General features: G+C 41.5%; 100 protein-coding genes and 3 pseudogenes (1 of these 103 cut by a window edge). 57 read left to right on the forward strand and 46 right to left on the reverse strand.

The window, feature by feature from the left end:
- Positions 1–43: 43 nt before the first annotated feature.
- From AB0756_RS23565 to AB0756_RS23580, 4 genes are all read right to left on the reverse strand, one after another.
- Positions 44–1,723 (reverse strand): hypothetical protein, encoded by a 1,680-nt coding sequence (locus tag AB0756_RS23565; protein WP_038089882.1) that lies wholly within the window; start codon positions 1,721–1,723, stop codon positions 44–46.
- Positions 1,724–1,814: 91 nt separating this feature from the next.
- On the reverse strand, positions 1,815–3,713 hold the full coding sequence (locus AB0756_RS23570) for a FlxA-like family protein (protein ID WP_167844749.1): 1,899 nt from the start codon (positions 3,711–3,713) through the stop codon (positions 1,815–1,817).
- Positions 3,714–3,869: 156 nt separating this feature from the next.
- Positions 3,870–5,774: a hypothetical protein gene (locus tag AB0756_RS23575; protein WP_038089880.1), complete on the reverse strand. Its 1,905-nt coding sequence runs from the start codon at positions 5,772–5,774 to the stop codon at positions 3,870–3,872.
- A gap of 96 nt (positions 5,775–5,870) precedes the next feature.
- Positions 5,871–6,821 (reverse strand): ABC transporter ATP-binding protein, encoded by a 951-nt coding sequence (locus AB0756_RS23580; RefSeq protein WP_038089877.1) that lies wholly within the window; start codon positions 6,819–6,821, stop codon positions 5,871–5,873.
- A 418-nt stretch (positions 6,822–7,239) separates the two neighbouring features.
- On the opposite strand from AB0756_RS23580, the gene AB0756_RS23585 reads away from it, so the two are divergent.
- Together AB0756_RS23585 and AB0756_RS23590 are read left to right on the forward strand one after the other, a co-directional pair.
- Entirely contained in the window at positions 7,240–7,686 is a 447-nt protein-coding gene (locus AB0756_RS23585) for a DUF6932 family protein (RefSeq protein ID WP_038090013.1), read from the forward strand.
- The gene (locus tag AB0756_RS23590) at positions 7,683–8,201 is read left to right on the forward strand and encodes a helix-turn-helix transcriptional regulator (protein WP_038090011.1); all 519 of its coding nucleotides are present in this window, start codon (positions 7,683–7,685) and stop codon (positions 8,199–8,201) included. The genes AB0756_RS23585 and AB0756_RS23590 overlap by 4 nt, the downstream gene beginning before the upstream one ends.
- A 184-nt stretch (positions 8,202–8,385) precedes the next feature.
- Here the strand turns inward: AB0756_RS23590 and AB0756_RS23595 are convergent, their stop codons facing one another.
- Together AB0756_RS23595 and AB0756_RS23600 are read right to left on the reverse strand one after the other, a co-directional pair.
- On the reverse strand, positions 8,386–8,619 hold the full coding sequence (locus AB0756_RS23595; protein WP_137986101.1) for a hypothetical protein: 234 nt from the start codon (positions 8,617–8,619) through the stop codon (positions 8,386–8,388).
- Entirely contained in the window at positions 8,562–8,825 is a 264-nt protein-coding gene (locus AB0756_RS23600; RefSeq protein ID WP_202048652.1) for a hypothetical protein, read from the reverse strand. Before AB0756_RS23600 ends, AB0756_RS23595 begins: the two co-directional genes overlap by 58 nt.
- Before the next feature lie 77 nt (positions 8,826–8,902).
- On the opposite strand from AB0756_RS23600, the gene leuB reads away from it, so the two are divergent.
- The 5 genes from leuB to accD all read left to right on the forward strand — a co-directional run bounded on the left by leuB (position 8,903) and on the right by accD (position 12,772).
- Positions 8,903–9,991, forward strand: a complete 1,089-nt coding sequence (gene leuB / locus AB0756_RS23605; RefSeq protein WP_038089874.1) for a 3-isopropylmalate dehydrogenase — start codon at positions 8,903–8,905, stop codon at positions 9,989–9,991.
- Between the two features lie 97 nt (positions 9,992–10,088).
- The gene (locus AB0756_RS23610) at positions 10,089–10,349 is read left to right on the forward strand and encodes a hypothetical protein (protein ID WP_038090006.1); all 261 of its coding nucleotides are present in this window, start codon (positions 10,089–10,091) and stop codon (positions 10,347–10,349) included.
- Positions 10,350–10,434: 85 nt separating this feature from the next.
- Complete coding sequence (locus tag AB0756_RS23615; RefSeq protein ID WP_038089871.1) at positions 10,435–11,256, forward strand: prepilin peptidase; 822 nt, start codon at positions 10,435–10,437, stop codon at positions 11,254–11,256.
- Positions 11,257–11,381: 125 nt separating this feature from the next.
- Entirely contained in the window at positions 11,382–11,537 is a 156-nt protein-coding gene (locus tag AB0756_RS23620; RefSeq protein ID WP_167844748.1) for a hypothetical protein, read from the forward strand.
- Positions 11,538–11,806: 269 nt separating this feature from the next.
- Entirely contained in the window at positions 11,807–12,772 is a 966-nt protein-coding gene (accD, locus tag AB0756_RS23625) for an acetyl-CoA carboxylase, carboxyltransferase subunit beta (RefSeq protein WP_038089868.1), read from the forward strand.
- Positions 12,773–13,091: 319 nt separating this feature from the next.
- Here the strand turns inward: accD and AB0756_RS23630 are convergent, their stop codons facing one another.
- The 4 genes from AB0756_RS23630 to AB0756_RS23645 form a co-directional block, all read right to left on the reverse strand.
- Complete coding sequence (locus AB0756_RS23630; RefSeq protein WP_038089865.1) at positions 13,092–13,475, reverse strand: aspartyl protease; 384 nt, start codon at positions 13,473–13,475, stop codon at positions 13,092–13,094.
- Positions 13,466–13,783, reverse strand: a complete 318-nt coding sequence (locus AB0756_RS23635) for a hypothetical protein (protein ID WP_038089863.1) — start codon at positions 13,781–13,783, stop codon at positions 13,466–13,468. The genes AB0756_RS23630 and AB0756_RS23635 overlap by 10 nt, the downstream gene beginning before the upstream one ends.
- A gap of 170 nt (positions 13,784–13,953) precedes the next feature.
- Positions 13,954–18,525: an nSTAND1 domain-containing NTPase gene (locus AB0756_RS23640; protein WP_038089860.1), complete on the reverse strand. Its 4,572-nt coding sequence runs from the start codon at positions 18,523–18,525 to the stop codon at positions 13,954–13,956.
- Positions 18,526–18,606: 81 nt separating this feature from the next.
- Positions 18,607–20,076: an MFS transporter gene (locus AB0756_RS23645; protein WP_038090004.1), complete on the reverse strand. Its 1,470-nt coding sequence runs from the start codon at positions 20,074–20,076 to the stop codon at positions 18,607–18,609.
- A 241-nt stretch (positions 20,077–20,317) separates the two neighbouring features.
- Here AB0756_RS23645 and AB0756_RS23650 point away from each other — a divergent pair, with 241 nt between their 5' ends.
- The 4 genes from AB0756_RS23650 (at position 20,318) to AB0756_RS23665 (ending at position 26,305) form a co-directional block, all read left to right on the forward strand.
- Positions 20,318–21,592 (forward strand): ABC transporter substrate-binding protein, encoded by a 1,275-nt coding sequence (locus tag AB0756_RS23650; RefSeq protein WP_038089857.1) that lies wholly within the window; start codon positions 20,318–20,320, stop codon positions 21,590–21,592.
- Positions 21,593–22,329: 737 nt separating this feature from the next.
- The gene (locus AB0756_RS23655; RefSeq protein WP_038089854.1) at positions 22,330–23,154 is read left to right on the forward strand and encodes a CheR family methyltransferase; all 825 of its coding nucleotides are present in this window, start codon (positions 22,330–22,332) and stop codon (positions 23,152–23,154) included.
- Positions 23,155–23,331: 177 nt separating this feature from the next.
- The gene (locus tag AB0756_RS23660; RefSeq protein ID WP_038089851.1) at positions 23,332–23,919 is read left to right on the forward strand and encodes a chemotaxis protein CheB; all 588 of its coding nucleotides are present in this window, start codon (positions 23,332–23,334) and stop codon (positions 23,917–23,919) included.
- A gap of 169 nt (positions 23,920–24,088) precedes the next feature.
- Positions 24,089–26,305, forward strand: coding sequence for a hybrid sensor histidine kinase/response regulator (locus tag AB0756_RS23665; RefSeq protein WP_038089848.1), 2,217 nt, complete (start codon positions 24,089–24,091; stop codon positions 26,303–26,305).
- Positions 26,306–26,323: 18 nt separating this feature from the next.
- On the opposite strand, the gene ald is transcribed toward AB0756_RS23665, so the two are convergent.
- Positions 26,324–27,418, reverse strand: coding sequence for an alanine dehydrogenase (gene ald, locus AB0756_RS23670; protein WP_038089845.1), 1,095 nt, complete (start codon positions 27,416–27,418; stop codon positions 26,324–26,326).
- Between the two features lie 278 nt (positions 27,419–27,696).
- Between ald and AB0756_RS23675 the strand changes: the two genes are divergently transcribed.
- The 5 genes from AB0756_RS23675 to AB0756_RS23695 all read left to right on the forward strand — a co-directional run bounded on the left by AB0756_RS23675 (position 27,697) and on the right by AB0756_RS23695 (position 32,529).
- On the forward strand, positions 27,697–27,867 hold the full coding sequence (locus AB0756_RS23675; protein WP_026134662.1) for a chlorophyll a/b-binding protein: 171 nt from the start codon (positions 27,697–27,699) through the stop codon (positions 27,865–27,867).
- Between the two features lie 301 nt (positions 27,868–28,168).
- Positions 28,169–28,462: a hypothetical protein gene (locus AB0756_RS23680; RefSeq protein WP_038089842.1), complete on the forward strand. Its 294-nt coding sequence runs from the start codon at positions 28,169–28,171 to the stop codon at positions 28,460–28,462.
- A 114-nt stretch (positions 28,463–28,576) separates the two neighbouring features.
- Complete coding sequence (locus tag AB0756_RS23685; protein WP_038089839.1) at positions 28,577–29,749, forward strand: WD40 repeat domain-containing protein; 1,173 nt, start codon at positions 28,577–28,579, stop codon at positions 29,747–29,749.
- Between the two features lie 117 nt (positions 29,750–29,866).
- Complete coding sequence (locus AB0756_RS23690) at positions 29,867–30,223, forward strand: PAS domain-containing protein (protein WP_038089836.1); 357 nt, start codon at positions 29,867–29,869, stop codon at positions 30,221–30,223.
- A 14-nt stretch (positions 30,224–30,237) separates the two neighbouring features.
- Positions 30,238–32,529: a PAS domain-containing hybrid sensor histidine kinase/response regulator gene (locus AB0756_RS23695; protein ID WP_237265939.1), complete on the forward strand. Its 2,292-nt coding sequence runs from the start codon at positions 30,238–30,240 to the stop codon at positions 32,527–32,529.
- A gap of 287 nt (positions 32,530–32,816) precedes the next feature.
- On the opposite strand, the gene AB0756_RS23700 is transcribed toward AB0756_RS23695, so the two are convergent.
- The 3 genes from AB0756_RS23700 to AB0756_RS23710 all read right to left on the reverse strand — a co-directional run bounded on the left by AB0756_RS23700 (position 32,817) and on the right by AB0756_RS23710 (position 36,467).
- Positions 32,817–33,440 carry a cytochrome c oxidase subunit 3 gene (locus AB0756_RS23700; protein ID WP_038089833.1) on the reverse strand — a complete coding sequence of 208 codons (624 nt, stop codon included), beginning with the start codon at positions 33,438–33,440 and terminating at the stop codon, positions 32,817–32,819.
- A gap of 131 nt (positions 33,441–33,571) precedes the next feature.
- Positions 33,572–35,302, reverse strand: a complete 1,731-nt coding sequence (gene ctaD, locus AB0756_RS23705) for a cytochrome c oxidase subunit I (protein ID WP_038089829.1) — start codon at positions 35,300–35,302, stop codon at positions 33,572–33,574.
- Positions 35,303–35,384: 82 nt separating this feature from the next.
- The gene (locus AB0756_RS23710; protein WP_038089826.1) at positions 35,385–36,467 is read right to left on the reverse strand and encodes a cytochrome c oxidase subunit II; all 1,083 of its coding nucleotides are present in this window, start codon (positions 36,465–36,467) and stop codon (positions 35,385–35,387) included.
- Positions 36,468–36,925: 458 nt separating this feature from the next.
- On the opposite strand from AB0756_RS23710, the gene AB0756_RS23715 reads away from it, so the two are divergent.
- The 4 genes from AB0756_RS23715 to ilvD all read left to right on the forward strand — a co-directional run bounded on the left by AB0756_RS23715 (position 36,926) and on the right by ilvD (position 42,745).
- The gene (locus tag AB0756_RS23715; RefSeq protein WP_038089821.1) at positions 36,926–37,885 is read left to right on the forward strand and encodes a COX15/CtaA family protein; all 960 of its coding nucleotides are present in this window, start codon (positions 36,926–36,928) and stop codon (positions 37,883–37,885) included.
- 380 nt (positions 37,886–38,265) lie between these two features.
- Entirely contained in the window at positions 38,266–39,222 is a 957-nt protein-coding gene (locus tag AB0756_RS23720; RefSeq protein WP_038089820.1) for a heme o synthase, read from the forward strand.
- Between the two features lie 684 nt (positions 39,223–39,906).
- Positions 39,907–40,779: an MBL fold metallo-hydrolase gene (locus AB0756_RS23725; protein ID WP_038089816.1), complete on the forward strand. Its 873-nt coding sequence runs from the start codon at positions 39,907–39,909 to the stop codon at positions 40,777–40,779.
- A gap of 280 nt (positions 40,780–41,059) precedes the next feature.
- Positions 41,060–42,745: a dihydroxy-acid dehydratase gene (gene ilvD / locus AB0756_RS23730; protein WP_038089998.1), complete on the forward strand. Its 1,686-nt coding sequence runs from the start codon at positions 41,060–41,062 to the stop codon at positions 42,743–42,745.
- A 72-nt stretch (positions 42,746–42,817) separates the two neighbouring features.
- Here the strand turns inward: ilvD and AB0756_RS23735 are convergent.
- Both AB0756_RS23735 and AB0756_RS23740 read right to left on the reverse strand, forming a co-directional pair.
- Positions 42,818–43,153 (reverse strand): annotated as a pseudogene (locus tag AB0756_RS23735) (PIN domain-containing protein); the annotation flags it as partial.
- A 113-nt stretch (positions 43,154–43,266) separates the two neighbouring features.
- Complete coding sequence (locus AB0756_RS23740) at positions 43,267–43,497, reverse strand: type II toxin-antitoxin system Phd/YefM family antitoxin (RefSeq protein WP_038089814.1); 231 nt, start codon at positions 43,495–43,497, stop codon at positions 43,267–43,269.
- A 136-nt stretch (positions 43,498–43,633) separates the two neighbouring features.
- On the opposite strand from AB0756_RS23740, the gene AB0756_RS23745 reads away from it, so the two are divergent.
- Positions 43,634–44,281, forward strand: coding sequence for a Uma2 family endonuclease (locus AB0756_RS23745; protein ID WP_038089811.1), 648 nt, complete (start codon positions 43,634–43,636; stop codon positions 44,279–44,281).
- A gap of 79 nt (positions 44,282–44,360) precedes the next feature.
- On the opposite strand, the gene AB0756_RS23750 is transcribed toward AB0756_RS23745, so the two are convergent.
- Positions 44,361–45,311 carry an aldo/keto reductase gene (locus AB0756_RS23750; protein WP_038089808.1) on the reverse strand — a complete coding sequence of 317 codons (951 nt, stop codon included), beginning with the start codon at positions 45,309–45,311 and terminating at the stop codon, positions 44,361–44,363.
- A gap of 132 nt (positions 45,312–45,443) precedes the next feature.
- Between AB0756_RS23750 and AB0756_RS23755 the strand changes: the two genes are divergently transcribed.
- On the forward strand, positions 45,444–46,922 hold the full coding sequence (locus tag AB0756_RS23755) for a BCD family MFS transporter (protein ID WP_050045200.1): 1,479 nt from the start codon (positions 45,444–45,446) through the stop codon (positions 46,920–46,922).
- Between the two features lie 191 nt (positions 46,923–47,113).
- Positions 47,114–47,914, forward strand: a complete 801-nt coding sequence (locus AB0756_RS23760; protein WP_038089805.1) for an inositol monophosphatase family protein — start codon at positions 47,114–47,116, stop codon at positions 47,912–47,914.
- A gap of 68 nt (positions 47,915–47,982) precedes the next feature.
- On the opposite strand, the gene AB0756_RS23765 is transcribed toward AB0756_RS23760, so the two are convergent.
- From AB0756_RS23765 to petP, 4 genes are all read right to left on the reverse strand, one after another.
- Positions 47,983–48,270: a hypothetical protein gene (locus tag AB0756_RS23765; RefSeq protein WP_050045201.1), complete on the reverse strand. Its 288-nt coding sequence runs from the start codon at positions 48,268–48,270 to the stop codon at positions 47,983–47,985.
- Between the two features lie 311 nt (positions 48,271–48,581).
- Positions 48,582–49,619, reverse strand: coding sequence for a chlorophyll synthase ChlG (gene chlG / locus AB0756_RS23770; protein ID WP_038089803.1), 1,038 nt, complete (start codon positions 49,617–49,619; stop codon positions 48,582–48,584).
- A gap of 180 nt (positions 49,620–49,799) precedes the next feature.
- Positions 49,800–50,900, reverse strand: a complete 1,101-nt coding sequence (locus tag AB0756_RS23775; protein ID WP_038089800.1) for a Get3/ArsA fold putative tail anchor-mediating ATPase NosAFP — start codon at positions 50,898–50,900, stop codon at positions 49,800–49,802.
- Positions 50,901–51,042: 142 nt separating this feature from the next.
- Positions 51,043–51,237 (reverse strand): cytochrome b6f subunit PetP, encoded by a 195-nt coding sequence (gene petP / locus AB0756_RS23780; protein ID WP_038089797.1) that lies wholly within the window; start codon positions 51,235–51,237, stop codon positions 51,043–51,045.
- A 523-nt stretch (positions 51,238–51,760) separates the two neighbouring features.
- On the opposite strand from petP, the gene AB0756_RS23785 reads away from it, so the two are divergent.
- From AB0756_RS23785 to AB0756_RS23825, 9 genes are all read left to right on the forward strand, one after another.
- Positions 51,761–52,606, forward strand: a complete 846-nt coding sequence (locus AB0756_RS23785; RefSeq protein ID WP_038089794.1) for an ABC transporter permease — start codon at positions 51,761–51,763, stop codon at positions 52,604–52,606.
- Positions 52,607–52,680: 74 nt separating this feature from the next.
- Positions 52,681–54,018, forward strand: coding sequence for an ABC transporter ATP-binding protein (locus AB0756_RS23790; RefSeq protein ID WP_038089791.1), 1,338 nt, complete (start codon positions 52,681–52,683; stop codon positions 54,016–54,018).
- On the forward strand, positions 54,015–54,587 hold the full coding sequence (locus AB0756_RS23795; RefSeq protein ID WP_038089788.1) for an acyltransferase: 573 nt from the start codon (positions 54,015–54,017) through the stop codon (positions 54,585–54,587). The genes AB0756_RS23790 and AB0756_RS23795 overlap by 4 nt, the downstream gene beginning before the upstream one ends.
- Positions 54,565–55,713 carry a DegT/DnrJ/EryC1/StrS family aminotransferase gene (locus tag AB0756_RS23800; RefSeq protein WP_038089784.1) on the forward strand — a complete coding sequence of 383 codons (1,149 nt, stop codon included), beginning with the start codon at positions 54,565–54,567 and terminating at the stop codon, positions 55,711–55,713. Before AB0756_RS23795 ends, AB0756_RS23800 begins: the two co-directional genes overlap by 23 nt.
- Positions 55,703–57,340, forward strand: coding sequence for a glycosyltransferase (locus AB0756_RS23805; protein WP_167844746.1), 1,638 nt, complete (start codon positions 55,703–55,705; stop codon positions 57,338–57,340). The genes AB0756_RS23800 and AB0756_RS23805 overlap by 11 nt, the downstream gene beginning before the upstream one ends.
- Positions 57,341–57,351: 11 nt before the next feature.
- Positions 57,352–58,497: a class I SAM-dependent methyltransferase gene (locus AB0756_RS23810; protein WP_038089781.1), complete on the forward strand. Its 1,146-nt coding sequence runs from the start codon at positions 57,352–57,354 to the stop codon at positions 58,495–58,497.
- Positions 58,498–58,598: 101 nt separating this feature from the next.
- On the forward strand, positions 58,599–60,905 hold the full coding sequence (locus AB0756_RS23815) for a glycosyltransferase (protein WP_038089778.1): 2,307 nt from the start codon (positions 58,599–58,601) through the stop codon (positions 60,903–60,905).
- Positions 60,906–61,142: 237 nt separating this feature from the next.
- A complete protein-coding gene (locus tag AB0756_RS23820; RefSeq protein ID WP_050045204.1) occupies positions 61,143–63,461 on the forward strand; it encodes a glycosyltransferase in 2,319 nt (772 codons plus the stop codon).
- A gap of 12 nt (positions 63,462–63,473) precedes the next feature.
- Positions 63,474–65,270, forward strand: coding sequence for a glycosyltransferase family 2 protein (locus tag AB0756_RS23825; protein ID WP_038089776.1), 1,797 nt, complete (start codon positions 63,474–63,476; stop codon positions 65,268–65,270).
- Positions 65,271–65,694: 424 nt separating this feature from the next.
- Here AB0756_RS23825 and AB0756_RS23830 read toward each other — a convergent pair whose 3' ends face one another.
- The 3 genes from AB0756_RS23830 to der form a co-directional block, all read right to left on the reverse strand.
- A complete protein-coding gene (locus AB0756_RS23830; protein WP_050045205.1) occupies positions 65,695–67,893 on the reverse strand; it encodes an L-type lectin family protein in 2,199 nt (732 codons plus the stop codon).
- A 455-nt stretch (positions 67,894–68,348) separates the two neighbouring features.
- Complete coding sequence (locus AB0756_RS23835) at positions 68,349–69,269, reverse strand: energy-coupling factor transporter transmembrane component T family protein (protein ID WP_038089773.1); 921 nt, start codon at positions 69,267–69,269, stop codon at positions 68,349–68,351.
- Positions 69,270–69,349: 80 nt separating this feature from the next.
- Positions 69,350–70,711 (reverse strand): ribosome biogenesis GTPase Der, encoded by a 1,362-nt coding sequence (gene der / locus AB0756_RS23840; protein WP_038089772.1) that lies wholly within the window; start codon positions 70,709–70,711, stop codon positions 69,350–69,352.
- 294 nt (positions 70,712–71,005) lie between these two features.
- On the opposite strand from der, the gene AB0756_RS23845 reads away from it, so the two are divergent.
- Both AB0756_RS23845 and AB0756_RS23850 read left to right on the forward strand, forming a co-directional pair.
- Positions 71,006–71,374, forward strand: a complete 369-nt coding sequence (locus AB0756_RS23845; RefSeq protein ID WP_038089770.1) for an EamA family transporter — start codon at positions 71,006–71,008, stop codon at positions 71,372–71,374.
- Positions 71,375–71,554: 180 nt separating this feature from the next.
- Entirely contained in the window at positions 71,555–72,139 is a 585-nt protein-coding gene (locus AB0756_RS23850; RefSeq protein WP_038089767.1) for a Uma2 family endonuclease, read from the forward strand.
- Positions 72,140–72,148: 9 nt separating this feature from the next.
- Here the strand turns inward: AB0756_RS23850 and plsY are convergent, their stop codons facing one another.
- The 4 genes from plsY to AB0756_RS23870 all read right to left on the reverse strand — a co-directional run bounded on the left by plsY (position 72,149) and on the right by AB0756_RS23870 (position 75,750).
- Positions 72,149–72,841: a glycerol-3-phosphate 1-O-acyltransferase PlsY gene (plsY, locus tag AB0756_RS23855; RefSeq protein WP_038089764.1), complete on the reverse strand. Its 693-nt coding sequence runs from the start codon at positions 72,839–72,841 to the stop codon at positions 72,149–72,151.
- Between the two features lie 284 nt (positions 72,842–73,125).
- Positions 73,126–74,430, reverse strand: a complete 1,305-nt coding sequence (locus AB0756_RS23860) for a DUF3086 domain-containing protein (RefSeq protein WP_038076757.1) — start codon at positions 74,428–74,430, stop codon at positions 73,126–73,128.
- Positions 74,431–74,526: 96 nt separating this feature from the next.
- Positions 74,527–74,913 carry a DUF3119 family protein gene (locus AB0756_RS23865; RefSeq protein ID WP_038076760.1) on the reverse strand — a complete coding sequence of 129 codons (387 nt, stop codon included), beginning with the start codon at positions 74,911–74,913 and terminating at the stop codon, positions 74,527–74,529.
- Positions 74,914–74,952: 39 nt separating this feature from the next.
- Positions 74,953–75,750 (reverse strand): MlaE family lipid ABC transporter permease subunit, encoded by a 798-nt coding sequence (locus AB0756_RS23870; protein WP_038076761.1) that lies wholly within the window; start codon positions 75,748–75,750, stop codon positions 74,953–74,955.
- A 399-nt stretch (positions 75,751–76,149) separates the two neighbouring features.
- On the opposite strand from AB0756_RS23870, the gene AB0756_RS23875 reads away from it, so the two are divergent.
- From AB0756_RS23875 to aroH, 3 genes are all read left to right on the forward strand, one after another.
- Positions 76,150–76,437 carry a hypothetical protein gene (locus AB0756_RS23875; protein ID WP_072040700.1) on the forward strand — a complete coding sequence of 96 codons (288 nt, stop codon included), beginning with the start codon at positions 76,150–76,152 and terminating at the stop codon, positions 76,435–76,437.
- A gap of 383 nt (positions 76,438–76,820) precedes the next feature.
- On the forward strand, positions 76,821–77,642 hold the full coding sequence (gene sppA / locus AB0756_RS23880; protein ID WP_038076763.1) for a signal peptide peptidase SppA: 822 nt from the start codon (positions 76,821–76,823) through the stop codon (positions 77,640–77,642).
- A 96-nt stretch (positions 77,643–77,738) separates the two neighbouring features.
- Positions 77,739–78,125: a chorismate mutase gene (gene aroH / locus AB0756_RS23885; RefSeq protein ID WP_038076765.1), complete on the forward strand. Its 387-nt coding sequence runs from the start codon at positions 77,739–77,741 to the stop codon at positions 78,123–78,125.
- A 105-nt stretch (positions 78,126–78,230) separates the two neighbouring features.
- On the opposite strand, the gene crtR is transcribed toward aroH, so the two are convergent.
- Entirely contained in the window at positions 78,231–79,118 is an 888-nt protein-coding gene (gene crtR / locus AB0756_RS23890) for a beta-carotene hydroxylase (RefSeq protein ID WP_038076786.1), read from the reverse strand.
- A 251-nt stretch (positions 79,119–79,369) separates the two neighbouring features.
- Here crtR and pyk point away from each other — a divergent pair, with 251 nt between their 5' ends.
- From pyk to AB0756_RS23910, 4 genes and pseudogenes are all read left to right on the forward strand, one after another.
- Positions 79,370–81,139: a pyruvate kinase gene (gene pyk, locus AB0756_RS23895; protein ID WP_038076788.1), complete on the forward strand. Its 1,770-nt coding sequence runs from the start codon at positions 79,370–79,372 to the stop codon at positions 81,137–81,139.
- A gap of 143 nt (positions 81,140–81,282) precedes the next feature.
- A complete protein-coding gene (locus AB0756_RS23900) occupies positions 81,283–81,522 on the forward strand; it encodes a hypothetical protein (RefSeq protein WP_017743485.1) in 240 nt (79 codons plus the stop codon).
- Complete coding sequence (locus AB0756_RS23905; RefSeq protein WP_038076768.1) at positions 81,519–81,785, forward strand: type II toxin-antitoxin system RelE family toxin; 267 nt, start codon at positions 81,519–81,521, stop codon at positions 81,783–81,785. Before AB0756_RS23900 ends, AB0756_RS23905 begins: the two co-directional genes overlap by 4 nt.
- A 68-nt stretch (positions 81,786–81,853) precedes the next feature.
- Positions 81,854–82,066: pseudogene (locus tag AB0756_RS23910) on the forward strand (Uma2 family endonuclease); the annotation flags it as partial.
- Positions 82,067–82,120: 54 nt separating this feature from the next.
- On the opposite strand, the gene AB0756_RS23915 reads toward AB0756_RS23910, so the two are convergent.
- The 3 genes from AB0756_RS23915 to AB0756_RS23925 form a co-directional block, all read right to left on the reverse strand.
- Positions 82,121–83,749 (reverse strand): caspase family protein, encoded by a 1,629-nt coding sequence (locus AB0756_RS23915; protein ID WP_038076770.1) that lies wholly within the window; start codon positions 83,747–83,749, stop codon positions 82,121–82,123.
- A 49-nt stretch (positions 83,750–83,798) separates the two neighbouring features.
- The gene (locus tag AB0756_RS23920; RefSeq protein WP_050045206.1) at positions 83,799–85,397 is read right to left on the reverse strand and encodes a WD40 domain-containing protein; all 1,599 of its coding nucleotides are present in this window, start codon (positions 85,395–85,397) and stop codon (positions 83,799–83,801) included.
- A 150-nt stretch (positions 85,398–85,547) separates the two neighbouring features.
- Positions 85,548–87,671, reverse strand: coding sequence for a caspase family protein (locus AB0756_RS23925; RefSeq protein ID WP_038076772.1), 2,124 nt, complete (start codon positions 87,669–87,671; stop codon positions 85,548–85,550).
- Positions 87,672–88,217: 546 nt separating this feature from the next.
- On the opposite strand from AB0756_RS23925, the gene AB0756_RS23930 reads away from it, so the two are divergent.
- The 3 genes from AB0756_RS23930 (at position 88,218) to AB0756_RS23940 (ending at position 89,239) form a co-directional block, all read left to right on the forward strand.
- A complete protein-coding gene (locus AB0756_RS23930; protein ID WP_072040702.1) occupies positions 88,218–88,493 on the forward strand; it encodes a UBP-type zinc finger domain-containing protein in 276 nt (91 codons plus the stop codon).
- A gap of 168 nt (positions 88,494–88,661) precedes the next feature.
- Complete coding sequence (locus AB0756_RS23935; protein WP_038076774.1) at positions 88,662–88,934, forward strand: ribbon-helix-helix domain-containing protein; 273 nt, start codon at positions 88,662–88,664, stop codon at positions 88,932–88,934.
- The gene (locus AB0756_RS23940; RefSeq protein ID WP_038076776.1) at positions 88,931–89,239 is read left to right on the forward strand and encodes a type II toxin-antitoxin system RelE/ParE family toxin; all 309 of its coding nucleotides are present in this window, start codon (positions 88,931–88,933) and stop codon (positions 89,237–89,239) included. The genes AB0756_RS23935 and AB0756_RS23940 overlap by 4 nt, the downstream gene beginning before the upstream one ends.
- Positions 89,240–89,319: 80 nt before the next feature.
- On the opposite strand, the gene AB0756_RS23945 is transcribed toward AB0756_RS23940, so the two are convergent.
- The gene (locus AB0756_RS23945) at positions 89,320–89,868 is read right to left on the reverse strand and encodes a PadR family transcriptional regulator (protein WP_038076779.1); all 549 of its coding nucleotides are present in this window, start codon (positions 89,866–89,868) and stop codon (positions 89,320–89,322) included.
- 131 nt (positions 89,869–89,999) lie between these two features.
- Between AB0756_RS23945 and AB0756_RS23950 the strand changes: the two genes are divergently transcribed.
- From AB0756_RS23950 to hcp, 7 genes are all read left to right on the forward strand, one after another.
- Positions 90,000–90,392: a monooxygenase family protein gene (locus AB0756_RS23950; RefSeq protein WP_038076781.1), complete on the forward strand. Its 393-nt coding sequence runs from the start codon at positions 90,000–90,002 to the stop codon at positions 90,390–90,392.
- 56 nt (positions 90,393–90,448) lie between these two features.
- Complete coding sequence (locus AB0756_RS23955; protein WP_050045207.1) at positions 90,449–91,375, forward strand: helix-turn-helix domain-containing protein; 927 nt, start codon at positions 90,449–90,451, stop codon at positions 91,373–91,375.
- 78 nt (positions 91,376–91,453) lie between these two features.
- Entirely contained in the window at positions 91,454–92,203 is a 750-nt protein-coding gene (locus tag AB0756_RS23960) for a dienelactone hydrolase family protein (RefSeq protein WP_038090882.1), read from the forward strand.
- Between the two features lie 109 nt (positions 92,204–92,312).
- Positions 92,313–92,477 (forward strand): hypothetical protein, encoded by a 165-nt coding sequence (locus AB0756_RS23965; RefSeq protein ID WP_153021548.1) that lies wholly within the window; start codon positions 92,313–92,315, stop codon positions 92,475–92,477.
- A gap of 463 nt (positions 92,478–92,940) precedes the next feature.
- Positions 92,941–93,570 (forward strand): Uma2 family endonuclease, encoded by a 630-nt coding sequence (locus AB0756_RS23970; protein WP_038090880.1) that lies wholly within the window; start codon positions 92,941–92,943, stop codon positions 93,568–93,570.
- A 632-nt stretch (positions 93,571–94,202) separates the two neighbouring features.
- A complete protein-coding gene (locus AB0756_RS23975) occupies positions 94,203–95,441 on the forward strand; it encodes an RNA-guided endonuclease InsQ/TnpB family protein (protein WP_050045131.1) in 1,239 nt (412 codons plus the stop codon).
- Between the two features lie 39 nt (positions 95,442–95,480).
- The gene (gene hcp / locus AB0756_RS23980; protein WP_082051590.1) at positions 95,481–97,031 is read left to right on the forward strand and encodes a hydroxylamine reductase; all 1,551 of its coding nucleotides are present in this window, start codon (positions 95,481–95,483) and stop codon (positions 97,029–97,031) included.
- Positions 97,032–97,610: 579 nt separating this feature from the next.
- Here the strand turns inward: hcp and AB0756_RS23985 are convergent.
- The gene (locus AB0756_RS23985) at positions 97,611–97,937 is read right to left on the reverse strand and encodes a hypothetical protein (protein ID WP_038086622.1); all 327 of its coding nucleotides are present in this window, start codon (positions 97,935–97,937) and stop codon (positions 97,611–97,613) included.
- Between AB0756_RS23985 and AB0756_RS23990 the strand changes: the two genes are divergently transcribed.
- Entirely contained in the window at positions 97,936–98,082 is a 147-nt protein-coding gene (locus AB0756_RS23990) for a hypothetical protein (RefSeq protein WP_153021549.1), read from the forward strand. The two genes, AB0756_RS23985 and AB0756_RS23990, sit on opposite strands and share 2 nt — an antisense overlap.
- Before the next feature lie 427 nt (positions 98,083–98,509).
- On the opposite strand, the gene AB0756_RS23995 is transcribed toward AB0756_RS23990, so the two are convergent.
- Positions 98,510–99,016 carry a hypothetical protein gene (locus AB0756_RS23995; RefSeq protein WP_038086618.1) on the reverse strand — a complete coding sequence of 169 codons (507 nt, stop codon included), beginning with the start codon at positions 99,014–99,016 and terminating at the stop codon, positions 98,510–98,512.
- Positions 99,017–99,349: 333 nt separating this feature from the next.
- On the opposite strand from AB0756_RS23995, the gene AB0756_RS24000 reads away from it, so the two are divergent.
- Both AB0756_RS24000 and AB0756_RS24005 read left to right on the forward strand, forming a co-directional pair.
- The gene (locus AB0756_RS24000; RefSeq protein WP_038086615.1) at positions 99,350–100,897 is read left to right on the forward strand and encodes a hypothetical protein; all 1,548 of its coding nucleotides are present in this window, start codon (positions 99,350–99,352) and stop codon (positions 100,895–100,897) included.
- A 148-nt stretch (positions 100,898–101,045) separates the two neighbouring features.
- Positions 101,046–101,715: pseudogene (locus AB0756_RS24005) on the forward strand (hypothetical protein).
- A 201-nt stretch (positions 101,716–101,916) separates the two neighbouring features.
- Here AB0756_RS24005 and AB0756_RS24010 read toward each other — a convergent pair.
- The 5 genes from AB0756_RS24010 to psbQ all read right to left on the reverse strand — a co-directional run bounded on the left by AB0756_RS24010 (position 101,917) and on the right by psbQ (position 106,728).
- Positions 101,917–102,399, reverse strand: coding sequence for a hypothetical protein (locus AB0756_RS24010; protein WP_038086608.1), 483 nt, complete (start codon positions 102,397–102,399; stop codon positions 101,917–101,919).
- Positions 102,400–102,676: 277 nt separating this feature from the next.
- On the reverse strand, positions 102,677–103,252 hold the full coding sequence (gene hemJ, locus AB0756_RS24015; RefSeq protein WP_038086607.1) for a protoporphyrinogen oxidase HemJ: 576 nt from the start codon (positions 103,250–103,252) through the stop codon (positions 102,677–102,679).
- 743 nt (positions 103,253–103,995) lie between these two features.
- Positions 103,996–104,841: an alpha/beta fold hydrolase gene (locus tag AB0756_RS24020; protein WP_038086604.1), complete on the reverse strand. Its 846-nt coding sequence runs from the start codon at positions 104,839–104,841 to the stop codon at positions 103,996–103,998.
- Between the two features lie 197 nt (positions 104,842–105,038).
- Entirely contained in the window at positions 105,039–106,133 is a 1,095-nt protein-coding gene (locus AB0756_RS24025) for an NAD(P)/FAD-dependent oxidoreductase (RefSeq protein WP_038086601.1), read from the reverse strand.
- A 127-nt stretch (positions 106,134–106,260) separates the two neighbouring features.
- On the reverse strand, positions 106,261–106,728 hold the full coding sequence (psbQ, locus tag AB0756_RS24030; RefSeq protein ID WP_038086598.1) for a photosystem II protein PsbQ: 468 nt from the start codon (positions 106,726–106,728) through the stop codon (positions 106,261–106,263).
- A 388-nt stretch (positions 106,729–107,116) separates the two neighbouring features.
- Between psbQ and AB0756_RS24035 the strand changes: the two genes are divergently transcribed.
- Positions 107,117–107,536 carry a hypothetical protein gene (locus tag AB0756_RS24035; protein WP_038086595.1) on the forward strand — a complete coding sequence of 140 codons (420 nt, stop codon included), beginning with the start codon at positions 107,117–107,119 and terminating at the stop codon, positions 107,534–107,536.
- 363 nt (positions 107,537–107,899) lie between these two features.
- Here AB0756_RS24035 and AB0756_RS24040 read toward each other — a convergent pair whose 3' ends face one another.
- Complete coding sequence (locus tag AB0756_RS24040) at positions 107,900–108,283, reverse strand: thiol-disulfide oxidoreductase DCC family protein (RefSeq protein ID WP_038081996.1); 384 nt, start codon at positions 108,281–108,283, stop codon at positions 107,900–107,902.
- Between the two features lie 142 nt (positions 108,284–108,425).
- Here AB0756_RS24040 and AB0756_RS24045 point away from each other — a divergent pair, with 142 nt between their 5' ends.
- Together AB0756_RS24045 and AB0756_RS24050 are read left to right on the forward strand one after the other, a co-directional pair.
- Positions 108,426–109,331, forward strand: coding sequence for an AraC family transcriptional regulator (locus AB0756_RS24045; RefSeq protein ID WP_038081959.1), 906 nt, complete (start codon positions 108,426–108,428; stop codon positions 109,329–109,331).
- A 242-nt stretch (positions 109,332–109,573) separates the two neighbouring features.
- On the forward strand, positions 109,574–110,044 hold the full coding sequence (locus tag AB0756_RS24050) for a Spy/CpxP family protein refolding chaperone (protein WP_038081957.1): 471 nt from the start codon (positions 109,574–109,576) through the stop codon (positions 110,042–110,044).
- A 221-nt stretch (positions 110,045–110,265) separates the two neighbouring features.
- Here AB0756_RS24050 and AB0756_RS24055 read toward each other — a convergent pair whose 3' ends face one another.
- The 5 genes from AB0756_RS24055 to AB0756_RS24075 form a co-directional block, all read right to left on the reverse strand.
- Positions 110,266–111,705, reverse strand: a complete 1,440-nt coding sequence (locus AB0756_RS24055; protein WP_038081954.1) for an ATP-binding protein — start codon at positions 111,703–111,705, stop codon at positions 110,266–110,268.
- Positions 111,699–113,096 (reverse strand): ATP-binding protein, encoded by a 1,398-nt coding sequence (locus tag AB0756_RS24060; RefSeq protein WP_038081952.1) that lies wholly within the window; start codon positions 113,094–113,096, stop codon positions 111,699–111,701. Before AB0756_RS24060 ends, AB0756_RS24055 begins: the two co-directional genes overlap by 7 nt.
- 28 nt (positions 113,097–113,124) lie before the next feature.
- Complete coding sequence (locus AB0756_RS24065; protein ID WP_038081950.1) at positions 113,125–113,511, reverse strand: type II toxin-antitoxin system VapC family toxin; 387 nt, start codon at positions 113,509–113,511, stop codon at positions 113,125–113,127.
- Positions 113,511–113,732: a type II toxin-antitoxin system Phd/YefM family antitoxin gene (locus tag AB0756_RS24070; RefSeq protein ID WP_038081948.1), complete on the reverse strand. Its 222-nt coding sequence runs from the start codon at positions 113,730–113,732 to the stop codon at positions 113,511–113,513. The genes AB0756_RS24065 and AB0756_RS24070 overlap by 1 nt, the downstream gene beginning before the upstream one ends.
- A gap of 490 nt (positions 113,733–114,222) precedes the next feature.
- Positions 114,223–115,343, reverse strand: partial view of a two-partner secretion domain-containing protein gene (locus AB0756_RS24075; protein WP_167844745.1) — the 3' end only. It continues 3,676 nt past the right edge of the window; 1,121 of the gene's 4,797 nt are visible here — the last part of the coding sequence; the start codon falls outside the window, past its right edge — the gene reads right to left on this strand; the stop codon is at positions 114,223–114,225.

Consider the following 115,343-nt stretch of genomic DNA (forward strand, 5'->3'; position numbering starts at 1 on the left):
AAATTCTTCTTTTTCTCTTCCTTTGTACTCTATAGTTATAATCTTATGTTAACTCCTCAGTTTTGTCTAACTGCTGCTTTAACTTAAAAACTAACAACCACACAGTAACTAACTGACAGAAAATAGCGAATAAAAATTGTATTGGAGAGATCGGGTAGCTATCAGCAAACAAGGTAATAAGCGGTGCAGCTACTGAGAAAAACCATGGAAAATAGTTGTCTGATGTATTCGCTGTCAACAGAAGCGCAATGATTATTGGTAATACAATTAAAGCCGTTAGTGTAGCTATTGTCCAAAAAATTCGATAGCGATTTTTTAAGAACAACATAAATTGTGCTAAAGCTGCATATACCATAGCTAGACTACCAGCTAAAGCAAGAGCAAAAAGAGGGTTATTTCTGTTAATACCTCTTTCAAAATTTAGGACAAGTAACAGAAGTAAAGGAGTTATCAGGATTATTGCATTTAATGCGATCGCAACCAATGCCGGACTTTTTTCACCCCAAATCAAATCGCGAACTAAAGAACGTTTCCAAGAATTGTTATCAATAAAACTTTTTTTGTAGCGTACCCAATCTTGTAATAATTGGCGGTGAGGTATGAGTGCAGCTATCAGAAATAAAAATAGCCACAAATCTAAGAACAAAATAAACGCAATACTATCACGCAATACTGACCAATGATAATAGGGACTGGCAACAAAGTCTTTCCAATTGACACATCCTAAAGTGCAAACGGCAAAATATGCTGTTAGCCAATAACTTTGCTGCTTACTTAACATAGTAGATTTTGGATCGCGGAAACAGCGCCATAAAGCTTGCCAAATAAAATAAGCTAGCGTACCGTAATTGAATGTAATAAAGATAACGACAGTGAAAAAACTAGCCCCTAATGGCAGTTTAAACCAAGAAAAATTTTCCCATAAATTAATGCTTGTAAAAAAAGAGCTTTTATCCAGATGAGGAATTAGATAAAATGGGTTGAGACCTTTTATATAAGCTATAGGAGAATCAGTTGTAGCATTGGCAAACCACAGTCTACTCAGGATGAGAAAGCCAAGAACTACGCCACTTGCCAACCAAGCTTGAAAGCCGCTTAACCAAGACCCAACTAAACCAAAGAGTAATGCTCCACTGTAATAAAACATACAGGCAGCTAATACAAGAGCGTAAAAAGTTAGAATTGACAAAAAGGGGATTTTTGCTCCCAATCCCGACCATAAGTGTAAAGGAACTGTTAGGGCTACTGCGATGTACAGCAAAATAGGAACACCCAACAGTTTGCCCCAAAATATGTTTTTTGGGGATTGAGGGCTGAGGCGAATGAAGTTGAGAGTTCCTCGCCGTTGTTCTGTCGCTAAATCGCTTGTCAGCAAATAGGTTCCTGCAACCAAAAGGGCAGCAATGATAATAATACTCAGCCACGTGAAGATATCCTGCCAGAAAAGCTGCCAATTAATCAGATAATAATGCCTCAACCCATCGTGCAGACACCTGTAATCATTAATATCATTTGGGCTTCCCGTACAGTATAAGGAATAGTTTGAAGAGACTGTGACGCGATTAGGTGGTAGCTTGACTGCAAAAAATCCATACAGAACAAGCTGGCTGAGTAGAGAGGTTGAAACTGCAAGTACAACATTTTGTGTTTTCAACCGTCCTCGAATTTCTCGTAAAAGTTGGGGGTTCCAATCCCCCAATTGTTCAATAAAATTTTGGATCATAAAAAGCCCAATCTTATTTTGATGCGTGGAGTTGAGATTTTAGGAAGTCGGCGCTCTAGCAGCCCTCTGGTCACATTTCTTTCAAATCCCTTCACTCTTTTACTAGCAATGCTTTGGTAGCAGATTCTCCTAAAACCTTTACCTGCTTGACTAACTGCCAAATTAACAATCCCAAAACTGCTAACTCTCCCAACCAAACTATAAAAACTATAGGTGTTGAACTGTATTTCAAACCAGGCCAAGGCCAAGTAGACAGTAACCAAAATGTAGGGTAGGTAGAAGGTTGGAGACGCAGGATTGAGAGAGCGAATTGAGGTACGAATAATAGGACAAACACGATACCAACTGCCCAGAAAAAACGTTTTTTCGTTTTCATCAATAACGCTCTTTGTACGCTCGTCGCACAAACCATCATGATAGTAATAAACATAGCTACCCCTAAAATTGCGTTTAATCTATTAACCTGATTAATCCACAAATTTAGACTTGCGGTTTGGTCAATGTGTAAAATGGGTACTAGTAAAATCCAAACGACCACTGGAGCCGTTGCGATCGCAAGATAAATGAATGCTGAGACTAGTATCGGGCTTTTTTCACCCCAAATAAGATCGGCTAGCCAGAAGTTATTTTTAACACTGCGATCGCTAGAAATATTTTGGTGTCGGTATCTTGCCCAATCCTGTACGGTTTGGCGGTGAGGTGAGAGGGTTGCAAGTAACCCAAAAAATAGAACTACGTTAAAGATTAGAATCCATCCAAAATTTTGAGTAATTTGATAATTCACATCGTGAAAGCTAACGCAATCACGACCCGGACAATACTGGGAATAGTTTTTCCCATACTGTAAGGTAAATCCCCAAAGAAGAACTTGAATCCAAGCGACCAGAAAATAACTGTGCCTCTTACTTAAGAGACTGGTATTTGAGTTACGGAAGCAGCGGATTATTCCTTGCCACAAAAAGTAAATCCACACCCCGTAATTTAATAAATGCACGCTCACTAATCCCAAAAGACTGTTTCCTACTGGCAGATAGAAAAACTGTAAGTTTTCCAGCAGTTTCCATTGGTACCGATGGAGAAACAAATTGGGAAAAAGGTATGCCGTGATATCAAGTGGACTGAACAATTGAAACCAGATAGTTGAAGACCTGACGTATGGGCTAGCCCATATTGACTGCATCGTAATTATCAGAAATAGTAAAACCGCACCACTACCCAACCAAGGTTGAAAGCCACTAAACCAACGGCAATATAAGCCAAAGAGTAATGCAGCATTGTAGAAGAAAATACAGCAAGCGGTGGTGACTATCCAGAAACTGAAAATATGACTGGTGGCGATATTGGCACCCCGCCCTGCAAACAGATGAAAGGGTAATGCGGCTATGATAAAGAGATACACCAGTATTGGTACACCTAACATTTTGCCAATCAAAACACTTGTTGCAGGTTGAGGGCTCAGACGAATAAAATTGAGAGTTCCTCGCCGTTCTTCTTTCGCTAAGTTATCGATCAGCAAATAAGTGCCTGCGACTAACAAGGTGAAGATAAAAACGATTGTGAGTGTAGAGAAAATGTATTGCCAGTGGTCGCGCCACCACATTTGCATATTTAATTGGTCGATGGGGCAATACTGGCTTGATAGCTCGGTAACTTGCTGCTGCAATCGATCGATTTGCAATTGCAATTCAGCAATTTTGCTTTTTCCAGAAGGGTTATTACTGCTATATTTACTTATTTGTCGGTAAAGGTTTTCTATTTGCTGACCGAGAATCCGTCGTTTTTCTAGGACTTCCGGACGGAGAAAACAGTATTGTCCTTCTTGTGAATACAAGTCATTGGGAAGTTCCCGCAATTGATAGAGAAACAGAACTATTTGACCGAGAAGCGATATCCCAACTGCGATCGCAATATTAAAACCTTTTAAGCGTCCTTTGATCTCCCTAAAAAACTGTGGATTCCAATCGCCCAGCTTACTTATCAAATCATTCATATTTTGGATTATGGATTGTGGATTTTAGATTGAAAAAGTCTTTCTTAGGCTTGACTCTTATTTAAGAATCTTCAGGTTAGTCTCGATTTCCAACTGCTTAAACAAGTCGGGGATATAGCAACCATCAAAATCGTCACATTCTTTTTTCAAATTCATCTAATCTTTTACTAGCAAGACTTTGGTAGTAGATTCTCCTAAAATCTTCACGTGCTTGACTAACTGCCAAACTAACAACCCTAAAACTGCTAACTCTGCCAACCAAGCTATAAAAACTGTAGGTGTTGAACTGTATTCTAAACTAACCCAAGGCCAAGTAGAAAATAACCACAATGTGGGATAGGTAGAAGGTTTGAGATACAAGATTTCCAGAGCAATTGGCAGTAAGAAAAACAAGGCAACCAAGATAACAAATGCCCAGAGAAAGCGGTATTTTGTTTTCATCAAGAACGCTCTTTGTACGATCGCCGCACAAATCATCATGATAGTAATCAACATAACTACCCCTAAAAGTGCATTGAATCGATCGATCTGATTCATCCATATACTGCTCGAGCGATTTTTGTTATTAAAAATAGGTAGGAGTAAAATCCAAATGGTGACTGGAGTTGTTGCGATCGCAAGATAAATGAATGCTGAAACTGGTATCGGGCTTTTTTCACCCCAAATCAGATCGTTTAGCCAGAAGTTATTTTTAACGCTGCGATCGCCAGAAATATTTTGGTGTCGGTATCTCGCCCAATCTTGTACGGTTTGGCGGTGAGGAGTGAGGGTTGCAAGTAACCCAAAAAATAGAACTACGTTAAAGACTAGAATCCATGGAAAATTGTCAGAAATTTGATCATTCACATCGTAAGACATCTCGCAAGAATTACCGGGTATACCGGGCATACAAGATTCCGAATAATTTTTCCCATACTGTAAGGTAAATCCCCAAAGAAGAACTTGAGTGCAAGCGACCAGAAAATAACTGTGACTCTTACTTAAGAGACTTGTGTTTGAGTTACGGAAGCAGCGTATTATTCCTTGCCATAAAAAGTAAATCCAAAACCCGTAATTTAATAAATGCACGCTTACTAAGCCGAGAAGACTGTTTCCTACTGGTAGATAGAAAAACTGTAGGTTTTCCAGCAGTTCCCATTTGTAACGCTGGAGAAACAAATTGGGAAAAAGGTATGCTGTTATATCAATAGGGCTGAACAGTTGAAACCAGATGGCTGAATAACTGACGTATGGATTACCCCATATGGACTGCATTGTAATTATCAGAAACAGTAAAACCGCACCACTACCCAACCAAGGTTGAAAACTAAACCAACGGCAATATAAGCCAAAGAGTAGTGCAGCACTGTAGAAGAAAATACAGCAAGCGATGGTGACTATCCAGAAACTGAAAATATGACTGGTGGCGATGTTGGCACTCCGCCCTGCAAACAGATGAAAGGGTAATGCGGCTATGATAAAGAGATACACCAGGATTGGTACACCTAACATTTTGCCAATCAAAACACTTGTTGCTGGCTGCGGGCTCAGACGAATAAAATTGAGAGTTCCTCGCCGTTCTTCTTTCGCTAAGTTGTCGATCAGCAAATAACTACCCGCGACTAACAAGGTGAAGATAAAAACGATTGTGAGTGTAGAGAAAATGTATTGCCAGTGGTCGCGCCACCACATTTGCATATTTAATTGGTCGATGGGACAATACTGGCTTGATATATCGGTAATTTTCTGCTGCAATCGATCGATTTGCGATTGCAATTCAGCAATTTTGCTTTTTCCAGAAGGGTTATTACTGCTATATTTATTGATTTCTTGGTAAAGAATATCTAATTGCCGATTCAGAGGTCGCCGTTTTTCTATGACTTCCGGACGGAGAAAACAGTATTTTCCTTCTTGTGAATACAATTCATTAGGAAGCTCCCGCAATTGATAGAGAAACAGAACTATTTGACCGAGAAGCGATATCCCAATTGCGATCGCAACATGAAAACCTTTTAAGCGTCCTTTGATTTCCCTAAAAAACTGTGGATTCCAATCGCCCAGCTTACTTATCAAATCATTCATATTTTGGATTGTGGCTTTTAGATTGAGAAAACTTTACCTAGTGCTAATAGATGGAAATAATACTGGATTGCGTTCATACATCTCCCTTGTCCCTATTTAAGATGCTTGCTTGTGACCTAATTTAAGGAAAATTGTTTCTAAATCTTCTTGTGTGGTGTGAAAATCAGTGAGGGGGATATTGGCTGTTATCAGCGAGCGCAGCAAATCCGCACAATCTTCTTGTTTTCCTGAAAAATTGACAAGCACGCAATTCTTAGCAGGTAAAACTTCCCATTCTTGCACGAGGGGATTATTTTTTAATTCGCCTAAAAGTTCCGGTATTTTTCCTAAAGTAGAGATGGCAATTTGTTGGCGAGCAAGGCGCTGGTAAAGTTGTTGGAGAGAAGCACTTTCTACCAGAAAACCAAGTTCCATGATTCCCACAGATGTACACAGTTCTGCTAAATCGCTAAGAACGTGGGAGGAAATGAGTATTGTCATTCCCGCTTCTTGCAAAACTTTAATGATTTCACGAAACTGCATCCTGGCAATTGGATCGAGCCCGGAAACTGGTTCATCTAATAGCAAGACAATAGGTTCGTGGATAATAGTTCTGGCAAGACACAAGCGTTGTTTCATCCCTCGTGACAGGGTAGAAATCAGACTGTTGCGCTTGTTACCTAATTGAATCAGTTCTAAAACTTCATGCAGGCGTTGAGTGCGGCGCGGATCGCGCAAACGGTACAGCCGAGCAAAATAATCTAGGTAGTCCCAGACAGTCAGTTCTTCGTAAAGAGGATAGTCATCCGGTAAGTAACCCAAGCGTCGTTTGAGAGTGGGGTTGCTTTTGTCCCGCAGTAAGCGATCGCCATTTATATAAATCTCACCCGTTGTTGGCTCTTCAGCAGCTGCTAACATCCGGATGAGAGTTGTTTTCCCCGCACCATTAGGACCAATTAATCCATAAACTTCACCTGACAGTATTTCCAAATCGATATTATTGACAGCAACGTGTCTGTCAAATTGCTTAGTCAGTCCACGGGTATGAATAGCCAGTTCTTGTGTCATAACTAATAGGCTGGAGTTTGCAATTATACTGATTGGCTTTCAGCCATCATACTGACTGTTATTGTGAAACGAAAGACGCTATCACACGGAAAATAACCGTATTCATGCGCTTGGCAAGTTTGCTTGAGGTAGTCAACCGAATACTTCAGTACAGCAAGCTTAGCCTTTAATTTCAGAACTTGCCAGAATGGTTTCGGAAAATGCAACCAGCTTTAAAGAAAGTATTTTTTTGTACTAGAAAAATTTATCAAATTTTTATACATAGTAACCAATATTACATTTTGTAAAGGACTAATAGCATGGCATTCAAAATTCGTATATTGTTTTTACTTAATTTTCTAACTTAAAAAAAGTAATAAAAATTACTTGTTTGGAGCAATCCTAACTAAATAGTTCAATTGTGCTAAGGTGTGAGAAAGTGATTCCAGAGTTTGATGGGAACGGTAATTTACCACCAGGAGTACACTGGGTAGAATGGGAAGAATTTAAGGAAAGATTTGGGACTAACTTGACGAGGCAACGCATGATAACTGGTCTAGAACTAGCAATGACACAGTTGAAAGCAGCTGGTTGTAGAACTATTTATATAGATGGTAGTTTCGTTACCAGTAAACAAAAACCAAAGGATTTTGATGCTTGTTATGATAACGATACAGTAGACACTAATTATCTAAGAATGTACGCTCCTAAGTTGCTTAATCATTACGATCGTGATGAACAGAAAGCTAAATATAAAGGTGAAATTTTTCCTGCAAACCAACCTGTTGGTAATTATGGTTTAAATTCTTTTGAATTCTTTCAGCGCGACCGTCAAAAAAATCGTAAAGGTATTATTGCTATAGATTTACTAAGGTGGGAAATATGATTAAAAATAATGATGAGTATCAAAATACTAGATATCTGGTAGGAGAATTTAAAAAATCAATAGCAGCAATGGAGAGAGATCGACAAAGTAAAAACGATGACTTTCAGAAATGGGAAATTAACAGAGGTGCATTACAATCTCATCTAGAGAAATTGCAAGAAGAAATTGTTGAATATGAAAGAATTCTGAATTGCAATATTAATCACAAGTTACAAATTAAAGTTGATTCTTTAAACAAATTACCAGATGCGTTAATCAAAGCTCGGATAGCAGCAAAAATGACTCAACAAGAACTCGCTGACATACTAGGCATTGATGAACAGCAGGTCAAGCAGTACGAAAAGACAGATTATCAGTGCGCTAGCTTTGTCGATATTCTTGAAGTCAGTACGGCTTTGGGTGTAGAATTTGAAACTGCTGTTGTACAAGTAGATTTTGAGGAAATAAAAGAAGTTAAAAAAACCGTGGAAAAATGGCGTAAGGAGAAAACCAATATTCAAACCAAAACCTCATAGATTTCCCACGCTTACTTGTAGCCAATCTCTCCTAAATAATATTGCTTAAAGTTTGCGATCGCTCTGAAGTGTCGGCATCTTTACTTTTGTCATATTGTCCCACACTCGGTGCTGCCCTTATGTCAATTTGCCGTAGTCAAGTTTAATTAAACGGTCGGCAAGGTGAAAATAACGATCGTCGTGACTAATGACAAATACTGCCTTCCCTTGATGCTTCGTATCTGGTAAAAGTTGGTGGTAAAAGATGTCTCGGAAAAATTTTTAAGCTTGTGACTCGATAATTGCGGGCAGATTTAGCAGTATATGTGAGTTCTTCCTGAAAAAAAGCTTCTTCGCGATCGCTATATAACTTTAGTTCTTTTATACCTGCTGTAATTGTACGAAAATGCTGAAAGAGTCGTTCGCGGAAGCCACCCATAACTGGATCTGCTTTTTTCTCTCATCATCAGAAACGCCTTTCAACTTGATATCTATAGCTTCACTTCCAAGTAACTGCCATTCACCTCTTTGACATCGGGTTAAAATTGCCGCTACTGCTTCAGATTCCAAGCGAACTCTTTCTTGCGCCTGGTCATCAAAGGGACGATTGAAGCACCATACATCTAAATAAATTGAAAATGTCATCGGTACACTCACTAAGTATTATATTTAATCTGCATGATTTTCTGCACAGTTAAACATCTATCTAGTAAATACGAACTATGGCACAAAAATACCGCATTACCTTACTTCCCGGCGATGGCATTGGACCCGAAATTATTGCAGTGGCGGTAGACGTACTGAAAGTGGTGGGTCAAAAATTCGATATCCAGTTTGAATTTCAAGAAGCACTAATTGGTGGTGCTGCTATTGATGTCACGGGCGAACCCCTACCCAAAGATTCTCTGGAGATTTGCCGTAACAGCGATGCTGTCTTATTAGCAGCGATTGGCGGCTACAAATGGGATTCTCTGCCATCTCATTTACGTCCGGAAGCGGGTTTGTTGGGGCTGCGATCGGGATTGGGTTTATTTGCGAATTTGCGCCCTGCAACAATACTACCTCAGTTGATTGATGCTTCGTCCTTAAAAAAGGAGGTGGTTGAAGGGGTTGATATTTTGGTAGTGCGAGAACTGACTGGTGGAATCTACTTTGGTCAACCAAAAGGAATTTTTACCACCGAAACGGGTGAAAAGCGGGGTGTAAATACAATGGCTTACACCGAATCCGAAATCGATCGCATCGGACGTGTCGCTTTTGAAGCAGCAAGAAAACGCAATCGTAAACTTTGTTCTGTTGATAAGGCAAATGTTTTGGAAGTTTCTCAACTTTGGAGAAGTCACATAACCCAACTGGCTCAAGAATATCCGGATGTAGAGCTAACTCATATGTATGTAGATAATGCAGCCATGCAGTTGTTACGAGCCCCCAAACAGTTCGATACTATTGTTACGGGAAATCTATTTGGCGATATTCTTTCGGATGCAGCTGCTATGCTAACTGGCAGTATTGGGATGTTACCCTCTGCGAGTTTAGGTGCTTCTAGTCCAGGAGTATTTGAACCCGTTCACGGTTCCGCCCCAGATATTGCAGGACAAGATAAAGCAAATCCTTTAGCGCAGGTTTTGAGCGCCGCAATGATGCTCCGTTATGGTTTAAACCAGTCAGCAGCAGCAGATTATGTTGAAAAGGGAGTGTTACAAGTTTTACAGAGAGGTGCTCGCACGGGAGATATAATGTCTCCGGGTATGAATTTATTAGGCTGCCGCGCTATGGGTGATGCTCTGATTCAAGTTCTTGAAGAGGAGTAATCTCGCTTATCAACAACAAGAAAATTTTGGCATACATACCTTTGCCAAAACTTTCGGATAAACTATAAGACAAACCTACAACAAGATTCAGTGAGTGGTGTACGCTTTAAAACAAGGACAAGCTAACTACAGCAATCAAAAAAACCAGCCTGCTTTGATCGATCCAACCGTCATCAGAGCCGCCGGACAAATCTATCACGTTTACTGTGAGGTACATCCCGAAATGAGCGGACAACCTTCAGGAGTAGCAATTAATCGGTACAATCACCGAGGGAAAGTGATTTTTACACACCAACCAGTTCTTCTGCCAGATGAGTGTTTTATTCCTTTGACGCAAATAGAATCATATATGTATTAAATTGGTCATCAGTCATTGGTCATTAACCGCAAGTCAAGAGTATAACTTTTGAACAGAGGACATATGACAAAGGACAAATGACACAATGGACATCTTAATTATTGTCCAGGCGAGTTTCATCGTATTCGCTCTGGGTGCTTCTGTTGGCAGCTTTATCAACGTTGTAGTTTACAGGCTACCTGCCAAGCTGTCTGTACTTTGGCCTCCCTCTCGCTGTCCCCACTGCCTCAACCAGCTCAAGCCCTACGATAATGTTCCAGTACTGGGATGGCTGTGGTTAAAAGGACGCTGTCGTTACTGCAAAAATAAAATTTCTCTCCGTTACCCTCTAGTAGAAGGTGTAACGGGTATTATTTTTTTATTAGTTTTTTGGGTATTTAAATTTTCACCGCTTACCATTGGTTATTGGGGATTTTGCAGTTGGCTGTTAGCGCTATCACTGATTGATTTGGACACTATGACTTTACCCAATCCACTGACAAAATCGGGTTTGGTGTTGGGAATTGCTTTTCAAATGACGCTCGGTTACCTCCCTAGAGCAAGTTGGCAGGAATTGGCAAATCACTTGACGCTCGCAGTTATTGGAGCTGTTCTGGGCTTATGGCTGTTTGATGCGATCGCCCTTGTTGGTTCAATTGCCTTTGGAAAGACTGCTATGGGTGGAGGGGACGCCAAATTAGCAGCCATGATGGGTGCGTGGTTGGGTTGGAAGTATTTACTTGTAGCTAGCTTTCTGGCGTGTGTAGTGGGAGTGTTGGTAGGTGGAGGCGGAATCGTGCTTTCCCAACGCCGATGGGGACAGAGGATGCCTTTTGGACCCTATCTTGCCTTAGGAGCATTCATTACACTATTTGGTGGTGAAATAATTTTGTCTAGTTACTTGCGGTTGTTCTTAGTGAGTGGTTGAAAGGAAATAGGAAGTAATTTATTGTTCTTCCTTGTCCCCCTTGTCTTCCTTGTCCCCTTATCCTCTTCTCTCAACTGTAAATCTCGTCACCCCATCAAGCTTTGAGCTTCTGATAAGATTATATTGTGACTTGGATTACGCTGTTAACAACAAGTTTCCATTGGCAAGCAGAACTTGTGCAAGTGCTGCAAGCAGCTCGTAACATACCAACAAAAATTCTTGATTTGGGGGTGAAGTCTTATTTGGGGGCTGGTACTCCAGCAGCTTTACAGGTAAGTTGACAAGATACGTGGGCTGCCTTGTTGCTGTTAAGTTCCCAAGAAGACGAGCAAAAGACTTGAATTGGATTACGTATTTTCGTTAAGCTGGCAACCAAAGATGCATGCGAAAGGTCTGATTTGCTTACAAGACGAATTTGAAAAAATAGTCATTTGTCATTTGTCAGCGGTTATTTGTCATATTTTTTAACAAAAGCCAAGGGACAAAAGACAAGGGATAATACAAGCTGCTTGACCTATTTTCGACATATTTACTCTCTCATAACATACAAATGGCAAACAACGAAGAATCACGCGGTTTAAAGTCTCTATTGGATTGGTTTGCAAATCGACGGAAGTCAGGGTCTACTACCCCAGAACGTCAAGAACGTGAGATTGCTGATGGTTTGTGGCACAAATGTCCCAGCTGTGGCGTATTAAGTTATACGAAAGATCTCAGGGCGAACCAAATGGTTTGTGTGGAGTGCGGATATCACAATAGAGTGGATTGTGACGAGCGGATTCGTCAGTTAATAGATGCAAACACTTGGGGCTCGATAGACGATCGCTTGCGCCCTACCGATCCTTTGCAATTTCGCGATCGCAAAGCATACGGCGATCGCTTGCGAGAGACTCAAGAAAAACTCGGTTTAGTAGACGCTGTTAAAACAGGATTGGGTCAAATAGACGGTTTACCCATCGCTTTAGGTGTGATGGACTTCCGATTTATGGGTGGAAGCATGGGATCAGTTGTGGGAGAAAAACTGACTCGTTTGATCGAGCAAGCGACACAGCGACGTTATCCCGTAGTCATTATTTGTACCTCTGGTGGGGCTAGGATGCAGGAAGGAATGCTTTCCCTCATGCAAATGGCGAAAATATCCGCCGCCTTACAACGCCATCGGGATGAAAAGCTATTGTATATTCCCGTGTTAACCAATCCCACTACGGGTGGTGTCACAGCGAGTTTTGCCATGTTAGGAGATATTATATTGGCAGAGCCAAAAGCAACAATTGGTTTTGCCGGTCGGCGAGTGATTGAGCAAACTTTACGGGAAAAACTTCCAGAAGAGTTTCAAACAGCAGAAGACTTACTCAAGCACGGTTTTGTAGACGATATCGTACCGCGAACACAGTTAAAGAAGACGTTAGCACAGTTGATTGCCCTGCACCAACCCATCTCGCTGACAACAGCAGTTCAAACACACAATGTTGTAGTTTGGGAAACAAGACCTTTTAGTTCTACAGTGGCTGAATGAGCGAAGGGCTAATGGCTAATGGCTGATGGCTAATGGCTAATGGCTGATGGCTAATAGCTAATGGCTGAATAACCTTGTCTTGTGGGGTGGGCTTCCTCGCCTGCCCTCTCCGATACATTATCATTTGCTGGAATCTTTAACCGACTCACGTTATATCTACACCAAGAAGTCCGTTACTCCTCGCTCTGCCCATGTAAGCCCCTGTCTTCGTCCGTCTATGTTCTTCTCCAATATTTCTAAGGCTTTTAAATCACCTTTTATTTGTTAAAAAGCTTATTCTAAAAGTTTAAAGTGTAGGGAAGTCGATAGAAGTCTGTTTTTACGGGGACTCAATGAACTCCAGAGTAAAAATTCCCTCTGGTTTGTTGACCACTAGTTTCATGATGTCGAGCCACGCTGACCCCATTGCAGTTTCGGGGACATCGCGCCCGACATGGACAGGGATAGTCACCTCAATGCCATCGATGATGACCTTGCCTTTGTAGATGTAGAACCTCCCTTCCCCACGTGCCGTTCGCATCTTTACCTGTCCTAGCACTTCTGACCATTCCAGTGCTTGCAGGTCCTGGGTATTGATGACAAGCCATCCATCGGTGAAACCAGTATCAAACAGGGCTGGAATAACAAACGACGCACCGTTGGCAGGGACAAGCTGAAGCTCGAAGAACAGTTCGCCGTCAGCACCGAATGTCCCTAAACCCATAACCTACCACAGGTTCCGGTATCGTTGATCCGGAAAATCATCCTGATGCTATTTCCGGTGTGAACCTGGCTGATTTTTTGAGTAAGACCACGTAGCGTCGGGTCGAGGAGATAGTCCTCAGTGTCAGGGTCGATAGCAATAAACCAGTTCGGATGGGTTTCTCTTAGCGTGGAGCGAAGACGCTCGAACAGGGGACGACACCGCTCTTCTAAGGCTTGTTGCACCTCACGCTCACGCCGGACTTCCTCCGGATCGACGGGAGACGGCGGTAGGATGCGCGTGCGATTTGGTTCCGATAATTGAGTCATAAGGTTTTTTACATGAATCACATTTGAATTGTTTTCTATTTATCTCTAAAAAACTGGAATACTCCAAACGATAAGTCTTTCACTATTTACCGATGATTTTGATTTGACATACTCCGCGCACTTTTAGGGCGCGGAGTATGTCAAAAGTGCAATTGTAAATGTTGAAGCTTCTAATAAACATCATCACAAATGCGCCGCCTGTAGTCATCTTGAACCATACCATTGTTGGGATTCTTTAAGTAAGAACGCGTCCAGTTACAACCGCGTTTTAATAAATCATCAAGATTTAAATTCCATAAAATTACAGTTTTATCATCACTAGCAGATGCAATTGTTTGCCCATCTGGGCTAAAGCTTACTCCAGTTACCGAAGCTGTATGCCCGGTTAAAGCAGTAATTAAAATACCATCTCGTCTCCATATTTTTACTGTCTTGTCTACACCGACAGAGGCAAGTGTTTGCCCGTCAGGACTGAAACTAACACTATAAACTGCCGCACTATGTCCTCTGAGAGTTGTTACCAAACTGCCATCGCTGGCTCTCCAAAGTTTGATAGTGTTATCATCACTGGCGGTTGCAATTGTTTCTCCATCTGGGCTAAAAGTTACGGTGTATACTTTAGCGTTATGACCTTCAAGAGTAGCGATTAAACTGCCATTTCGCCGCCAAAGTTTTACGGTTCCATCCCAACTTGCAGAAGCAATTATCTGACCATCAGGGCTAAAAGCAACTGCTCGCACTGCTTTGGTATGTCCGGTGATGGTTTTGTAAGATTGGGTTTCAAACTTACCCTGACGGTTTCGCCGCCATAGCTTCACGGTTCCATCGCTACTTCCAGAAGCGATGATTTGTCCGTCTCGGCTGAAGACAACTCCCCGAACCTCATCTTGATGTCCGGTAAGAGTGTCAATTAAGCTACCATCTTTCGCTCTCCAAAGTTTGATGGTTTTGTCAGCACTCGTAGAAGCGATAATTTCTCCATCAGGGCTGAAGGTGACGCCCCGAACTGCATCCTGATGTCCTGTCAAAGTGTGTACTAAGGTGCGATCGCTCGTTTTCCAAACTTTGATAGTTTTGTCATTACTTCCAGAGGCTATGGTTTGTCCGTCCGGGCTGAAGGCAATAGCCCGCACTGCTTGATTGTGACCGGAGAGGGTGTTAATAAAGTTACTACGGGTGCTCCAAAGTTGAACTACGCCATCAGCACTAGCAGTTGCGATCGCCCCATAGGGATGGAAACTGATATCGGTCACTCCCGCAGTGTGACCATTTAAAGTCGCGATCGAGCTACCATCTCGTCTCCAGAGTTTAACACTTCCATCCCAACAGGTAGAAGCAATGATTTGACCGTCCCGGCTGAAGCGCACACTCGTAACTTTCTCTATACATCCTGTAAAGATAGTGTTTGATAGAGTCCCATCCGAATTCCAAAGTTTTAAAGTTTTATCATCTCCCACAGAAGCAAGAGTCCTTCCATCTGGGCTAAATGCAACAGAACGAACTTCGGCATTATGCCCGCTTAAACTGGTAACTAAACTACCATCTATTGCTTTCCAAATTTTGATAGTTTTGTCTTTACTAGCAGAAGCAATTGTTTGTCCATCGGGACTAAAGCTAACGCTTAAAACTTCATCTTGATGCCCTATTAAGGTTTTGTAAGGGCGAGATTGAAACTTCCCTTCACTTGATTTTTTCCAAAGTTTAATAGTTTTGTCAAAGCTTGCAGAGGCAATTGTTTGACCGTCGGGACTAAAACTTACACTTCTCACACCCTTGGTATGTCCGCTCAAAGTTGTGATTAAACTGCCATCACTGACTTGCCAAAGTTTGACAGTTTTATCATCACTAGCAGAGGCAATTGTTTGACCATCCGGGCTGAAACTCACGCTATAAACATCTTCGCCGTGTTCGTCGAGAGTTGCGATCGAGCTACCATCACGCTGCCAAAGATTGATGGTTTTGTCAGCACTTGCAGAAGCCAGTATTTGACCATCCGGGCTGAAACTTACACCCCAAACAGCAGCACTGTGTTTGGTTAAGTGGTTGAGTTCTTTGGTACCGTATAAAATTTGTTGTAATGCTGTTACCACCTCTATCTTGGTATCGGGTTCTGCATTGTCAGATTTTTCCAAAAGTCGCAGTTGCTTAGCAGCTTCTAAACTAGAAGTCAATCCCTCTAATTGTAGGTTAGAGGCAAAAATGGCTCTAGCACTAGCACTCGTGGCTTTGATTTTGGCGTTTGTTTCACTAATATTTGTTCGCCACCAAGCTACCCCAGCTGCACCAGCAAACATTAAAGCAACAACCAAACTACCAGCTAAGCCCAACACAATGCCCCTACGCAAGCGATCGCGTTGTTTGCGTTCTCTGTGCCGCAATCCCAAACTTGCTTCTATAAATGCCCTTTCCGATACCAGCTCGCTCGCACGCTTTTGCATCCATTCTTCCGCGTCTGCGAGCGGCTTTCCCCGCAACAAAGAATCATCATCCCTCCCATTGATATGCCACTGGTACATGGCTGACCGCAATCCCTGTAGCCATGTCTGAAAGTCGCGATCTAACTCAATCCACTGACGCAACCGTTCCCATTCTCGGATTAAAGCTTCGTGAACAATTTCTACAGTTTCTTTACCCGTCGCATCATCTCGTCCTGTAACAACCAAACGGTCTGAGGCAAGACGAATGACTAAATTCCAATTCCCATTTCCCACTTCCTCACGGGTAGCCAAACGTCTGGTTTCCTCCGTACCTTCCCCCAGGCGCACCAACTGCAGAAAAATCCGTCTTGCTTGTTCTTTTTCCGATTCATTCAATCTGGCATATACTTGTTCGGCATAACTAGCAACAGCTGTCTTGACACCACCTATGTCATTATAGGTAGCATGACGAAGCTGAGCGTTACTCTGTTTTGCCCAAAGTTCTTGCAAGGCAAACTCTAATAAAGGTAAATCTCCTACAGAAACACTCACTGCTTCTATGATCCGTTCAGTTAACCCAGACTCCAGTGTCACGCCAAAAAGCCCTGCGGGTTTTTCTACAGTTGCTTGCAGTTCTTCACGGTTCATGGGTCCAAGTTTTAAATCGCGATACTGCAACGCATCAGCAAAAGGGCGATAAGAAAGAGACTGTGCTAAAAAGTCAGCCCGCAGTGTTAGCATTACAGTAAAATTGCTTAGATGTGTTGCTTCTATTAATCTATCTAAAAAAACTTGGCGCTTTTGTGTATCTTGACACAGGGTGTACAATTCCTCAAATTGGTCAGCAACCAACAATAAACGCGTTCCAGAATTTTTCCTCAGTATGGTTTGTAAAACAAAATGTAAAGAATTTTCTTCATGGCGCAAGTAATCAGCGAGTTGAGTGATTTCCTCTAGTTGGTCGGATTGTATTTGAAGTTCTTGTTGAGAGATAAGTGCAGCCGCTAAAGCGTGAAATGGTTTCGCTCCAGGTCTAAAAGAAACAATCCGCCAATGACCTTCTTGCCGCAAATGGGGAATAAGACCGGCAAACACAACAGAAGATTTTCCACTCCCTGAAGATCCTATGACAGCTACTAGGGGTTTCGAGTGTACTGCTTCTACCAAAATCCGGGAAAAACTTTCTCTACCAAAGAAAAATGGTGCATCCTCTTCTCGAAAAGCAAACAAACCACGATAGGGGCATTTATCAGTAGGACGCCGCCCTAAATCTTTCCACCGAGGAGGTACGGTGGCTGGATTTTGAAAAATTGCTGGTAGCCAACTCGCACAAGGAAATTGATATTCCAATCCGTGCAGTCTTAATCGCGCTTCTCTTTCTGCTAAGTATAAAGGTTTTCCACTGGCAAACGCCGGAAGAAAATATGTCACAAATGCTTGAGCAACAACATCTGGCACTGGTTCCCGCATCACAATAATTTGGGGAATGTGTAATTGTTGCAGTTCAAATGCTAGTTCCATACCCTCGCAGGAGTTAAAAATGGCTAGTTGCAAGCCATTATTAACAGCATTTCTTAAGGCGTATCTCAGTTCATCAATAGTTAAACTTTCGGTCTGATTAATACAAATACGACCGCTTTCTCCCTCTACACCACTATGACCGGCAAAAAATAGAATATCCCAGGATTTTTCCCACAGATAATCGTTAATTTCTTGGCGTTTTGGTTCCACAAGGAAGGTTGTTTCTGCATTCAATAAATTTTCCAGTACTTGTCGGTCTTGTTGAATATCAATACCAGTACTGTTACCTAAAATAGCTAGGATTTTAACTTTACCGGGTAATGTAGGCGTTTTTACTGTCGGGCGAAATTCTGCATTAGGTGTGCTAAGCGCAACTTCGGAAAAAGAGTTACCGTCTATTAAATCCCACAAATGCCAAGGTAGTTTCAATAATGACTGACTGGAAGTGCGTATGAGGACGCGCACTTCATTATCGGGTATCAGATATTGCAAGCACTTATCCCGTATGGGACGAAAAGATTCAGACAACAGCCATTGGTTCAAAGATTGCCGCAACTCATTCGCCGATTTGTTGCAATCGTAACGCCATTGCCTTGCTGCTCCCACTGCTTGAACTCGGGAAGACTTACCTGCACTTAAGTAATTTTCTCTCCAATTGTCGATCGCAAGCGCTAGGTTTGGGTTTGCGGGCAAATAGCCGATAACTTCCATCCCCAAGCGATTATTTTCTTCCTCTATAGCGAGCGTTACCCGCACAACTTTTTCTAGATCTCCATCTAGCTTTAGGACAAGTAACTTCCGCATTGCCTGCACCTAACATTCCTTGGGAGTGGTTAGTGGTTAATTGCTACTAACTACTAATCACTAACTCCTAATTACTAACCCTTATTGAGTCTGAACTGCTTTTTTGCGGAATATCCACAGAGTTTGAATCATTTGAGCTAAAGATAGCCCTCTTTGTTCCTGCACAAAAAGTAGCGGGACAAGTGCTACCAGTCTAAATAAGGCAGAGACGGCAAATAAGCCGGGAATACCGCCGAAAAAGCTACTTTCTGCAATAAAGCCACCTATAGTGGTACCCAACGCACCACTAGCACCCCCAATAGCAGCTGCGATCGCAAAGTAGACAGATTGTTGTTTGACTGGTGCAACACTTAACTGCATATTATTGTTACACAAGTCAACGGCTGCAGAAGTTCCTCCAAGTAAGATATGGATGAGTGGTAACCACACCCAGATATTCAAAAAATTAGCTTCCACTCCCAGCCATAGCAGTGGAGCGATCGCAACTAAAATCCCTACCGATATTAATATGATGCGATTGCCAACCTTATCGGATAGCTTTCCCCATAAAATTAGCATTAGCAAATTGGCTCCAGCCTGAATGCTGCTGTAAAGCGTTACCAAGCTAACATCTAATTTTAAAGTGCTCAACATATAGAGGTTAAAATAGGGAGCACTCAGGTTAAAAGCTAACATCCAGAAACTAAAATAGAAAAGAAACATTAAAAAGTTATTATTATTAATAATGCTTTGTGCCAAGTTCTCACTAGGCAATTTTTCAACACTTTCTAACTGAGTTTCAATAACATTTTTGTAATGAGTTGATTTGACAGAGGTTGCATTTTGCAGCACTGGATTCATATCTACTTGAAAATGCTGACATCCAATACTGACAACTCCGGCAAAAATTCCTAGAAAGACGAGCATTCCATAACCTTGCAGCGTTCCTCCAGGCCATTTTGATACGACTAAACCCGCTAAAGGAAGGCAAAGCAAATTAGTGAGACTCGCGGCGCTAGTTCGCAATCCAAAATACCTTCCCCGCAATTGTCGGGGAACGATGGTTGCTATCCAACTCAACCAAGACGCACTTCCGAGTCCTCCTAAAAGATTGGTTAACAAGACGATGACCATCGTCATAACAACCAACTGCTGAGAATTAATCCATCCCAAGGTATAAAAGATAATACCAATGATGAGAAACATCCAAAGGAGCCGAGCAATACCATGAGTCAATAAAGAATACCGAAAGCGGCTCGTTGTGCGTTCTGAAAGGTAAGCACCTACGGGTTGGATGAGATTCACCACCATTGGAATGGAACATATCATTCCAAAAATAATTGGGCTTGCTCCTAGTTCCACCAAAAAGTTACTTAATAAAATACCTGTGGTGGTTATGGCGAACACCGCCGCAAATACAGAATCCATAGTAGAGGCTTTGAGGCTGGTGCGAATAGCATCCTTTTTTATCGCTGTAGGATTCGGTGCTGGGGTTGCAGCTAGTTCTGAAATCGCAATTTGAGGAATTTTTGGAGCTAAAGAAGCAGCCGTCTCTGATGACATGGATTCCATACCTATCTCCACAGATGGATCGGTTGATGGTTGTAAAAGGAAATTGTAACTTTTCGTTATTTTAGCTTGCATTTTTTAACAACAGATATTGGAGATTGGGAACTGAAGATTAAGTAGGATGGGAATACACCCAATCGGGATTGGACAAGGGAGAGGCACTAGATAAGGGAGAAAATTCTACCTTGTCCTCCTTGTCCCCTCTGTCCCTCTATTCCCTCTAACCCCCAATCCCAAAATAAAGATGAAAATAAGTATTTGGAAATTTTTAGGGGTTTTGATGGCGATCGCCCTTTCGATAATTGGGTGCGATCGCTTACCGAGTCTTTCTCCGAATCCTACCCCAGTTACTATCAAACTCAGCGGTTGGATAGCGAGTCCAGCCGAACAAAAACTTTTGAAACAAGTCCTGCATGAATTCGAGGTAAAGCATCCAAATATCAAAGTAAAACATGAGGTTATTAATGACCAATATATGGATGTGATAAAAACTCGTTTGGTTGGGGAAGCAGCGCCCGATGTCTTTTATTTAGATGCTTTTGAAGCGCCTTTCTTAATGAGTCAGAACGTTTTGGAACCGCTAGATGCATATATTACCTCCGAATTTGACTTGGCGGATTTTGAGGAACCGCTCTTAAAAAGTTTTCAGTATGAAAATTACATATACGGTCTTCCTAAAGATTATTCAACACTTGCTCTGTTTTATAACAAAAAAGCTTTTGCTACAGCAGGCTTAGATCGCCCCCCAAATACTTGGGATGAGCTCCGCACCTATTCTCAAAAGCTCTCTTTTGACCCTAACCAGGATAGCAGAATTGACCAATATGGCTTCGGTGAAATTCCTGAATTAGCACGTCAAGCTTACAAAATTAAAGCTTTTGGAGGACAAGTTGTAGACCGTAATGGCTATGCAACCTTTGCCACTCAGGAAGCTTTGCAAGGGTTGCAGTTAGCAGTAGACCAATATCAAAAAGACCGTTCTTCCGCACAGAAGTCTGATGTGGGAACGAACTCTGGTGGTGAAATGTTCGGACAGGGCAAGGTTGCAATGATTGTTGAAGGAAGTTGGACAATTCCATATTTGATAGAAACTTTTCCCAATTTAGAGTTTGCTACCGCAGAAGTACCGAGTATTAACAATCAAAAGAGCACAATGATTTTCACTGTTGCTTATGTTATGAACAAGCAGTCAGAGCATAAAGCTGAAGCTTGGGCATTAATTTCTTATCTTACAGGTAAAGAAGGAATGGCAAAGTGGACGCAAACAGGTTTTGCCCTACCATCGCGTAAATCTATTACTCGGGAACAGGGATATGACAAAGACCCGTTCCGGTCTGCACTGTTAGCAGGTGTAGACTACGGGATGCCATGGCAATTGGGTAAATACCCGGCACCAGTTATGAACAATTTTGACAATCAGTTTGTCAGTGCTTTACTCGGACAGCAACCCCTCAAGCAAGCTATGAAGAGAGGACAGGAAGCAGCAAATCAATTAGTTAAGGCGATTGCAATGGATTGAAGAAGGCAGAGGGCAGATGGCAGAGGGCAGAAGGTATACAATATGGTGGGGGACTTAAACACAAGTGCTCCCTTTCGCCCTTGAGAAGTATGAGGGCATATACATAGCTGCCATCTGCTTTGTTATGACGCCAATTTTAACATTGACCTACTTATTTTGAACTGCGTACATGAGAAAGCTTGAAGAAGGCAGCCTTGCAGGAGGCAGAGGTCAGACGAAACAGAGAGTATTACTTGTTACCTTTAATACTTATTCCTTCCTTCTGCCCTCTGCCTTTCCCAGATGAAATGGGGATTGGGAATTGAGTTTTTCCCAACCCCTAAGGCGTGTTTTGAAAGACTCCTTTCCTCCCTTTACACTCTAAAATTTCATTTATCTTGTAGGGTGGGCATTGTCTGGCAAAAGCTTAATAATGATTTAAATTTTCTCTGCCAAACTGAACTTTTAAAACTATCAAAACAGAATGGGAGAGCGAGAACCTTTCTCAAGATTATTTGAATGTTCATTGATATTTCATAAGATGTAGGTCGTTTATCCTCAAGACAGACTTTGTTTCATTCACAAGATTTACTTCACAAACGTCTACGTTATTCAAATTCATTCACTAGGCATATATACTTGTATGCATTTCCTTAACTTATAATTTTGAAATAAAATTATTGTAGTTCTGTAAACCTAGAACTGCTTGCGAGCCGAACACACTTTATATGTAAAAATCAGCAAAAAATAAAAATTGTATGATGCAGGAGCAACTTGAAGATATAGAAATTCAATTGCTATTGGAAGGTATATATCGTTACTATGGATTTGATTTTAGAAACTATGCTTTAGCTTCAATCAAGCGTCGAATTTGGGGAACAATACAATCAGAAGGATTAACTAGTATCTCTGGATTGCAAGAAAAAGTTCTTCACAATCCCGAATGCATGGAAAAATTATTATTTAATCTTTCCGTTAACGTGACGAGTATGTTTCGCGATACTAGCTTTTTTCTTTCATTAAGGAGAAAGGTCATACCCTTATTACGAACATATCCTTTTATTCGTATTTGGCACGCTGGATGTTCAACTGGTGAAGAAGTCTATTCTATGGCAATTTTGCTTGAGGAAGAAGGGCTTTATCACCGTTGTCGGTTGTATGCAACTGATATTAACGAAATCGTTTTAAAACAAGCAATATCTGGCATATTTCCACTTGAACTTATGCAAAACTACACTCAAAACTATTTACAGGCAGGAGGAAAAAAATCATTTTCAGAATATTACACTGCCGCATACGAGCGTGCTATATTTTCATCTTATCTCAAAGAAAATATAATTTTTTCACAACATAACTTAGTCACAGATAATTCTTTTAATGAATTTCATATGATTTTATGTAGAAATGTATTAATATATTTCAATCAAACTTTACAGAATAGAGTTCACCATCTTTTTTACGAAAGCCTTCATAGATACGGTATTCTGGGTTTGGGACGCCAAGAAACGCTGAAGTTTACTCCACATGACAAAGACTATGAAGTGTTAGATGGGGATGACAAAATTTATCGGAGAATTAGTTAGTTGTTAGTAGGAGTGCGAGACACTGCACTCTTACACTCATGAGTGGTTAGGATAATGGAATATACCCAAGTTACTTTGTATTGGCAGGCTTTGCGATCGCTTATAGGTGTTGAGTCATGATTTTCTCAAAAATTTGTAATAAATTACCAGTAATTAATCACCAACAAATCACAAATAATGACTTTTAAACTTATTGTTATTGGAGCATCTTTAGGGGGAGTCAATGCCTTGGAAGTTTTACTAGCTCGATTCCCGAAAAATTTTTCTGTTCCGATCGCTATTGTTCAACATCGTCACAAAGATTATCATGATGATAAATTAAGAGTTGCGTTACAGCAGTACAGTCCCTTAGCGATCGTAGAACCTCAAGATAAAGAAGAGATCTTACCGGGCTGCGTGTATTTAGCTCCTGCTGATTATCATCTACAGGTAGAAGGTAGAGATAAGGCAATATCTAACCCCTATTTTTCATTGTCTGTTGATGCTCCCGTGACCTATGCAAGACCATCGATTGATGTCCTCTTTGAAACGGCAGCAGATGCTTACGCCGATAAAGTCATTGGCGTACTCTTGACAGGAGCCAATCATGATGGTAAACAAGGACTGGCAAGAATTAGAGCGCGAGGTGGCAAAACAGTAGTGGAAGAACCATCTACTGCCGCTTGTGCAACAATGCCCAAAGCTGCTATAGAGGCTGGAGTTGTAGATAAAATTCTGTGTTTAGCAGATATTGCCCCTTTCTTAATCAAAATTTGTCATATTTAACATAATTATTATTTTATTCTTTGTATAGATAAAGTTATAAACAAAAGTCATTCATAAGAATTGCTCAATTTATAACTTAAGATAGTGTGAATAAACGAACGACAGGCGTCACAGTCAATAGAAAGACTTTGAAAAGCCTTATTTTATTTCTTAAAGCGTACTGATTGCGATGTCATTAGAACCAAAAGTTAATGTTCTGCTGGTGGATGACCATCCAGAAAATTTGCTAGCCCTGGAAGCAATTTTAGATAGCTTAGGGCAAAATCTGATCAGAGCTACATCAGGTGCAGAAGCACTGCGACACCTTCTCAATCAGGATTTTGCCGTCATCTTATTGGATGTGCAAATGCCAGATATGGACGGGTTCGAGGCAGCAGCGCTTATTCGACAGAGAGAACGTTCCCGATATACCCCAATTATCTTTCTCACAGCGTATAGCACCAGCGACACCATGGTGTACAGGGGTTACTCTGTTGGTGCGGTGGACTATTTGTTTAAACCTATAGAGCCAGATATTTTAAAGTACAAGGTATCGGCTTTTGTGGACTTGTTTCAGAAAAGCAATGAGGTGAAGCGACAAGCGGCACAACTGGCACTTATGAATGCTGAACTGAGAAAGCGTGAAGAAATGTTCCGTTCATTAAGTGTTTGTTCACCTGTAGGTATTTTCCTAACGGATACACTCGGTAAATGCACTTATACCAATCCGCGCTATCAAGCTATTTACGGTATGACATCTGAGGAGAGTTTGGGCGAGGGTTGGACGCTAGCAATTCATCCTGAGGACAGACAACAAGTTATTGCTGATTGGTATGCTGTATCAAGTAAAGGACAGGAATACAAAGGAGAATTTCGCATTCTCGTCTCAGGGGTCGAGCGTTGGGTAGTTATGTCTTCATCTCCAATGCTTTCGGACGAAAAACAGGTCATCGGCTATGTCGGTACGGTAGAAGATATTACAGAGCGAAAAAAAGCAGCAGAAGAACACATAAAGCTCATTCGCGAACAAACAGCAAGACAAGAGGCGGAAACAGCAAATCGCCTGAAAGATGAATTTTTGGCAACCCTTTCCCACGAGCTTCGCACGCCACTGACTTCAATACTTGGTTGGGCGAGATTATTGCGCCAGAGAAAATTAGATGAAAAAGCTATAGTTCGAGCTTTGGAAACAATTGAACGCAATGCAGGTTTGCAAGCGCAACTCATTGATGACATTTTAGACGTTTCGCGAATTATACGCGGGAAGTTGCAATTAAATCTTGCACGAGTAAACGTAGCATCTGTAGTATCAGCAGTTATAGATAGTGTTCATTTAGAAGCCGAAGCTAAAAAGATTCAACTAGAGTATATGGTTGAATCTACTCATTCAGAAGCAGGAGAAACATGGGGCAAAGACGACAAGAGGAAAGATCCGGTACAACTTGCTGTATCATTGCGTCTCGCCCTCGCCACGTCTTATTACGTCTTGGGCGATCCCAATCGCTTGCAGCAAATTGTTTGGAATTTAATGAATAATGCACTGAAATTTACACCAGAAGGTGGAAAAATTCAGGTTCGCTTGTCTATGGAAGAAGAGTCGGGGGACAGGGAAGTGGAGATTGGCAATCGTTCACGATCCTTAGTTCCCAACACCCAATCGCCAACTTATATTCAAATTACAATTAGTGACACCGGAAATGGTATCAGCCCGGAGTTTTTACCCTACGTTTTCGATCGCTTCCGCCAAGCAGATGGCAGTATCACCAGAAATCAAGGCGGATTGGGGCTGGGGCTGGCAATTGTACGTTATTTAGTGGAAATGCACGGAGGAAGCGTTCGTGCAGAAAGTCCGGGAGTAGGACAGGGAGCGACTTTTACTGTAAGGTTACCCCTTTTACAAGGAAAAGACACCTTAAAAAAGGAAATGGGGGGAGACAGACAACAAAACCAGTCTTCCCATGCTCCCTCTGTTTCCAAGGTAGAATCTAAAATCCCCTCTAGCGATCTTACTTTCCACACCTTCACTGGCTTACAGGTGCTTGTTGTTGATAATGATACTGATACACGAGAGTATATTACTAAAGTCTTGCAACAGCATGGTGCTAACGTTACAGCTGTTGCATCGGTTCGTCAAGCGCTCTCAACGATTGAGAAATCACCACCGGATGTATTAGTGAGTGATATTGGAATGCCAGAGGAAGATGGTTACACTCTGATTCGCAAGTTAAGAAACTTGGAACCAGAGATAGGAGGACAAATACCAGCTATTGCACTCACAGCATATGTTAGAGAACAAGACTGCGATCGCGCGTTGGAATTTGGTTTTCAAGAGTACGTCACCAAACCAGTAGAAGCAACTCACTTGATTAATTCAGTCACAAAGCTCATCCAACATAGTAAGAGCTGATTGGGCATTAGGTATCTACTAACCACTCACAAGATCTGGAAAAACTTCTTGCACTGCAGGATGAACTAAGCGATGGTTCTGCACGTTCAAACCTTTTGCTAATGCAGGGTTTTTTGCTAGTGCTTCTATTCCTAAATTAGCTAGCTGCAATACATAAGGTAGAGTGCTGTTATTTAGGGCTTGTGTTGATGTCCAAGGTACAGCCCCTGGCATATTAGGAACGCCATAGTGTACCACTCCTTCTTCGAGATACACTGGGTTACTATGGGATGTGGCATGTAGTGTCTCAATGCAACCGCCTTGGTCAACAGCAACGTCTACAATGACCGAACCAGGACGCATCTGTTGGACTAAAGTCCGTGGTACGAGTATGGGTGCTCTACGTCCCGGTACTAAAACTGCACCAATGAGTAAGTCAGCATCTTTAACTGCACTTTCAATATGCGCGGAGTTACTGTATAACAGTTCGATTCTAGAACCAAACAATGTTTCTAAATAAGAAAGACGTTCGACATTAACATCAATAATCTGAACAGCAGCCCCCATACCTACAGCTATCTTAGCGGCTTCTGTTCCTACCACTCCGCCACCTAAAATCACAACTTTGCCCGGTTTAACTCCAGGTACACCTCCTAGCAAAACTCCTCGACCACCTTGTTGGCGCTCTAAGAATCTCGCTCCAAATTGTACGGCTAATCGACCGGCAATAACGCTCATGGGTGTGAGCAGGGGTAGCTTGTTGCTGCCTGACTGTTCTACTGTTTCATAGGCGATCGCACTCACGCCACAATCTATCAAATGTTCGGTTAACTTTCTATCTGCAGCTAGGTGCAGATAAGTGAATAAAATTTGTTCTTTATGTAAGAATTTATACTCACCTACAAGTGGCTCTTTGACTTTAACAACTAACTCCCGATTCCAGGCTGCATCTGGCGTGGAGACAATTGCTGCGCCTGCGTTCTGGTAATCCTCATCTGTAAAGCCTGCACCGACACCTGCGCCTTGCTCTACAAAAATGTTATGACCGTTTTCCTTCAAGACTCGAACACTAGAAGGACTTAACCCGACTCGAAACTCTTGGTCTTTCGTTTCTCTAGGAATGCCAATTTCCATTGACTGCCTCTTATGACTTTTTTAGATTGTGTCAGTCTCATTCTTGGTCTTTTGAATCAATAACTACAATTTGACCCGAACTTACCCTGATATCACCTAATGTACTTCAAACTTTTGTTATTGACGATCCCCAAGCAAGTTCTACAATAAGATAAGAATCGTAAAGAAATATGAATGCGGACAAGGGTTTGGGAAATTTGATAGCTTTTAACAATCCCCAATCCCTAACACCTAATTCTTGTATAATATATCACTTGCCAAAAAGAGGGTTTGAAATGATGACACAACCACAACCAAGCGTTACCCCCAAACTAGAAGAACCTAAGTTTGGATTTAATGAATATGCCGAGCGTTTGAATGGTCGAGCAGCGATGATTGGCTTTGTCCTGATGGTAGTGATTGAGTATGTGACCAATCAAGGGGTATTATCCTGGCTTGGTTTGAGGTGATCGCTTACCAGTTAATGTTAACCGAATTCTGAAAAGTTAAGGATTTGTACGGTATGCATAACTGGGAATAAGGTTTTAATAGAAGTGAGTAACCAGCTGAGCGATCGGCTGGTTTTGGCTTAATCAAGGTCAACACCTCTCAATACCCCATTTCTTTATACCGCTCTCAATCTTTATGGATGCTTTCGTCTGCTTTACGAAACTATAATGAAGAAGAGGCTCTCAATAAGAGCGCCTTTCTTAATTGAGATATTCTTAGTATATTTACAGAAAAAATTAACCCCGAATAAACTAAGCTGTGATGAATGTTATATTTCCCCGATTTGTGAAATCAGCCTACCGTAGAGAACCAATTATCAGTGTCTTGATTACGATGGGAATCTTAGATGCTGTGATTGGGGGATTTAATGATAGTTGGTCGTTGTTTGTTATTGGCTTGGGAACAGCAGGCGCAACGCTTGCTTATAGATTGTGGCGCGTTCAGCAACGTCCCCCCTTACCTGAAGAACCTGTCGTACAGCACTACTTACCCGATCGCTCCTCAAGTTCTGCCCTACCCATGCTAACAGTGTCTAAGAAAAAACCGCCGTATTAATCAATTTGTATGTGAATTTGGGGAGTTTTTGCTGGTTCTAAGCACTATGCTCCTCTGCTTTAACCTAACAAGGTATACTTAAAAACACAGTAAAAATTATATTGTGTAAAGTATATGCTTGTATCGAGAAAAAATAAATTCGCCAAAAAAAACCTTGGCTCGAAGCTCTCGGATGAATGCACTCCCTTGTTGAGAGAGAAAGCTTCTCAATACAAATGGTTAACCAATCTAAAATCAAAAATTTTCTCTAAAAACAATTTTATAACGCTGCTGGGTGTGGCAAGTGCGACTGCTACTGCTTTGCTATGTCCAATTTCTTCTACCGTTCTTGCCGAAACTCAAAGCATATCTCAAACTCAAGCAATACCAGTTCCGGAACCATCAACTAACTTTACCAATGCACGACTGCTATACAGCTTTAGAGACAATTTAGGAACAATTAAATCTCTTGCCTTTACTCCCAACAGTCAAATTTTGATTAGTGGAGGAGCGGAAAATGAGGGAATTATCCGCATGTGGAACACATTAACTGGTAAAACAGTTGCCAAGATTGACAGGGCACACAAAACATCTGTGGAATCTATACTGATTTCACCAGACGGTCAAACCTTAGCAAGTTGTGGCTCTGACAGTACTATTAACCTTTGGAACTTAGGCAATAATCGATTTACTCGTTCTTTTGTAGGGCATACCAGCAATGTGCTATCCCTAGCAGTGACTCCAGATAGTAAAATCCTTGCGAGTGGTGCTTTAGACGGCATTCGCTTGTGGGATTTATTACAACAGCGTCCGCTTGCAACTTTGGTTCGCTTTGACAATTTTATTTATTCACTAGCAATTAGCCCTGATGGGCAAACACTGATCAGTGGTGACAGAAGAGGCATAATTAAATTCTGGGATTTAAACTCTGGAAGATTAATTCGTACAATTTCAAGTGCTCATTTAAACACTATCACCAAAATAGTCTTTACCCCAGATGGAAGTAATTTTATCAGTGCCAGTCGCGATCGCACAATCAAAATTTGGGATACTAGCACAGGCTCGCTCGTTCGGACTCTAATAGGGCATAATAATTGGGTCAATGCAATTACCATCAGCCCCAACGGGCAAATCCTGGCAAGTGCAGGTAGAGATGGAATTAAGCTGTGGAATTTAACAACAGGTGAGTTATTAAATACACTTTACGGACATAACGATTGGGTGAGCAGCATTGCTTTTAGTCCAAATGGAACAATGCTTGCGAGTGGGGGGTTTGACAGGAGAGTTAATATTTGGCTGGCGCAATAGAACCTCATTTATCGGATAGACTTTAAACTTTCCGTTTTTTGTACTCACAAATAAGTAAAAATATTTATCCTCCGTAGTCTCAAGACCCACGGTTTTCACGCTCCCACACCCTTTTAGATGAAAACTCTTCATGAAATCAAGCAAGAAACAAGCGTACCGATTGTCATTACAGATAGTCAAGGGTTTATTACTTACGTCAACGATCGCTTTACCTCAGTTTTTGGCTGGAACTTGGCTGAAATCTACGGTCAAACTATAACTATCATCATTCCCGATGGATTCCATGCTCCACACCATATGGGATTTTCTCGGTTTCTCAGTACAGAACAATCTACGATTCTCAATCACCCACTCAATCTGGTTGGGATCACTAAAGACGGTCAAGAGATTGAGACCGAGCATCTGATTGTGGCAGAAAAAGAACAGGGGGAATGGGTATTTATGGCGATGTTGCGACCTTTAAACCGTCATTGAGTCTCGTGATAATCATGAATTCAACAAGTTTGATCGATCAGTTGCGGGCAGTGCTTGGGAAGATGGAAGTGGCATTGGGAGCGATCGCAGACGCCATTATCTGGACAAACAGCCAAGGAAAAGTTCAATGGTGTAATGCTGCTTTCGACAAACTGGTAAACAAACCTCACATCCTAGTGCTTAATACAAACTTGCAGGATTTGTTACCTTTGACTCTAGCAGGTCAAGCAGTTCTCCCAGAGTCCTATCCCAATCTAAAAATCCTAAGCGGCGACTATACAACAACAGAATACGAATTTCAACAAGGCGATCGCAGCTTAATTTTAGAAATTTCTGGAAACTGTGCCCAATTAGCTAATGGTGAGGTATCTGCTGTTTTGGTGATTCGGGATGCTACCAAAGCAAAGCAATTGGAAGCAGAACGGCAAAAAGCCGAGCACCAACGGGCAGAAACTTTATCCTTACTGCAAGCAACCTTGGAAGCCACAGCCGATGGCATTCTAGTTGTAGATCGAAACTTGAACGTTCCGTTATTTAATCAAAAGTTCCTTCAGATGTGGTCAATGCCAGAGGGGCTACTGCTACCTTCAAAGGGTGAGGAACGATTAAAATTTATGGCCGAGCAGACACGAGATCCAAAAGCGTATCTTGCCAAAATCAAAGAACTTTTGTTTGACAATCCACAACTAGAAGCTTGCGATATCGTAGAGCTAACAGACGGACGTATTTTTGAACGTTATTCTCACCCCCAATGGAATGGCAACGAGATTATTGGGCGTGTTTGGAGTTTTCGAGAAATAACTGCTCGCAAACAAGCAGAAGAGACTCTGCGAATTACTAAAGAAGCAGCCGAAACTGCCAATCGTGCTAAAAGCGCCTTTCTAGCAAATATGAGCCACGAACTCAGAACGCCACTGAATTCTATCTTAGGCTTTGCTCAGTTAATGGAGCGAGATCCGACGCTTACTGAGAAACAACGTGAATCTTTAGAAACTATTAACCGTAGCGGAAAGCACTTACTGAACTTAATTAACGATGTCCTAGAAATGTCTAAAATTGAAGCGGGACGGATTGAATTGAACCCAGTCTCCTTTGATTTGTATCAAATGTTTTATTCTCTTCAAGAGATGTTCCAGGAACGCTCTCAAGCAAAACACCTTTCTTTGGAAGTTGAGATTGCACCTAACGTACCCCGACACATTGTTACAGATGAATGTAAGTTGCAGCAAGTTCTGATCAATCTGTTGGGAAACGCCATCAAATTTACCAATGTAGGAGGAGTCACATTACGGGTGAAGTTAGGGACTGAAAACGCTGATTCTCAATCCTCAATCTCCAATTGCCAATACCAAATTGCTTTTGAAATCGAAGATACGGGTAGAGGAATTGCATCAGAAGAGTTAAACAAGCTGTTTAAGCCTTTTATGCAAACCAAAAGTGGCATCCAAGTGAAAGAAGGTACGGGGCTGGGATTAACTATCAGCCGTCAATTTGTACAACTTATGGGGGGTGATATCCGGTTAACAAGTGAAGTCGATCGCGGATCGACTTTTTATTTTGATATTCAAGTTGAACTGGCTCAGCCATCTGAAGTCGCATCGCCAAGTCCAGTAGAACGGGTGATTGGCTTGGGTGCGGGACAAGCAGTGTACCGGATTTTGGTTGTAGACGACCGGAAGGAGAATTGCGATTTACTAACGCAATTACTGAGCACCGTTGGTTTTGAAACTCGTGCAGCAGCAAATGGTCAAGAAGCAATCGTTCAATGGGAAGCATGGCATCCCCATCTGATTTTTATGGATATGCGAATGCCTGTCATGAATGGGTATGAAGCGACTCGGAAAATTCGCGATCGCGAACAGTTACGGGTAACATCGTTACAAAGCCAATCGACAGTTATTATTGCTCTAACTGCCAGCACTTTTGAAGAGAACAAGTCCAATATTTTGGCAGCGGGTTGCAACGACATTATCTGCAAACCTTATCGAGAAGAAATTATTTTTCAGACAATCGCCGAGTATCTAAAAGTACAGTATATCTATGAAAATAAGAATTTAGCAGAACGTAAACAAAAAAAGATTTCGTCTTCAACATTTTACTGTCAGTCTTTCTTGGCTCTTATGCCGAAAGAATGGGTAACATCGCTCCATCTAGCAGCTGTTGAGGTGGATGCTGGCTTAATTCTTCAATTAATTGAAAAAATCCCAGAAAAATATGTTGTTTTAGCTAAAGAGCTTACCAATCTGGTTCAAAATTTTTGTTTTGATGAAATTCTTGAGTTGGTGGAAGAAAATAGCAATAAGTAGATGGATGCTGAATGAAGAAAGAATTGCATTGCCTCCAAGCAATGTACCGTCTAAATCACAAATGTAGACAGTGTTCATAAATTAATTGGGGACACCGATTGAAAGGATAATTATACCTTAATCCCCTGTAAATTGCTAGATTTACTGTAATATATAAGAAGATTGGACTTGGAACAAAAAATTGCGATCGCAGTTTTCTCCCCAGCTACCCCAGATCCTTACTTACTTACATAAAAACAAAAAAACCCCAAACGGGGTTTTCCCAAGGAAATTGGAACGAGCGTCAGCTACAGCAAATACAGCAACCCAAAAAGTACGATCCAAATGACATCAACAAAGTGCCAATAAATTTCGGCTGCTTGTATGCCAAAGTGATGTTCGTTGCTATAGTGATCTTTCTTGAAAGACCGCCACAATACAGCCAGAATTGCTAAAACACCAACAGTTACGTGTAACCCGTGGAAACCAGTTAAAACGTAAAAGGCACTGGCAAATAAATTAGTGGTCAGACCAAATTCTAGATGGGTGTATTCATACACCTGTCCGACTAAGAAAATAATACCCATTGCGGCAGTAATTGCCATCCACAATTGTGTTCCCCGCACATCATTCTTTTTGATTGCGGAATCTGCATTGTGAATAACAAAACTGCTACCAATTAGGTTAATCGTGTTAATTCCAGGTAACAATAGTTCTAATTCAGGCGTACCTTCGGGAGGCCAAGCAGGGAGTGTAGAACGGTAAGCTAAATAAGCTCCGAACAAACCCATAAAAATCATTCCCTCAGCAACTAAGAACATGAGCAAACCAAATATACGGTGGTCTGGATGTTCTTCATGATGAGCATCTACAGTTGCTGCATGATGATGATTTAGGTCAGCCTTCGCTGGATCGATAGTTTGACTTTGCATGAATCTGTTGTTGAATTATGAATTATGAATTATGAATGAGAAAATTTTTTAGAATTCATCATTCATATACTGAATTATGAATTATGAATTATGAATGAGGAAAATTTTCATAATTCATAATTCATAACTCATCATTTATTTGCTATGGAGGGATATGGCTCGTCAGGATCGGCACGCAATACCGAACTTGGACCCATGGACTGATTGGGATCGGGGTCTTGTAAGGATGGATCTCGATCGAGGTTTTCTAAGCCATAGTCATAAGGTCCGGTTGCTAGAACTGGAGTTTTATCAAAATTTTCTATGGCTGGAGGTGAAGTTGTCATCCACTCTAGGGTGAGAGCTTTCCAAGGGTTATTGCCTGCTTTGGGTCCATACATCCAACTCCAAATAACGTTGAAGATGAAGGGGAATGTAGAAACTGCCAAAATGTAAGCACCATAGGTGCAAATTTCGTTGAGGAAAGTTAATGCAGGATCGTACTGGGCAATCCGTCGATTCATACCTAACATACCCAGTTTGTGCATGGGTAAGAAGGTTAAATTGAGACCAACGATTGTGAGGGCAAAGTGAACTTGACCCCAAAATTCGTTCAGCATCCGTCCTGTCATTTTGGGGAACCAGTGATAAAACGCTGCATAAATCCCCAGAACACTACCGCCAAACAACACGTAGTGCAGGTGTGCAACCACAAAATAAGTGTCGTGGACGTGAATATCAAAGGGTACTGCTGCTAGCATCACACCACTAATACCGCCAATCACAAAGGTGCCAACAAAACCCATTGCGAACAGCATGGCAGTGCGTAGGTGAATTTTTCCACCCCACATGGTACCCAACCAACTGAAAATTTTAATTCCCGTAGGTACGGCAATAATCATGGTAGTGATCATGAAGAACATCCGCAGCCAACCGGGAATACCACTGGTAAACATGTGGTGCGCCCACACAATCAGACCCAAAAAGCTAATTGCCAAACTGGAGTAGGCGATCGCTTTATAACCAAAAATTGGTTTGCGAGAATGAACGGGGATCACTTCAGAAATTACCCCAAAGAAGGGCAAAATCATGATGTAAACCGCAGGATGGGAGTAGAACCAGAACATATGCTGGTACAAAACGGGGTCACCACCACCAGTGGGATTAAAAAATGTTGTTCCAGCAATCAAGTCAAAGGATAACAAGATCAACCCAGCGGCTAGAACGGGTGTAGAAATCAGAACTAGTGCTGAAGTCGCTAGCATTGCCCAGCAGAACAAAGGCAATTGGTGGAATCCCAAACCGGGCGCACGCATTTTTAATAGAGTGACTAGGAAATTTAGCGCTCCCAAAATTGAGGATGTTCCCAACAACAAGACGCTAATAATCCAGATGGCTTCTCCCACTTGACCCGTGACCAAACTTAATGGGGGGTAGGAAGTCCAACCTGCATCTGGTGCATCACCTACAACTAAGCTGGCAATTAACAAGATGCCCGCAGGAGGAATAATCCAGAAAGCAACAGCGTTGAGGCGTGGAAATGCCATATCCTTTGCCCCAATCATTAAGGGGATCAGAAAATTGGCAAATCCCGCACCCGCTGGCACAATCCACAAGAAAATCATGATTGTGGCGTGTAGCGTAAATAAACTGTTGTATACCTCTGGAGTGACAAAATCGACCTCTGGAGTTCGCAGTTCCGTGCGAACCAAGTCAGCCATGACACCACCAATACAGTAGAAAATAAAGGTGGAGACCAAGTATTGAATTGCAATAACTTTGTGGTCGGTGTTAAAGGAAAAGTAATCTCGCCAGTTTCTCTGCCCTGGTTCTTCTATCCGGGCTGGAATATTAGCTGTTTCTTGAATTTGCGCTTGTGTCATAGAAAGTATTTTGGTTAGTAGTTAGTGGTTAGTGGTTAGTGGAAACACAACTAGCCACCAACCAGCAACCACCAACTCTTCACTAATTGTGGATTTGATGTAACAACTCAGGCTGAATTCCCATGTTATGAGTGTAAGGAGTGAGGAATTCAGAAGGGGATAATTCAGCAGGATTCACAGCAACTGCTTTCTTAAGATCTTCATTGCTGGCTACTTGTTGTTCTTGCAGCCATTGCTGGAACTCTTCTGGCTTTTGCACAACAACTTGTGACCTCATTGCACCGTGGTAAGGACCGCAAAGTTCGGCACAAATGAGCGGGTAGCCACCTTCTTTACTGGGGGTAAAGCGAAGCTCGCTTTGTCTTCCGGGAATTGCATCTTGCTTTAAGCGGAATTCCGGCACCCAAAAAGCATGGATAACGTCGTTAGCGGCAATATTGAGCTGGACTTCACGTCCCACAGGAACGTGCATTTCACCAGTGGTGACTCCGGTTTCTGGGTAAGTAAAAATCCATGCGTATTGCAACCCCGTAACATTAACTACCAGAGCAGGGGGTTTACCTTCATTTCCAGGTGTTGGTCCAATGGTGGGAGCAACACTTCCCACTCCTGGCGCATTCCGAAGTTGAGGAATTTGATCGGAATTGCGGATTTCTGCTGTGGCTGGATCTTGCATTGCCTCAGCAGCTTTTTCCTGGTTTGTATTGGGTTCGGTGCTTGGAGGCGTATCGGATAAAGTTGCTGCTATTGCTGCCCCTGGCATTTTCATCGCTTGTGGGGTGATAGGAGCGTCATGAACGGCATGGGGATTAAAACCACCCATTTCGTTATAAACATCAAAGCTGTAAACAGATATACCAATAACGATAAGAGCGGGGATAGCTGTCCACAGGATCTCTAACGGTACGTTTCCATATACTGGAGGACCATCTGAATTATCACCTGCACGACGGCGATATTTAATTACAGAGTAAATTAAAACACCTTCAACGAGGAGGAAAATACCTATAGATACGGTCATCATCGCATTAAACAAACCGTCTACTAAAGATGCTTCCTCTGAGGCTGCTGTTGGCAGGAGTCCATGATTTGTTCCGAACCACAGGCTGACTAGGGTCAACACTATGCCAATGAGTAACGTCCAGATTGTACTTGGAATTTTCACGGGTTTCTATGTTAGTGACTTTACGTTGGACTGAGCAGCATACTCACTTACTACACTAGTTCAGCCTAAGTGAGATGACGGGCAAGAGCCTAAAATTTTTATTAATTTTTAGCCTCGCTTTTTAATTCTGAATAGAAAGTCATCGTTAGATGTGCCAAAGGATGGATGTCAGTAAGGGGCGGAAATTTAAAGGATTTAAAGTGAATACTATCAATCAACGCCTGACAACTTGAAAAATCCCTAAAGCTTCAGGCAAAAAGTGGCTATTTGATTCACAGTATAGTCAGAACCGATCGAATTCCCTAAATTTGTACGCTAGGGTGGAGATGGGTGGGACATCTGCTGGAAACTTTGAGGAATCCTTCCTAAGGAAAGCAAGAGTGTCCGTTCAGTGCTGACATTTATCACAAAATCTGGGAATCTTTATAGCTCCTAACAGTGGCCAAAAGGTATCATTCATGAGCGAATTTGTCCTAAAACAAGAAAATACAACAACTGAGCCCCAACAGGTGCCACAGGAACGAATTCGTCGCTTGGTGTGGAAACTGTGTGCCGCCACCTTGATTTTGATGGCAATAGGCAGTGCTACCCGCGTGATGAATGCTGGTCTGGCTTGCCCTGATTGGCCTTTGTGCTACGGGGAACTGGTGCCAACCAAGCAAATGAATTTTCAAGTGTTCTTGGAGTGGTTTCACAGGCTGGATGCAGCATTGATTGGGATTGGCGCGATCGCACTTGTGGCAATATCCTGGTGGTATCGTCAATTCCTACCTCGCTGGCTTCCTTGGGGATCGACATTTGCCTTATTTCTCATCGTTTTTCAAGGGATACTGGGCGGACTCACCGTAACAGAACTCTTGCGTTTTGATATTGTCACCGCCCACTTGGGAACAGCACTGTTGTTTTTCATAACTCTGTTGGTTATTGGCAGTACACTCACTCCCTATCAAGGGACTGGCACCGTTGGTCATTTACCATGGGTGGGGTTAACAGCGGCTGTTTTAGTGTACTTACAAAGTATATTAGGTGCCTTGGTAGGCTCTCGTTGGGCTTTACACCAGTGTTTTGGTGGCTCCCAACTGTGTGCTGTAATGTATAGCCATATTATTGGCGTGGTGCCGCCAACAGCAGCAACATTGGCTGTTGTTTTTCTCTCTTGGCGAACACCAGCATTGCATCCCACTTTACGGCGATTGGCAAATATAGCTGGTGGGTTGCTCATCATACAACTTTTGTTAGGAGTTGCAACATTTCGGTTGCACCTTCAAGTTGAACCACTTACAGTCTCTCACCAAGCTGTAGGAGCTTGTTTACTGGGTAGTTTGGTGGTTTTCACAGTTTTATCACTACGCGACTGGGCTAGTAGCCGTGGGATCAACTCTTACCCGGAGAGTACCAACGCAAACCCTACAAGCTAATTAGCTACTGGCTCTCATTGATTTGAGGTTTGAGATTTTGGCTTGGCACATCTAGTTATGACTTGTTGATTGTTAAAAGTTTCACAATTTTGGTGAAAACCCCACCCTATCTGTGGTACTTGTCCCTCTAACAGGTAGGGATCGTGTGGGGTGATTTGTTATGAGCAAATGCACAAAATTGACACAACAAGTTACACCATGAGTGGATTTTCTATTTTGGATTAAGGAAGTCTTGCTTGGATCTAATTTTACCCAACTATCTGTTGCATTCTTTTTCCAATTTAGTATGATTTCCACGCACCAAAATCTTAAACTCAAAATTCTAAGTTGGAGCATGAGAAGCAGATCAATTTGTTGAAACATAAGGAATTAGTGCCAAAATGATTGAGACTAATGTCTCTCGCCACCACCAAACATTTCTACAGGTTATTCATAGCTACTACCAGCTGACAAAACCCAGGATCATTCCCTTATTACTCATTACTACAGCTGGAAGTATGTGGATAGCAGCTAAAGGGGAGGTCAACCCATTGCTGTTGCTAGTCACACTCGCCGGTGGTACTTTGGCAGCTGCAAGCGCCCAAGTCATTAACTGCGTTTATGACCGCGATATCGACTATGACATGGAGAGGACACGCCATCGCCCTCTTCCTTCTGGTAAAGTACAGCCCCGCGATGCATTAATTTTTGCTCTGGTACTAGCTGTTATTTCTTTCACGTTACTTTCCGTTTTTGCTAACCTGCTAGCAGCCTTGCTAGCAATGTCTGGCATTGTGTTTTACGTACTGATTTACACGCATTTACTCAAACGTCACAGTACCCAAAATATTGTGATCGGTGGTGCGGCGGGTGCAATTCCTGCGTTAGTCGGTTGGGCAGCGGTAACCGGTACATTAAGCTGGGCTGCTTGGCTGCTCTTTGGGATCGTCTTCTTGTGGACACCGCCTCACTTTTGGTCGCTTGCTTTGATGATTCGAGATGACTACGCAAAGGTTGGCGTACCCATGCTTCCCGTCGTTGCTGGCACAAAACCAACAGTGCAGCAAATTTGGTACTACACCCTAGTGACCGTAGCAGCAACACTGTTGCTTGTTTATCCTCTACACCAAAGTGGAACAGTCTATACAGTCATTGCTCTTTGGCTGGGAGCCATATTTATACACAAAGCTTGGCTATTGCTTCACAATCCTGAAGACCGGACATTGGCAAAAGGATTGTTTCTCTACTCCATTTCTTACATGATGCTGTTATGCCTTGGCATGGTTGTTGATAGTTTGCCTGTTACACATCATGTTATTAATGCTGTTGTAGATAAGTTGCATCTACTTGTAGGCTAAAACTGGTAAAACTTGAGTGGAAATTTAAGAACGATAAGCACTCTTTCGGCTTGCGCTTCGCGATCGCACCTCAATCTCTGGGCGTGCGATCGTTCTTGTTGTCTAGTTTTTAGCGTTAAACTAGAAAAACAAAATGACGATTTCAACAGACGGAGAACAGTAAGCAAAATCATCGCTGTTAATTGAAAATGATACTAAAATCCCTCATAAAATAATTTCCTGCTTGAACGCTTAGAGTATATCTGAAAAATCTTTGCGAATAGAATTCGCTACTATACAAACAAAGTCCCTCCCTTGTTCGCCCTCCCTTGTTCGCCCTCCCTTGTTCGCCAGTCGCCAGGGCGTGGGAAACCCGCCTGCAGCGCTGGACTCACCAGTTCCCAGGGCGCGGGAAACCCGCCTACAGGGCTGGACTCACCGCCTGCGCGGACTAACAAAAAACCAAGGTACCGCAAACCCACGTAGGTGGGTTTTGCCTGTGTAGCCGCGAATTCTATTCGCTCAATTCATACAAAAAACCAAAATTCATAAAACCCACGTAGGTGGGTTTTGCCTGTGTAGCCGCGAATTCTATTCGCTCAATCCATACAAAAAATCAAAATTCATAAAACCCACGTAGGTGGGTTTTGTCTGTGTAGCTGCGAATTCTATTCGCTTAAATATTTTCCACAAAGGTATAATATCATGGCTCATTTAAATCTACGTCGCCCCGAAAATATTAATGGCGATTTTTATGTCGATACAAGTTGCATAGATTGCGATACCTGTCGTTGGATGGCTCCATCCGTATATACAGATGTTGGAGAACAGTCAGCAGTTTATCATCAACCAAAGAACGAGACTGAAAGATTGGCAGCACTTCAAGCTCTTTTATCTTGTCCAACTCATTCTATTGGCACAGTAGAAACACCGCAAGATATTAAAATTGCTCAACTCAGTTTTCCGATTCTAATAGACGATAACGTCTATCATTGCGGCTATCATTCGGAAAAATCTTATGGAGGCGCTAGTTACTTTATTCAACTTCCTGAAGGTAATGTTTTAGTAGATTCTCCTCAATTTGTACCTCCTTTAGTCAAAAGGTTGGAAAAAATGGGAGGAATTCGCTATATGTACTTAACTCATAAAGATGATGTTGCCGATCATCAAAAGTTTGCCGACCATTTTAAGTGCGATCGCATTCTCCATGCAGACGATATCACTACAGGAACTCGCGGTGTAGAAATACAGCTAACAGGTTTAGAACCCTTTTTACTGACTCCAGACTCATTGATTATTCCCGTTCCCGGTCATACTAAAGGACATACTGTTTTACTATACAAAAACAAATTTCTTTTTACTGGCGATCATTTGGCTTGGTCTGAAGATCTCAAACAGTTAGAAGCCTTCCGAGATTACACTTGGTATTCCTGGTCAGAACAAATTAAATCCATGCGTCAGCTTGCACATTACTCATTTGAATGGGTTTTACCCGGTCACGGGCGGAGATATCATGCCGATCCTGACACCATGCGCGAGCAAATGCGTAAGTGTATTGCTTTAATGACTGGGGACTAGGGCATGAAGACCGGGGACTGGAAACTACTTTCCCAGTCCCATTGTTCACAATCACTAGCGAAAGCAATAAAGTACTGGAGGTGTCGTACTTCTAAATTTTTGATATTTTAAAAGTCTCAATTTTAAACAAACATATATTGGACATCTTAAAATAGTCTACCTATGATGCTCATATAAGCACAAACGATTTGTGCCCGTCGCATAAATATAGCCACTTATTTTGCGATAATCACAGAACAAATGCATCATAGGGAAGATGACGGGACTGGGGAATAGCAAAATGTCAGAGAATTTTAGAAGTCAAGTTGTGACACAGGGAGTGCAGCGATCGCCAAATAGAGCCATGCTGCGTGCTGTTGGTTTTCAAGATGAGGATTTTACCAAGGCTATTGTTGGTATTGCCAACGGCTACAGTACTATTACTCCCTGTAACATGGGAATCAACAAACTGGCAGAACGAGCAGAAGCAGGAGTCCGAAGCGCCGGGGCAATGCCACAACTGTTTGGCACGATCACCATCAGCGATGGTATTTCTATGGGAACAGAGGGAATGAAATATTCCCTAGTATCGAGGGAAGTCATTGCTGATTCCATAGAAACCGCTTGCAACGGACAAAGTATGGATGGTGTCTTGGCAATTGGCGGTTGCGATAAGAATATGCCAGGAGCAATGATTGCTATTGCTCGCATGAATATTCCTGCCATCTTTGTTTATGGAGGAACTATCAAACCCGGACACTATAACGGAACGGATTTAACGGTTGTCAGTGTTTTTGAAGCGGTGGGGCAATATGTTGCTGATAAAATAGACGAAAATCATTTCATGGAAGTGGAGCGTAGAGCTTGCCCTGGTGCTGGATCTTGTGGTGGTATGTATACAGCAAACACCATGTCTAGTGCTATTGAAGCAATGGGGATGAGCTTGCCGTATTCTTCCACAATGGCAGCAGAAGATGAAGAAAAAGCTGATAGTACGGAAAAGTCAGCCTTTTTCCTAGTAGAAGCCATTCGCAAAAAAATCTTACCCAGCCAAATTATTACCCGCAAATCTATAGAAAATGCTATTTCTGTCATTATGGCAGTAGGTGGTTCTACAAATGCGGTGTTACATCTGCTAGCAATTTCTCGTGCTATGGGTGTAGAACTTTCCTTAGACGATTTTGAAACCATTCGCGCTCGCGTTCCCGTACTGTGCGATTTAAAACCAAGCGGTCGATATGTAGCAACAGACTTGCATAAAGTCGGTGGCATTCCGCAAGTCATGAAAATGTTACTCGCACACGATCTCCTTCATGGCGATTGCCTCACTATCACTGGAAAAACAGTGGCGGAAGTTCTCGCAGAGGTTCCTGAAGAACCACCTGCCAATCAAGATGTTATCCGTCCTTGGAACAATCCCATGTATCAACAAGGACATCTGGCTATCTTGAAGGGTAATTTGGCGACAGAAGGTTCTGTAGCAAAAATCACCGGGGTGAAGACACCAAAAATAACAGGACCGGCAAGAGTTTTTGAATCAGAAGAATCCTGCTTGGATGCAATTCTAGAAAAGAAAATTAACTCCGGAGACGTTATCGTGATCCGTTACGAAGGACCTAAAGGTGGTCCGGGAATGCGGGAAATGCTTGCTCCTACTTCAGCGCTCATTGGTGCTGGCTTGGGAGATTCTGTCGGGCTGATTACCGATGGTCGCTTTTCTGGTGGGACTTACGGTATGGTTGTCGGTCACGTTGCACCAGAAGCTGCTGTTGGAGGTGCGATCGCTCTGGTAGAAGAAGGCGATACTATCACAATTGATGCCCATGCTCGTTTGCTACAGTTACACGTCTCCGATGAAGAATTAGCACAGCGACGGGCTAAGTGGCAAGCACCTCCACCCCGTTACACAACTGGTGTGTTAGCAAAATATGCCAAGTTGGTGTCTTCTTGCAGTTTGGGTGCTGTCACAGATTTGGATTTGTTTTAAGTTGCCCTCACCCTAACACAGAGAGTAGGGAGTAGAGAATCCCTCGTTCCCAGGCTCCGCCTGGGAATGCATTTAGCGAGGCTCCGCCTCGCTTAGTTGGTTACTTTTTTCATCAGGTTCAAGCCAGTTTTCTACTTTTAAATTAGAAACGCGGGAAAATTCACGAACATTGGCGGTCACGAGAGTTAGACCAAGGCTTAAAGAATGGGCAGCAATTAATAAGTCATTACCTCCAATCGGTTTACCTTGCTGTTCTAAATCTGTGCGGATTTCCGCGTAATACTGCTCTATAGGATGAGTTAGGGGTAGTATTTCAATACTATCCAAAATGATTTTAAGTTTTTCTATGAGTTTTTGAGAATTCTTTTTGTTCGCTCCAAATCTTAATTCACAAGCTACTATAATACTTGTAAAAACTGTATCTTATCCGACGTTTTAAATTTTTGAAAATATAAATTCTCTAGGGTTTTTAATGAGTTCAGAAATGATGTTTTTATCTAACAAGTATAAATAACTCATTTTTAAAGCTCAATATTATCTAAAGGCAATAATCCTTCGTCCACATCGGCAAAATCTTCGTCCAATAGTTCAAGATTAGAAAGGGTTGCTAGGAGAGATTTTTTCTGAATAGGGGAAATGATGGCGTAGGGGACACCATTTTGTATGATAGTCAACTTTTCACCTGTTTTTTGAGCTTGGTTAATTAGGTTCTGGACGGTTTCAGGAAGCTCTGTAAGGGTAATTTGTTTCATGGTGGTTTCTAAAGTTAAGGTATGGAAATTGACCGCACATCTATTTTACCCATATTAGCTTTACAATCTAAAAATCGGGCGATTACCTTCTGCTCACCCATGGGCGGTATAGGAATAGTATATAGAGGTTCTAATTATGGTCCAAACCTTACCCAAAGTAGTAACTTATGAAGAATTTATTGAGTGGTTCCCCAGTGACGGTAAGCGGTACGAACTACACAATGGAGTAATTATTGAGATGGCACCACCAACCGGAGACCATGAAGATGTAGTTGGTTTTTTGACACGAAAAATAGGAATTGAATTCGATAGGCTGAATTTACCCTACAACATTCCAAAAACTGGGTTTGTTAAAACGCCCTCTGCCAAATCCGCTTACGCTCCCGATATTTTATTAATAAACCGCGATAACCTTGAAAATGAACCCCTGTGGAAAAAGGAATCGACTGTTACTCAAGCTGCATCAGTCATAATCGTCATTGAGGTTGTGTCTACAAACTGGCGCGACGATTATTATAAAAAATTTGCAGACTATGAAGAAATGGAAATTCCAGAATATTGGATTGTAGATTATAAAGCATTGGGGGCAAGGGAATTTATAGGAGACCCCAAGCAACCTACTATTTTTGTTTGCGAACTTGTTAACGGGGAATACGTGAAAAAAATATACCGAGCTAATGATACAGTCATTTCCCGCGCTCTACCTCAACTTAAACTCACCGCGCAACAGATTTTTGACTCGGCTCTACCACGATCGAATGACTGCTCGCTTCCTTCTCATTGAAGGAGAAGAACTAGGGAGAAGGAAAATAAAGCCAAGTAGCATATCTGCTACTCAACTTTTTGTTCAATCCAAAATTGTATTACCTCAACCAAGGGCGACTGACTTCTTCTAACTGCCTAACCTCATCATCAGCTAACTTCCAACCCAAAGCACCTGCATTTTGCCGTACTTGTTCGGCTGTTTTTGCTCCTGCAATGGGAATGACGTTACCTTGGGCAATTAACCAATTGAGGGCAACTTGGGCGGGAGTGCGTCCGTGCTTTTCTCCCAACTGACGCAATACGGATATGACGGGTTCGATCTTCAGCAAACCTTCTCGGCTAAATCGAGGGTCTATTCTCCTACCATCTTTAAAATCGTAAGTGCGCTCGCTTGTATACTTCCCTGTCAATAACCCCTGAGCGAGTGGGCTATATGCCAGTATTGTGACACCTAACTCGCGAGCCGTGTCAAAAATGCCATTGCTTTCAATTTGACGAGTCAGTAAGGAATAGCGGACTTGATTCACTGCTAAAGGCACTCCGCGAGCAGCTAATAACTGGTGAGCTTCTCGCATTTGCTGTTCTGAGTAATTACTAACACCAACAGCTTCAATTCTGCCTCGTTTCACCTCATCTGCTAGAGCGTTCATGAGAGTTTCTTGACTCATAAAAAATGCGAAAGGCCAATGAACTTGGTATAGAGCAACTCGCTCCACTTTCAGGCGTTTCAAGCTTTCTGTTAACGCATCAGCAACAGATTGACCCATAAATCGCCATGGTGCAGGACCGTATTTTGTAGCAATTTGCACCTGTTTATCAGTCTTCTGCGTGAATTCCCCTAAAAAGCTTTCAGACACTCCAAAACCATAAATTTCGGCAGTGTCAAAGAAGGTGACGCCCGCTTCTAATGCTGTATCAAAAGCTTCTTTTAACTCTTTTGCACCGTAGTTATTGCCATAATTCCAAAAAAGTTTATCACCCCAAGCCCAAGTTCCAATACAAAGGGGTGTTACGTTTGGGCCTTGCTGTCCTAGTGCGATTGTTTCCACAGTTAATTAAACTTTATATTTACATTTCTTTACACTCCAAGTGTAGCTTCTCAGAAATTGTTTCCGCACAGTCAATAGGTTGAGATAGGGTTATTCTGAATTAATATTGGGATCTATCGTTGGTAGTGGGTTATGGCAACCAGTGATTTTTCACCCAATCCTCAGTCAGATAAAGCAGCAAAGTTAGAATCATTGCCCAAGGTTAACCTATTCACGATGTTTCGCTTGGGCTTATTTCAGATGGGGTTGGGCATCATGTCGGTTCTCACCTTAGGAGTGCTGAATCGCATCATGATTAAAGAATTAGCAATTCCAGCTACACTTGTAGCGGGTACGATCGCAATGCACCAACTTGTAGCACCCACAAGGTTGTGGTTTGGACAATTATCTGATGCTAAACCTTTTTTAAACAATCACCGTACAGGTTACGTGTGGGTAGGTGCAGCACTATTTGCGATCGCAGCTTTTTTAGCGGTACAAGTGACTTGGCAACTAGGTGCTAGTTTTTATGCGGGAGGTTGGACGGCTCAAACCTACGGTTGGATTGCGCTGTTAGCCGGAATTTTTGCTTTCTATGGAGTGACACTAAGTTCGAGTTCCACACCCTTTGCAGCATTGCTAGTTGATGTTTCTGATGAAGATAATCGCTCTAAATTAGTTGGTATTGTTTGGTCAATGCTAATGGTAGGTATTGTGATTGGAGCAATTACAAGCTCAAAGTTACTACCTGCAGCCACGACTTGCCAAGAAACAGCAAGAGCGGTATCTTTATACAGCCAGCCCGAACAGCTAGCAGCATTGCAAAATTCTATAAACCGTCTGTTTTTCATTTTGCCAGCTGTGGTTTTTGGGTTGGCAGTGCTAGCTACAGCAGGTGTTGAAAAAAAATACTCCAGGTACGGCATTCGTTCGACAGTCACGCAACGAGAAGATCAAATTACTTTGGAAAAAGCACTTAAGGTGTTAACGGCTAGTCGGCAAACTGGTTTGTTTTTCACTTTTCTATTAGTGATGACTGTCAGTTTGTTTATGCAAGAAGCTGTGATGGAACCTTATGGTGGTGAAGTTTTTGGAATGTGTGTTGCTCAAACAACAAGACTTAATGCATTTTGGGGAACGGGAACGTTGATAGGTATTGCTTCAACGGGCTTTCTCATCGTGCCACGTCTGGGCAAACAAAAAACTGCCATGTTAGGATGTTTTGCTGTTGCTTTCACCATGGCATTTATCATTTCATCGGGATTTACAGGTAACGAGAAATTCCTACAAGGATCTTTACTGCTATTTGGTTTGGCATCAGGTGTAACCACAACAGGAGCGATTAGCCTGATGCTAGATTTAACTGCAGCGGAAACAGCCGGAACATTCATTGGTGCTTGGGGTTTAGCGCAGGCGATCGCAAGGGCATTAGCGACAGTGAGTGGTGGTGCAGTACTGGATGTGGGCAAATTTTTCTTTGCTCAAAAGGTACTGGCCTACAGTTTGGTGTTTGGGTTGCAAGCCATCGGAATGCTTCTTGCAATTTGGTTCTTGACCCGAGTGAATGTGAAAGAATTCCAGAACAATGCCAAGCAAGCGATTGCTTCTATTTTGGAAAGCGAGCTAGATTGATGTTATTTTGCTAATAGCTAATGGCTAATTGCTAATTGCTAACAGTGCTATTAGTAGGGTGGGCAATCTCCACCGCTTGCTGTCATGCGGCATAGCCTACCCTACGTCTTTAGGTCATTAAATGGCGGAAAGGGAGTCATTGCTAACAGTGCTATTAGCTATTAGCTATTAGCTATTAGCCAATTATTTGTATGAATGAATTTTGGACAACGATTATAGATTTTGCCCAAACAACCACAGCTAGGGTAGGGAAGCAGTTAATGCAAGATTTTGGGCGAGTACAAGCTTCCCAAAAAGACGATGGCACTTTGGTGACGCAATCGGATAAATGGGCAGATGGGGAAATTCGGAATGCGATCGCCGCTCTTTTTCCCGATTATGGCATTCTTACTGAAGAGAGTAATAAAGTTTTCCCCGGTACGGAATGGTGCTGGGTTATCGATCCTTTAGACGGTACAACCAACTTTACTCGTGGTATTCCCATTTGGGGAATTTCATTAGGTTTGCTATATCAGGGTACACCTGTTTTTGGCTACGTTTATTTTCCGCCCATAGGTGAAGCTTTCCACGGTTTTTGGAGGGGTACATCCGGGTTAGATTTGCCAAATGGAGCATTTCGCAATTATCAGCCTGTCCGCGCAAGCAACGACGATCCAAGTTACAATCATTTTTTCAACCTCTGTTCTCGCAGCACGTCGGTCATGCAAAAAGATTTTCCATGCAAAATCCGGATGCTAGGTGTGGCTAGCTACAATTTTCTGAGTGTTGCAGCAGGTGCGACGTTGGGTGGGGTTGAAGCGACACCAAAAATTTGGGATTTTGCTGGAGCTTGGGTGATTGTTCAAGCTGCAGGTGGTAGCTGGGTATCGCTCGACTCAGAACCTTTTCCTTTAAAATCGGGTGAAGATTATACAGCTCGTTCTTTCCCGACTCTGGTTGTGAGCCGTCAAGAATTGATTCCCATTTTTTCTCAATTTATAGTTAGTAGTTAGCGGTTGGTAAAGGCGCAAGGTATTGCGCCCGTAAACTTGGTTAGCAATTATTAACGACTAACTACTAACTAATAAAGCATAGGATTTGTTTTTGGTTGATAGTCCAAACAAGTTATGGCTTCTTCTGTATTAGCAATAGAAGGATGGACGGTGCATTTGAGGCGATAGTCATTGGTAAAGTACTGACACCCAACACAGGGAATTTGATGCATCTGCTTTGCTGCGCTCACGCTGTCTCTTGCTGCTGTCCAAAGACTCCAAGCGACGGTAATAGTTAATGACCAAGCACACAGAAAGCAAATAGGTACTATAAAAGGTTGAACTGCGTGAAATAAATAATTGAGTAGTTCGAGCACGGCAAGTCTCTATACAGATAATTAGTTAGGAGTTAGAAGTGACGCAAAAAAGAATGAAGTATGAAAAATCAGTTGATAGATGGATTCAGATTCCTCAACTTCGTAAGCCCTTTCGGCTCTAAAATTACCGATTTGTGTAGGGTGGGTACTGCTTACCATTCATTTTTAGCGGGCAGTGCCTACCCTATGTTTTTATGTAATTAAATGCCTAGAAGGGAGTATTTTCTTAACCCTCAATTTGTTGATGAATTTGACTTCATTCCTTATACTTCATACTTCACACTTTAATCGTCTGACTGTGGAGGTATAAATTAGATGCCAGCATGACCAATGGCTAAACCAGCAACAAGCATTCCTAACACGAGAAATGGCTGAGCACTGGCTTGGTATTTTACATCATTTTTTAATGGATCGCGCAAAAAATACATATCCTGAAATACGATTTGTGGAATAATGAGCAATGCAAGAATGGCTGCATATAAGTTCTCGTGAAGGTAGATGAGATAGGCTGCGGCTCCTGCTTGAAAAACGTCTATCATAATGACGCATATCCAGGCGGCTGCGGTTACGCCAAACATGACGGGTAGTGATTTTAATCCGAACTGGCGATCGCCTTCAACGCTTTTGAAGTCATTGACAATGGCAATTCCCAAACCTGCCAAACTATAAACTACGGTGAAAACTACGACTTTCCAATTGAGTTCGCCAAATAACGCATGACCGGTACACCAAGGTAAGGCGATATAACTAGCGCCAAGGGCGTAACCTCCAAACCACCCGTTTTGTTTTAGCTTGAGAGGGGGAGCAGAGTATATGTACGCTATGAAAGAACCAAATATAGCAAGCACGGTGATATTGGGGAAGTCATGACCAGCCCAAACATCCAATACGAATGCTAGACCAATACCAGCAATGAGTAAAACAAGAATTTGTGTAATGACTTGTGGTAAAGGAATTGCGCCTGAGGGAATGGGGCGATAAGGTTCGTTGACAGCATCAATTTCGCGATCGTAGTACTCATTGAGAGTTTGGGTATAACCTGCTAATATCGGTCCGGCTAACAACATACACGCTGCTGACTTTAACACGTTCTCCAATGTCCAGGTGTAGTTACCAGAAGAAGCTGCTCCACAAACGACGCCCCAGATTAAAGGAATCCAGGTAATGGGTTTCATCAGTTGCAGGCGGATTTTCCATATAGAGGTTTCCCCAGGCGCGGCTCCTTTCATACCTAGTAATTGCCTGGTTTTTGCACTGCGATCGGCAATTTTCCCTTCTTCTGTCTGTATTTCTGTGTCTGCAACTTGTGCTGAATTGGGGTCTGGGGTAATGGGTGTTGATTCAGTCATAATATTGGTTTGTTGATTGCTAATGGCTAATGGTTCATGGCTAATGGTGAGTCCAGAGAACAATACCTTTATGGGCATAGCTTGCGGCATCACGCACCGTACCGAAGGCATAGGGCTAACTGCACTAATAGCTATTAGCCATTAGCTATTAGCCATTAGCTGTTAGCCATTAGCTCTTCTCTAAAATGAGATTATCAAATAATTATTTTGAAACTTCGCACCAGTTATGGGTTTGCCACTGAGGGCGGGAGGAAGGGAGATATTCCTGCGTTGGTCTCCTGCTTCTATTGTGACTTCTGGTCCGTACTGGGTCAGTTTGACCTGTTTTTTGTCGAATCCCGGCAAAAATAAGCGTACTTGCTTCGCGTGTACGTCTATTTCAATGGGTTTGGGCGCTTTGACGGCTTGCTCTACAAAATTAGGTAGAGCATCTATCAGAGGTTGCCAGTCTCCCGTTTTGACATCAGGTACTACACTGACTGGGAGTGGAGTAAATTGTTCGCTCCAGTTAGTGGTTGTGTCGGATGATGTGAGGATAACTCCACCAACGGTTAGACCGATTTGTTGTGAACTGCCCCAAAGATAGCGCGTTGTTGCGACTTCAATGGGATCGTTGGTAGTGACGAGGAAAGCCGCAACTCTTTTTGGATCGGCAAGGGCAGCTTTTCCTTTGTCTAAAAAATTATTGACTTGGTTGGTTGGTTGGGCAAAGTTATCTGTTGTCCAATTGATGTTAAAAAAAGTACCAATGAGTGGTTGAATTAATGGGGATTCGGAAATTGTTTTTCCAAAATCGGAATTGACAAATAATTGTCGAAATCGCCTCACATACCAACTGAGGGACTCTGGCATTCCTAACATCCGCACGGTGGTGGTGTCTCCCATGCCATCATAGATGATAACGTCATATTTGCCGCTTTCATCGTACTCGCGGATTGCGTTTAAAGCGAGGGCGCTATCCATTCCTGGCAAAACTGCTAGTTCTTGACCGTATACTTCTTTCAAGATTGGGGTACGGAGGTATTGCGCTTCAAGTTTTTTGACTTCTTCCCAACTTCGTTCTAGCAGCACTGCAGCTTGCAGCTGTACGACCTGCAAATTGGGAGCGATTTCTAGGGGGTCAGGACCGAGAGTGGTGTCTAGCAGAATTGGCAGTGCTGGTTCCGCTTGTCCTGCTAGAAGTACGCGATTGCCTTGGCTGGCTAATAATTTGGCAGATGCGATCGCGACTTTTGTGCGAGCAGAACTGCCCTTTCCCAAAAATGTCAATATTAGGGACATTACTTGATTCCTATTGATACCGCCGATTCTTTCAACTCCAACTTAGCACTGGCTTATAGCTTGCTCATATATCCTTAGTTCTTATATGGCAAGCCCTCAAAGAGGGCATCTGCGCCAATAGCGAATGGGGATTGGTTTCCCTTTACTGCACAACTTTGATCTCGTCTTCAAAGAACCAAGTGGCGAAGTTATCATCAAATTTCACGACGACACCAACACCACGTCCATCGGTGACTTTGTAACCTTCAATTGTGCCAACTTGTCCGAGCCTTTTGGCAATAGGGGGAGAAACGCGATCGCGTAAACGGAAGACTTTAACCTTTTGTCCAATTTCCATGCTAGTTTACAAAACGATAAACCAAGACTCAGTTTAGCGGAATCTGGTACTTAGAGGGAGATGGTTAGTGGTTGGTAGTTAGTGGTTAGTTGTTAGTTGTTAGGGACTGCCATTATATAGAAGACGGGGGAGGACACCTATCCCACAAGATGTATAGTTTATTTCTTGGAAATTTCTATATCGTAGATAGCTACTCATGACTAGTACAGCAAGAGATAAACAAGCCTGTCCTTTAAAAACCTTTAAAAGCACATAATACAAGCTTTTACACCTTCTGCGTTCTCTCTTCAGCCCCCTGCCTTTTTGTACTAGAATGACATTAATCAATCAGTAGGTACAAGCCAATGTTTGTTACAGCGCAACAGTTAGCAGAGCAGTTACGATTATTGGGAATCAATCCTGACAACTTGCTATAGACATGGGACAATAACTTATACAATAGGAACTTTCATTGAAAGTCAGCTTCATTGAAAGAAATTAGGTGTGTAGGTAGTGAGCGAGGAAGCTGAAATTGATGCCGACAATGCGGAGAGTCATACGGAAGGTGGAAAAGCTAAGGCGCATTTTGCCCATTAGCGAGCAGTGGTGGGCAAAGTTTGACTTGCTGAGAACTTTAGTTAGGCGGGATCTAGAGGCCCGTTACAAAGGTTCTGTTTTAGGCAATTTTTGGCCTTTATTGAATCAGTTATCGCAATTAGCAATTTATGTTTATGTTTTCTCAATTGTCCTTAAAGTAAAATTAGACCTTAAAGGTTTACCGCAAAATAACTTTACTTTTGGTTTATGGCTGTTTGCTGGATTATTACCTTGGATAGCATTTAGTGGTGGTTTAATTCTGGCAGCTAGTTCGGTAGTGATACAACCAAACTTAGTCAAGAAGGTAGTTTTTCCCCTCAGTTTATTACCACTAGTGCCAGTTTTATCGACTTTTATTGAAAGTGCTTTTGGTTTAATGGCATTGATTTTTTTTGTAGCTTTACATACTCATACTCTTCACACTACCTTAGCACTTTTGCCGTTAATTTGGTTGACACAGTTATTGTTAACTTCAGGTTTGGGTTATTGGGCAGCAGGACTGACTGTATTTCTTCGAGACATACCACAGTCATTAAGTGTTATTTTAAACCTTTGGTTATACTTAACACCAATTATTTATCCTGCCAAAGCGATTCCAGAAAATTTTCGACCATGGGTGTTCTGGTTAAATCCCATGACAGCAGTTGGTGAAGTTTACAGGGACTTAGTTTTGGAGGGAGAGGTAAAGCACTGGGGTGAGTGGGCAGTTGCTTCAATAATTGCAATTATCATTTTTTCTAGTGGTTTGTGGTGTTACAAACGTCTCCGTCCTGCTTTTGCGGATGTATTATAAGCTTTGTCTAAAGCTTCCTTGAGAAGTTGGAACGTCGGTATAGTTTACGAGTTTTAAGGATTCGCAGTGGCAGTATGGGAGAAGAAATAGCAATTTCTTTAGAAAATGTTTCAAAGTGCTTTAAGCGCTATGCTCGTCCAATCGATCGATTAAAAGAGATATTGCTGCCTGGAAAAGCCTATGCTCAAGAATTTTGGGCTTTGCGCGACCTCTCTTTTGATGTTATGAAAGGCGAAACTATGGGTATCATTGGGCGTAACGGAGCAGGTAAGTCTACGCTGCTACAAGTGATTTGCGGCACATTGACACCAACAAGTGGAAAAGTCCAAGTCAATGGAAGAGTTGCAGCCTTATTGGAGTTAGGGGCTGGGTTTAACCCGGAGTTCACAGGACGCGAGAATGTCTATATGAATGGGGCGATTATGGGGCTTTCCAAGCAAGAGGTGGACTCTCGCTTCGATCGCATTGCTGCTTTTGCTGATATAGGAGATTTCATCGATCAGCCAGTTAAAACTTATTCAAGTGGGATGTATGTAAGATTGGCTTTTTCCTCTGCCATTCATGTTAATCCAGATATTCTCATTGTGGATGAGGCTTTATCTGTGGGGGATTTATTTTTTCAGGCAAAATGTATGGCGCGGATGCGACAAATGATGGATGCAGGAGTTACAGTACTTTTTGTAAGTCATGATACTAGTGCAGTCAAAACTCTTTGTCGTAAAGCAGTTTTATTGAATCATGGAGAATTGATTGGCTATGGTTTAGCTGACACAATTGTCGAACAGTATTTTACCATGAAGGTTGAAGGCGAACAATTTGTTATTAAACCAGTGCTTCCAGACATTTCTTCTAATTTTCAACCATTAGAAAATGACAAATTTTTATTAGATAGAAAATCTACATTTTCTCAGAATGAAGTTTTTAGAAAAAAAGCATCTTTTCAAAGAATTCAAAATGGCAAAGCAAATTTTGCTAATATACAAATTTTAGATGTTGAAGAAAAGGAAATTTCTAATCTTGATTACGAGCAAAAAATCATCTTGAGAATGGCTATTGAGATTCATGAGGACATTGAAGAATTGGCATACGGTTATCATATTAGGGATAAAAATGGAAGTGATATTGTCTATTCTGACAGTATAATTGAGGATAGAAATCTTAAATCGGTTAAACAAGGAGAGAAATACATTATAGACTGGCACTTTAAAATTTCCTTATGTCAAGGTATTTACAATATTGCTTGCGTTCTCTCAGTACCACTCATTCTTGAAATTGGCAAAGTAGATTTTTGCGACTTTGTACCATTAGCAGTTCAGTTTACTGTATCACCAAGAAAAGGATCTCGTTTATATGGCAGCGTGCATTGGGAAAATTGTGTGGACGTGCAAAAATATGAGACTTCAATGTTATGAGTAAATACAGCCTACCAGGAGTCACAACTTTTGAATATACAAAAATCGTAGGTATAGAAAATATAGAGTTTGGTAGTCATATAATTATTGACGATTTTGTATTTATTCATGCTAAGAAAACAATCAAAATAGGAAATTACGTTCATATCGCATCATTCACTTCAATAACCGGCGGTGAAAGCTTCGTTATGGAAGATTTTTCAGCACTATCGTCTGGGATTAGGATTCTTACTGGTTCAGATGATTTTAAAGAATGGGGATTTGGCAACTCTACATTAGACGAAAAATATAGAAATGTTAAGCGAAGACCGATTCACATAGGTAAATTCGTAGTTGTTGGTGCCAACAGTGTCATTCTTCCCGGTGTGACTGTTGGTGAAGGTGCTACAGTGGGGGCTGGTTCTGTCGTTACTAGAAATTTAGAACCTTGGGGAATTTATATCGGAAATAAAAAAATTGGAGAGAGAGATAAAGCAGGGGTTTTGAAAAATTACGAAAAATATTTGCTAGAACAAAACAGCGTTTCAGATAGCGGTTTAATTAACAATGAGTCGAAATCAACCCTTTGAACAACCAATCTATGTAACTCGTCCCCTGCTACCAGATTTAGAAAAATTTAACGATAAGCTTAAGGAAATTTGGAACAGTAAATGGCTGACAAATAATGGACTGCAACATCAACAACTTGAGAAACAGTTGCAGGAATTCCTCAAAGTTCCTTATTTGTCATTATTTAATAATGGTACAGTAGCTCTGATAGTTGGTTGTCAAAGCTTGCGTCTCTCTGGAGAAGTGATTACTACTCCTTTTACCTTCCCGGCTACCCCTCACGTATTAACCTGGAACAACATCAAACCAATCTTTTGTGACATCGATCCAGTGACGATGAATATAGACGCTAGTAAGATTGAGTCGATGATTACCCCGGAGACTACGGCAATTTTGGGAGTTCATGTCTATGGTACTCCTTGTGATGTGGTCGCAATCCAGAATATCGCTAACAAGTATGGTTTAAAAGTCGTTTATGATGCGGCTCACGCTTTTGGGGTAGAAATCAACGGAGTGGGCATAGGTAACTTTGGTGACTTGTCAATGATGAGCTTACACGCCACTAAACTGTTTCATACAGCTGAGGGAGGCGTCTTGCTGTTTGCTGCACCTCATTTGAAAACAAGTGTTGACTTGTTGAAAAATTTTGGTATTAAAAACGAAGAAGAAGTGGTTATGCCTGGAATCAACGGTAAGATGAATGAAATTCAGGCAGCTTTAGGTCTAGTTTTATTGGACTATGTGGAGGAAGAAAGAAGTAAGCGACAGCGATTGGTAGATACTTATCGCAGATGTTTACAAAGTATTCCTGGAATTACGCTTTTACCACAACTGCCCGGTGTTACCAGTAGTTACCAGTATTTTGTAATTCGGATTGAACCGGAACTTTTTGGTGTTGACAGAGACTATATATATAATCAACTCAAAAAATATAATATTTTCACGCGCAAATATTTCTATCCGTTGTGTAGCGATTACGCCTGCTATAAGCATTTGCCTTCTGCAAATAGTGCTAACCTTCCTGTGGCAAATGTCGTAGCAAAACAAGTTTTATCATTACCCTTGTATGGCAACTTAACTACGGATGATATTGAAAGAATTTGCGCTATCTTGACTGCTATAGGATGTAAGAAAAATGAGTTTTAATCAGCCGCTAGTATCTATCATTCTAACTTCTTACAACTATGACAAGTACATAGGTCAGACAATAGAATCGGTACTATCTCAGTCTTATCAAAATTGGGAACTGATCGTTAGTGATGATGGCTCTAGGGATCGCTCTTTAGAAATTATCTACTCTTATCAAGATAATAGAATTCAAGTCTTGACCTCTGAAACAAATCAGGGTGCAGGTCAAGCATACAACAAAGCTTATGCACTTTGTCAAGGCAAGTATATTTGCAGTTTAGATTCAGATGACTACATTGCACCTGATAAACTGGAAAAGCAAGTAGCATTTTTGGAATCACACCCTGAAACTGATATTTTGGGAACATTTATTATTGAAATTAACGCCAAAAGCCAAATTATTCATGAAACGCATGAAGCATGGTTTAATCAAGATCTAAATCTCAATTACCCTGAGAACTGGATATGGCGAAATCATTTATGCCACTCATCAATGATGATGAGAAAAGAACTGCATGACCGTGTTGGGTTGTTCAACAATCAACTCATTCATACACCTGATTATGAATTTTGGATTAGATGTTTTGTAAGTCAATGTCACTTTGATATTTTAACAGAAAATCTAACTTTTTACCGATCTCATGGAGAAAACATTACTCATAAAAATCCTCCAAGAGCTTTTTTGGAAACGGCATATATTTTTGTAAAATATTTTAAACGTTTTTTAGTAGAAAAACAAAGAAACGATTTAATTAATCAGTACGTGTTCCTTTTTTTAAAAAATGAAAACTATTCTAATGCGAGCATTACCATCAAATCTAATTTGTTACAACAGTTGGTTTGTACTGAAGCTGTAAAATTTCAGGACTTTGACTCTTTTGCTCAAATTTTGCAAAACTCCTCAAATCATAGCTTGCTGGTTAATTTGTTGGATGAATATAAATTGCAAGTAGATGGCACGCAAGTTCAATTGCAAGATACTCGATCTCAATTAAACCATTTACTAGTCAGGATACAAAAACTTCAGGAAGACAAAGACTGGCTGCAATCCCAGTATAATGTTTGGCAGCAAAAGGCAAAGGAATCCCAACGCGCATGGGAGGAATCACGACTGAGCGTACAAGAACTTCAAGAAGGTAAAGACTGGCTGCAATCCCAGTATAATGTTTGGCAGCAAAAGGCAAAGGAAGCTCAACGCGCATGGGAGGAATCACGACTGAGCGTACAAGAACTTCAAGAAGGTAAAGACTGGCTGCAATCCCAGTATAATGTTTGGCAGCAAAAGGCAAAGGAAGCTCAACGCGCATGGGAGAAATCACAACTGAGCGTACAGGAACTTCAGGAAGGCAAAGACTGGTTGCAATCCCAGTACAATATTTGGCGACAAAAGGCAGAGGAGTCTCACACACAAGTCGAAAGATTACAATTGCAGTTACAACAAGCACAAGCTGAACTAGAGCGATCGCAATCTCATCTGCAACAAGCACAAGCTGAACTAGAGCGATCGCAATCTCATCTGCAACAAACACAAGCTGAACTAGAGGAGTTGTATGAGACTTTTAAAAAATTGGAAAATAGTAAATTATGGAAATTGAATAAAGTTTGGCACTCCTTGAAAGCAAGGATTTTTCAAAAAATAACTTGAGTCACAAAAGTATGAATAACTTAGAAGAACAAGACTTAAATAGTATAAACAATCAAACCAATCGTTATGCAAAAGATTGGAATCAATATAGTCAAACGTGGGAGGAAGAATTTGGCAATAAATATTCTTATTTAGGTGAAGAATGGAACGATGACGATACGCTAGAACGAAAGCGAGATAATTTTTATTTTACCATGTATGCCGAGCGCTTTCTTAGAGCGGAACAGACTGTTTTAGAAGTAGGACCTGGTGGTGGAAAGTGGACTGTTCGAATAGCGCCAAAAGTCAAAAAACTTATTGTTTTAGATGTCTCTGAAGAGATGTTGAAAAGAACGAAGGAGCGTTGTGAGTCTTTAGGAATCTTTAATGTTGAGTATGTACTAGCCAACGGTTTTGATTTTCATCAAATTCCCAATGAAAGCATAGATTTTTTCTTTAGCTTTGATGTATTTGTGCATATTGCCTTAGAAGATACATTTCCATATACCCAAGAAATTTATCGCGTTCTTACTCCGGGTGCGGAGGGTGTATGTCATTATGCGATAAACTCCGTTCCAGAATCTTGGGAAAGGATTGAAGAGAATAATCAATGGTATCAAGGTGGTAAATGTACTTTAGGGCAGTATTATTACCATAGTCCCGACTCTTTACGGAGAATGGTGGAGTATTGCCAACTGATAATGAAAGAGCAGCACCAAGAAGCTTGGAATTGTGTGTGTGTCTTCCAAAAACCTAAAAAAGTTAAACGAACTTCATCTCAATCTCAAGACAATTCTCGTGAGATTGAGCAATTGGAATTGAAACTGCAACAAACGCAGGAAAAACTGAAACACTCCCAGTCTCTTGTCAAAGAACTACAAAATAGTAAAATTTGGCTGCAATCTCAATACGAGATTTGGAAACAGCAAGCAGAAGAAAATCAAAGACAATGGGAAGACTCACAAGCTTGGATACAAAAACTTCAAGCAGGTAAAGAGTGGCTTGAAATCCAGTATCATAATTGGAAGCAAAAAGCAGAGGAGGCTCAGCCACAGATTGAAAGATTAGAATTCCAGTTACAACAAACCCAAGCTAAATTAGAGCAATCGCTAGAGCGACTACAGCAAATTCAGGTAGAACAACAGCATTCACAATCTAACTCCAATAAACTCCTCTAGAACTAGAGTGCTTGTCAACAAAAAGCACCGAAACTTAAGAACACAGTTGTCTCAAATCTCAACGTTTTTTGGACTATAGTTAATAAAGAATGTAGGGCATTATGTCTGAAGTCAAACCCTCTCAAAACATTGCTCAATTCATCGAACTATTAAAATCTAGAGATTTTAATTATTCCCCTTCTGCTAATCCTACTCCTATAGTATCTATCATTTCTTCTTTTTTCAATGAATATAAATATTTTGAAGAAACTTATCAATGTCTGAAGAACCAAACTTTTCAAGACTTTGAATGGATTATAGTAGATGATGGTTCTACCGAGCCAAATGCCATCGATCTATTCAGCTCTCTTACACAAAGATCTTTAAAAATCAAGACAATATATCATAATTTGAATCACGGGATAGCTACAGGAAGAAACACAGCAATATCCCAAGCGTCAGGTAAATACTTATTTTTTATGGATTTGGACGATTTAATCGATCCAACTTACATAGAGAAGTGCGTTCTGTTTCTAGAAACTCATCCAGAATTTTCTTTTGTTAATTCCTACTGTGTAGGATTTCAACAGCAAGAATATTGGTGGAATCACGGATTTCAACAAACTTCTGCCTTTATTCAACATAACTGGGTTACAGTCATGTTGATGTATAGAAAAGCGGATTTTGATAAGTTAGGTGGATTCGATGAAAATTTAAGGTTTTATGAAGATTGGGAAAGATGGCTAAAAGCAATAGTCAATCATCAAAAAGGATGGACAATACCAGAATATTTACATTGCTATCGTCGTAATAATTCTCGTCTTTTCTTAACATCTCGTGGAGATGCTACACGTGAAAGACAAGTCATAGAGTTAATTCAGTCACGCTATCAAGAGTTTTTTGTAAAAAATCAATTTTCAAATTTAGAATTAAAAAAAATCTCAGCTTTTGATGCTGATTTTAAAACCTTTCAAGTTCCTTTCAAAAATAAACTTGAAAACCAGATATCGGGGAAGCGCATTCTCTGTTTCTTTCCGCATCTTGAAGTTGGTGGAGCAGATAAGTTCAATCTCGATTTAATTAGCCTGTTAGCTGATAGAGGTTACGATATCACTATTGCTACAACTTTAAAATCCGAGCATTCTTGGCATCAACACTTTTATGCTGTTACGCCAAACATTTTCCATCTAGCTAATTTTTTGCATGAGACTCACTGGCTTACCTTCGCACGCTACATAATAGAGTCTCGTCAAATTGATGTTGTCTATATTTCTAATTCTTATATTGCGTATTATCTATTACCCTTCCTACGTAAAGAATTTCCTCATGTTGCTTTTGTTGATTATGTCCATTGTGACGATCCAGGTTGGCGTCAGTGCGGTTATCCTAGAGTTTCTTGCCAATTCAGCCAGTTGTTAGATTGTCAAATAGTTTCGTCAAAATGGTTAGCTGAGTTTTACCAGAAGTTGAAACCAGATACTAAACCTAAATTAAGAGTTTGTTACACCAATGAAGATGTTGACAAATGGACACCTAGTTATGAAAAACGAACGGCATTGCGATCGCAGTTGAAAATTTCTGACGATACAGTCGTGCTCCTATTTCCTGCTAGGATTGTTCCCCAAAAACGTCCATTTTTTGTAGTTGACATTGTCCGGGAACTTGCCAAGAAATCTTTGAAAGTGGTAGTTATTTGTTTGGGACAAGGCTACTTGCTGCCTGAGATGCAAGCTAAAATTGAGCAGCTTGGGTTGCAGCAGTTTTTCCTCATTTTACCACCAGTTCAACCAGAGCAAATGGTTGATTTTTACTCTGCATCTGACATTTTACTATTACCTACAGAATATGAAGGCATCTCCTTAGCAATTTATGAAGCTATGTCAATGAAGTTATCTGTGGTGGCTTCAAATGTCGGGGGACAAAGCGAACTAGTTATACCAGGAACCGGGTTTTTAATTGATAAGGGTAAGGGTGATGCAGATGAACTACAAGCTTATTTAGAAGTTTTAGTACCGTCGATCCAAAATCCAGAGTTACGCGATAAAATTGGCTTTTCAGCCCGTCAGCGCATTGCCGAATATTTTTCCTTAGATGCTATGGTCGATCGCATGGAGTCTATTTTTGCAGAAGCAATAACATTGCGGAAATCAGATCTCGATGTCGAAGTTAACCTTAGTATAGCTGAGGAATTGCTAGTTTTTGTACTGGAACATACATCTCAAGAAAAATTGTTAGAAATTATCTGGAGAGAAAAATGTCATATTGAGCAGGAGAAACATAGAATCGAACAGGAAAAATGCCATATTGAGCACGAAAGGAATACACTTTGGCACAGAAAGAATGCAATGGAAACTTCCAAATTTTGGAAAATCCGGAGACTGTGGTTTAAGATTAAGCAGAAGCTAGGTTTAACACAAGAAGAACCATGAATTGATAATTCAATAATATTTAGTAAATCCTCAATCTTTAGTCTTCTTTAGAAAAAATATAGATAGCATCTGCCAAGAAACTTTAAATGAAAACACCAGAAGGAGAGCCTGTGTTTATTTTATTTTTTTGTTTGAGGTCTATTTCTCTTGCTTTTTGGATTATAACTTAATGTCAATTTAACCTGAAACAAGCAATTATACTATGTATATAGAAAAACTAGAAAAGCAATCCAAATTATGGCAGAGAAACAAGAATCTTTAAGAATATTATCAGAGAATGAGTACGAATTGAAATTTCAAACTAATATTCAAAATTCTTTCTTTATAGAAGACAATCAAAAGATCGCCCTCTTAGTAACTAATGAGTACGAAGGCTTTTTTAAAAATGGTGGAATTGGTACTTATTATAGAAATTTGAGTGAAAACCTGGCATCAGAAGGTTGGTATATTATCTTGTTATTATGTAACAAGGAAGTTAATCTTGCAGAAAATCCACAATTATCGCATATAAAAAATGTATTCACTATTTATGAAATTCAGGAAATTCTAACTCTTCAACCCATTCATTTTGATATTTTAGCAGCTACTAAATCAAATTCAATAGATTATCAAAGTTTTTGCTGCTTGTTCTTCACTCAAGCCTTGGTTAACACCTTTCAAAACTATCAAATTTATATTGAGTTTCATGAGTGGTTGGGACTTGGATACCGTACTATTCAGGCAAAAGAATCAAATTTACTTGGAAATAAGTGTACTACTGGCGTCACATTACATAGCGGGCACGAGTGGCTTTATGAAGTTAATGAAACTTATACACCTACGAATTCACTTGACTTTTTGCAAGTTTGTCACTACGAACAATACTCATACGAAAACGCTGATTTACCTTTTTTTCCGTCCTACTATTTGCAATCAAAAGTTTCTAGCTATGGATGGAATGTTTCCCATGCTATTCATATGCCAAATTTCATACCTATAATAGAATCTTTTCAGAAAAAACAAAGTCATTTGAACGGAGCACTAGAAAAACTAGCTGCAAATAGTATACCAATTATTTTTTTTGGTCGGTTAGAAGAAAGAAAAGGTCTAAGTGAGTTTCTAGAAGCAATTAGTCTATTAGAAGATTCACTAACTAACCAAATACATATTATTTTTTTAGGAAAAATAGTTCAACTTCAATCCTCAAAATTAAAACATCTAACTAGTCAGGAATATATTGCAGAAAAAATAGGCAAACATCACATTAGGTATGATATTTTCTCAGATTTATCCAGTCAAGAAGCACTGAATTTAGTAAGTAGCTTACACCATCCAATTGTATGTCTGACTAGTTCGCAGGAAAATTTTCCCAATAGTACTTTAGAAGTTGGGCAATTACCAGTGAGATTGATTGTTTCAGATATAGATGGCTTTCGGGAAACACTTAATCTCATAAACCGTTTCTCTGAAGTTTACTGGTTTCAACCAAAGAACTCCTATTCTCTTTATACTCAAATTGTAAAATTACTTTCTACCAACTCAGAAGTCATAGAAGTTCCCGATAAAAATATTCTGATAAAAACTAACCAGAATTTAATTAAGCGAAAATTATACCATATTGAACAATCGTACACAGAAGGTGCGATCGTAACGAATACCAATCCAAAAGTTACGATAGGAGTCACTTGTTACAACTTGGGCAAGTATTTGATGGAATGTTTGACCAGTGTAGACAAGCAAACCTATCAAAATTTAGAAGTTTTTGTGTTGAATGATGCTTCCACAGATGAATATACTAACGAAATTTTTAAGCAATGTCAGTCAATTTTTACAAATTATAGCTTCATTTCTTTAGAAAAAAACATTGGTTTAGGTGCGGCTCGTAACTATTTAATTAACCGGGCGACAGGAGATTATTTCTTACCACTTGATGCTGATAATGTGCTGCTACCGTTTGGGATAGAAAAGTTTGTGAGTGCTGCTCAAAGTTCTGAAGCTACCATTACTACTTGTATCAAAAAAGATTTTGATTTGAGTTCGGGATATTATATCTTTACAGGTGGTTATATACCGAGCGTTCTGAGAACAAATATTTGTGGAGATGCTTGTTCGCTATTTTCTATAAACTTTTTGAGGAAATTTACACATCCTGAAGATAAAGAAGTTCGGACACACGATTGGGGACTTATGGCGGCTGCAGTTGCAACCAAAGAAAAAATTACTTACTATCCTTACCCGCTCTACGAATACAGGATACGTCCTGATTCAATGATTCGCGGTGCAGTTGAAGAGCAACAACAGTATTACTTACGCCAATACCTATCTCAAATACCTCCTTCAGAATGGTCTCCTCGCCAAATATATATGCTGCTAACAGCTACACAGCAACTTTTACAATCAACAAAAGTGCAAGATGAAAGACAACAAAATTTAGTTGCAAAATTCAAAGAATTGGAATTTCAGTTGCAACAATCAAGAGAGCGAATTGCCGCAATGGAAACCAGTAAATTTTGGAGGTTACGAACACTCTGGTTAAAGATTAAGCGAAAGCTCGGTTTGCCAACAAATGAGTCATAAATAAAGATGCTAATGAAATTTTATAATATTATTAAAAAGCTGAGAAAACTTAAGCTTGTATGGAAAGAAAGAGGAATCCAACACCTGTTGCGTTTCCTATATGAACGTATTGCACGTAAATTTCAAGGCAAGAAAAACTATCAAAAATGGATAAGAGCAAATCGCTTAACTAAACAAGATATTGCATCTGCTCAGGTACAAATTGCCCAGTGGCAAATTCGACCTAAATTTTCGGTTATTGTCCCTGTTTACAACGTAGAGGAACAATGGCTGAAGAAAGCAATTGAATCTGTTTGCAATCAAATATATCCAGATTGGGAGCTTTGTATTGCTGATGATGCCTCAACCAAACCTCATATTCGCACAGTTTTAGATAAATACAGTAAACTTGATTCAAGAATAAAAGTTGTATTCCGTCAAGAAAACGGGCACATTTCAGCTGCTAGTAACTCAGCTCTAGAATTGGCTACAGGAGACTACATCGTCCTTCTAGATCACGATGATGAATTAGCTATTAATGCATTATTTGAAAATGCCAAGCTTATTAACGAACACCCTAATGCAGATTTTATTTATAGTGACGAAGATAAGGTAGATACTAAAGGTAACCGTTACGAACCATTTTTCAAACCGGACTGGTCTCCAGAGTATTTTTATTCCTGTATGTACACCTGTCATCTAGGTGTATATCGGGCTAAACTTATCCGTGAAATTGGTGGTTTTCGTAGCAAGTATGACGGTTCTCAGGATTACGATCTTGTACTGAGAGTTGTAGAAAAAACTCAAAACATCTATCACATACCCAAAATTCTTTATCACTGGCGAGCTATTCCAGCCTCAGCTGCATCGGGAGCAGATGCTAAGCCTTGGGCATATATTGCTGCTCAAAAGGCGCTAGAAAATATGTTAGAACGTTCGGCATATCCAGGGATTGTAGAAATGACTGCTAACCAAGGAATCTACAGAATTCGACGCAATATTGTTGGGCATCCCTTGATTAGTATAATAATTCCCAGTTCGGGAAAAAGCATTGATACCCCTTCTGGTTCTTTGTGTCTTTTGGAAAATTGTATCCGTAGTATTAAGCAAGTTAGTACTTATCACAATTTTGAAATTATTGTGGTTAGTGGAGATGATATTCCAGAGATAACTCTAGAGGCAATTTCATCTGTTAATGTGCAACAAATTTCTTGTGATGAAACGTCGAACTTATCTAAGCGAGTCAACATAGGAGCAGCCAAAGCTAAAGGGCAATTCTTACTTTTACTAAGTGATGATGTGCAGGTGATTAAACCGGATTGGCTGGAGTCAATGGTAGAATTCGCACAACAGAGAGAGATTGGTGCAGTAGGGGCAAAACTTTTGTCACCCGATAAAAGAATAAAGCACGTCGGGATTGTGATTCTCCAAGGAAATCCTTATCACGCCTTCTACGATTTTGACAGTGAATACCCTGGTTATTTTTGTTCAAATATCGTCAATAAAAACTACTTAGCCGTATCTGCTGCTTGCTTAATGATACGAACAGAGGTGTTCCAAGAGTTAGGAGGTTTAAATGAAGAGTTTTCTTTTAACTACAATAATATAGACTTATGCTTGAAAGCTCATCAAGCTGGATATCGAAACGTAGTAACGCCCTATTCTCAGTTAATTTACTACGAATTAACAAGGACTCAAAAAGAAGGCTTAAGAGCGGAAGATGTCAAGATATTTAACAAAAGATGGCAAAACTACTTTAAAACTTTGGAAAAAGACCCGTACTATAATATAAATCTGTCTTCCAACTCTCCTAATTTTGAATTATTTTAGTAAATTTAGCAAATTATAAATATTTGTAAATAGCGCTTCTAAACTAAGTTATTGAACAATAAAACTAACACTTATTATCAAAAATCAATAACGTTGGGTTTAGTTGTCATCCAAACTGTGTCTCAATGCGGTAATCACCACTTACGTTCCTCAAATTGGCTTGAGCAATCCTCACCCTTCAAGGGTGAGGTAGGTGAAGGTGATATTGTCTGGTATAAATCGGGATTGGCAATATCCTGCTTTTACTAACTTTCAATTTCAAAAGTATGCTTGCGTTGGCGGGGTTCCCCCGGTTAAAGCATATGGCGTGCGTGGGGAACCTTCTACCCTCAGACGAGAGGACTTCTGCCTTCTTTAAAATCAATTCGCCAGCTGTGTCCTCACAGAAGTCCGGGAGCTAGACCAACTCAATCTGTCAAAATTTCTATGGTAGACTACTGACCCCTAATCGATTTTCTGCTCGTCCATATAGAATGAAGTGCTCGAAGCCGCTCTTAAAAAATCCTTGTGCAACTCCGTTAGCTATATCTGAGTACCTAGTCAAATAGAAGTTTTCATCATAAGACGTACTGGGGCGACGCCCTTCTTTTTGTCCGTATACTATATAGTGATCCAAGCCGCCCGTCAATATGTCTTGAGTAACACCAGCAGCTACATCTGGATTTTGCGTCAAATAATACTGTTCGTCAAATACCTGTGGTAAGAACGCCTGACCATCATATTGCCCATATCTTACAGCATGCTCTGTCCCACTTCTCAAGAAGTTACCTTGAGTAACGGCTGTTGCTACATCTAAATTTGCAGATACATACTGGCTATTGTCAAAGGTACTGATGGGATTTCGCCCTTCATATATCCCAAAGCGAATATAATGATCGAAGCCACTTTGAAAAAAGCCTTGTGTGACACCATCACTCACATCTGGGTTGTTGGCTAAGTAATAAGCTTCATTAAACTCACGACTGGGGTTGCGCCCTTCTTTTTGTCCATATAACAGGTAGTGTTCAAACCCACTATCAAATACTCCTGCTCTGACTCCTGCCAACACATCTTGATTTTGAGATAAGTAGTAACCTTCGTCAAAGGATAGCATTCTTAAATCTCGATGTTCGTAAGACTTAAACCCATAGTTAATGAAATGCTCAAAACCGCTGCGAAGAGACCCTTGGGCAACACCAGCTGCAACATCTGGATTCTGGCTCAAGTACAAGCTATTACTAAATATTATACTCGGATCGCGTCCCTCAAAGCGACCAAACTGCTGGAAGTGTTGAAAGCCACTGCTGAATTGACCGTTAGCAACGGCAGCTGCTACATCAGGATTGTTACTGAGATAGTACTGGTCGTCGTACAACAAGGTAACTAAGTCATTACCTCGATTGACCAAAACGCGAAGCTGGTTTTCAAAATTGAAAGACCCTTGTAATGCAGGGTCGTCATTGTCAAGAATTGTGACGGTGAAGTTATTGTTCTGAGGGCTGAGTTGAGCGTTGGTTGGTGTTCCTAACGCGATCGCAACCGTTTTATTAGGTGCAAGACCCGTATTATCAACAGGTGTCAGGGTAACGCTAGCTGTCTGTTGATTTGGTGCAAAGGTAATAGAGGTGGGAATATTGTAATCAACACCGTTAACTGCTGTACCTGATAAAGTGAGAGGTATAGTGACTTCACTTGAAGTTGGGCGATCGAGTTGGGTAGTGATAGTTAAATTTCCATTTTCAGGCACAGTATTCACATTGGTATTAGCAATATTTACCAAAGGAATATAAGAACCCGTGAGTGTACTCGTTCTAAAGTTGTTAATTTCGTGAACATTAGTTAAGTCTCCCGTTCCAGCAGAAAACCCAAATTTAAAGGTTTGCGGTAAAGGAGCGTTGTTTGCTGATTCAGCAGTTACGTTAAAATTGGTAATCAGTTTTTCATTGTCATCAAAAACATTATTGTTATTCAGATCCATCTGAACCGACACTAACCCTTCTGGAGTCAGATCAATCTGAACATTGCGTTTGGAATTAGCGCGAGTTGCACCATCGCCAGGGTTATCAATACTAGTGCCTTCTGGTACTGTAGTTCCTGTCAAATATTTGTAATTTGTTGCTTGACTACCCCGGATTGCAACAGAATCTGGTCGTAGACCCGGTCCATCTGAACCAGCTACTGGATCGGAGAAGTTACCAAACTCATCAAAGGCAATACCAATATAGCCTCCAACTATACCGTCTTCAATAGGATCGACGCTTCGCGAAGAGTAACCCAACGAACCACCAGATGCGCCAGCCGTTGTTGGGTTTGCACTGCCATCAATCAAGAAGAAACTGATTCCATCTGCACCAGTTCCCCCATAGGAGTAGAGGTCAAAGTTAATGGACAAACCACTCGCTCTATTGATAGGCTGGTTGTAAAGGACAAAAGTACTTTGTGACTCTAAGTTATTTGTCAGCCTAAGAGCACCACTACCTTCTGGATCGATCGCCGTCGATCCACCAGGCAAACCTCCAACTGGCGCAGGTCCGCTACGAGCAGTTAGAAAAGGGTCAAGAGAGTCTCCTGTGTGACCAAATATCCAACTCTTTTGGGTAACATCGCTACCGATAAAGCTTTCGGTTAAAATGTTGTCTGTCATAATTCCAGCTCCAACAGTTTTGCTAATGAAAAGCAATCCCTCGATTAACTGTATTGTTAACCGAAACCTTAGATTTCCAATCTATACAAATTTATACAAACGGTATCGAGCGCGTATCTTTCTTGATTTTTTTAAGAAGGTTAGCCTCTTGTAAACTTTTTCTGTGTAGCTCTTGTGCTTTAACTTTGATGACTTGGATCTTAGAGACTTCCAATTCAAAAATATTCAATTTTTCCTTATGGTGAAGCGTTCTATCCCGCCACTAGTATATAACGAGCGAAGACGCCCGTCCCACAAGATTAAATAACTATAATCTCTTGGAAATCCCTTATCCTATGCACAACAAAACACAGTGCTGTACTAATTTAGACGCACAACCCTGAATAAGATTTATTATCCTTATGAAAATACCACTGCTGTAACCAGCAATACAAGATTATTCCTATAATAATAATTTATACATCTGTTCCTATTGCCAATCGCACACCCCAAAATAGGATCAGAAATGCGATCGCTAACCAGTCACGTCTTCCCAAACGTAAATTATGCCACTGGACTCGATGTTCGCTAGGGCTGGTAAAACCTCTTACCATCATCGCATTTGCCATTTGTTCTGCCCTAAGGAGTAAATTTTCCAAAAGTCTTTCTGCAACGAGCATCCAAACTTTAACTGCTCCTTTTAATCCCAATTTTTTCCAATTAATTGCCCTGGTCATAATAGAACGGATCAAGTTCTGAATCTCTTCCAAAACAAGAGGAATAAACCGCAAAGACAAAGTCAATGTCAAAGTAATTTCAGTAACAGGTATTTTCAACCTTTGCAGTGGTTGCATCAAGTTTTCTATAGCGGCTGTAATTTCCTCTGGAGCCGTTGTTAATAAGTATAAATTTGTACTATATATTAATGTAAATACCATTGTACTAACACGGATAGCCAAATCGACAGAGTGGCGAGAGACTCTCACAGGTGCTTTATCAAACAACACGTAGTTATAATCCTGTCGCGTACTTCCCGGTAGAGGCGCTACTACAGGAGCAGGAGTAGTTTGTTTCACCACAGCTTGTTTGGTAGGCAAACGTGGATGGTAATTTATACCGTAACCATCGGGGCTAACAGATAAAATTAAAAGCACAAAAAAGCACAAAACTAACAGCCAACCCATTTGCTGTCCCCAAACCCGTCTGGGAATCCGAGCAATTAAAGTTGCCAGAATTAAGATAACAACCAGCAGTACGCGCCAAAAATTGTTGGCGTATAAATAGGTTGTCAGAAAACTCATCAACCAAAAAAACTTGACACGCGGGTCTAGCTTGTGCAGCCAAGTTTGTGGTTGTTCTAAATAAAGACCAATTGGAAGCGATCGCAGTAAATCCATTGTATGAATTATGAATTATAAATTATGAATTATGAATGTAGAATCTTGACTTCATAATTCATCATTCATAATTCATAATTCTAAACGCGTGTAGCTCGATTTGCATTGGTACTTTCAACATCACGGGTTTTCTTGCTTCGCCACAGTATGCGAATGGGAGTCCCTTGAAAGCCCAAATTCTGACGAAATTGTCGCTCAATATAACGGCGGTAGTTGTCGTTAAAGCGTTTAGCTTCGTTAACAAATAATGCTATTGTAGGCGGCTGAGTGCTAACTTGAGTTCCGTAATAAATTCTACCCTGACGACCGGAACGAGAAACGGGTGGAGTGTGTCTGCCGATAGCTTCTTCCAAAACTTCGTTAACAACTGCTGTACTCACGCGACGTTTGTGAGATTGAGCAGCTCTATCAACCAATTCTAGAATCTTCTCGACTCTTTGCCCGGTCAAAGCGCTGACAAAGATGATTTCTGCCCATTCAGTAAAGTGCAGTCGCTCTTCCAAATGTTTTTGGTAATCGTAAATAGTGTAAGAATCTTTTTCTACAGCATCCCATTTATTAACAACCAGGACGCAAGCTCGACCATCTTCAATAATGCGTCCGGCTAACTTTTGGTCTTGCTCGGTCACTCCATCTAGGGCGTCTATGACCAATAAAACCACATCAGCACGACGAATTGCTTTGAAAGCACGGTTAATGCTAAAGAATTCCGGACCGTATTCCACATTTTTCTTTTTGCGAATCCCGGCGGTATCAATTAAGCGATAAGTTTTCCCGTCGCGTTCCACAACCGTGTCAATCGCATCGCGGGTGGTACCAGAAATTGGGCTCACGATCGCTCTTTCTTCTCCGACAAAAGCATTCAACAAACTTGATTTGCCGACATTTGGTCGTCCCACAATTGCGACTTTAATTTCCTCCGTTGCTGGGATGTCCTTGGTTTCAGGAAGATAAGTTATGAGCGCATCAAGTAAATCCCCCGTTCCGCTACCATGAATGGCAGAAACGGCAAAAGGTTCCCCCAATCCCAATTCCCAAAATTCAGCAGCTTGAATTAAGCCTTGTTCTGGGGATTCACACTTATTTACAGCTAACAGGACGGGAACTGTTTGTTGTCGCAACCACTCCGAAATTTCTTCATCGGCGGGTGTCGGTCCTGTCTGACCGTCTACCACAAAGATAGCAACGCTTGCTTCTTGTAAAGCTGCCATTGCCTGTTGGCGAATCAACGGTAAAAATTCCGTGTCGTCATTAAATACTAAACCACCCGTGTCTACAACCAAAAAATCGCGATCGTTCCAGTATGCTTCTCTGTAAGTGCGATCGCGAGTTACACCCGGTTCATCATGTACAATAGCAGACTGTTCTCCAGCCAAACGGTTGACGAAGGTAGATTTGCCCACATTAGGGCGACCAATAATAGCTACGATAGGAAGACGCATAATAATTACGGATGCACAATGCTCCAAATCTTTATTTTAGCTAGCTTAGACTAAATTTTACGCAAACAGTTGTATTGCCTCTGATGAGATATATAGTAATCATAAATGATTTGTGAAAAATTTTAAGTATTGTAGGGTAGGTAATGCTCATCAACAGCAAATATGCGGCATAGACCTACCTACTACATATATTTCAAAAATCAAATACGATTGCTATAACACGGGAAAATTATATAAATTTTAGTTATCATCGCTTGCACTAGCGGTTCTTAATAAATAAATTGATGAGACTGTATGAATTGGCAAGAATTCTGTTTACTATTAATGTCTGTCTTAGTGAGTGTCGCAGGGCAGTTTTTTTTAAAGTTAGGTGCAGTTAAGTTGGGAAAAGTGAATTCAGCCAATACGGTGAGTCATATTCTCAGCATAGCCACAACACCTGAGTTAATAGCAGGGCTAGCCTGTTATGGTTTAGGTGCTCTAGCCTACATACTGCTTTTGACTAGAGTCAATTTGAGCGTTGCAGGTCCTTCTGCATCTTTAGTTTATGTTTTCTCAGTTTTGTTAGGTTACTTCATATTCAAAGAATCAATTCCTCTTGTACGTTTAGTAGGCTTGGGTTTAATTGTTAGTGGAGTGATATTAGTCGTTTGGCAAAAATAATTACTACCAGCCACCAACAACTCCAAACAGAACTAGTGGTAGTGGTTGATGCAAAAGTAGCATCAAAATAAGAACTGCGATCGCTTCCCCTTATAGAACTTGCCGAAGTAGCGACTTAAGATAGAGTAGTACTCAGAATATGATAGCTGTATTCAGTCCTCAATAAGGAGTGCGATCGCAATGACCGCCGCAATTAAAAAACTGACTTTTGAAGAGTACCTCCAATATAACGATGGCACAGATACTCAATACGAACTAGTTGATGGAGAATTAATTCCCATGAGTCTTGGAACTGGCAAACATGGTAGAATATCCAAGTTTTTAGAACGAAAGTTTGATGATGAAAGTGCCAAAATGGAAAGGAATTGGACGGCACAAAAATTCTCAGTTGGAGTTCGTTCGCCACGTGGAGGGCGTTGGGATACATCAAGAGTTCCAGACGTAGTAGTTTTACCTGTAGAACAGTGGGATGCGCTGTCTAATCGGGAAGCAGTTATCGAACTTAACGAACCACCGCCCATTCTTGTAGTCGAAGTAGTCAGTGAATCTACTAGAATCACCGATTATCGAAGTAAGCGTTCCGAATATGCCGTCCTTGGAATTCCTGAATACTGGATTGTCGATCCCATTCAAGAAGTCATAACAGTGTGCATCTTAGTAGAAGGCTTTTATGATGCTATAACTTACGTAGGAGAAGAACACATTATTTCTCCTACTTTCCCAGAGTTAGATTTAGATGCCAAACAAGTGCTTGTTGGTAAATGATTTAAAAATCTAACTAGCTGAATTTGCGGTTGATTTTACTTCAACCTGAACCTTCTGCCCAATCTTTGGTTCAGTCCCCGCTAGCAAACGTTGAATATTGCTGCTGTGACGCCAAATGACATATAAGCCACCAACAACTCCAAATAAAACGTAGGGTAGTGGTTGATGTAGAACTACCATCAAAATAGGAACTGCGATCGCACCCGCAATAGAACTCAAAGAAACAATCCGAGAGATTGCCACAACAACAGCAAACACACCTGCTGTTCCCAAACCAACCATCCAATTCATAGACAGCAAAAGCCCCAAACCGGTAGCAACTGACTTACCACCACTAAAGCCTAAAAATATAGATTTGCTATGTCCCAAGACAGCAAATAAACCAGCCAAAGTCACCATCCAAGGTTGCCATAATTGAAGATCTACCGTTGGAGGAACAAAGCTTTGACTTGAGGCAAAATTAAAAAACCAGTAAACAAGGACTATTGCCAAGACTCCCTTCAAACAATCCACCAGTAGAACAAAAGCCCCCGGTCCGGTTCCCAAGGTTCTGAGTACGTTAGTTGCACCAGTCGAACCAGAACCAACTTCCCGAATATCAATACCCTTAAGAAGCTTACCTACCGTGTACCCCGTAGGTATCGAACCCAGTAGGTAAGCCAAAACCAAAACCGCCCCGCACAAACTTAACCAAGTCGTCATAATTTTAAAAAATGCTAATTGTTAATAGCTAATAGCTAATAGCTAATAGCTAATTGTCAATTGTTAATTACCAGTCTTTCATCAATCATTAGCCATTAGCCATCAGCCATCAGCCATCAGCCATTAGCCATTAGCCATCAGCCATCAGCCATCAGCCATTAGCCATCAGCCATTAGCCATTAGCCATTAGCCATCAGCCATTAGCCATCAGCCATTAGCCATCAGCCACTAGCCATTAGCCATCAGCCATTAGCCATCAGCCATCAGCCATTAGCTATTAGCCATTAAAAATCATCATCATAAGTTCTCATCATTTTAGGGTCAGGAGCAAAAGCTAGCCATAGCGGAAATTGTAGCAATGCTAAGCTAATTTGCTCTTCAGAATCGTCAATTACAATCAAGGGCAATAAATTGGCTTTTTCCAGTCTCTCTGCTTTTTGTGCTAAGGCTTCTGGTGTTTCAAACAATACCACGCCTCTATCGGGTCCAAAGTCAGGACGACCTATTCCCAAGCAATCTTGCAAACCCCGCCGCCATTCTCCGAGACGCTCTGGTGTATTTGCTAATACTAAGGTCCGTACTCGATCGCCATAAAGTTTGTTTAAGATTGAAATAACTGCTGAGGCAATCAAAATATTCTGCAACCGACTACCCATTGTACGTAAAGCCCCTCGACCCCCTTGGTTAAAGAACCAATTGGATACTCGTTCTGCATGAATTGGTTCAAAGGTGCGACGCAGTTGCCAAGCCGGACCGTAGTAATCTGGTTTGGTGCGGTACTGGTCAATCAAACGGCGAACTTGTTTAATTGTGTCCTGAAACTGCTGTTGGGCAAATTGAGGTGTTATGGATTGCGGTTCCTTCTGCTTAACTTCCGATCTAACCTCTCTCACCTCAAGCACTTCTGGTTCTGGTTTTGATGGTGACACCAGTTGCATCTGTTCTGCTGCTGCGACTAAGTCCTGCAGACTCCCTGTCAGGTAATCTTTAAAACCTTGTACCCGAATTGCTAAATCTTGGGAAGAACCCGCAAAAGTTGTCCGCATTTCGTTCCGAATGCGTTCTTGACGGCGTTCGAGTTGTTCTACGGAAATTTGCAGCGCCTGTTTGCGTTGTTCTAACTGAGACAAAGCTTCTTGTACCAATTGTGACATCGCCATTTGAGTTTCCCCCAATTGCGATTGGAGGGTTTTGTACGATGCTTGTAGATTAACTATTTCTCTTCTAAGTGCTTGTTCTTGGCGTTGCAACTCTTGGAGACGTTGCGCTGCTTCTACTTCTTCGCGACTCTTATCTGATTCTGATGTTATGTTTGACCTCAGGGTGGGAATTTCTTGTTCTAACTGCGTCACTCCCTCGGTGGTTGATTCTTCTGTCGATCCAACTGTTATATCTGTTGGTTCTACATCTGATACGGATAAAACAGAAGCGGGTCGATCTTGTGTCTCAACTTGGGGATTTGACGCTGATATTTCTACCACCGACTCCACAGATGATTGATCTGGTTGTTCAGATTGTATTTCTTGCTCTTGGTTTGTCATCAATGGTTCATCAGTTGGTTTTGGTGTTTGAAATTCCTCTGAGTTCATAAAATAACAATAGTTTAACTTTTAGGACGCGAGTTAATAGCTTTCAGAAATATACAGCCCTAAGTGCTATGTGCCAAGTTTAAGGATGGCTTAACACTAATTGCGCGGACAGCGTTCTTCCAAACAAGATTTTAGAGTTTTGGGGTCAAATATAATTGGCAAAAAGTGAATGCTGTTTATTTCTTTAAAATAAAACAAGATGGGAATTGGATTCCAGAATATACGCCAGTTTTGCCATTCTCGATAGGGAAAGCAGCGAATTAATTTGTCCCCTCTGTAAATATCTAAATCGGTGGCGGTAAACCTCAAACGTATTGTTCCCGCCTGAAACATCAGAAACAAGCCAAGCAATGTCACAAATAAGCCGATCCAAGGTTGCACGAAAAGCAGTGGAATTGCTGCGATCGTCAGCACCACAGGTATATTGTAACTGGGCTTAAGTTCTACGGTTGATATCGAGTTGGAGGTGTATGAAGTCGTCATACGATTTTGGTTTTTGGATTGTGGTTTTTGGATTTGGGTCTAAAACCCCTGCATTAAAGCACTACCGGCTCCTTGGAACATGATCCAAGAAAGAAAGAAGTTACTAATAAATATAATCAATAAGGCAGTCACAACAGCAGTTGTTGTGGATTGTCCCACTCCTTTTGCTCCTCCTGTTGTCGTTAATCCCCAGCTACATCCTATAACGGCAATGAGAATGCCAAAACAACACGCTTTCACCATTGCACTCAGAATATCCCAGGTGTTTAAAAAATTCCGGGCTGAGTCTAGAAAAACGGTATCTGAAAGATTGTATACATTTGTTGCGATCGCCATTCCCCCAAGCATCCCCGTTACTAAGGATAGAAGTGTTAGAATGGGCAGCATAATGCAGCAAGCCAGGACGCGAGGGATGACAAGATAATCAATCGGGTCTGTTTTGAGCATCAAAAGAGCATCGATCTGTTCGGTAACTCGCATTGTTCCAATTTCTGCTGCAAATGCCGAACCAACTCGCCCCGCGATAATAACTGCTGTTAACACGGGTGACAGTTCTCGTGTCAGCGCTACAGCTAAAACTCCACCAACAATATTGCCAGCACCAAAGGTAATAAATTCTCTTGCTACCTGGATAGTAAATACTGCACCAACAAAAATAGCTGTTAATAAGGCAATGAACAGCGAATCCGGTCCGACAGCTGCTAGTTGCTCTAAAGTGTTCCGCCGATGAATTTTTCCTCTAAGTAAGTGAACAATGACTTGTCCACTCAAGAACGTCGCAGCCAGCAATCGCTGACTCCACGTTCCCAAACTGGATTTAGATGTGTCATTTGTCATTGGCGATGGGTGGATTTTGGAGTTTGAATTTTAGATTGGGTAGACAAGGGAGAGGGGGTAGACAAGAGAGTAGATACTATCTTCCTTGTCCTCCTTGTCCCCTCGTCCCCTGTTGTTTTCATTAACTAAGTTTAAAGCTCTTTTCAGAAATTCAAGCGTTGCTCGCACTCGCTCTCATTTAAACTCAAATCCCAGTTTACGGTCAAATGCCTGCTGTACTTGGATCGCAGCAAATTTGCCTTTTGGGGATCGCAAAACATCTCTGAGAGAGATTGTGTATGTATTTTAATGTAAACTTAAGATTTTTGAACTCTCCCCTGAAACGGGACGATCGCGCTTATTGTAGAAATTGATAATGGGATTGCTTTGTTAACTACTCATTTATTTTATTCTTGCCCAATGAGCATTATTACGAACTTTCTCCGATCTCTCTTACTATCGATTATCTTTAGTTTTGTTGCTCCCATGCTTCTTATCGGTAGTTTCTTCCTGAGTGTCTCTCTTTTGGCTTACATTCCCGGTTTACAAGCCATAACTGATGCGATCGCAACTCCTCTGTTGGAATTTCTTTCTATCTTCGGGAGTGGGACTCCCCTTGGCGGTCTATTTGTTATTTGTTCTACCTTTAGTGTTGCTGGGGCGCTCTTTGAAGTTTACGCCTATTACAGGTGTCAAATTTTACGCTAGATCCACTGCTTTTTCGCTAGAGATACGTAAAAATTTTCCCAATTGTTAACTTTACTAAACCTTTGCTCTCCTAGCTTCTACAGTAGGTGGAACTTAACTATGCCTGTAGATAATTCCTTTTCTCTGCAAATCCTGTATGATTTGAAGTTTATTAACTCTGTCTGCTCTTTTATAACTTAAGCTTTGAAGATTTGTATACTTTTTTATTACTTTCTGTTTAAATTTTAACAAACCAGGTTAAAAATAAATCTAAAGAAAATATAAAATTTTTATAAAAGCGGTGAGATTCGCAACATCTGCTTGTTTTTCTTAACATAGAAAAGCAGGTATTATACGTGCTTTGCATCTCGTGTCTAAGTCTGTTAGGAGTTTTTTAACTGCTCATGGTATGGCCTTTTAAACCTAAATTCCAGAAACAAATTGCTCGGATTGAAATTACTGGTGCAATTGCGAGTGCTACTCGCAAGCGTGTCTTGGAAGCGTTGAAAACAGTCGAAGAAAGAAAATTTCCTGCACTGTTGCTACGGATTGACAGTCCTGGCGGTACGGTAGGAGATTCTCAAGAAATTTACAGTGCGTTGAAAAGATTGCGCTCAAAAGTGAAAATAGTTGCTAGTTTTGGTAACATTTCTGCTTCGGGTGGAGTTTACATCGGTATGGGAGCAGAACACATCATGGCAAATCCCGGTACGATTACGGGTAGCATTGGTGTGATATTGCGCGGTAACAACTTGGAACGCTTGTTGCAAAAAATTGGTGTCTCTTTTAAGGTAATTAAGTCAGGACCTTACAAAGATATTTTGGCTTTTGACAGAGAACTGACAGAACCAGAACAAAACATTTTGCAAGAATTAATTGATACGAGTTACCAGCAGTTTGTACAAACTGTGGCTGATGCTCGTTCCCTAGGTGTAGAAACAGTAAGAAGTTTTGCAGATGGTCGAATTTTTACCGGACAGCAAGCATTAGAGCTAGGTGTCATAGATCGATTGGGAACAGAAGAAGATGCTCGCCGTTGGGCTTGCGAACTTGTTAGTCTCGATCCTGAAAAAACTCCTGTTTATACCTTAGAAGAACGCAAGCCTTTGTTAAGTCGTCTCGTACAAGGAAGTATCCAAGCTTCACCAGGGTTAAGTGCTGGAATTGATTGGGTTGAATTTGAAATGTCCACAAGTGGATTGCCTTTATGGTTATATAGACCATAAAGAAAAAATCGTCATTTGTCCTTTGTCGTTTGTCTGAGACAATGAATAAACAGCGATCGGTGAATAATTAAGGAGGAAAAATAAGTGGAGTGGCGAATGCGGGCGATTCGCGGCGCAACAACCGTCTCAGAAAATACGGTTGAAGCAATGCAAGAAGCGGTAATGGAACTACTTGATGAACTTGAAAAACGGAATCAATTACATCCAACAGATATTATTAGCATAACGTTTAGTGTCACAAGCGATTTAAACGCAACTTTTCCGGCTGCGATCGCACGAAAGCGTCCTTATTGGGATGTTGTACCCATGTTGGATGTACAGCAAATGCATGTTGAGGGGAGTTTGGAACGTTGCATCCGTTTTTTAGTTCACGTTCACGTTCCTGCTTCTGCCCCAATCCATCACATTTATTTACGTCACGCCGCAAGTTTGCGCCCTGACTGGTCTTTGCCTGTTTTGGAGGGAGTCGGGATTAGGGATTAGGGACTGGGGATTAGGGATTAGGGGACAAGGTAGACAAGGTGGAATAAATGACTTACGCCCAATGCCAAACGCCCAGTGCCCTATTGCCTAATGCCCAATGCCTACCTAGTTGCTGTGATGAAACCGAATGCCTAAAAAGATGTCATAGACAAATCCAAAAAAATCTTTTTTCTGTAGCAACCCTGTTGATTGATAGCAGCCTTTTTCATCCAGGAGAGGTTTCATCAAGTTATACGTGGGCTGATAATTATACCAGGGAATGGAAGGCCACAAATGATGAATGAGATGGTAGTTCTGCCCCATAATCAAAATGTTGAGAATGGGATTGGGGTAAACGCGAGCATTTTTCCAGCGATCGCGTTCTGTAAAAGGACGGTGGGGTAAGTAATCAAAAAACAGTCCCAGTGCTATGCCTACAACAAAAGCAGGAATAAACCAGAAATTGAGAATGTAACCTAAAAAGTGGTACTGAACCGAGATGTAAAAGATTGAACCGACAATCAACCTGCTGATAAACCATTCAAGTAGTTCGTTTTTGCGCCACAATTGTCGCTTAAAGAAAAATACTTCATGGTATAAAAATCGCACTGCAATCAACCACAAAGGACCGCCTGTGGAGACGTAGTGATCCGGATCGTCTTCTGGGTCGTTAACATGAGCGTGATGCTGCAAATGGACTCTTGTGAAGACGGGGAATGCAAAAGCAAGCATCAGAGCACTGCCATGACCCAACATAGCATTAACGACTCGATTGCGATGAGCAGATTGGTGACAGGCATCGTGAATTACCGTACCTGCCATGTGTAAAGCAAGAGTATTAGCAGTAAAGCACACCCAGTGTTGCCATTCCCAAACCCAGTAGCCAAAGTTAGATAACACTAGTATTGCCACCGCTACCAAAAACATGAGCAGCGTCGGGTTGAAATCACCCGGAGGCGCTAGAAACTCCTTTGGGGGGACTGTCAGTGGCTTTGGTGCCTCCGACGTCAGCATCATAAACTCCTTTTTCGCCGATTGGTTATCTAGATAATGCCACTTTTCTATGAATGAAAGTTAAGTTTTGACAGACAAAATTGCAGAAAGTAAATTTTGTCTACAAAATTTATCATCGATTCCACATATTAGCAGCAGAATAAGGGTATGATTTCAAGCGAGTCGTTCACGATTGGTTCTGTAGCGACAGACAAGAGATGCATCCTAACATTAGGATGATTCCCAGAGTAGCTCCCACTAGTTCAGCTCCTATGCAACTAAAAGATTCCCTTCGCCGTACAAAAATTGTCGCCACAATCGGACCTGCTACTAGCAGCCCGGAAATGCTAAAAGCCATTATTGAAGCTGGTGCAACCACATTGCGACTCAACTTTTCCCACGGAACTCACGCCGACCATCAGCGAAATATCCGCCTCATCCGACAAACCGCATTTGAACTTAACAAACCAGTAGCCATCCTTCAAGACTTACAAGGACCGAAGATTCGTCTGGGAAAGTTTGAAAATGGATCTATAGTTTTGGCAAAAGGCGATCCCTTTATTCTAACGAATCGCCCGGTTGTGGGTATGCAGGATATAAGTTGCGTAACCTACGATTATTTGGCAGATGAAGTACCAACAGGGTCAAGAATTCTGCTAGACGACGGGCGAGTGGAAATGCTCGTAGAGGATATCAATCGCGAAAAAGGCGATTTGCACTGTCGCGTGACTGTGGGCGGGACACTTTCCAATAACAAAGGAGTGAACTTTCCGGGAGTTTACCTGTCCATCAAAGCAATGACGGAAAAAGACCGAGAGGATTTGATTTTTGGTCTCGATCAGGGCGTTGACTGGGTCGCTCTTTCTTTTGTCCGCAATCCTCAGGATATGATTGAGATTAAAGAGCTCATTTCCAGCACGGGTAAGCAAGTACCGGTTATTGCCAAAATAGAAAAGCACGAAGCGATCGAACAAATGGAAGCCGTTCTAGCGTTGTGCGATGGGGTAATGGTAGCAAGAGGCGATCTCGGCGTAGAATTGCCAGCCGAGGATGTACCGATATTACAAAAACGATTGATTGCGACTGCCAATCGTTTGGGTATTCCCATTATCACCGCCACTCAAATGTTAGACAGCATGGTGAGTAACCCCCGTCCAACTCGTGCTGAAGTATCGGATGTGGCTAATGCGATTTTAGATGGTACGGATGCGGTGATGCTCTCGAATGAAACCGCAGTTGGTAAGTTTCCAGTGGAAGCTGTGGCTACCATGGCGCGGATTGCCGAACGTATCGAACAAGAAGAAGCAGAAAACACCAACACCAGTCTGCTAAGAGATCCAAAGCGTTCCATTCCCAACGCTATCAGCCAAGCAGTCGGTCAAATTGCAGAACAGCTAGGTGCAGCAGCAATTATGACTCTGACACAAACAGGAGCAACAGCGCGAAATGTTTCCAAATTTCGTCCCCAGACACCAATTTTAGCAGTGACACCTCACGTGAATGTGGCACGGCAATTACAGCTCGTGTGGGGGGTTAAACCGTTGTTGATGTTAGAACTTCCTTCTACAGGTCAGACATTCCAAGCAGCCATGAACGTTGCTCAAGAAAGGGGCTTGTTGTCTGAAGGAGATTTGGTCGTTATGACTGCAGGAACTCTCCAAGGCGTTTCCGGTTCCACAGATTTGATTAAAGTTGAAGTTGTGACAGCAGTTCTCGGTCAGGGAATTGGATTGGGACAAGGTTCTGTCAGCGGTCGCGCAAGAGTTGCTCACACCGGTATGGATGCAAGCAATTTCAATCACGGAGAAATTTTGGTTGCGCCTACTACCAGTGCTGATTTTGTTGATGCAATTCGTAAATCGGCTGGAATTATTACTGAAGATGAAAGTCTCACCAGTCATGCAGCTGTCATCGGGTTGCGTCTTGGGGTGCCGGTCATTGTTGGTGTGAAGAATGCCACACAAGTCATTCGCGATGGAGCCATTTTGACGATGGATATACAGCGCGGTTTGGTTTACTCTGGCGCAGTTGGCACTCCGTAAATTAAGAGGTCACTCCTTATATTGTCTCTGTGCTCTGTGTTCCTCTGCGGTTTGAAAATCATTTATTTAACTACAGAGGCGCAGAGTACGCAGACGAGTAAAGTATAATATATTAAATTAATAATAAGAGCATAAGTTTAACAATGAAAACCGAACAAGATAGACAACAATTAATTAAAGAGATTAATGTACTGCTACATCAAGCTTATGACAGTACATTAGATGAGATTTACGCACTTTTAAAACGAATCGATGATATAGAGGATGAAGAAGACTTATTAGCTATTGAAGAAGCTAGAGAAGACATACGCATTAATGGTACTGTGTCTTGGGAGGAAATAGAAGAAGAAATAAGAAACGATAGACACAAGGACGTTGCGTGAGTTACAAAGTAAAATTTACAAAGGGTGCCAAAAAACAGTTGAGAAAACTACCCCTCGACGTACAAGAACGCATACAAGCGAGAGTCAATGATTTAAAAATAGAACCGCGTCCAGACGGGGTTAAAAAGTTAAAAGGGCAAAAAAATTCATATCGTATTCGTATTGGTGATTATCGTATAGTTTATGAAATAGAAGATGACGTTTTAAAGGTAACTGTCGTCAAAGTAAAACATCGGAGCGAAGTTTATAAGGATGATGGTTAAAAGTTGCATGGAGAAAACTACATTGATGCCGCTATTTACAAACTAGTAATATCTATGGTAGTCCGTGTCCCAACGTCATCATTGAGATTCTCTCACCAAAAACAGCTGCAACAGACCGAGGTTTGAAAAAGCAAATATATTAAGACATTTTTCGCACTCCAGAATATTTCTGGTTTGACCCAGATAGTTTAGAATTTCAAGGATTTGAGTTGCTTCGTGGACAATATCAGCAACTCCAACCCAATGCAAACGGTAGGCTTTGGAGTCAACAGCTTAGCTTATAGTCCAATAGTTTATTAAAATCATACTTAGTTTTATCGATAGTTAACTTGATGTTAAATTTCACTATAGTAAATAACCTTTGTTCTAATTTTTTTTAAATCACTCAAGGTGATATCTTGAAGATTCTGCAAACCTTGTAATCCTCCACGAGAATCTGAAGATGGAGCTCGCAGTAACTGATTAATCCTTTGAGGTGAGGAAAAAAAGCGGAATTCATGTATTCCACCAAATTCTTTATCTTTGGTCACTTCAAATAAATAGCTTAGCGCTGTTATTCCAGGCTCTAACCCTTGCCAGTCAATATAATCATCACGCCAGATAGGTATAGACTCAATACGACCTGCAGAGTCAACTCTAATCAAGTAAATGTAAATTTGCGAATCAGTGAGATTTTTAATCCTAAATTGAAAAGAATTTCCATCTTTAAAGTAAAATCCTCTTAGCTCACCAAGCATTTGTTCTTGAGCAACCTCAAAATTGTCACTATCTAAACCGGAAAGCAACGCTATTTCAACAGGAAAGTCAGTCTCTGAAATAGTGAAGCTATATGCCCAACTCGGAATATTTAAGTAAGAATTAATTGTTTCAAGGTCTTTTGATGATAAAGGAATCCTCCCGGTAGGTGGATGTAGAGAAAAAAGTTTTTGTGCAGCAGTGGCAGCTTCTTTGATATTGCTTTCAAGGAGCTTGAGCCTATACTCAAGATAAAGAGCTTCAGGACTACTCGATTTTAATGTGACAATCTGTTGAGTCAATTCCTTGAAAGTTGTAATTTCGCCACACTGAAGAGCAGAAAACGCACGGGCTTTTAGTGCATCAAAGCTTTGATTCCGTAATGAGATTACCATCTCACCTCGATCGTCGAGATAAAACGCTCCAAAGTCTGGTGTTTGTCTTGATTCAGAGGCTTGACCAACTTTTTGTTGAATGAATAATCCCAATTCTGAAGAAGTAATCAGTCCATTGTTATCTAAATCTGCTTTGCCCCAGTTAAACCCATCCACTAATGTACCAGTAAATAATGAGTGACCGGGAATTGGTCCGCCATCTAATGCCCGTTGCTCCCGTCGGGCGGAAGTAATTACTTTGCGACTGATTCGACTGCTAAGGTCTTTTTCATAGCGAACTGCATCTCGGGAGATCTTCATTGCTTCACCCAATGCAAAACCACTATGACAGGAATCTAGAATCACAAGGATATGTCTTGCAGGAAGGCAGCTAATGGATTGAAGAAGTGGATCGATTTTGATGTAATCACTCCAAACTTCTTTTGGTCCTTGTGCTTCTACTGGGACGATGAACCCTGTTTCTCCAACGACTTTGCCACCTACTTTGTCAACACGGGTATGCCCGTGCCCTGCAAAAAATAATACCAAGTTGTCATCTTCTTGTAACTCTTCACGAAGCCGATCCTCAATTAGAGATGCGATCGCTGTTTTAGTCGCTGCTTCGTTAAACAGCGGAGCTATCGGTGCTGAAAATCCCAACTTGTCGATGAGCGCCTGTTGAAGACCGATTGCATCCCGAACAGCATTCTTAAGTTTTTGCCAGTGGACATACTCGTCAATACCAATAACCACGACGAGCGAGCGCCCCTGCTTGACAGGTTCAAATTCAACTTCGACATCTAACACAGTCATCTTACGCTCGAGTCTTTCTATTTCTTGAATTTGCTCCGTCATAATCCTCACGTTATTTCTTAATTGCAATTTGTTTTGTATAAAATAATTCTCATACTTGAAGCTGCCAGAGCTTAATTTCCATGTCATCACCGCCACTAGCAATTAAATTGCCATCAGGGCTAAAGGCAACTGCACGCACCTCTCCTAAATGTCCTGTAAAGGTTTGCAATAACTTCCCTGTTGCCAAATCCCAGAGTTTCACAGTGTAATCCGCACTAGCACTGGCAATTTTTGTTCCATCTGGACTGATGGCAACACACCAAACGCGACCTGCATGACCTGTCAAAATATGAGGAGCTTTCTTTTCACCTGTTGCTAAATCCCAAAGCTTGATTGTTCGATCTGCACCGCTACTAATTAGGGTTTGAGTTTGCGAGCTAATTGCCAATGACAAAACTTCGCTTAAATGAGCGTAAGGAATAATGTAGGCTGGTTGTTCAGTACCTTTGTCTAAATCCCAAAGTTTAACAGTGGAATTTTGACCGCCACTAGCTAGCATTCGTCCATCAGAACTGAAAGCAAGTGTGAGAACTGCACTTTGGTGAGCTTGAATACTACGCAACCATTTTCCCGTCTTTAAATCCCAGAGAGAAATTTTCCCATGTTCTGCACCCGTAGCAAAGCACGAGCGTTGGGGATTTGGATTAACGGGTAATGCCTGAACTAAAGTTAGTGTTTTAGAAGAAGCTTTTATTGTGTAGCGACAATCTCCTGTTTTTTTATCTGACAGTTGACTGTAATCCCATGCCTTAACGATCGCATCAGTACTGCTACTGAGCAGAATTTGTCCGTCAGGGCTGATACCAACACATTTGATGCGATCGCGATGTCCTGTTAGCAGATGTAAGAGTTGACCCGATTGCACATCCCACAGTCTCACTGTTTTATCGTTGCTGCTGCTTAAAAGCCTTTTACCATCAGGACTAAATGCGAGGGAACGAATCCAATCCGCATGACCAATAAGAGATTCGCTGTTGGATGTTCCGAGCGCAGTAGTAGTTGGTACACTGATAGTGTTAGGTTCGCTTTTCTTCTTCAACACCGGAATTGAATGCGTTGAAGATAGAGTTTTCTGTGTCTCTTCTGGAGAAGAAAGAACAATCATCTTCCGATGCTGAGATGATGGCGCTGACAATTCTAGATCGATTGCATTGCAGCCTAGTTCATATGCCATTTCAATAGACTTACCAGCACCAATGCCATCATAGAAACCCACAGCAAATGCGATGGCGGCTTCGTCCAGAATCTCGCGATTCATACCAATGACATAGTTAATGTGTTGAACAATTGCCGTTGCTTGCTCTTCCGAGTAACAGGCATTCAGTAAAACACATTCCACTTTATTGGCAAAAAGTTTAAACAATCCAGATAGCGTTTCACCACTAACAAGACGTTCTTCGCCATCGTCACCTTCTAAAACCAAACCATCATTGCCAGTTCCATGTCCGCAGAAATGAATAATTTGCGGTTCAACATCTAACAAGGCGCGTCTCAGATCGATAGGGCGTACTGCTCCTCGTACTTCGATGCGAAATTCATCGCGATTTTGCGATCGCCTCAAACCTTCTCGAATGTCGCGAATTTCACGGTCTAAATCGAGGGCTGAAGTTCCTTTGGGATTGGATGCTAAAATTAGTATTGTCTTCAAGCCTTAACTCCTTTACAAAAAGTTCAGATTTTGTCATTAGCTAACTGAACAATAAATCGAGTTTTCATAGTAGAGGGGCTGTCAAAATCAAGAAAGGAATTTGTTATTTTTAATTCTCGTGCAATTCTCTTTGATAGCCCTATTTAGAAACTATTGCTTAATAGTAAACTTTACCTGTTTGGTTGCCCATTCAGCATTGGGATCGGGTTCGTAAACCATTGCACGAGTTAACTCAGGCGGTGGTGGAGTGTCAACATCAGCACCAATAGTAGCCAAGAGTTTGTTGAGAGGATTGATATGATGAGCTTCTCCCCTTTCTGTAAGTTTTTCTGCTTCCTCCTCAAGGTGTCCATCAAGATTTCCTCTTTGACCAAAATCCTTATCTAGAGCATTCAAAGTTAGCCATTGGAAGTTAGCAAGACCGCGAGTTGCAAACAGTTTGAGTGTTTCTTCAGCTTGTTTGTATCCTCTTGGCAAAGCAGGACTCATTCTTATATGTACTTGTTGGTCCTTTTCAATAGAAAAGAAAATACTAGAAATTCCCTCAATGGGAATTTGAGAAATAGCCCAAGTGGGTTCTAAATCGAGAACAGCAATACTGAGAGGTTGAGAATAGGTATTCTTGACTCGTAAAAACACTGATTCCCCTGGTGTTAAAACTAAATTGTTAGTTTCAGAAAACGATTGCTTTCTCTGGTCTACTAATTCAAATTCAAGATAATCAGCAAGTTCAGAAGCTGGATTATCAAGTGCCTGAACTGCTTGATATTTTGCTAAATGAACCAAGCGATTGACTATCCCAGTCGCTGCATTTGGAGCATCAATTTGCAGTGGTAAACCTAAGTTTTTAAGAGGCGTGCCAATACAAATTTCATACTCGCCATCTCTACCAACCGCAACTTGATAGTGAGCCTCTTGCTTGTCACCAGGTTCTACTTCAACCACCCAACCATTGCCAGCCAAAGCTTGCCGAACTGGCTCTAAAGCTTCTTTTTGTTTTCCAGCTAACTCGGATGGTAATTGATTTTCTTTATCTCCTACTTCTTTCGTGTCAAACAAGCGAACTCGACGCACGAGATCGACGGGTGCAGATACCATAACAGCAGGAGCACCTAGTTCGATTTTTTCTGTAACCGCAATACCCCCCTCTTGAGGTTCTAAAACTCTAGCAACCGCTTTATTGGCTTGAACGTCTTCGAGTTCAACAATTGCTAGTTGTTGTTGCCGCTTGGAAAAATCTGTTGTATTCAGTAGGTAAATGGCAAATCTTGTGCCATCACTGAGTCCATGAGCTAACCCAGCATTCAAGGTAACTTGTTTTTGGTTAGAGTTTACACTAGTAACTGCTAGCGTGTAGTGATGCGGTAAGTTCTCATTTCCAAAGACTATGCGAGTGCCATCACCAACCAACATGGGTAATTGTTGAGGAAACTTACTCTGAATTTGAGCGCAAACGCGATCGTACAACGCCCTGAAACTCAATCCTGTTGTGGAACTAGTTGCCAGAGTTTGAACGATCCAGTAAGTTAGCGCTCCATGTCGCTCCTTACCATCAAATGCATACTCGTATGCATACTCATTAGGACGGCAGGCTGCCAAGAGAAGGTAATTATTTGCTGGAGGAACCCATGCTGTGTCACCATCTATTCCTCCATTTAGAGCTTTCCAATTTGCGATCAACTCTTCATCTTCGGCAACCAAGCTTTTATGGTTAGGCGGTGTTTTGTCAGTTTCTTCTCCGCCTCGGATAGCAGCATCACCTCGGGTTACTCCTCCAGAGTGGCAGCTATCCATAATAATTGTGACAACCAACCCTTTATCCGTCATTCGCTTCAAGAGAGTTGTTAATTCGATATCCAGTAAGTAGCGACCTCCATTGCCAATATCCATTGGCACAATACATTCATCATATTGGTCAGCCCCTTTCAGTTTTTCATAAATGGTTTTTGCACGTCCTCCATGTCCGGAGTAGTGAATGTATACTTGCTCTCCTGGTTGCGCTATTTCTGTGACGGTACGAAACTTTGCAACAATATTTTCATAGGTTGGTGTTAAGTCCAGGATTTCGGTATTATCAGAGGTTCCAGGATTTGGAGAAGTGAGCTTAAACATCCTTTCAGAAGGAATTTGCAAAGTTTTTATGAGATAGTCTGCTACAAGATTTATGTCACGCACGCATCCTTTCAGACTCTTGTACAACGTATTAGGTAGATAGTAGTCGATGCCAATTAATAATGCGTAAATATTCATTGTTTGATTAATTGGGTCAGCCATTTTTCTTTTTGCTTTCCTCTAAAGTGAATAATCGATTAACCTAATGATTTCTTGCTATCAGCCCGCTTATCGTGTAGCTTCTATCACATAAATGAGAGGATTGACTTTCGCGATCGCACTCTTTCATTCTTCTAGAGTCAAGAATAAATGAGGTGATTGGAAGTCGCATCTGTACAAAAAAAGTCCGCCTCCATGGACTAACGGGAAAAGTAGGATTTCAAATTTTTTTGACCAAAGCGGTTGAAAAGCAATAGGCTAAGGTTTTTGAAGATTTATTGTCGTTCAGTCGTGTGAACCTTTTCAGCATTTTTATTTAGGTAATTATTGATACATTTGAGTGGTTGTAAAATGATACACGTTATTAAAGTAGTATTCCGGATTTTCAAAAAAATAAGAAATTAAGAAAATCTAAAGAAAATTGCTGAGTTTCTAAATCAGTTGCATGAGTTTCCTAGCTCTTGATTGTTCGCGATCGCACTGTTAGGTTAAACTCTAGTAATTGGAAGAAACATTTAACGAGTCTCCCAACTCATATCGAGAAACTTTATGTCTTGTCAACACCTGAATGAACTGACTCTAGAAAATCTTATCCTTAAAGCAAACTACCCAGTATTTCGTTGTGAAGAATGCATTCGGATTAATGGTCGCTGGGTACATCTTCGCATTTGTCAGACTTGTGGCAAGATGCTGTGCTGTGACTCGTCCGAACATCAACATTCCCGCCGTCACTACGAAGAAACCGGACATATGGTGATTAGTTCAGCAGAATTAGGAGAGCAATGGCTGTGGTGTTTTGCGGATGAGCAACAGAAGAATTATTAAAATAAAGTCCAACTAGAAGGCAAAAAATGGGTATAACGCCATACCAATATATTCTACAGAGTCGAATGAAAAGGCGAAGCATCTACAGCAACATCAGGATTGGTCTTTTAGGCTATGATTGGAGTGCATAGCTTACAATTATGATTACTGCTACTTTAAAAAAAATCTATGCACATTTCTCTGCCACCTGAAGTCGAAGCACTAGTAAAACGTCAACTCACAAGCGGGAAGTATCAAAACGCAATTGAAGTTATTTTTGCAGGTGTAAAACTCCTAGAACAACAAGAAGATATTTATCAAGGGCGATTGCAAGAGCTTCAAGAAGAAGCAAGCATTGGGTTGTTAGCATCTCAAAGGGGCGAAGTTGTTGATGGTCCAACTGCAATGGCTCAAATCCTTTCTAATTTGCGATCGCGCTACGGTGTCTCAGACGAAGCATGACTCAACAATTTCGCCTCACCGAACCTGCTATTAAAGATATCGAGGAAATTGCGGATTATATTGCTAAACAATCTGGCTTAGCTCAATCAGAGCTTTTTTTGAGTAAGCTTAATGCTAAGTTTACTAAAATTGCTAAGTTCCCTAACCTTGGACGGCAACGTGATGAAATTTTACCTGGTATCCGCAGCCTCCCAGTAGATAACTACCTCATTCTTTATATGTCTATAGGGCAAGATGTAGAGATTTTTCGTGTCATCAGTGGTTATCGAAATTTATCAGATCTATTCAATGATTCTGATTCTTAATACTGACTATTGTTGAGAATTTATTTGCTTGCTTAATTCCACTTCAAGCTCTTCCAAAGTTACTGACTTCGCATTTGCCTTTATCCTGATTTTAATAACACCACGATTTCATTACACCAAGCCAGCCAGCCCATTTCGTGGTGAATTCCCCGTAGCAAGGTCATGTACTCAAACTTTAGAGTATTGGACAACGTTTGAGGATCTTTAAAGTACTGATTCTTAATTTCTTGATAAATTGCTAATCGTTGTTGATGTTGCTGTCGATGGGCTTCTAACTTTGCCACTATCGTCTTGTTAGACACGAGATGTCCTGCATAGAGTTTCACGAGTAATTCATCTTTGATCGCTGCCATCTCTTCTGGCTCGGCAATCCACTGACACAACTGCTGTTTCCCCAATGCCGTCACTGTATAAATGCGTTTGTCAGGTCGATTCTCCTGCTGCACTGATTCCGCTTGCACCCACTCTTTTTCTTCTAGACGGTTCAGTTCTCGGTAAATTTGTTGAAAACTAGCGTTCCAAAAAAAACCAACTGACCCTTCTACTGAAGGATTGAACCGCTTTGCTAGATCGTAGCCACTGCTCGAAGCACTGACTAGGACTGACAGAATGGCATAGCTAAGAGACATAAACTTTGAGTTGACATATTCACTAAATTGAATATAACATAAATTGTGTATTTAATTTAGTGAATAATATTTTTGTTGAATATATCTTATCCCAAGCAACACTACCAAGCACTCAGAAGAGGTCAAGCATAATGAACTATTCCATTTACCAAATTAATTTGCCAGAGCATCCAGAGGCAGTTGTCTTTGTTAACGGCTTTTTGACACGCAATCGCACAGGATTTTTCTGGATGTGGAAAAATGCATTTTGGATTCAGAACGCAACTGCCACAGCAGAAGGTTGCGTACAAGTCAAAGCAGGAATTTGTGGACCCAACGAACTCGTTATGGTCAGTTACTGGCGTTCGGAACATGACTTGAAACAATTTTTCCGAGGTGAAGCACATCGGCGGATGATGCAATTTGTGATGAAGAATCCTAACAGCCTGTGTTTGTACAACGAGACATATCGACCGTTGCAGAGCGGCAAATATAGCCACGAACCGCAAGGTATGGCAATGGTGTACCCGAGTTTGACACAATAGAAAAGAGTTCAAACGATTTTTCATGGAAAGGCTATGCCAACACACAGAGGTATGGGATGTCAGCACAACAAGTAGCGGTCATTGATTACCGCAAAGTCAATGCAGCAAACTCGCTATTACCCAAACCATCCATCCTCTCAAGCTGTGGCTGGAGCCAACTGCATTTGGAAGTTTACCAACAGCCAAAATTTGAAATTGCAGAGCACCAACATACGATGCACGTCATTGCCCATTCTCCAGTGTCCTCTTGTTTTCCCGCATCCTCAAAAGGAGAACGGTGGTTGGATGGCAAGTTGTACCGCGAAACGCGACATCAAGGAGATATTGCAATTCTTCCTGCAGGTATTCCCCATAGCTGTAACTGGGACGGTTCAGTTGAGTTCGCAATTTTGGCAGTTGAGCCTGCACTTCTCCAACAGGTCGGTCAAGATATTGTGAATAGCGATCGCATTGAACTCATTCCTCAGTTTATGGATCGGTCGGATGCGCTGCTACAGGGGATTTTCTCAACTTTGAGAGATGAAGTAGAGGTTGGCAAAATCGGTGGGGATTTGCTAGTTGATAGCCTTAAAACCACATTAGCGCTTCACCTCTTACGAAACTATTGCACCACACAACCCAAGGTATCTGGTTATTCAAATGGATTATCTCAATTAACGCTCCAACAAGTGACGGAGTATATTCACGAGCATCTGGATCGGAACTTGAAACTAGTAGAGTTGAGTGCGATCGCGCAAATCAGCCCCTATCATTTTCTCCGTTTGTTCAAACAAAGGATGGGTATAACTCCACATCAGTACATTCTACAAAGTCGAATTGAAAAGGCAAAACATCTGCTGCAGCATAGCGATTTGAGTATTGCAAATATTGCCGTGCAAACTGGTTTCTCCGATCAAAGCCACTTGACGAAATGCTTCAAACGCACAGTAGGAATAACTCCTAAAAAAAGCATGAAGGATAGAAATCGCGCAAAAACTTACTAAAACTCCGCAACTTTTTTCTAGAGTCCTGCCATGAAAGCTTTTTAAGCTATTAACAGTAGGTTCTACTGGGGAAAAAAGATGAAAATTGAACAAACTGAGGTTTCGATCTCTGCACCGGATGGACAAATGCCTGCCTTCCTGCTGACACCAACCGAGCCCAACCACAAGCCTGCTGTTCTTCTGCTGATGGAGGCTTTTGGCTTAACGTCCCACATTCGAGATGTAGCAATCCGAATTGCGAGGGAAGGATATGTGGTACTCGTTCCCGATTTGTACTATCGCGAGTTACCTAACAATAAGTTTGGATATGATGAGGTAGAATCAGCGATGGCAATGATGTATCGCCTCGATCTTAAATCTGTGGAAGCAGATATTCGAGCGGCGTTGGCTTTTTTGAAGTCGCAAAAAGATGTGTATCGCGATAAGCCGGGGGAGGCGGCGCTGCCATGCGAACGCATTGGGGTGACTGGATTCTGCTTGGGTGGAGGATTAAGCTTTCTTACCGCTTGCAAGTTCTCAGCCGAAATAGCAGCCGCCGCCCCTTTTTATGGCATGGTGCTAGATGAGTGGATTGATGCAGTCAAAGATATTACTGTACCCGTCCACTTGTTCTTCGGAGGAGTCGATCCGTTCATTCCGTGCGATCGCATTCGGCAAATTGAGTCGCGGTTCCAAGAACTTGGGAAAGACTACACGTTGAAAGTTTACCCCAATGCAGGTCATGGTTTTTTCTGTCACGAACGCTCCGACTACAACCGCTTGGCGGCGGAAGATGCTTGGCAACAACTGACACAATTCTTCAAGCGACATTTGCACAGAGAAAGCTAAAAATTGTATGTCAAATCCGTTTGTATCGGAATTATTTCTGTTTATCTTTTCCTCTGCGCCCCCTGCGCCTGGAGTAGTTTTTTAATCACGTATTTTTTAATCATTATGTTTGGATAGCGTTCAATCCAAAAGCCAACAACCCACAAAGGAGTATCAGAGCGATCGCATACAGGGTTATGGTAGTGCGTTTACTCCAAAGCCAGATTTGTTTGTAGGAAAGTTGATGATTCTGAATGAGAAAGAATGCTGGAGGATTAAATACAAAGGGCAATAAACGACTCAGTATAAGTCGCACAAAAAAGTTGTTGCTGAAAACTTACTCATTACCAAACTGCAAATTCTGTCTGTTTTCGTTGTTCAAGCGATCTAATACCAATTCTATGTGAAATTGCACATTATTGCCCTCACATTGGAAATGTGGACGGCAGGCGCTACAACGGGGGGAACCCTCCGAAGTTTGCTATTGGGGAGTCAGTGCGGTCTTGGGCTTTGCCCAAGTGAAGCATCTGACGTGGAAACCCCCAAGCCGCAACTTCTCTCCGCAACGCGCTGCCTCGGCTATACAAACAAAGCCTGCCTAAGCGCAAAGCGCACGCTACGCGATGCCGCAGGCTATGCCCGTAAGGGCTATACGCAGGCTAATTGTATGCATCTTCATAGAAAATTGGTATAAAGCCTAAGACTATCTCTTGAGGAAGAGAACTGTTAAATTCAAATATATGTGGAGGTGATAACTTATGACCCCAACTCAAACACAAACTGAACCAAAAATCTACACTGTTGATGAGTTTATCGAATGGTATCCAGACAACTCAGTAGTACGGTACGAATTGCATAAAGGAGTGATAATCGAAATGCCCCCACCAACAGGCAAACATGAAGGCGTTGTCGGGTTTTTAACAATACAAATAGCGTTTCAACTTTTACAGATGGGGCTACCCTACCGCATCCCCAAAACCGTGTTTGTAAAAACACCCGGTAATGACTCCGCCTATTGCTCCGATATTTTGGTGCAAAACTACGAGAATGTTGTGAATGAACCAAACTGGGAGAACCAATCAACTCTATCGTTACCCACATCCGTTCCCTTAGTCGTCGAAGTTGTTAGCACCAACTGGCGTGATGATTACTACGATAAATTCGGGGATTATGAAGAAATGGGCATTCCTGAATACTGGATTGTGGACTATGCTGGGTTGGGTGGACGCAAATTTATCGGCAATCCCAAGCAGCCTACAATTTTCGTGTGCGAACTTGTTGATGGAGAATACCAAATGACTGCATTTCGGGGCAATGATTTGATAGTGTCCCCTACCTTATCGCAGTTAAAGCTGACTGCAAAACAGGTTTTTGATTCGGTTGCATAACATCAAGTTCGGTTAATTAGTTAACGGGAGACAAGGGAGACAAGGGAGAGGTGTTTGTAACTCCTACACGAACTGCTATAGAGACAGATATGTTTATTTAACTACCGATTGAGAGCGATCGCGTAGCAACTGCTGTGCCGCATCGCTAAAACTTTCTACAAAATTACAGGACTTTTAGACAGTCTTTTGGAGTTGAAGCAACAGCGCTTTGACAGAGCTTGCTATGTTTCCACTCTCTAAGTAGAGAGGCGCAAAAAAACCGAATTATATAACGAAGCCTAAAAACCTCTTCCCTTCTGCCCTCTGCCTTGTCATGACGACAATTTTTAATACCGACCTACTTAACCTAATTCTAACCTCACAACAAACTCACAATCTCAATCCACAATAGCTCTTGAGTTAAATCAAATACCTAATTTAGGTCACACAAAGCTAACAGGAGACACAAGATGTATTGCAACCAGTGCGAACAAACAACGAGAGGAGAAGGATGCTTCCAACGGGGCGCGTGTGGTAAAAGCCCGGAAGTAGATGCTTTACCAAAAAACTGGGTTTAAAGCCCCGTCCTTCAAGGACGGCTTTACATTATTTTATCTAGCAATATAGCAGATAAAATATGTTATAATCAGGACATGATAGTAAGAGAAGCCAAGCTAAAAAACGGAACCAAAGAGCAATACTTAGCCCTTGATGAGGCTATCAGAACAACGCAGTTTATTAGAAATAAAGCTGTACGGTTTTGGATGGACAATAAAGGAGTTAGTAAAGCTATTTTGTACAACTTATGCAAAGATTTGGCAGCAGAGTTTCCTTTCGCAAAGAAGTTAAACTCTGCTGCTAGACAAGCTAGTGCTGAACGGGCTTGGGCTGCTATCTCTACGTTTTATTCACGATGCAAAAAAGGTTCGGGGAAGAAAGGCTATCCAAAATTCAAAAAACATTGCCGCTCGGTAGAGTACAAAGTTTCGGGATGGAAGTTATCAAGTGATTGTAAATCAATCACCTTCACTGACGGCTTTGAGGCTGGAACTTTTTCTATATTTTGCAACAATGAAACTCAAGAAGACTTGCACAGATTAAAGATTAATCGGGTGCGAGTAATTAGAAAAGCAGACGGTTATTATGCTCAGTTTTGCTTTGATGCTGACCGCAAGGAAACAGGAAAATATACGGGTAACGTTGTTGGGTTAGATTTGGGGTTAAAGTTTTTCACCAAAGATCAACACGATAATGCCGTGATATATCCACAATTCTTGCGTTCGTCAGAAAAGCGATTAAAGAAAGCCCAACGCCGTCTGAGTAAGAAATTCGTCAAGGGTGCTAAACCCCAATCAAAAAACTATCACAGACAAAGGAAAAGACTGGGTAAAATCCATCTAAAAATTCAGAGGCAGCGTCAAGACTGGGCAATTAAGCAAGCTCGGTGCGTAGTCCACTCTAACGATGTGGTTGTCTATGAAGATTTAAAGATTGCCAATATGGTAAAAAATCATCAATTGGCTAAGTCCATTTCTGATGCTGGTTGGTATCAATTCACTCAATGGCTAGACTATTATGGCAAGATTTGGGACAAAGCAGTTGTGGCGGTGTCACCTAACTACACATCACAAGATTGTTCTAATTGCGGTCATAGAGTGAAAAAATCTCTCAGTACCAGAACGCATTCCTGTCCTAAGTGCAAAATTGAACTATGCCGAGATACCAATGCGGCTCTGAACATTTTGCAAAAAGGAATGAAGATACTCGGTACTGAGTGGCAACTAAACGGTACTTCTGGGCAAGAAGAATCCGCCTCTTGCGAGGGAAAGCATGGGGAGAAGACCGCCTCTACTATTGAAGGGAAACTCGATATAGCAAGTGGACTTCTGTGAACCATGAACTAGAATCACCGTGGCTTCAGCCCGGTGAGTATGTCAAAAGATTTACTACTTCATAGTTTGCGCGGATTGGGGCAAGTAGCACTTTCCGCACATGAATTGGGCATTTCCTGTCGGGAAGCCGATATTTTTGCGTGTGAAGCCCTGTTTTCTACTCTTACCAATGTTAACTTTGATAGCGATAAATTTGTTGACTATATTTATAAAAGTGTTGCTTTACGAGAAAAGATTAAATCCCAAATTCAATTAACTGGTAAATCCCAACAATGGTCTGGATTAGCTTGCTTTACGCCAGCAGAAACCAAAGAAGGCTTAACTCAACAAGGCAAAGACGCTGAATACGACTTCATCAGTCAATCTGCCATAAATACCGATATCTTCTCGCTAAAATTGACTGTTATATACGGCTTAAAAGGTATTGCAGCGTATGCGTATCATGCAGCAAGGTTAGGTCAATACAACAATAAAGTATACGCCTTCTGCCATGAAGCTCTTGCATCCCTAGATTCCCAAGATAAAACCCTAGATGACTGGGTTGCAATGGCGCTTAAATTAGGAGAAATTAACCTCCTGGCAATGGAACTCCTTGATTCAGGTAACACCCTGAGCTACGGACACCCCATTCCTACCGCAGTCCCTCTCAATGAAAAACAAGGCAAAGCTATTTTAGTATCGGGTCATGACCTCAAACACCTAGAAGAATTACTCAAACAAACCGTTGGAACTGGCATTTCTATTTACACTCATGGAGAAATGCTACCCGCCCACGGTTATCCAGGACTAAAGCAAAAATACCCCCATCTTTACGGACACTACGGTACCGCTTGGCAAAATCAGACCAAAGAATTTCCCCAATTCCCCGGTCCAATTGTTATGACAACCAACTGCCTAATGCCACCCCACGATTCATATAAAGACCGGGTTTTCACTCTCGGTCCCGTAGGCTGGTCGGGGCTTTTCCATTTAGAAACTGAAGACTTCACACCCGTTATCCAAAAAGCATTCCAACTGCCTGGATTTGCTGAAGATGGCGAACTGCGTACAGTGACCACAGGGTTTGCTCGTAACGCTGTATTAAGTGTTGCTGGAGAGGTGATAGAAGCAGTCAAACAGGGAAATATTCGCCACTTCTTCTTAGTTGGTGGTTGTGACGGAGCAAAAACGGGTCGTAATTACTACAGCACCTTTGTAGAAAAAGTACCCCAAGACTGTATCGTACTGACACTAGCCTGCGGCAAATTCCGCTTCTTTGACAAAGAGTTAGGAAGCATCAATGGTTTACCCCGATTAATGGATGTAGGTCAGTGTAATGATGCTTACTCTGCAATTCAAATAGCGCTAGCATTAGCGAACGCTTTTAATGTAGACGTGAATCAACTGCCACTATCAATGATTCTCTCTTGGTATGAGCAGAAAGCAGTGTCTATTCTACTCACCCTACTCTATCTGGGGATTCAAAACATCCGTTTGGGTCCAACTCTACCAGCATTTATTTCACCCAACGTTTTCAAGCTGCTGTCTGAGAAGTACCACCTCATGCCTACCACAACTCCAGATGCCGATCTGGCTGCTTGTCTTAGTTAAGTTATACCATTTTGGATTTTAGATTTTAGATACGTGGATTGAGAAAGTCCTACTTAGGCTGGATTTGTGCCTACTATCTGTCGCATTCTTTGTTTAAATTGGTATTATCATGGCGATCGCGACAACCCAACTGCGCTCGTCTACCAATTGTCTGGCAACAGAATGAGGTATATAGCAATTTCCAATGTCTTGAGGTACACCGAAGAAATAATTAACTGCAGCCCATAGCAGATGGACGCAGATATATCTGTACCTCAGCAGACTAGGAAATGCTACACTTGATTTTCTCTTGTTTGGACTAGTCTATTTATACACCCTGTTGAAAATACTGACATTTCACATAAATGGAGGGGTTTCACGCAACAACGAATTATTGAGGATTTCAGGCGATGTCATTAATTACCTCAATGAGATCTTCTTTAAACCAATGCTGTTTACCTTCTTGTTCGCAAAGGCTGAAACCCTGATTTTTAGGTTCATTTCCGAAAGTTTGTGGTTTACCAAAATTACAAGTCTATGAAATCATTGCTATTGTTAAGTAATGGGCTAGAGTAAAGAACACTCGCTACCCGTCCCGGATTATTTCCTGATTGCCCAATTAATCAATCCAGTGATGGCGGCGACAACTACGGCTACAAAAAATGGGGCAATGAGCGAACGCCACCCTTTTAAGTCCGCTAGGTCGGTTGTATTTTTCTTCGTGTCTACTTTAATCTCATCAACAGTTTTTTCGAGATTAGTCAGTTTTGTATCAATGTTTTTATTGTCACCCTTAACTGATTCAATGGCTACCTTAGTCTCAGTCCTAAAATCGTTAACATCTTTGTGTAGGTTGTCTAACTTCTGATTCATCTGCTTTAAAACTTCTTCTAATGAATAGGTGACTGTTATCGGTGATTGGCTCATGATGTTATCCTCAAAGTGTAAAGGTTTTGCCAGTCAAAGAATGGTGCTCATCGTTGAAAGACTAATGACGCGATTTGGTTGCAAGCTGCAAATTGAGGTGACAATAACAGGTGAGTACACAGCCCGTCAAGCGTACTCCTTCTGAATCTTAGTCTTCTTCGGCACGAGCTTTGTAATACTCCCTCATTGACTCTTTTCTACGGAAATTTCCGCACAAGTTGGCTTTATTATAATACTAGTGTACTGTATTTTCAATCTTCCCCCTTCATATCCAATACTTTTTGCCGCCATTTCTCTAAGTCCGTTTCCTCTGGTCGAAAATAGGAAATTTTGGGGTCGAGATCGCTAATCAGCTTAGCTTAAAGCTGTTGTCTTTTACTTCTCAATCACAAACGGTTAGCGATCGCTCTATCAAAGCACAGTCTCTCTCAGAACCAACCTAATAGAACTTCCATTTGATTTTTGAACTGCACGTAGGTAAGGTAATACTACAGAAAAATCTCATGTGATTGGCAATTTTCACCCAATAGGGCTTAAAATTTTTCAGCATCAGAGTCAGTTATTTGAGAAACCTAATCTCTAAAACTGGTATCCACTCTTTGCGTGATTTCTCCTCGCTTCACTGGTAGCAAGTTTTCCCTCGTGTTGGCGATAGTGACGTATAGGGGAATGTGACAATCAACGGCGGCTAAAACTAAAGCAGCAGACATAGTTTTTGTCCCGCCAGTGTAGTCAGCAATGATTTCATCTTCTGGGTTTTGTTGCTGCAAAGTGCGAATGCAGGATGAGGCATGATGGTAACATTCTGAGAGGTTATCGGGATTTTGAATCAAAATGAGGTCGCGATCGCTTTGAAAGCTTTCTCCCAATCCAACTTGTGTGGGAATATTTGGTAACTTTTCAATAACTTCGGTTCCGCGTCGGACTTCACAAGGGGTTCCTTCTCCAATCACTTGTGAGTTGCTACCATTGTCACCGTCAGAACAAAGAAAAATGACGCGATTGGGTTGCAAGCTGCGGATTGAAGTAACCATGGGTTGGAAAGAACCGCCAACGGTAACTAGCAGAATTTTCGACATGGATAGATTGATAGAGTAAATTTTTCAGATAGGTTTAGCATAACTGACATGATATTGACAGCATTATGTTGGGATTTCAAGTTTCTGTAAGGCAGATTGATAATTTTCTAAATTGTAGAACTTACGCATTGACAAAAAAAACAATAAGTGCAGAGAAAGAAAGCAGAAAAAAACAAACGATCGCTTGTTAGCAGAGGCGTAAAAAACAGATAATTTACTTGTCTTTGTTCAAGGTTCGGACGATTAGAGCAACTACTAAGCCATCAACAGCTAAATATTAGACCTGAATCCTTACTAATTATTCTCCTTTTTCAGCAAATCCACCCAGCATATATGAAACAAATTTTTCGATATAGTTTATTGAGTTTGACTGTATTAACCCTAGGATTTAAATCTGGCGCTCCCGCCCTAGCAGAAGCTAAAGTGCTGCTCAAACCAGAGGCGCTAACAGTGGTAGGAACTCGTGGAACAGATGCTCTTGAAACCAGAATATTAACCGTGCGTTCAACTGCCCCTGTTACTAACTTACGCATATATGCTTTTGATTTGTATAACACCAATCGCGAGCGCGTCTTTCCTAAAGGCTTGATTACAGTTCCTGAAACTATTGACCAAGTCAATGTCGATCGCCTACAAAACTTTCCTGTGAATTTTAAATTACAGCAAGCTCCAAGCGGTGAGTTTCAGGGTGATATCTTGCTCAGCTACCAGGGAAACGAGGTTTTGGTTCCCGTGACTGTTCGGATTAAAGACCCCTGGTATTTGCCGTTTGCCGTACTTGTATTTGGTGTGATTTTGGGAACAACTGTCTCCAGCTACAGCCGTTGGGGCAGAACAACTGATGAAATTACTGTGGACTTAGAAAGTTTGCGAACACAGTTTGAAAGCGATCGAGAAATTCCTGCCTCATTTGCATCACGCATCTCCACTCACCTAGTAGATGCTAAACTGGCGCGGGACACCAAGCAAATAGAAGCAGCTAGACAGTCAATTACGGAAGCCAGAAATGTTTGGGGGAGATGGTTTCGCCAGAGGGAAGAGTGGCTAGTGGTGTGCAAGTTGGGAACAGATTTGGAAAAAAAACTAGCAGATTTACCCCGACAGGAGTTGCACACTCGTTACATTCAGGCAATCCAGCGCGATTTGAAAGACACGCTTAGCAGAGTAGTAAACTTCGCCAATCCCAAAGAATTAGCAGAAAACATTATGCGTTTATATCAACATTACTTAAATTATATACAAGTTACTCATCAACTCATAGATTTTCAGCAACTGCTTGATGGTTTCAAGCCTAGCCAGTTAGAACCGACCGCTCGAGATACACTGCAAAACCTACAGGACAAAGCTACCAATCTCAAGCAGCAGTTGAGCAACCTTCTACCTTCAGAACAGCTCATTCAACCTGAACTACAGGTGATACAGGAGGAAATTGTTGCGGCTACTATAACTTTCCAAGAACTAAAACATAAAATTGAGGAAAGTTTAGGGTTCGACAAGGTCGGAGAATTTAAACCTGGGCAGGACAAGTTTGTAGGAGTTAATACGTCTGTTAGTCCTACTGTGGCAGTTGGGGAAACACCTGCCCCATCTGTTAATGAAGCTTCATCTTTCCTGGCTGAGGAAAATCCAATTTTAAAGGTAATTACAGCATTAATACCCAACCCGAACCAGAGGTTACAGCTCTTCTCCTTTATAGGTTATTTGACTACGATCGCTTTTCTGGCAGGTACAGGTTTTAATCAACTTTACCTGGAGCAGTCAACTTTTGGGGCTAATGGGTTGAGGGATTATTTTGCCATCCTAGCTTGGGGATTTGGTGCAGAAGCAACTTGTAGTGCTGTTACTAATGCCCTGCGAAAAACAGACGAATCTAAGCCCTAAAACTTTTTTAAGTATTTAGGACTTACGCATTGACAAATTAGACAAACAATGAAGTAAAAGAAATTAGGAAAAAACAGGCGATCGTTAATCACTCTTGGACTGGAAAGACGCATAATTTACGTCCAGAGCATATTTAGGGGTTCAAACCATTAGAGCGACTACCAAGCCATCTAGCGCCAAGTGCGATCTCAATACTTCTACGTTGTTTCTGTTGGCAGAATCAAGATATCACGGCTGTACACGTTTGGCAGATATCATGGAAGATTTGTCTCATGATAGCGTCAATAGATTTTTGCTACGTGAGCGATATGAACCCAAGGATTTATTTGATGAAGTTAGCCCAAAAATTAACTTAATCTGGTTTAATAGTGTATCTGAAAAGTTTTGGTCAGGTGAAGGTCTTTCAAAGAAGTTTCAAAAACGAAACAAAACGATATTACATTATGTATATCCCTGAGAAAGATGTACTTGACACAATTACTAAAACAGAATTTAGGGAACTTCATTCAATACATTGGGGTATTGAATGTTACCACAGGGATATTAAACAAGTGTGTGGCATTAGTCGATTTATGGTGAGCCAGCGCGTTGCGGGGGTTCCCCCCGTTGTAGCGACTGGCGAACCCGTAAGGGTGAGGACATCTGAAGCAATTAGAACTCATTTTTTTAGTGCAATTCGAGCTTTTACACAACTAGAACTAATGCGCTCCGAAGAGTTAATTGAAAATTGGTATGAAATCCAAAGGAATTTATCTCTTCAAGTAGCTCGTGACTTTATTTTAGAACACCTAACACAGAAGTTGGGCTTGACTGCATAGTATCAACTTTCTGTCAATGCGTAAGTCCTACTATTCACTCCTGTTAGCAATGAAGTTGAAGAAATGCAGAAAATTATGGTGGCAAGTATTAATAAACTTAAAACTTAGAACCACGTTCCTCTGCATCCTTCTGCCCTCTGCCTTTTCTTCGTGCCATTCCATTTCTAATGTGAGGGCAATAATGTGCAACTTCACATAGTATTACGCATTCGCTGAAAATAAAGGAATATTTTCAGCCAAAGCATCCTTAACCAATATTCCCTGTTCTCGTGCCCAGAATTGACTTAAAAAGTGAATTTGTCTTAAGCCGACAATCAGATTTAACCCAGGTACAAACAACCACCAAACTACCAAAGGTTCTTTCATTCCAGCTTGACGGTAAAGTTTGTTGACTGTTTGGTACAACTTAAACTGCACGATATAAATCCAAACGACCCCAAGTAAGGAAAACCAACCAAACCATCCCGGAACATCTGGATCGAATATCCGCAGTAATTGGGGAACAACTACCCCAAGAACAAACGGTGCTAAACAGAGCGTTCCCGACCAACCATAACCGTTATAGCGCCTTAGTTCTTCTTGAATAATCCACTTGTACCACCCGTAGTAAAGCAATAGGGTAATTCCAGAGAAGAAAATCACGCGCCACAGGGGACGGGGTTGACCCAATGGTTTATCTGACATACTGATGAAGTATTAAATCTATTTTTTTACATTTCTTAATTAAATTTATATTACTACTATTTTGTATCCGGGGGTAACACCAAGTTGAGTTCATACATCGTACTTTCTCCCCTGTCTCCCCTATCTTCCTTGTCCCCCCAGTCTCCCTTGTCCCATCAATAAGTGATGTCTTTGAATGCAACTCCGCATTACTGGTATTTTGAGGATTTCTACAGATACTCCAAACCCCCTTAGAAAGGGGGCTTGCGGTGAATTCTAAAAAAGTTGGGATTGCAGCTTAAGTTTGCTGCTGTGCGACTGGTTCTGTTAGCTTTTCTTTATCCAGGCGACGCTTTCTTGCATATAACTGGATAGTGACTGCCATAAAAATTACAAGACCAACAACACCCCAAGCAGTAATATCGGTAGGAAGATTGTTCTTGAACACCGCTAGCAGGACAATCACCACCAACATGACTGTCGGTGCTTCGTTCAACGCTCGCAGTTGCTGGCTACTCCATTTGCATTCATCCTTTGCCAGTTGCTTCATCAGGCGCTTGCAGTAATGATGGTATCCTATCAACAAAAGCACCAATCCTAATTTGACGTGCAACCAACCTTGCTTGAGAACTTCCGGTTCGGTGGTTAATAAACCAATTGCCATTGCTACCGTCAAGAACATCCCCGGATTGGTGATGATGTTGTAGAGGCGCTTTTCCATGATTTGATACTGATTTTTTAGTATCGTCCGTGCGGGTTCTGGTTCTTCGTTAGCTTCTACATGATAGATAAAAAGACGTACCAAGTAGAACAAACCAGCAAACCAAACTACTATTCCAACAATGTGAAAAGCCTTAAACCAAGAATAAGCCATGAATCTTTGTCTCCGTCAAAGGATTGTTTTGGCACAAGTTAATGATTTCGAGGTGCTATGTAGCAATCCTATCTGAATTTATGAAACTGCACTTTTTCCCCTTAAACCTCGCTTGTGCCGTTCCACTAAGAAGAATATTGTACGGAAATCAAATTGAAGGTGAGAAAATGGTCAGAAAAATTAATGATTGAGGTTTGCCATTTATCACTTGTTAAGTAAGCCGGTATTAAAAATTGTTGTCATGACAAGGCAGATGGCAGATGGCAGATGGCAGAAGGGAAAAGGTTTTTAGCTAAATTTACTTTTTGTTACATACTTCGGTTTTTTTGCGCCTTTCTACTTACAGCAAATTTCAACCTGGTGAGGTACAAAAATTACCCCCCTCTGTCCCCCCTTACCAAGGGGGGATGAAAGGGGGGTGTACCTCATGAGACTGAGAAAGGCTATATTTTTCGGGGTAGCTGTGGTGTTGGTTGGAAAATGCTTGCTGAGGCGGAGCCTCAGCATCTCCATTCTCAGGCTCCGCCTGGGAACGGGGGGTGAGGGGTGGGAACTAGAAATTTCTTATACTAATAAATCCGCGTCTTCTACTCCCTTTATAATTGAGTCCGCGCAGGCGGTGAGTCTAGTCCTGCAGGCGGGTTTCCCGCCGTAGGGAACTAGCGAACCCGGAGGGACTTCGTTTGTATAGCCGTGATTTCTAATCACTAGGGCTTATTGGGGTGATAAAAACGGATTTGGTATTATCCCTTAACGCGCACGAAGGGCAAAAGATCTTGAAGAATCGGCTCTGAATGGTGTTCTTGAGGATAGTGTCCTCCACCATTTAGTTTGATTAATTCACCTTGGGGTAGGGTATTGACAAAATTTTGTGCTATGTCTACCGATAACCAGGGGTCTGTCGTACCCCAGTGAAGTAAAACAGGCTGTTGCCATTGTGGAAAACCTGTTTCAATTTCTGCCATTGCTTTGTCTAACTGCAAATTGCGAATCGTTGCTAAAAGACTTCTTCCAGAAGCGGAACTTTTTAAATAAGGTTTGCGGTAAACGTCCAAATCTCTTTCGGGTATGACATATCGACTTCCGCCTTCTAGGGTGCGATCGACAAGTAAGGGATCTTGAGTCATCATCTCACCTGCTAGTGGCAATCCCATTTGTTGAATTTTCCAAGGTAATTTTGCCTGCTTGGTAACTGGTGCATTCAAGATGACTACATTGGCTATTTGTTCTGGATGTCGCAAAGCATATTGCAGTCCAACGGAACCTAAAAAGCCCTGCACAACAAGAGAAAATCGTTCAAGTTCTACGGCTTTGATAAATGCTTCTAGTGCATTAATAAAAGTATCGGGTGTGTAAGCAAAATCTCTTTTTTCTGGTTTGGCTGAAAAACCAAAACCAATCCAATCGGGTGCAATGGATTTGGTTCCTTGTTGTGCCAGTGCTGGCATTATATTACGCCAACTATAACTTTGTGATACTAAACCGTGTAATAACAATACGGGAAGCAAATCTGTTCTACCAACAGGTTCAGATTCACGATAAAACCACTCTAAAGATCCTGCTTGAATTTTGTTTTCTGTTATTGTCATTTTGATTTAAAATGCCTCACGCAAAGGGGCAAACTTTAAAAAAGTATGAAAATTGTACCAAAAAAAGATGAAGGATAAAAAACAGTTTATATCTGGCTTGAGCCTCCCAATATTATTGATGGAAAAAATGTTTATTATAATTTTCTTACACCCTCAATTTATTAATGGTATTTACTTCATAATTCATAATTCATAATTCATAATTTCTCAATCATCTCACGAATCGCGCAAGCAGTTGCGGGTGCAAGTAAAACGCCGTTACGGTAGTGACCTGTTGCTAACAGGACGCGATCGCATCCGGGTAACGGACCGATAACGGGTGCAGGGCGTCCTTCGGGGCGCGGGCGCAATCCCGACCACATACGGGTGACTGTGGCTGATGCTAGTTCGGGACAAAATGCGATCGCCTGTTGTTTGACGGATTCCAACAGTTCTTTGTCGGCTAGTATCTCCTGACTCTCGGTAGGAAATTCTACAGTTGCGCCGATCCAGTAATCCCCACCACCCACGGGAACGATGTGGACATCATGTCCGGTGATAACTGGTTGAAAGTTTGGATTTCCCAAAGGAGATTCCAAGCGTACTTGTAAAGCTTGTCCTAAAACCGGGCGGATATCGATCGCTTGCTTCAATTGTGCCAGTAAAGGAGATGAACCCAGCCCTGCTGCCATAACCAACCAATCGCAAGGAATTTTTCCTTCGGTTGTCGCAAGGTAATAGCCATTCCGATCGCTTCCCCTTTCCAAGGATTCTATACCCAAAACCTCAACACCGAATTGAAAAGTCACACCGTGATGGCGTGCAGCATCAACCAAAGCCAACGTCAGTGCTGTAGGATCGATTTGGCGATCGCGAGGAGAGTACACAGCGCCGATAGCTTTGTCGCTGTCAACTTGAGGACACAACTGCTTGAGTTTTTCTACATCCCAAATTTCTAAAGGGAAACCTTGAGAGTGACGAATTTCTTGCAACTTTTCCCACTCAGTTGTGTTATCCCCCAACAAGCAAAGACTGAGAATGCCTTGGCGATTAAAAAGAATTTTACGACCAGTCAGAGCTTCTAATTCAGGAACAAGGGTCTCATAACGCTCCAGGCTGGTTTGACGCATTCGCCAAGCATTGCCTTTCACTTTTTGGCTAATGATACCCATTAAAACGCCTAACGCTGCGCCTGTAGAGGCTTGAGCAGGTGGTTGGCGGTCAACAACAGTGATGTTTAGCCCTTTAACTTGGCTGAGTTCATAAGCAATTGCGGCTCCAACCACACCACAACCAACAATCAATACTTTCATCTCTTTTAGCAGTAAGAGGGGAGGAAGAGAGACAAGGGAGAGGGGGGAGACAAGGGAGAGGATTCTACCATACACTGCTTGTCCCCCTTGTCCCCTTTTCCTCGTCTACTCCTTCACCTTACCACTCCTAACTCTCCTCAGCCTGAGTACCGGGTTGAGGAACAAGTTTGAGGAATTTGTCGAGATCGCTAAAAGCGGCTTGAGAGTTGATAACAGCTTGTTGATAATTTGCGACCTCAGCAGCTTGGTCAACTTTAACCAGGTGGTCTAACAAATTTTTCACGTTCTCTCGAGCCGATTTTTGGTCTTGGGGTAGCAGATTGGATGTGATGTAATTCATCGACAACCGTGCTTCTGCCATTGGACCGTGGATAAAATTCCTAACTTTTACCCATTGTTTTGTTTGGATCAGTCTTTGCAGTTCAGCTGCGCGATCGCTAACAGCCTGAACTTCAGGGACATAAGTTTGAATTTTCTCTACCTGAGCTTGAGTGTACGTTGGAGGTGCTGTTGCGACTGAAGGACCGCCACAACTAACCAAGAATGTTGCCAACAATACAAGAACCACTGACAGAATTGAGCGATAACGCGCCATAACCTAAAGTTGTATTTTGCCTGTTTTTGCCAATTACTCAGTGACATTTTATATCGCCACGGTATCTTCTCGTTCTTGTCTGCAAGGGATTTTGCTGAAAATCCGTCAACAGTCCTTCACCTTACTCTACCAAAAGGCCAATTTTTGCTTTTCTCTTGAAAAATTTAAGTACAATTGCTTAATATATATAATTTAATTCCAAAAGTATCAGACTAAGCTTTTTGGAACTCCAGCCACAGCAATTGTCAGGAAAATCTCATGTAAAGTTGCCCGGACATAGAACTTCTTGATATTTAGTATAATATATAACATGAAATACAACAAGCCTTACTGGTGCTTATCTCTCTTCACATCTTTATAGGAGTCAACGCAACAGAGGAGTTAATTCGTGAATGCAGCTGAGATGGCAAAAAACCTTGAATTCGCCAGCAAGATTGCTACAGTCGTTAACTTGTTTAAATTTGAGTTTCCAGATGCTAGATCTGACCTCAAACCTTGGAGAAACGATCCCCAAACTAGAGAATTAATAGATCCAGATTCCATAGACATTGGCTTTCATTTTCCAGGTATTAGTAAATCCTGGCAAAGCCGCAGCATCTTAATTCAGATACGGTTTTATCATGACCCTGTTAGCAATTTACATCGTGCAATCGGGCTAGAAGTTTCAGGTTTCAACCATCTTGGCGAACAGTGGCGACTTTCTACAGTAGAAAACTGGAATTTTGTGGGTGTATCCGAACCCACCCCAGAAATTGGCGACAAACTAAAACTTTTTTGTCGCCAAGTCTTAGAAATATTTAATGGCTAATGGCTAATAGCTAATGGCTAATAGCTAATAGCTAATGGCTAATTGCACTATTAGCCCTTCGTTGTATCTCAGGAGCACAGACGCTATGTGCAAGGCACACGCTCCGCGATGCCGCAGGCTATGCCCGCCAGGGCTATACGCCAGTTGCTAGGGCGCGGGAAACCCGCCTGCAGCACTGGACTCACCGCCTGTTTTCTCTGGACTCACCATTAACCCTTCGGGTTCGCCCTTCGGGTTCGCCAGTCCCCTACGGCGGGAAACCCGCCTCCAGGGCTGGTCTCACCAGTCCCCTACGGCGGGAAACCCGCCTCCAGGGCTGGTCTCACCATTAGCCATTAGCAATTAGCCATTAGCAATTAGCAATTAGCCTTTATCCGACACATAAGTGCTAGAACGCTTGCCAAAAATTGTGTAACGATTGTCGCGAACTTGTTCGTAGATGCGATCGCCTACCCATTTGACTCCCGGTAATGCACGATAAGCATCTACAAAGATACTGCCATTGGGTAGAAGTTTTCCAATTTCTTCCGCAGCATCACTGCCTTGCCACCGTCTCTCAGGAGCGTTTGCGTCTAAAAGGATCATGCCTAGTTCACAATTGCTTGGGGTAATACCCCATTGTGAAACCTTTTGCTCGTCTTGCATGGGAATGTAACGGAACAATTTTCCTCCATCAAGGTTTTCCAGTATCTGCACGAGGGTGACACAGAGATTGCAGTTGCCGTCGTAGATTACAAAATAACTCATTAGCTCTGTAGGTGTTTGAACGCTTAGTGTGTTAATATTTTTAGCATTAAGTTTTTTTCTTTTCCATGCACCGCTTTGGGCTGTTGAAAAGGTCAAATACAAGGTAACTCGCACTCCAGCAATCGTTTCTAGGGAAAAAACGATGCCACAAGAGAAAGTCATAAGTGTGAATTTTGCTCGAGAAGATGCATATGCAAAAATTTTACCGCGATCTCCTCTTGCTTCAAGCTACGGTGCTAATTGGGAATGCATTCGTTTAGATCATCATTTGCAGCCTGCTCATGAGACGCCAGAACACAGCCCCCAACAGTATGCGATCGGTATTAGCTTGGAAAAACAGACATTCAGTGCCAAACGGACGTTGAATGGCGATATGCGATACGAACGCATTAACTATGGCGATGTTGCAGTGGTTCCAGCACACACCCATCATAAATTCACTTGGGACTCAGAGGTAGAATTTTTGGTTCTGAGCTTGGAAGAGATCATGTTTACCCGCGCTCTCTATGACTCTGTGAATTTGCACCAAATAGAAATACTACCTCATTTTGCTACCCCGGACCCATTAGTTCATCATATAGGATTGGCACTTAAGTCAGAACTAGAATCGCCAGATAAAGGTAGCCGTCTTTATATAGAATCTTTAGCAACAACTCTTTGCATTCACATTTTAAAACAGTACGCTGTTTCTTCTACAAAAATTGCTACACAATCAGAAAGTCTCTCGAATGTAAAATTACGACAAGCTATTGAGTATATCAATCAAAATTTAGAAAAAGATTTAACCTTGACTGAAATTGCTGCAGTAGCAGGCATGAGCATATACCATTTCTCAAGGTTATTCAAACAATCAACAGGTTTTTCACCCCACCAATATGTTTTAAATTCACGAATAGAAAAGTCCAAAAGATTATTGTTGAAGACTGAAGAAGCAATAGATCAAATATGCCAGCAAGTCGGTTTTCAAAGTCAGAGCCACTTTACAAATGTCTTTCGGAAAATAATAGGTACGACACCTAAAGCCTATCGAAAACAAGTGAAAATTTAATTGTAGAAAATTTTCAGTACCATAGGGTGGGATAGCCTCCCCTATGTTTGTCATGGGTAATACATCTAGAGAGAAGGGAATATCCAGAGTCTTTAGTTCTATATTTTGCAATAACTTATTAGGAATAAAGCACTAGATGAAATTAGAGACACAGTACCATGTATATCCGCGTGGGGTTTTGTAGGATGAAAACATGGAACAACCAAAAACGAGTTTCTACGTAAAAATATTTAGGAGTTCGGATGAAGTTCAAGTATATATCAGTATTAATTCTTGCTACAACAGCTACTATTATAAGTACATCTGCAATCAGGGCACAATTTCCACCAGGTCAAGGGCAAAATCCAGGAAGACAAGGTATTCTCCTTTCAGAGCAAGGACCACCAGATCTTCAGGAGCTTAATCTCAGCGAAGAGCAAAAGGATAAACTGAAAGAAGTTCGAGAACAGACGCGTGCTAAGTTTGACGAAATTCTTACAACAGAACAACGCAATACCTTAAAACAAGCTTTTGAAGCAGGTCAGAAACCGCCAGAAGCAATGGAGTCAATCGGCTTATCTGAGGAGCAAAAACAACAAATACGGGAAGCCATAGACTCAGAAAAGCAAAAAATCTCTGAGATTCTGACTTCCGAACAAAAACAACTCATACGCGATCGCATCGAGCAAATGCACAAAGATCGTCCAGAAAACCCTGGTGGATTTCCTACATAAGTCAGTGGGTGCAATCATCATCATCAATGGTTTCTAGTTGCAATGTATGCTTTCGACGACCTTATTGCAAGCACAGACAGCACTACTACGAGCCAAATACAAAGATTTTACTTTTCGTTATATACTTGGGAATTTTCTGCCTTGCTACTTAGTTATGTGCCAATTGGCGTTTCACCACGACTTTATCTGTCTCGACTTGTAAGAGGATGTTTGAAAAAGCTTCATATTGGTAATCTGATTTGAAACCGAGTATCTCCTGGGTGAGAAAACAACCGAATATCCCCTTGATGCTGTCCTACAACAATGCGATAGACAATATGTAAACCCAAACCCGTCCCCTGACCCACACCTTTAGTCGTAAAAAATGGCTCAAAAATGCGAGACTGAATCTCTTGAGGAATACCAGGTCCATTGTCTGCAATTTCTACTAACAATAAGTCATTCTCACAATTTGTACGAATCCAAATTTTAGGGCTTAGGGATTGGGATAATTTGTCACCAGCCCCCATGCTCCCTTCTTCAGTCGCTGCTACCAAAGCATCAATCGCATTATCTATCAAATTCGTCCAAACTTGATTGAGTTCATTTCCATAAGCAAAAATGCGGGGTATTTCACAATCAAACTCCCGAATAACTTCCACACAAGTTCGCTTGAGCTTGTGATTTAAGATTGTTAAAGTAGTTTCAATTCCTTCATGTAAATCTATTTCCTGAAGCGGTGCTTTATCCATGTAAGAATAATCTTTGACTGCTTCAACAAGGGTAGAAATTCGTGCAGTACATTGGTCTATTTCATCCAATAAACCAGTTTCTTGCAGCGTCACATCTATCCATGTCAACACGCTACTCAGTAACCCCTCACTGATATTTTTTCTAACATTTTCCAACCACTCAATATCTAACCCTGATGTTACAAAAGTTGGGGCAAGTTTCCAGGGATTGGTTACAGCGTGTGCTTCTAACCATTGCACGAGTTCTTCCTCTAAATCACTTTGCGCGAGCGGATCTAGTTTTGCTGCTGTTCTTGCACGGGCTACGGCATCTTTTTGCAAATCTGCAACAAAAACTTTTTGGGTGCAAGTCATTTGTTGCTGGTTGAGCTTAATTGTCAGTGGTTGCAATACCTGTCTTGTTTGACGCAATCGATCCGCAGCCCTGCGACATGCAGAAGCAGGGTTGTTCAACTCGTGAGCCAAACCAGCCGCTAACGTCCCCAGCGATACCAATCTGTCTCGATGCTGCGATATTGTCTGTACTTCCTGCAAACGTTCCGCCATTGTTCGTAGAATCGAAGTCATGACACAAGTGCAGCTAGAAAGCATTTCCCAAAATGTTTTGTTAGTCAATTGAAAAATATGACACTGGGTTACAGCGCGACCGCTAGCCCAGAAATACTCTTGTCCCATCAAAACAGGCAATTCCCCAAACAGAGTCTTTGCATCATAAATCGCTAACAAAATTTCTTGATTGCCAATTTTCTGTGTAATTTTTATTTGACCTTCAAGCAGTATAAAAACATGGTCAGCACGGTCACCCTCAGAACGGTGTAATTCACCAGGTTGCCGCCATACTTCTACTCCTTCGTCCAGCAACCATTGTAACTGTTTATCTGATAGTTTGGAAAAGAGCGGAACTTCACGTAAAGTGTTGGTATCTAACATGACTGGTCGCCGGTCGCTGTTACAAAAGGTAAACGAACCTGAAAGCAGGTATGGCCCTGCTGAGATTTAACGCTAATTTTACCGTGATGTCTGTTAACAATAATACGATAGGCAATTTCCAAACCCAAACCAGTCCCTTTCCCTACCCCTTTAGTTGTAAAAAACGGTTCAAAAATTCGGGATTGAATTGCTAGCGGAATACCGACTCCCGTGTCAATGATTTCTACCACAATACAATCCCCATCTTTACACGTGCTAATTGTCAAATCTCCTTTGCCGTTCATTGCATCTATGGCATTGTCAATCAAATTTGTCCATACTTGGTTGAGTTCACCCGCATAAACACAAATTTTTGGGAGATTGCGATCGTAATTGCGGTTAATAATGACTCCGTGTTTGAGCCGATGATGCAGGATAAGTAAAGTATTTTCAATTCCCTCATGTATATCGATTTCCTGTAAGGGTGCTCGATCCATGTAGGAATAGCCCTTAATTGCTTTGACTAACTGGGAAATACGAGTTGTGCTTTGCTCGATTTCATCAATCAGCCCGTAAGATGCTAGTGAAGCTTCGAGCCATTTCAGAACACTGCCAAGACAATCCTCAGGTATATTGTCAGCAAGGAAATCAAGCTTTTCTGTATCGAGGAAGCCATTGACCAAGGTGGGGGCGAGCTTCCACCCATTGCTAACATTATGGTCTTCCAACCAGTCTGTAATTTCGTCTTCTCTGTCGCTTTGAGTCAGGGGATCGAGTTTAGCTGCACAAGTTGCTTTTTCTGTAGCTTGACGTTGAATATCGGTAATAATTTTAATTTGCTCTTTAGAAAGTAAATTAAGTTGTAGAGATAAAGTTTGCAACTCTTGAAAGTTCTCGCGCAATTGACACGATGCTCGTCGCGCCGCCGCCCCTGGATTATTCAATTCATGAGCAAGCCCTGCTGACATTTTACCCAATGCAGCCATCTTCTCTTGTTGTCTGAGCTGTGCTTCCACATCCTGAGTGCGTCCAGCCATAGCTGTGAGAATTGTGTCAGCCACAGGCGAACATTCAGCGAGAATATGTCTGAACATATCGACTTCAATTCGTAAAACCCGACTGGGTGCGATCGCACGGGCGGTAGCTATAGAACTTGCACCGGTCAGCATTGAAATTTCACCCATGAATTCACCGGTGCGGTGAACAGCGAGCACTCTCATCTCATTTCCCACTTTCTTGACAATTTCGATTTCACCTTCTAGAACGACATGAAAGCTATAGTTGGAATCACCTTCATTAAAAAGAACATTACCTATATCGAGTTCTATTTCCGTACCGTGCTGCTTCATTTCCTCCAATGCATCATTTGGCAATTTAGGAAACAGTGTCATTTGATTGGAATCGTGCAGCATGGCAACTCCTTTATAAAAATATTTTTAATTACCAAAGTCGCTGAATTGAATAGGCATCAAAGGCTGAATCGGCACTTAAAATAGGCACTTCTTCGACAATAGATTGTGCAATTAAAAGCCTATCAAAAGGATCGCGATGGAGAAAAGGAAGAGTAACAACAACAGCAAGATGGTTGATTGAGATGTTTAGCGCAGAGAAGTCATTTAAACTGAGTTGCTGCTCTATTAATTCATGAAATGGTTGTTTTAAGCCAAGTTTACCAGTGCTTTGCTTTATCGCCATTTCCCAAATACTAGGTGTACTTAGTAGAATTTCGTTATTGTTATCATCCACTAATGTCCGTGCTGTGATACTGAGCTTCTGTTCGTCTAGAATATACCAAAGAAAGATATGAGTGTCTATTAACAGCCTCATTACATATAGTCCTTAAAACCTTCTAACGGTTCATCAAAATCATCAGATATTGTAATCAAACCTTTAGCACTTCCTGCACGACGACGCTTAACAGGCAATAATAGAGTGAGTTTGACAACTGGCTGATTGTCTTCTGTAATGACAATTTCTTCTGCACTCTTCACAGCTTCAATTAATTCCGGCAAATTTTTAGATGCTTCAGCGAGAGTTACTTCCTGCATGGCTGTTACCTCTTACTCATAAATCAATTTTGACATTGGTATTTTAGAAATGCCAAACAACTTCATTCCTAAAAAGTTTTTGTGAACCAGACGTCTTATCTCATCTGTTAACCTAATACTGGAGAATTTACAATGGCTAACTTAACATTACCACTGCGATTACCATGTTTATCATCCCAATAACGACATGTGGTTACTATATACATCAGCCCAGATTTTACCCGAATATCCGTAAACTCGATCTCAACCTAAAACTTGGAGGACTGCATAGCACGTCGAAAGGAACTTTCAAAATTCACAACACAGATATCGGGTAGCTGTTTAGCCTAGCAATCAGCCATAGTCCACTAGCGAAATGATGCCATTCGACCCTCTTTCACCGATTTAGCTATGACATAATATGTCATTTGATTGTAGCAAATAATGTATATAAGCGGAATTGCTAGCACAGTTTTAAGTAGTGCGATCGCAAGTACTACGGGAAGGAATACTACTGAGCGCATTCGCGACTCAAAACAAGTTTTCCATTAGGAAGTTGATAGATGCCTTGTGGTTCGACAATCGGATCGCCTTTCTGCCACTGACGAATCATTGAATTGTTAGATGGGCGAGTATTGCTCGGTACAGTACGCACGCTACCAGTGGAATAAAGCGATACTGAGGCATCTCTAGGACGGTTAGGCAAGCCACCAGAACCCGTAATGACAAAAGTACCTTTTTGTTGATTACTACGAGCAATGCAGCTACTTGCAATCAGGGCGTTGGTATCAATTGAATTTTCTGGTAACTCCGTCAGGCTGTTTTGGATCAAGCTTGTGTCAGGTAAGCTAATAATTCCAGATGTTGATCCACTAGCATTAATATCCACGCGATTATTGTTATTTAAAATTTCAGGATCTGTACCTTTTGGAGCAGGTTTGTAACCCGAACCGAAGAAGGCAGGAGTATTAAAGATAACGTCACCGCCTTTGCCATCACGAGCGAAGGCGAGGATGTCACTGTCATCAAAGGCGATGATAGAGTTAGCAGTTAAGGTAATATTACCACCGCCGCTTGCGCCAATAGAAACATTTGTTCTAATATCGCTGTCGCCACGAAGCCGAATGTTTTTAGCAGCGATATCAATAGTGCCACCTGTAAACTGGGTGGCAGCAGTTGAGATGGAACTGTCTTTAGATTGCAGAGTTTCACGGACATTGATAAAGATATTGCCCGCGTTTCCACGTCCGCGAGAACTAGCAACTAATTGAGTCCCATCAGTTAGAGAAAGTGAGTTGGCTGTTATTTGAATATCTCCTCCCTGACCCTCAGCGCCCTCTCCCAGGTTAGTGAAGATAGATGCATTTCTTAGGGAGATGATATCGGAGACCTGAAGAGAAATATTACCAGCCTTGCCTTGTCCAAACATATTGGCATTAAACACTGCACCGTCAAATAAAGATACTGAACCAGTTTGAAGACCTATGTTCCCTCCATTGCCAACTACTCCAGTTTCTACTCGACTAAAAATCCCACTAGCAAATCCATCGCTATCTACTCCAGCGATGGTCAACCTATTGCGAACATCAATACTCACATTTCCAGCGTTGCCACGACCACCAGTCAAGGTAT

Source organism: Tolypothrix campylonemoides VB511288_2, from assembly GCF_045999855.1.
Lineage (GTDB): Bacteria > Cyanobacteriota > Cyanobacteriia > Cyanobacteriales > Nostocaceae > Scytonema > Scytonema bouteillei_A.

Excerpts from the sequence above, each read along its gene's own strand:
- AB0756_RS23755 (WP_050045200.1), top strand. The coding sequence starts at position 45,444 with ATGGCAACCAGTGATTTTTCACCCAATCCTCAGTCAGATAAAGCAGCA.
- AB0756_RS23590 (WP_038090011.1), top strand. The coding sequence starts at position 7,683 with ATGATTAAAAATAATGATGAGTATCAAAATACTAGATATCTGGTAGGA.
- AB0756_RS23700 (WP_038089833.1), bottom strand. The coding sequence starts at position 33,440 with ATGCAAAGTCAAACTATCGATCCAGCGAAGGCTGACCTAAATCATCAT.
- AB0756_RS23830 (WP_050045205.1), bottom strand. The coding sequence starts at position 67,893 with ATGACAGACAACATTTTAACCGAAAGCTTTATCGGTAGCGATGTTACC.
- AB0756_RS23725 (WP_038089816.1), top strand. The coding sequence starts at position 39,907 with ATGGCTCATTTAAATCTACGTCGCCCCGAAAATATTAATGGCGATTTT.
- AB0756_RS23690 (WP_038089836.1), top strand. The coding sequence starts at position 29,867 with ATGAAAACTCTTCATGAAATCAAGCAAGAAACAAGCGTACCGATTGTC.
- aroH (WP_038076765.1), top strand. The coding sequence starts at position 77,739 with ATGCGGGCGATTCGCGGCGCAACAACCGTCTCAGAAAATACGGTTGAA.
- AB0756_RS24060 (WP_038081952.1), bottom strand. The coding sequence starts at position 113,096 with ATGCTGCACGATTCCAATCAAATGACACTGTTTCCTAAATTGCCAAAT.
- AB0756_RS24000 (WP_038086615.1), top strand. The coding sequence starts at position 99,350 with ATGAAACAAATTTTTCGATATAGTTTATTGAGTTTGACTGTATTAACC.
- AB0756_RS23640 (WP_038089860.1), bottom strand. The coding sequence starts at position 18,525 with ATGCGGAAGTTACTTGTCCTAAAGCTAGATGGAGATCTAGAAAAAGTT.
- ctaD (WP_038089829.1), bottom strand. The coding sequence starts at position 35,302 with ATGACACAAGCGCAAATTCAAGAAACAGCTAATATTCCAGCCCGGATA.
- AB0756_RS23970 (WP_038090880.1), top strand. The coding sequence starts at position 92,941 with ATGACCCCAACTCAAACACAAACTGAACCAAAAATCTACACTGTTGAT.
- AB0756_RS24065 (WP_038081950.1), bottom strand. The coding sequence starts at position 113,511 with ATGAGGCTGTTAATAGACACTCATATCTTTCTTTGGTATATTCTAGAC.
- psbQ (WP_038086598.1), bottom strand. The coding sequence starts at position 106,728 with ATGGCGCGTTATCGCTCAATTCTGTCAGTGGTTCTTGTATTGTTGGCA.
- ald (WP_038089845.1), bottom strand. The coding sequence starts at position 27,418 with ATGGAAATTGGCATTCCTAGAGAAACGAAAGACCAAGAGTTTCGAGTC.
- AB0756_RS23600 (WP_202048652.1), bottom strand. The coding sequence starts at position 8,825 with ATGACATTTTCAATTTATTTAGATGTATGGTGCTTCAATCGTCCCTTT.
- AB0756_RS23800 (WP_038089784.1), top strand. The coding sequence starts at position 54,565 with ATGAGTCGAAATCAACCCTTTGAACAACCAATCTATGTAACTCGTCCC.
- AB0756_RS23995 (WP_038086618.1), bottom strand. The coding sequence starts at position 99,016 with ATGTCGAAAATTCTGCTAGTTACCGTTGGCGGTTCTTTCCAACCCATG.
- AB0756_RS23825 (WP_038089776.1), top strand. The coding sequence starts at position 63,474 with ATGAAATTTTATAATATTATTAAAAAGCTGAGAAAACTTAAGCTTGTA.
- pyk (WP_038076788.1), top strand. The coding sequence starts at position 79,370 with ATGCAACTAAAAGATTCCCTTCGCCGTACAAAAATTGTCGCCACAATC.
- AB0756_RS23870 (WP_038076761.1), bottom strand. The coding sequence starts at position 75,750 with ATGACAAATGACACATCTAAATCCAGTTTGGGAACGTGGAGTCAGCGA.
- AB0756_RS23805 (WP_167844746.1), top strand. The coding sequence starts at position 55,703 with ATGAGTTTTAATCAGCCGCTAGTATCTATCATTCTAACTTCTTACAAC.
- AB0756_RS23935 (WP_038076774.1), top strand. The coding sequence starts at position 88,662 with ATGCACATTTCTCTGCCACCTGAAGTCGAAGCACTAGTAAAACGTCAA.
- AB0756_RS23815 (WP_038089778.1), top strand. The coding sequence starts at position 58,599 with ATGTCTGAAGTCAAACCCTCTCAAAACATTGCTCAATTCATCGAACTA.
- AB0756_RS23720 (WP_038089820.1), top strand. The coding sequence starts at position 38,266 with ATGATTGAGACTAATGTCTCTCGCCACCACCAAACATTTCTACAGGTT.
- AB0756_RS23615 (WP_038089871.1), top strand. The coding sequence starts at position 10,435 with ATGGACATCTTAATTATTGTCCAGGCGAGTTTCATCGTATTCGCTCTG.
- AB0756_RS23960 (WP_038090882.1), top strand. The coding sequence starts at position 91,454 with ATGAAAATTGAACAAACTGAGGTTTCGATCTCTGCACCGGATGGACAA.
- AB0756_RS23580 (WP_038089877.1), bottom strand. The coding sequence starts at position 6,821 with ATGACACAAGAACTGGCTATTCATACCCGTGGACTGACTAAGCAATTT.
- AB0756_RS24050 (WP_038081957.1), top strand. The coding sequence starts at position 109,574 with ATGAAGTTCAAGTATATATCAGTATTAATTCTTGCTACAACAGCTACT.
- AB0756_RS23975 (WP_050045131.1), top strand. The coding sequence starts at position 94,203 with ATGATAGTAAGAGAAGCCAAGCTAAAAAACGGAACCAAAGAGCAATAC.
- AB0756_RS23795 (WP_038089788.1), top strand. The coding sequence starts at position 54,015 with ATGAGTAAATACAGCCTACCAGGAGTCACAACTTTTGAATATACAAAA.
- petP (WP_038089797.1), bottom strand. The coding sequence starts at position 51,237 with ATGGAAATTGGACAAAAGGTTAAAGTCTTCCGTTTACGCGATCGCGTT.
- AB0756_RS23820 (WP_050045204.1), top strand. The coding sequence starts at position 61,143 with ATGGCAGAGAAACAAGAATCTTTAAGAATATTATCAGAGAATGAGTAC.
- AB0756_RS23660 (WP_038089851.1), top strand. The coding sequence starts at position 23,332 with ATGACTTTTAAACTTATTGTTATTGGAGCATCTTTAGGGGGAGTCAAT.
- AB0756_RS23775 (WP_038089800.1), bottom strand. The coding sequence starts at position 50,900 with ATGTCCCTAATATTGACATTTTTGGGAAAGGGCAGTTCTGCTCGCACA.
- AB0756_RS23835 (WP_038089773.1), bottom strand. The coding sequence starts at position 69,269 with ATGGATTTACTGCGATCGCTTCCAATTGGTCTTTATTTAGAACAACCA.
- AB0756_RS23760 (WP_038089805.1), top strand. The coding sequence starts at position 47,114 with ATGAATGAATTTTGGACAACGATTATAGATTTTGCCCAAACAACCACA.
- AB0756_RS23915 (WP_038076770.1), bottom strand. The coding sequence starts at position 83,749 with ATGACGGAGCAAATTCAAGAAATAGAAAGACTCGAGCGTAAGATGACT.
- AB0756_RS23845 (WP_038089770.1), top strand. The coding sequence starts at position 71,006 with ATGAATTGGCAAGAATTCTGTTTACTATTAATGTCTGTCTTAGTGAGT.
- AB0756_RS23675 (WP_026134662.1), top strand. The coding sequence starts at position 27,697 with ATGACACAACCACAACCAAGCGTTACCCCCAAACTAGAAGAACCTAAG.
- AB0756_RS23565 (WP_038089882.1), bottom strand. The coding sequence starts at position 1,723 with ATGATCCAAAATTTTATTGAACAATTGGGGGATTGGAACCCCCAACTT.
- der (WP_038089772.1), bottom strand. The coding sequence starts at position 70,711 with ATGCGTCTTCCTATCGTAGCTATTATTGGTCGCCCTAATGTGGGCAAA.
- plsY (WP_038089764.1), bottom strand. The coding sequence starts at position 72,841 with ATGACGACTTGGTTAAGTTTGTGCGGGGCGGTTTTGGTTTTGGCTTAC.
- AB0756_RS23790 (WP_038089791.1), top strand. The coding sequence starts at position 52,681 with ATGGGAGAAGAAATAGCAATTTCTTTAGAAAATGTTTCAAAGTGCTTT.
- AB0756_RS23680 (WP_038089842.1), top strand. The coding sequence starts at position 28,169 with ATGAATGTTATATTTCCCCGATTTGTGAAATCAGCCTACCGTAGAGAA.
- AB0756_RS23900 (WP_017743485.1), top strand. The coding sequence starts at position 81,283 with ATGAAAACCGAACAAGATAGACAACAATTAATTAAAGAGATTAATGTA.
- sppA (WP_038076763.1), top strand. The coding sequence starts at position 76,821 with ATGGTATGGCCTTTTAAACCTAAATTCCAGAAACAAATTGCTCGGATT.
- ilvD (WP_038089998.1), top strand. The coding sequence starts at position 41,060 with ATGTCAGAGAATTTTAGAAGTCAAGTTGTGACACAGGGAGTGCAGCGA.
- AB0756_RS23850 (WP_038089767.1), top strand. The coding sequence starts at position 71,555 with ATGACCGCCGCAATTAAAAAACTGACTTTTGAAGAGTACCTCCAATAT.
- crtR (WP_038076786.1), bottom strand. The coding sequence starts at position 79,118 with ATGCTGACGTCGGAGGCACCAAAGCCACTGACAGTCCCCCCAAAGGAG.
- AB0756_RS23955 (WP_050045207.1), top strand. The coding sequence starts at position 90,449 with ATGTCAGCACAACAAGTAGCGGTCATTGATTACCGCAAAGTCAATGCA.
- AB0756_RS23865 (WP_038076760.1), bottom strand. The coding sequence starts at position 74,913 with ATGACGACTTCATACACCTCCAACTCGATATCAACCGTAGAACTTAAG.
- AB0756_RS23665 (WP_038089848.1), top strand. The coding sequence starts at position 24,089 with ATGTCATTAGAACCAAAAGTTAATGTTCTGCTGGTGGATGACCATCCA.
- AB0756_RS23985 (WP_038086622.1), bottom strand. The coding sequence starts at position 97,937 with ATGAGCCAATCACCGATAACAGTCACCTATTCATTAGAAGAAGTTTTA.
- AB0756_RS24020 (WP_038086604.1), bottom strand. The coding sequence starts at position 104,841 with ATGACAATAACAGAAAACAAAATTCAAGCAGGATCTTTAGAGTGGTTT.
- hemJ (WP_038086607.1), bottom strand. The coding sequence starts at position 103,252 with ATGGCTTATTCTTGGTTTAAGGCTTTTCACATTGTTGGAATAGTAGTT.
- AB0756_RS23860 (WP_038076757.1), bottom strand. The coding sequence starts at position 74,430 with ATGAACTCAGAGGAATTTCAAACACCAAAACCAACTGATGAACCATTG.
- AB0756_RS23645 (WP_038090004.1), bottom strand. The coding sequence starts at position 20,076 with ATGGAATCCATGTCATCAGAGACGGCTGCTTCTTTAGCTCCAAAAATT.
- accD (WP_038089868.1), top strand. The coding sequence starts at position 11,807 with ATGGCAAACAACGAAGAATCACGCGGTTTAAAGTCTCTATTGGATTGG.
- AB0756_RS23785 (WP_038089794.1), top strand. The coding sequence starts at position 51,761 with ATGCGGAGAGTCATACGGAAGGTGGAAAAGCTAAGGCGCATTTTGCCC.
- AB0756_RS23715 (WP_038089821.1), top strand. The coding sequence starts at position 36,926 with ATGAGCGAATTTGTCCTAAAACAAGAAAATACAACAACTGAGCCCCAA.
- AB0756_RS23695 (WP_237265939.1), top strand. The coding sequence starts at position 30,238 with ATGAATTCAACAAGTTTGATCGATCAGTTGCGGGCAGTGCTTGGGAAG.
- AB0756_RS23875 (WP_072040700.1), top strand. The coding sequence starts at position 76,150 with ATGAGCATTATTACGAACTTTCTCCGATCTCTCTTACTATCGATTATC.
- AB0756_RS24025 (WP_038086601.1), bottom strand. The coding sequence starts at position 106,133 with ATGAAAGTATTGATTGTTGGTTGTGGTGTGGTTGGAGCCGCAATTGCT.
- AB0756_RS23635 (WP_038089863.1), bottom strand. The coding sequence starts at position 13,783 with ATGACTCAATTATCGGAACCAAATCGCACGCGCATCCTACCGCCGTCT.
- AB0756_RS23925 (WP_038076772.1), bottom strand. The coding sequence starts at position 87,671 with ATGGCTGACCCAATTAATCAAACAATGAATATTTACGCATTATTAATT.
- AB0756_RS24045 (WP_038081959.1), top strand. The coding sequence starts at position 108,426 with ATGCCACAAGAGAAAGTCATAAGTGTGAATTTTGCTCGAGAAGATGCA.
- AB0756_RS23745 (WP_038089811.1), top strand. The coding sequence starts at position 43,634 with ATGGTCCAAACCTTACCCAAAGTAGTAACTTATGAAGAATTTATTGAG.
- hcp (WP_082051590.1), top strand. The coding sequence starts at position 95,481 with ATGTCAAAAGATTTACTACTTCATAGTTTGCGCGGATTGGGGCAAGTA.
- leuB (WP_038089874.1), top strand. The coding sequence starts at position 8,903 with ATGGCACAAAAATACCGCATTACCTTACTTCCCGGCGATGGCATTGGA.
- AB0756_RS23685 (WP_038089839.1), top strand. The coding sequence starts at position 28,577 with ATGCTTGTATCGAGAAAAAATAAATTCGCCAAAAAAAACCTTGGCTCG.
- AB0756_RS23650 (WP_038089857.1), top strand. The coding sequence starts at position 20,318 with ATGAAAATAAGTATTTGGAAATTTTTAGGGGTTTTGATGGCGATCGCC.
- AB0756_RS24055 (WP_038081954.1), bottom strand. The coding sequence starts at position 111,705 with ATGTTAGATACCAACACTTTACGTGAAGTTCCGCTCTTTTCCAAACTA.
- chlG (WP_038089803.1), bottom strand. The coding sequence starts at position 49,619 with ATGACTGAATCAACACCCATTACCCCAGACCCCAATTCAGCACAAGTT.
- AB0756_RS23940 (WP_038076776.1), top strand. The coding sequence starts at position 88,931 with ATGACTCAACAATTTCGCCTCACCGAACCTGCTATTAAAGATATCGAG.
- AB0756_RS24010 (WP_038086608.1), bottom strand. The coding sequence starts at position 102,399 with ATGTCAGATAAACCATTGGGTCAACCCCGTCCCCTGTGGCGCGTGATT.
- AB0756_RS23595 (WP_137986101.1), bottom strand. The coding sequence starts at position 8,619 with ATGGGTGGCTTCCGCGAACGACTCTTTCAGCATTTTCGTACAATTACA.
- AB0756_RS23810 (WP_038089781.1), top strand. The coding sequence starts at position 57,352 with ATGAATAACTTAGAAGAACAAGACTTAAATAGTATAAACAATCAAACC.
- AB0756_RS23990 (WP_153021549.1), top strand. The coding sequence starts at position 97,936 with ATGATGTTATCCTCAAAGTGTAAAGGTTTTGCCAGTCAAAGAATGGTG.
- AB0756_RS23630 (WP_038089865.1), bottom strand. The coding sequence starts at position 13,475 with ATGGGTTTAGGGACATTCGGTGCTGACGGCGAACTGTTCTTCGAGCTT.
- AB0756_RS23740 (WP_038089814.1), bottom strand. The coding sequence starts at position 43,497 with ATGAAACAAATTACCCTTACAGAGCTTCCTGAAACCGTCCAGAACCTA.
- AB0756_RS23950 (WP_038076781.1), top strand. The coding sequence starts at position 90,000 with ATGAACTATTCCATTTACCAAATTAATTTGCCAGAGCATCCAGAGGCA.
- AB0756_RS23930 (WP_072040702.1), top strand. The coding sequence starts at position 88,218 with ATGTCTTGTCAACACCTGAATGAACTGACTCTAGAAAATCTTATCCTT.
- AB0756_RS23945 (WP_038076779.1), bottom strand. The coding sequence starts at position 89,868 with ATGTCTCTTAGCTATGCCATTCTGTCAGTCCTAGTCAGTGCTTCGAGC.
- AB0756_RS23655 (WP_038089854.1), top strand. The coding sequence starts at position 22,330 with ATGATGCAGGAGCAACTTGAAGATATAGAAATTCAATTGCTATTGGAA.
- AB0756_RS23575 (WP_038089880.1), bottom strand. The coding sequence starts at position 5,774 with ATGAATGATTTGATAAGTAAGCTGGGCGATTGGAATCCACAGTTTTTT.
- AB0756_RS24070 (WP_038081948.1), bottom strand. The coding sequence starts at position 113,732 with ATGCAGGAAGTAACTCTCGCTGAAGCATCTAAAAATTTGCCGGAATTA.
- AB0756_RS24040 (WP_038081996.1), bottom strand. The coding sequence starts at position 108,283 with ATGAGTTATTTTGTAATCTACGACGGCAACTGCAATCTCTGTGTCACC.
- AB0756_RS23570 (WP_167844749.1), bottom strand. The coding sequence starts at position 3,713 with ATGAATGATTTGATAAGTAAGCTGGGCGATTGGAATCCACAGTTTTTT.